This is a genomic window from Paraburkholderia phenoliruptrix, assembly GCF_047325075.1.
GTDB classification, from domain to species: Bacteria; Pseudomonadota; Gammaproteobacteria; order Burkholderiales; family Burkholderiaceae; genus Paraburkholderia; species Paraburkholderia phenoliruptrix.
Genome location: NZ_CP168530.1, coordinates 227282 through 341725, shown reverse-complemented (window position 1 = coordinate 341725; position 114444 = coordinate 227282). Strand labels below are relative to the sequence as shown.

The window sequence follows — 114444 nt, the reverse complement described above, 5'->3', positions numbered from 1 at the left end:
CCGAGTTGGCGAGGATTCATGTTGCCGCGCGGACATACGACGGCCCCGCGAGCAAATATACTTTGGACGCCAACCACTTGATTTCGAAACCGCTTGCACGCATTCAAGCGCTGAAGCACTTAGACCCGAACCTCAGAGACGACTTCGCAAAGGCTGCCCAGACACTTGCGCTGGGCATTCAAGGAGTCGCGCTGACAAAAGTCGTGTGCCATGGTGACTGCCATGGCGGTAACACATTCATCAGTAGGAGCGCTGAAGGGCAAAGTCGAGCATGGTTCTTCGACTTTGACGACAGCGGTCCAGGTTACCTGGCTTACGACTTGGCCGTGTATCTCTGGAGCAGGTTGCTGCAAGGCAATTTGAGCGAGCCGGACGAAAAGGTTGCCACAATGTGGAGCGCCTTTCTCGCTGGGTATCGGTCGGTCGCTGACATCGCGGAGCCCGACCTCGATGCAATCTACACTTTCGTAGCAATACGCCAACTCTGGCTATTGGGTGAATACGCCGGCCACGCCATGTATGTCGGGACACACAATTTGCCCGGCAACTGGTTCAGAACAATGTACGAACTGCTCGCACGATGGCAGGCGCACCCGTCAACTTCACAACGGTCGGTCTAGCGCGAGCCGGGCTTGCCACTCAACAATCGTAGCCTCCGTGCTTGCCTCGGGAGCACCACGTACAGCGCAGCCGCGACGTCAATAACAAATTCCAGCACCCTGCACGCAAACGCATAGCGCGTCCCGTGTAGCGGCAACGCTGCGACACTGACTGGTAGCGATGTAACGAAAGTCCATCCTGTCGTCGTCAGCCCCACCATGGCCGCCTGGCCGAACGACAGGCCATCGGGCACAGTAAGCCTTTGTGCAATGAATCCTCGCCGAACGGTGTAGCCAACAAGCGGCAGGCAGGCAATATAGCAGACGGGCACTACGACAATCACTGCCATCAGGAGCGACGCCAGCGATGGATAGCGACCGTGGCGTTGATGAAGCAGCCACGCGGCTGCAAGCCCGACGCCCAGCCCCCACAGCGGTAGAGTGAACATCATTTGTCGCCATAGACACGACCACCAGACCGCCAAGCGCCGGCCTAAGCCCATTGGGGGCACCATTAGGAAGATTTCTGATTTTCTCACAATGAATTATCCAAATGGCATTGGCTAATTTATTCTGGCTGGCGCGCGAACCGGAAAATCCTACACCAGCCGCCAGGCGAAGGAAACCATTTCCGAAAATTGTTAATTCCTTCGAAATCGCTTACGCTGAATTGTTCGGCCCGATTTTTCGTCATATTATTCCGCCTGTGATTTTCGGGGCGGAGCGGTAATGACGATAAACGATTTGGCGACGGTGCTGGGTGCTGGCATTGACCAATCGCGCAGATTACTAAAGCTTGACACAACGCTAGGCAATAGTAAGCTCGTGCCGGTCAGGGCTGCCGGTAGCTCGCGTATTGGTCGCAATTACGATTTCACGGTTGATGTGGCTTCGCTCAGCGATTCCATTGAACTGAAATCGTTGATTGCACAGCCAGTCACTCTTTGGACCCAGCAAACAGACTCGTCCTATTTACCGCGCAACGGCTATGTCCACACCGCGCGAATGCTTGGTTCGGACGGCGGCGTTCATCTCTATCAGATTAGCTTCTCGTCCTGGCTGCATTTCCTCAAATTCAGAAGCGATGCGCGGATATTTCAGGATAAGACCGCCGAGGACATTCTCGCCGCGGTGTTTGACCAACATCCGCAATCCCGAGGCGCATATCGTTTTGAAATATCAAACGCCCTTCCGCAACGTTCTTTTTGCGTTCAATACGAGGACGACTGGAACTTCGTGCACCGGATTATGGAAGCCGAAGGACTGTTCGGGTATTTTGAACAGGCAGAAGATGGCAAAGCACACACGCTGGTCGTCACAGACGACCTTTTCTCGCTAAAGGCATTGGCGCCGCAGGAAGTTTCCTTTTATCGAGCCGGGGCAGGAAGTGAGACTGACGCGATTGTGCAATGGGGTGGCGCTCGCACTCTCCAGAGCGTCAGCTACACGACACGCACTTTCGACTATAAAAACCCGGGCTTTCACAAGGAGATTTCCACTCCAACGGTCGACGCGCAGGGCGACCTGCCAGAGCAAGCTGAAGTCTATGAGTACACGGGCGCCTATACCTATGGCAACAGTGACCGCGGCAATGCTCTGTCGAAGATTCGCATGGAGGAGTGGGAGTCGCGTGCCAAGCGCTTCTTTGCCGTGGGCAGCGTACGTCGCCTGGACGCCGGCCGCTGGTTCCAACTAGAAGGCGCAACCGCACTTGCATCAGACCGTGCGGAAAGCCGTCAATTTGCGGTACTGGGCGCGACCTGGTACATCGAAAACAATCTTCCGGTTTCCACAGGAACACACTTCCGGCATAGTCTTCAGTCCCTCATCTCTGAGGCGCGCGCCGCTCACGCTGGTGCGTCGGATGTCTTCAGAGTCAAAGACGAACTTGGCGGCGAAGGATTTTTCCTGGTCGAACTGGAGAGCCAGCGACGCACCGTGCCTTTCCGCAGTCCGTTTGAACATCGTAAGCCGCTGATGCATATGCAGACGGCGACGGTGGTTGGCCCGCAGCAGGAAGAGGTATTCACGGATAGCCTCAACCGGGTAAAGGTGCGAATGCACTGGGACAGGCTCAATGGAGGCGACGAGAATGCGTCCTGCTGGGTGCGAGTCATGTCGCCCAATGCGGGCGGGACCCTCGGTGGCGTTTTTGTCCCCCGAGTGGGACATGAAGTCGCAATCGTCTACCTGGACGGTGACTGCGACCGTCCGGTCGTAGGCGGAAGTCTCTTCAACGGACAGCAGACACCGCAATGGCACTCCAATGGCCTGCTCTCAGGTTACAAGTCGAAGGAATTCCAAGGCGCAGGCTACAACCAGCTCGTGATGGACGACTCAACGGGTCAGAACCGGACGCAGCTTTTTAGTAGCACGGCCCAGAGTTATTTGCACCTCGGTTATCTCATCGACCAGCAGGGCAATACGCGCGGCTCGTTTCTGGGAAACGGGTTTGACCTCAAGACCGACGCGTATGGCGCGGTGCGAGCTGGCAAGGGAATCTTCGTATCGACCTTCGCTCGTGGCGGGCCTGCGAGCCAGCCGCTTGATGTCAGGGAGGCAAATGAGCATCTGGCTGAATCGACGAACGTGGTCGAGATTCGCTCTGACGCGGCCAAGGCTGTTCAGGCTGAAGATTTGACGGACGCTCAATCCGACCTACAAGCCTTTACCAATGCGACGAAGCAGGAAATCTCGGGCAGCGCGACCAACGGCAATACGGCCGGCGGCGGCACGGGCACAGCCAACGGCTTCTCCGAGCCTGTCATGCTGTTGGGCAGCCCCGTTGGCATCGGCCTTACTTCGATGAAGTCAATCCACGCTGCGGCTACCGACCACGTCAATCTTGTCAGCGGAGCCAGCACACACGTAGCCGCCACCAAATCGTTCATCGCAAGCGTCGGCGAAAAAATCAGCCTCTTCGCCCAGACGGCTGGGATGAAGCTGTTCGCTGGCAAGGGGAAAGTCTAGGTCATGGCGCTCTCCGACAATATCGAACTGACAGCGGATAAGACGGTTAAGGTCATATCGACCTCGGACGCCGTATCAGTCGTCGCGCAGAAAGAAATCACGCTGTCTGCCGGAGGCGCCGTCATCAAAATTTCCGGCGGCAATATCTCTGTGCATGCGCCTGGCGCGCTTGATTTCAAGGGGGCATCGCATAGCTTCGCGGGACCGCAAGGAGAGAACGCATCGGCGAGCGTGCCGGCATCGAAGTCGTGCGCGTCGCAGTTCGCCTCAGCAGCATCGAGCGGCTCGGCGCTAGTCGAATGAAGCGTACTACGTTCTCGAGAAAAGCATGACCGCTACCTACTTGATTATCGAGCCGAGCAATGGGGAACTGAGAATGCGTCCAAGCCCCAATGCGTATGAAATCGGCGAACTGGTGCCGGCAGAGCGTCCAGAACTGGAAGGTGTGGCGCCTGTGCTGTACCGGCTTGAACACATCGAGCGTCAGTTGCCGCACGTGCGCGCACTGGCCCAATCTCATCATCAGGACGGGCGACCGCCGGTGGTCTGCGGGATTCTCGAAACCGAGGCCACCACAGACATGATTCGAGAGCATTTGGCGCAGGCTCTCTTGCTGTGCAAGCCCCTCGCGGGCAGCGCAGTGTTCCGCTACTACGACCCGCGTGTCTTCGCTCATCTGTGTTGGATACTTGAGCCGGAGCAGATGCTGACCCTGATGGGCCCCGTGACCCGCTGGACGTATCTGGATGTGGCTGGGGGGTGGCAAGACGTAACCTTCGAGGGAAACGGAAGCGGGAACCTTGTGGTGACAGACGTGCAGTATCAGCAGATTGCACGCCTGAGCTTCGTTCGACGGGCGCTCGAACTGTTGCGGGAGGCCAACGTGACTACGTCGGCAGACCTGCCGCGCCAGCTCGATAAGCAACTGCACAAGGCCGAGCATTATGGTCTTTCTCCGGAGGACCGAATTCCGTTTGCACTGCACGGTGTGCTGGTCGGACCTAATTTCGACCGCCATCCGCACGTGCAAAGCGTGCTGTCTCAGGTCCGTGAGACGCCGTATGCCGAGGCAGTTGGACGGTGGAGCGACAACGACTGGCAGCGCATCGGCATGGAAACCGCTCAACACCAGTTCCAGTAATCAAAAACAATCGGATTTCCATAGAAGGGGGTTCCATGGCCGAATCGGGCGCTCCAAGCGTTACTGCAATCACCAGGTCTGCCGCGGCAGCTGGCGCACCTTCGACTCAGTGCAAGATGTGTCAGAAGAAGGGGCTGCCGATATTACCGGTGCGCTACTCGGCGCTGGCGGCTACGCGCGCACATGGCATCGACGGGGTGCCACTGGTGAGCGGGAGCTTTGGTGCTCACGTACAGGATGTCGCCTCAGGCAAGGCAAAGTACACGCTACGTTCCCTGCGATACGGGTTCGTGTACATCTACTATCCGAATACATCGGCGTGGAAGTGCTACGCGGTCACTAACGAGGGCAACTGCTACGAGTATCCGCTCGATGTCGCGCTGGACCGCTCGACCGAGAAGCCGTTCTCGTGCACGCAAACAGGACACCCAGAACTCGCGCAGTGCATCACGATTGAAAACGCCGACAAAGCCGGGACGGTGTACCTCGCCTTCAGCGAAGTTCAGTGGACCAGGGCGGTTCGCGACGCCTACGCCGCGGATAAGGATGGTTGCCGCACGAAGCGTATGCAGGCGTTCAATTCTTCCGGATGGTTTGCCAGCCCGGGCAAGGCCCCGCACGCAGCATCCGCGACCCAGGTTCAGCAACTGGTGTCCGAGTACAAAGGCGGTGGCGATAAGGTGTTCTACACCTCGCCATTTCCATATAAAGACCGCAGCACCGAAGGTGCGGCGCTCAACACGGCGATGGACCATCTCGCCCCACACAAAGGTGCAGTGTTTGCATTGTGGGACCCGATTGGTATCACCCAGGAACTCAATCAGGAGAACAAGTACGCCTTTGGTGTCGTTCTCGCGCAGCATCAGTGGGGAAGCTGGTCGGCCGACATGGTGAAGGGTGTCAAGGAAGCCGTCGAAGAAGGGGCGATTAAGAGCGACCAAGTAGCTGAAAACATGCTCGAAGGCCAGATGATGGAGGCTGGCGCCTTGGGCGCGCTCTTCGATGGCGGCAAGCAACTGGAAGAGAATATCTCCGACCTAAGAAAACAGACTGCTTCTGAAGCACCAGAGGTGAGAAAGAAAGCCTGGGAGGAGTACGGTACGGCCGTCAGCATCACCGCAGCGGAAGAGTACCAAAATAAGGCGAAGCAAGACTTCCAGCAGGAACAGAAAAACACTTGGACACCACTTTCGCTTGACCACGTGGCCTGGCTAAAGTCAGAAAAACTGAGCCACGTATTCCAGTACGACTATGATGTTCACGACCCAGTGAGTGGGTACGCCTATGAGAGGGCTTTTCTTGGCTGCGTCGAAGGTGCGTCGGCACGGCGCGAAGCGTTCGACCAATTGTATAAGTGGACACAAGGTCAAATTTCCGACCCAACGAACCTACTGCTGCGAGGGCTGGTACTGAATCAGAAGGTGAACGAGGAGCGAATGAAAGACGCGGCCGGCTACCCGTATCCGGAGCTTCGAGAAACTGCTGCAAAGGTCATCGAATCGTTTTTCAAGTCTGGCGAAGCGCTAGAGGGTAAGCACGCGGCCACGCTGCCTGAGTTCTACAAGCAGGGGGCAAAACTCATCTATGAAGCAGGAGCGCCCATTGCCAAGCTGTTGGCGGCCGGCATTGACGCTGCTGCAGCAAAGTCGGCAGTTCTTCTCATGTCTGCGAGAAGCGGCAAGCAGGTCATCATGCGACCCGTTCAAGGCTCGCAATCACAGTGGATTAGCTATTTCGCGCGGCAGATGTGGGAGATGATGCCTGCAGCCAATCGGCCTTCGCTCAAGTCACTGAAGTCGTCCATTCGGCAGCAATTTACGACTAAGACTGCAGATGGGCGAGTTACCACGGTGCCCCAGTTCATCATCGTGGATGAGGACAAGCTTGGCTCGCTTACCAAGTCGGACGCGTCAAACGCGGAGAAGGCAAGGTACATTACTTCCTCTGCCAACAAGCTGATGCTGACCGAGGAAGAGATTGAAAAGACCTTTGTTCCTTCATTCCGCAAAGTGATAGGGGGCGAAACCGCCTCCGCAGGTATCGGCACAGTGTTTGCGTTCGCGAATTTGTACTTTGCGACGAAGGAGATGGAGAAGTCTACGCACTTCAATAGCACTGAGACGTCTCGCAAGTTTTACGCAGCAATCGGAGCCTGCTTGGGAGGAGTCGCATCGATATCGGGCAATGCCCTGGAAGCAGCACACAAGATACAGCTTACATTGCCTTCATTTCTTCCCAAAGAAATGGTAGAACGCCTGCAGTTCGCGGGCCGGTGGTTTGCCGCGCCGGCGGCTTTCATCGGCGCAGGGTACGACGCATTGAATGCGTGGAGTGCGTGGCAGGATGGACACGCGGTACTTGCGCTCGCCTATTTCGCCTCTTCAGTTGCGGGCTTTACCTTGGCCATATGCGCTACCTTTCTTGTTGCAACGTCCTGGATACTGCCCCTAACACTGTTCCTCATAGCGGTAGGTATTATCATCACATTCCTCAAAGAGCGTGAGCTGAAGGAATTCCTTGGTCGGACCTACTTCGGAACCAACAAGAAGGACGAGCGCTTTCGAACGTTTCAAGAGGAACAGAAAGCCTACAATGGATTGGGGGCATAAAATATGGCTTGGGATGGAATTGCTTGGATAAAGCTCAATCGCCCTCTTACTGAAGAGGAAAAGTCACGTCGGTTGAGAATAGACGTTGCAGCAAGCAACAATCCTCAAGACGACTTTTCCGTCTTCGCGATGAATGATGTGTTCCTTGAGAGCACTAATGCCCAGTTTCGTCGCCGAGGCATGTTGACCTACGGGGGAATTTTTATTCTTCCTCTCGGGTTGTTTCTCACCTACATCATGATTCGCATGGTGACTCACATCCCGCCAAGCATGCCGCGCGATGCCTCGCTTGCGGTCGTGATAGCATGTCTCTGCGCTCTCGAGGCTGTGGTTCTGGGCGGAATGGGTTTCGTCGTCTGGGCGATGCTCCAGGAGAACTTTTCGTGGACACGGTTCCCCGTGCGTTTCAATCGCCGAACGCGAATGGTGCATGCATATCGCGGCGCCGGCGCGAAAGGCGTGATTTCGGTTCCTTGGGAAAAGGCCTTTTTCTTTGTTGAGCCGCGCAAGAAAGACCCGCTCTCAAGGACAAACAGTTTCAACATCCGCTGCCACGTGCTGGACAACGCCGGAAATGTCCAGCAGTCGTTCTCCGTAGGTAGCTCTGTGACGTCGCTCTCTGCCGAATCGACGGAGGCCGGGGCTCAAATTGTTGGCGAGCTCGCCGACCAATTTGAGTTTATCCGGCGATACATGGAGGATGGACCATCCGCGGTTCCCAGCCCTGAAGTTGTGCCCACAACCGTCTCCCTCTCCAATTCTCTGAAAATCTGGCTGCGGTCAGACAAGAAATTTCTGGCAAGCCGCAATCCGATTGCCATGCTCGGGCTACTCCTCAGCCCATTTGCCGCTTTTACTGGCCTGTTGCACTACATCGGGCAAGTCACCAGTCAGCAGCCTGTTTGGCCCGAAGAAATTCAAAGGGAATGCGAACTTGGCCGCGCCGGGCCCGCGAAAACTTGACCCCTATGTAACCCTGCTGCAGGAATGTCGACATGGCATGGGATGGCATTGTATGGGTGAAGCTGCGTCGGCAGCTCAACGATGAAGAAAAGGCGCGACAACTCAGAGTTGGTGCTGCGGCCAGTACAAAGGCACAGGACGATTTTTCGGTGTTTGAGATGAACGACGTATATCTCGAGACCACCAACGCTGCCTACGCACAGCGCGGGGCGCTGACTTACGGCTGTATTTTTATCTTTGCAATTGGGGTGTTGTTCGTCAGCGGGATGATATGGGCCATGCTGAATCCGCCGCCCAACATAAGCGGTCCGGAGCTCGTACTTGCTATGGCCTTCGTTGTGTGTTTCATGTTATTCGGATTGGGCATCATATTCGTGTCGCTTTGGGGGTTTCACCAGGAGAATTTCACCTGGACGAGAATCCCGGTGCGCTTCAACCGTAAGACGCGCATGGTGCATGCCTTTCGTGGCGCTGGCTCGAAAGGCGTTATCTCAGTTCCCTGGGACAAAGCCTTCTTCTTCATCGAGCGGCGTCAGAAGGACCCCATTTCGCGTGGAACCCCATACGGTCTACGCTGCCATGTGCTCGACGATGAAGGTTGCGTGGTGCAGTCGTTCTCAGTTGGCCGGCGCGTGTACACCATTGACGACGAGACAACAGAAAATGGGCGCACCATTGTTCACGGGCTAAATGACCAGTTCGAGTTCATTCGCCGCTATATGGAGGGGGGGCCCTCTGCCGTGCCCGCCCCCGAGTTGGTTCCGACTGCAATCTCCCTCCGGAATAGCGGCGACCTATACTTCCGCACCGACAGGAAACTGCTTGCAGAAGGCAATGCTGTTGCCACGCTGCTTGTCTGGCTGCTCAAGCCGTTTATCGCTCTTACTGTGGTGTTGCACTACATCGGCATGCGAACGAGCCGCGAGCCGGTCTGGCCCGTGGACGTTGATGCCAGTCCGATGTCGCTTGCAGGGACCAGAGCAACGGAACCAGGATAAACAAACATCTATACCGCTCCCGGCCCAGAAACGCGCTACGTCATTCGTCGGAAGCATCGAGCGAAACGAGGATGTCTTACCATGAGCCGCAGATTCATACTGAAAGACGACACGACTACCCACAATGGTGTGGTGCTCGACGGCATCGTCGGTTCGTCGTTCGACGGCCGGCCGTTGGCTTATCTTGGAGGGTCTGTGTTGTGCCACACGTGCAATACCGAGGGCATCATCGTCAGCGATGGTTCGCCTCACACGATGAGTGTCATGGGCAAGCAGGTCGCACTCGAGAACGATTTATGTCAGTGCGAATGCGAGCCCCTTCCGAAGCTCGTGGCGTCGCAGACCATGGGCTCACTTACAGTCTGATTGGCGGCAGCCTATCGAGGTCTAACAGAACGCCCACGCCTCATAGGAACCCGGTCAGGTTGGGTTGGCCCTTCTATACGCTATCGTGAACTTTTGGTGGAGTTCTTTTGTGTATCGTTGCGCCGTCAGCAGGCGACAGTCCTATTATTCTTCCGCTGACTCTTCTTCTGATTGTCGGGGGTGTACTCATCATGATTCTCAACGAGCGTGAACTCAAAGAATTCCTTGGGCACAGCGATTTCGGCATGGACAAGAGCTGGGACCGCTTTCAGTCCTTCGACGAAGAGCAGAATGCATATAGCCGGTTAGGAGCTTAGAGATATGGCATGGGACGGAATCATTCGCGTCAAGCTCAACCGTCCGTTGATGGAGGAAGAGGTAGCGAGTCAGCTAAAGGTCAGTGTCGCTGCAAGTGAACATCCCAATGACAATTTTTCGGTGTTCGAGAAGAACGAAACATTCCTGGAGACCGCAAACGCTCAATTCCACGAGCGAGGCATGCTTACCTATGGTGGTTTATTTGCTGTACCCCTCCTAGCTTATGCTGCATTTGGGATTCTCGACATGATGTTGAACGTCCCAGATGCCGTCCGGAAAAGCGGAAATCTGGTTGCTGGTCTCATTGGCTTCGGAGGGCTGGAGCTCTGCGTACTCGCTTTGCTGATGGCGGTTCTTTGGGGGCTGCATACAGAACTATTTACGTGGACGCGACTGCCGATTCGATTCAATAGGCGAACGCGGATGGTGCATGCATATCGAGGGGCAGGAGGGAACGGTATCATCTCCGTGGCGTGGGATAAGGCGTTTTTCTTCATTGAGTCTCGTGGACAGGGTTTCATCTCGCGCACCAACACGTACAACATCCGCTGTCACGTTCTCGATGAGAGGCAATACGTGGTTCAGTCGTTTTCGGTGGGGAAAAGCGTTGCATCTCTCCGCGATGAATTGGGTCAGCAAGGTGCGCAAACAGTCAGCACGCTCGCGAACGAATTCGAATATATCAGGCGATATATGGAAGAGGGAGCGTCGATGTTGCCAGAGCCGGAACTTGTGCCTACTCAGGTTTCGTTGCGCAACTCTATGAAAATTTGGTTGCGTACGGAACGGAGGGTCATGAGAAGTGGCAACCCTGTCGCAGTGCTCGGGTTGGTTCTCATTCCATTCGCCGCGCTCACCGGCGTACTCCACTACATCGGGCAACTTACAAGCCGGCAGCCCGCTTGGCCTGAAGTATTCAGCGGGAATGCGAACTCGGCAACGTCGAGTCTGCAACGATTTGACCTCTGAGAGAGACATCGAATCGGATTTGCCCAAATGGTGGATGGTGCTCCTTAGCCCGTTTGCGGGCTTACATCATGGCTTGGGCGAGCATTGCCTGAGATAAGCTGAAGTGGACGTGTTCAGCAACGGCTAGAGCAAGGAGCGACATGAACAAAAAATTGCTGGCAGCGTCTTTGATGATTTGGGTTGGCGCGCACGCTCAGGAGCCGCCCCCACATGCCATTGCGCAATCGAACGCCGCCACCCGGATGTTCATGGAGCTATGCATCGCATCCACCGGAGACGCCGAAACGCTTCGTGAGTTGGCCGGCCACCGCCACCTACGGTATGCCGACGGGTCTTTTTCCCAGAAGGTACTTCGCGGGAAGCCCGAAGAGGTATGGTCCGTTTCCAGTTCCGTTGGCGATTTTGCAGTGATTTCGCAGCCAGACAATTTATGCTCCGTGTGGGCACGGAGAGCCGATGCGGCCACATCAACCGCGCAGTTCAAGCAAATTGTCCCTGGCACAAAGGAGCGGGCTTTCGCTGAAGGTTCTCGAGGACAGGGACGTTGAGGGACAGGGTGGTTCCTATCGCTATCTGTCGTATCTGTTGTCAAAAACTGGCCAACACAGCGGACTGTGTGTGAGCGCCATGGTCTCAGCATCACCCATCGCAGAGGTGCAGGTCCGCTTGAGACTCGTGTCAGCAAAGGTCGAGTAACGTCATTGCGGTGGATTTGGAAAACGGCTTATGCCTGTACGCTTTCCAACGATTACCGACGTTGATGACCTCCGCACCCTCGCGAAGCGCCGTTTTAAAACCCGCGGCGGCTGTCGATAGACGAGATGCTGTTCGCCTCAACAACGGAACAGCTGATATTCGTAACCCTGCGAAGACCTGTGCCGGCGGCGACAATCGCATGAATGACTGTGCGACGGGATAGTGCCAATTGGGGCAACGGGTTGGCGACCGTGCGCTAGGCTCGTCACCAAGGAGGAAGTGAATTCGGCTTGACTTCCTGCACCAAGCCGCTACCACAGACGTATGTTGCCGTCGGACGTACGCCATGGCTTCTGCGAAGACGAGCGGAACCACCCCCCATGCGCTTCAGCGGGCGGCGCAGTACATCCGCATGTCGACGGACCATCAGGAATATTCACCTCTATTCCAGCGACAGGCTATCGCGGAATATGCGCGTGCTCACAACTTCCGCGTCGTCGCTGATTTCGAAGACGCTGGGTTGAGCGGCCTCACATTCAGGCAACGTCCGGCACTGGTACAGTTGCTGCTGGACGTTCAGAACCCGCGCCGGAGATTCAACACCGTTCTCGTGTTCGACGTGAGCCGTTGGGGGCGCTTTCAGGATGTAGACGAAGCCGCCTTCTACGAATATGCGTGCAGGCGCGCAGGTGTGAACGTCATCTATGTTGCCGAGTCGTTCTCGAATGATGCAAGTCCCGCGACCTCTGTCATGAAGGCGCTCAAACGGGCGATGGCGGCCGAATTCAGCCGGGAGATGTCCCGCAAGGTTTTCCTTGGGCAATGTCTCAATGCCCAGCGCGGCTTTCACGCCGGCGGACCACCAGCATACGGTCTTCAGCGTATCCTCGTTGACTCAAAAAGTGGGACGCGGCGGCCGCTTGGTCTCTACGAATACAAAAGCGTCCAGAATGACCGCGTCGTCATCGCTCCGGCTTCCGCAGTGGAGACATCGCTCGTCAGGAAGATGTACGAATGGTATGCAACGCCATTGGTCACTGGCGAGACCATCGCCAGACGGCTCAATGACTTTGGCCTCCGCAACCGCTTTGGGCGGCCATGGCAGGCCCAGAACATTCTTCGCATTCTCAGCAGTGAAGCCTACATCGGCACCAACGTCTACAGCAGGACCTCGTCCAAGCTCGACACAGGGTGGCAACGGGTCCCTCGTCAGCAGTGGATACGCGCGGAGAATGCGTTTGAACCCGTCGTCGAGGGGCGCATCTTCTGCACCGTGCAGAAAAAGATGGAGGCGCGGCGCAGAAAGCCAACGCGCGACGAAATCGTGGAGGGCTTGCGGAAGGTGGTTGTCAAGGCCGGCAAGCTGGACCAGGCAACGCTAAGGCGTTACCGGAGCGCACCATCCGTCGAGCAGGTCATGCATGAATTCGGAAGTCTGTACGAGGCGTATAAGGAGGTGGGCTATATCCCCAAGCTGGCAGCAGAGCGCTCAGCCAATCGGTACGTCGAGCGACGCATCGAAATGCTGGTAGCGGACGTCACTCTCGAAGCGTTGCGCTCTCGCGGTCATGAAGCGAGGTATGAAAAGCACACCGATACGCTGTGCGTCGACAAGTGGCTCAGAATCAAGCTTGCCGTCCGCAGTCCGTGGCTCATCGCGGGGCACGTGCCTTACTGGGTGGCCCGCTGGCCTGACGGCTTTCCTGTCGACTTCCTCGTCTACGGACGCATCGAACGGTCTGCGGCTGAATTGCTCGACTTTCATCTCTTCCCACGCGGAAGCCTTGTCGCTGGGGCATATACCGTTGTCTACCGTCACGGGCAGACACACTTTCCTGCGTATCAGCGGCCGGACCTGAAGTCATTACTGGCTATTCCTCAGACTGTGCCACTCGAAGCGCTGATGGGTCACAGTCTGGCGAGCGAACGACAATGAGAACGATACGCGACGGAGGAAACGACGAGGCATGCATCGCGGAACGCAGTCGTCCACGCGACAATGCGGCGCCTCACCCATCCAGCGCCGGCGCGCGTAGAACGCCGCGGGTTAAGGCGCAGGCCGTTCTCAGTCTGGAACTGTCGAGGCAACGGCACGCAGTCGACAGCATGCGCACTACCGACAGCGAGGCTGCCGAGCTCGTTGCGATTCTGCGTGAACTCCTGGGAGACCCCGCCTTCGTCGCGCTCATGACGACTCGTGGTTTCACCACTATGCCTCGGCTCCTGCAAGAGCGCCTCACGAGGAGACCGCGATGAGGGCAGCGCCGAGCCCGCGATTCGTCTGCCGCACCAGCGCGCCAGGGCGCAGTGTCGCACCACCCTGCCTCAGTGACGAAGCCGCGGCGATTGTTGCTGGCCAGACGCTACCCGTACGAACAGTCCAGGCGCTGCAGCGAATGTCTCCCTCGCAACAGCGAGAAACTCTCTCCCTCATGGTTCGCCAGGAAAACCTGAGCGGTGATTTTGCCCGAGCCCTGCTGGCGGCGACGCCCGCAAGGAAGCGTATCGACCACGGGCATAGCGCTCAGCTGAACTCCGATTCAGCACGTCAGCTTCGCCGAACCGTCCAAAAGCTGACCGCGGCGCAAAGAGACGCAGAAGCGCTTCGGGCTTACCATCACGAAAACCTGTTTTTTCTGACACTGGCCGCAGGTTGGACACGGACCTGGATTCACGACGAAGTCATCGCTGACTGGCTTACATCCCGCCATCCCGAATATGCCGTGGTGCTCAAGCGCACGGTCAGCCAAGCGGACGCGGCGTTGGCGCCGGGGCGCCACATGAAGCTTGCCTACGAAGTTGCTGCGGGCATTGCCGTAGCTTCCATAGGTAAAAAGCGCAGGAAGCACCGCATCAAGAAGGCGTGAAGCCCGCTTTCACCAGCATCCCGAGTTGAACAGATGCGTGAGGCAGTGCTGGTAGATTTGCCGCGCAACTGGAGACCGGAAATCAAGGCGCAGGTTTTCACAGAAGAGCGCGGTTACGGATTTGGACGTCACCGCCGACCCGAGCGTGTTTTCGAGCCTCTGAGCCATATCATGTGCGCGGGTCGACAGCATCACTCGTTCCATCACATCAGCTCCAGCACCGTTCGTCTTTAGCCAAAGGGCCGTTGATTCAACGACATGCTCGACAGACAGCCAATTGCCCGTCATGTGCCGCGCAAGAAGGTGTGACGCAACAAGATAGGAGAGCAGCTCCGCCCGAGCGCGCAGGTCCATGTTCAAAGGGTTGCTCATCGCCCTGGACATCCGGATATCTTGAACCGCATTGTAGACCCAGGCGCTTAACGTCTGTCGGATGTCGTGCGAAGCGCTGTGTTCGTAGGTCACAGACTAATGAACGGCGAACAAGGAAAAACTCCCCGGTTCAATTGAACCGCTAGTTCGCCGGTGCGCAAGCACGCGGAGCCGACACAGTCTCCGGTGCATTCCCAGATGTCTCCATAGCATCTTGACTTTAAGAGGCTGGCGCCTATCACTGAGATTTGCTCGTATGGACTTCGCAAGATGCCAGCCGACGAGACCGAGCCCTCATTATCGCCGCCACCGGTGCGGCGGTTGGCGGCAGCGCAGTACGTGCGAATGTCAACGGACCAGCAACAGTATTCAACGGTCGCACAGGAGCAGGCCATTGCTGACTACGCGGCGGCTCATGGCATTGTGGTGGTCCGCACGTATCAGGACTTTGGGTTGAGTGGTCTCACATTGCGCGAACGCCCTGGGCTTCAGCGTCTGTTGTCCGATGTCCAGAGTCAGGACCGAGACTTCGACACAGTGCTCGTCTTCGACGTGTCGAGGTGGGGGCGATTTCAGGACGCCGACGAGGCAGCCTACTACGAACACGAGTGCCGACGCGCAGGCGTTCGTGTCATCTACTGCTCCGAGCCCTTTGAGAACGACGGAACACCGTTTGCGAGCGTCTATAAGTCCATCAAGCGAGCGATGGCGGGCGAATATAGCCGGGAGCTCTCGGGAAAAGTGTTCAACGGTCAGTGTAGGCTCGTGCGCCTCGGCTTCTGGCAGGGCTCAACTCCGGGGTATGGATTGCGCCGGATGCTTGTTGACGCCCATGGCAACGTGAAAGGCCCGCTCGCAGCGTTTGAGCACAAGAGCATTCACACGGACCGTGTCGTCCTCGTGCCTGGTCCAGCAAACGAAGTCGCCCTGGTCCGCCGCATATTTGACTGGTATGTGAATGAAAAGATAAGCACTCTGCGCATCGCGTGCCGCCTCAATGACACCGGGCTGTACAACGCATACAACAGGCCATGGAGCAGACCCACCATCCGCCGGATTCTGATGGGCGAAAAGTATGTCGGAAACAATATCTACAACAGGGGTTCGATGCGACTGCATACGGCACGTGTTCCCAATCCACCCTCGAAGTGGATTCGGGCCGTCGGTGCTTTCAGAGCCATCGTCGAACCTTCGGTGTTCGAGGCTGCGCAGCATCGCCTGACAAGGTACTCACGCGGTGTCGACGAGTCGGAAGTAGACGCAGAGCTGAAGCGGCTCTGGACGCGCACCGGCTACCTGACAGTCCGGACGATGGCGGATAGTCTGAGCGTACATGGTAAGAGTGGACTAGCCAGACGCTTCGGATGTCTGGCAAACGCATACCGCAGCATTGGCTTCACGCCTACGTGCCGATACGACTATGTCGACGTGCGTCGACGGGCTCGCGCCATGTATCGCGCCCTTATCGACGAAACGCGCGCGAGGCTGCAGCAAGCCGGCCACCGATTGTCGCTGGGCCGAAGCGGTACGTTGCTTAACGTGAATGACGAGTTGGAAATCAAGTTCAGCGCACGCCTGAGCGTGGCTGTGGGCTCCAGGGAGCGCACCTGGACACTGAGATGGCCCGCCACCTACCCGGTCGATGTCATGGCCGTCGTGCTATTCAATCGAATGCCGGTGCGCATCGACGGCTTTTATGTGTTCCCACGGGGAATCGTCCCACCGGGCAAGGTGACCACCGTATGCCCTATGAACATCCCCGCCCTCGACAGCTTCTACTTTTCGAACCTCGATGTTCTTTACGATTTGACGCGTCGACGCGCGCTGGAGCAAAGCGATGAATAGCGCTCAGGGACTGGCTGGTGACCGCATTGTGGAAATTGAGCTTGACGACATCCGCGTGCTCAATCCACGAGCGCGCGGACGTGCACAACATCAGGCAATCGTGGCGAACATCGCCGCGGTTGGTCTTAAGCGGCCGATAACCGTTAGCCGCAGGCGTGGAGTCGATGTCAGTCCTCATTTTGACCTGGTTTGTGGTCAGGGACGCATTGAGGCCGTTCGCCTGCTGGGGCACCGCACGATTCCTGCGCGTGTTGTCGAGCGCGACGAATTCTGCTGTCTGGAAATGAGCCTCGTGGAGAATGTCGCACGGAGAAACCATAATCCAACCGAGCTACTGCGTGACGTGAAAGCCCTCATTGACGCAGGCAATTCCGTTGAGGTCGTTGCGGAAAAGGTCGGACTGACGCAATCGTATCTGAACAGCCTGCTCATCCTGCTTGAGCACGGCGAAGAGCGGCTTCTGCATGCGGTTGAATGCGGAACCGTACCGATTCGACTTGCTGTCAGCATCGCCCGCTGCGATGAGGCGGAAGTTCAATCTGCGCTCGCCGACGCATATGCAGAAGGTGCGTTGAAGGGGCGACAACTAACGATGGTTCGACGCCTGTTAGCTCAGCGGCAAAAACACCGTTCGCTGCAGAAGCCCGGTAACCGCGGCAGGTCAGAAACCCCGCTATCACCGGAACAACTCCGTAAGATGTACGTCAAGGATAGTGAAGCTCACCAATTGCTTTGCAAGAAGGCGGAGCTGGTCCACACGCGTATGGTCATTATCCAGACAGCGCTGCAGCGGCTGCTGCAAGATGGCGAATTTGTTGCGCTGCTTCGCCGTGAATCAGTCGGGACAATTCCTAAGGTCCTTGAGCAACGGATTCAGGTGCAACCGTGAGCACAAAGACTCTTTCCGTCGACGCAGGCACAGCCTTGCAGCCTGCATTCATGCCGGAGCTGGTCACGCTCGCACTAGATTTGCTCCGACCGCATCGTCCGTTGCCCGTGTCGGCCGTATCGGGCAAGAAGTATCTTCAGGTTCTCGCGTCCATAGTGTCAGTTGGGCTCGTGGAACCTCTCGTTGTTGTCGCCGACGCGACAAGGTCCGGGTGCTACGTCGTTCTCGATGGCAGGCTCCGCCTTGAAGCATTGAAACGGCTCGGAAAGCCCGACGCTCTCTGCCTGATATCAACTGACGACGAAACATACACCTACAATCGGCACGTGAATCGCCTGACACCTGCGCAGGACGCGCGAATGATTGCGGAAGCGATGCGCAAGGGCGTCGCACCGGAGCGCATTGCAAGTGTCTTGGGAGTCATGCAGAGAACGGTGAAGCAAAAAGCCGCCCTTCTTGACGGCATTTGCGAGGAGGCCGCGGCACTACTTGCAGACAAATTCTGCCCTGCGTCGGTCTATTCAGCGCTGCGGTGGCTCAAGCCGCTCCGGCAAATTGAGGCAGCGGAGCTAATGTGCAGTCAAGGCAACTTCACTTCTGCCTTCGCGAAAGCCATCCGGTCCACGACGTCAGTGGAGCAACTGGTAACCAGAGAGCCCAGGAAGAGAAAAGAACCCAGCGAGACCTCTTTACAAATCGCGAGGCTCGAGCGCGAGATAGCCTTGCTTCAGGCGACGCATTCTGCCGCAGAGGAGACATACAGCGTTGAACATCTCGAATTGGCCGTCTCAGTGGCATACATCAGCAGGCTGCTAAGCAACGGGACAATCGCGAATTGGCTGCGCGGCCGTTACCCCGAATACTGGCGACAATTGGATGCCGTCGCGAGCGAAGCCAGGGGCAATCACAAGACGCGTACGTCACCCAGTCGATGAGGCGCGCGACAACCACGACTTATATGTAGCCCGAAGTCGTCCGGCAATTGCGCGACATCGTTTGTTAAAGGATGCAGCGTTCAACCGCGATACCTCCGAAGCGTTTCTGATGGGAGTTCGCCAAACTGTTCGCGGTACTCTGCGGAGAAGTTGCCTAAGTGCCAGAACCCCCACCGTGTGGCAGCTTCCGTTACCGAGGCGGCGCTCTGAAGCTCGCGTTGTACCTTCCCGAGACGAATCGCACGGGTGTACAAGAACGGATTCATTCCCAGCGCTTCCTCGAAAGCGTACTGCAACGTGCGACGGCTAGCACGAAGCCGAACGCACAGTTCCGCAACCGTGAGTGGGCAGTCAGGCGACGCCTCCACCAACTCACGGACCGCACGAACAAGTTGCCAGTGTCGTGACGTTCGCGAAGCGCTTTGTGTAAGCAACTCTGGTTCAGAATCGAGCACGTCGGCGAGCCCGAAAACAGCGCTTCGCTCAAACGTTTCAGCGATGTTCACGTCCTTCGTCAGATGTGGCATCCTGGTTAGGATGCTAAGCATGGTCTCAAGTGCCACACGGAACTCCTGCAACCTAGTAGATGCAACCGGGATGAGTCCCGCTCTCCTGGTAAGTCGAGGGCGTAGCAAATCAAGGTGTTCCCGCGCAGCCCGGTTTGAAATGTTCTCTGGGCAAATCTCTAGGTTCACAACGAGGTGCTGGTCCGGCGACAAAAACTCAAATCCGCCTTCTCCAGAGAAAACGTGGAGTGCATCCCGATGGCTCGGCTGTCCACATAGTAGCGCGTGTCCCTCCAACTGAAAGGGAATGCCAACAGCAATTTCCTTTGCTGCGACCTCGCCGCGCTGGTAGACCGTTCTATTGAGTCGCTCGGTATGCACACGAAAGCCGCCGATGACTAGCGTGGTGACTGAGCCATCGAACGCACCGCGCGAAATTTGACAATAGCTCTGATTCCACGTGTCCAGAAGCGCTGCTTGCTCCTCAACACTGTGGCAAGTCCGGACCGCGACTGGCGTTGTTTGTTCGCATGTTGACATTTTCCGCATCCTCGACGAACGCTTCGGCTTCCCCTCTCCAGTGTAAGGGAAGAAAAAAACTAGCGACGAGCCTTCGGCGACTCGGACTGACCCGCCGTAAATTACAAGTTCCTTCCATCTCGGACGCGCGATTCAGTCTACAAGCTCTGGCATCAGCTTGGTCCTCGAGACGCCGGGCTTGGCGCGATTTTGCCAATTTTGGATAGTCTCGGGATTTCGGCGGGCCTACCTTCTCCGAACTCACACGACAAGGAGCGTCCAGATGGCTGAACACAAGGGCTTCGCCGAGAGTGGTACCACTGCCAGCGCAGGTAGAGGACGCCTTGCCGGGAAGACCGCAATCGTCTCCGGCGGCGCAACCGGCGCAGGCGGTGCAGCCTCTCGATTGTTCGCGAAGGAAGGAGCCAAAGTCGCGGTAATTGACATCAATCAGTCAGCCGGCGAGCAAGTGGTGGACCAGATTCGAGCTGAAGGGGGAATCGCCGAATTTTTCGCCGCAGACGTCTCAAAACGCGTTGCAGTGGAAGATGCCGTCGGCAGCATCGCGTCGCATTTCGGACGAATCGACACGCTCTTTAATCACGCCGGCAGCATCGTCGTCAAGCCCTTCCTGGAGACTACCGACGACGACTATGACTGGCTCATGGACGTGAATGTCAGAAGCATGTTCATGATGACAAGAGCCGTGCTCCCTCACATGCTGGCTTCAGGCGGCGGTTCAATCGTCTGCACCGCGTCAATCTCGTCAGTCGCGGCTACTCCGCTGGAGGTGTTGTATTGCGCGACAAAGGGAGCATGCGCGATGTTCGCGCGGGCCATTGCGGTCGAATATCGTGACCGCGGCATCCGTTGCAACGCTGTCAACCCCGGGTTTATCGATACCCCGCATGGTCGACGCGAAATCGATGCTCTTGCGAAGTACGGCTTCGACGCCAGCGAAGCGGCTTTAGCTGTCCAGCAGGGCCGGTTATGCGCCCCGGAGGAAGTGGCGCACGCTGCTCTCTTCCTTGCGAGTGATGATGCGTCTTTCATTAACGGCGCACACCTGTATGTCGACAACTGCTTCACAGCTGCATGAGCGCAGGTTGGCCAAATTGCGCAAACGGAGACATTCTCGGTGCTGGCAGATTATGCGAGCAGATATACAGCGCCCCACTTGAGTGAATTCTTTAAGAAGGAAGCGTCATGGACACGAAACCAGCTACGCACGCGACCGAATTCGTCGATGACGACGTAAAGTTGCTGCACGAGATGGGCTACGCTCAAGAATTGTCCCGCCGTATGGGTGCATTTTCCAACTTTGCGGTGTCGTTCTCGCTGATTTGCATTCTCTCCGGGGGCATCACGTCCTTTCAGTTGGGTCTCTCCGCGGCGGGAGGTGCCTCAATCGGCCTGGGGTGGCCACTTGGCTCGCTGTTCGCCCTGATTGTCGCCGCGGCGATGGCACAAATCGCTTCATCGTATCCGACTGCCGGCGGCCTCTATCACTGGAGCTCGATTCTCGGGGGCAAGACGTGGGGATGGCTCACGGCATGGCTGAACCTTTTAGGCTTGGTCTTCGTCGTTGCCGCAATCAACTATGGAACCTATGACCCGTTCTTCAGGACCATCATTGCGCCCATGTTTGGGGTCACGCCGGAGTCGCTCGGTTGGTGGTCACAGACCATTTTTCTCACGGTCATCACTGCCTCACAGGCATTCTTGAATCACAAAGGCATTCGCATAACCAGTCGAATCACTGACTTGTCCGGATACCTCATCTTTGTCGTAACCATCTTGCTTGTCGCGTCTCTGCTCGTTTATTCGCCTGTGAAGATTGACCTTTCCCGGCTCTTTACCTTCACAAACTTCACCGGCGTAGACGGTGGTATGTGGCCCAGGCAAACGATGGCGATGGCCTTTCTCTCAGGCCTGCTGCTCACGGCATATACGATTACAGGGTTCGATGCATCCGCGCACACATCGGAGGAGACACATGAGGCCTCTCGAAACGTGCCGCGCGGCATCATAGGCTCGGTCTTCTGGTCCACGACGTTTGGTTACGTGATGGTCTGCGCGTTTGTGCTGGTGATGCCCGATGTCGGTGCTGCTGTAAAGCAGGGAACGGGCTTCTTTCAGGCAATATTAGCGCCAATTCCTGGGCCTTTGCGCTTCGTCATTGAGATTTTGATGTTCTTCATCAACTACGTCTGTGGTCTCGCGGCCGTGACGTCGACTTCACGAATGATGTTCGCATTTGCTCGCGATGGCGGGCTGCCTGGCTCCAGGTGGATGCGGAAGGTCAATTCAGAGCATCGGACCCCGGGCATTGCCATCTGGGTTTCCGCAACTCTCGCGATTGTCGTGACGCTGTACGGCGACGCGTTTTCTGTGTTGAGTGCCGGAAGCGCCGTTTTCCTTTTCATCTCGTATGCAATGCCGATAGCCGCTGGTATCTTTGCTGAAGGACGTAGCTGGAAAGAGAAGGGGCCTTTCCAGCTTGGCTGGCTGTCCAAGCCATTTGGCGTGCTGGCCGTGTTCGGGGCCTTAGTGTTAGCTTACGTCGGCATTCAACCGCCGAATGAGAAGGTCATCTACGTCATAGCTGCGCTACTAGTCCTTCTTCTCGGAATATGGTACTTGGGCGGCGTACGGAAGAGCTTTGCAGGCCCTCCTGTTGGTGGCCTGTCGAAGGACCGAGAGCGCGTTCTCGAGACCATCGAAGGTCAACTCGAGTAGGTTACGAAGGGTATCGAACCAGGCGGCTGGACCGCCATGAGAGTGTCCAGCCGCTCGCGGCCTTGAACATCACCCCTCGGTCTAACCCAACTAGCACCGTAACAAAAAAACTTCCTATGCCCCGATGACGCGGCTCGCCATTAGTTTGTTGGCCGCGCCACGACGGCGGTTCTATTGGCGAAGGACGCCGCAGCTTGACGACACCGTAGCTAATGGTGAAAGCCCGCTTTTGTGCGGGCTGAAGCCCGGTCTATCAGATACATGATGACCGGGTAATCAAAGGCCTCCCATTCCGAAAAGATTGCCTCGTGAATCGCTGCCGCCGCATCCGCCAAGACGCACCGGGTCATTCATGGGCAGAGAGGTCGCAGGGTTTAGGCATGCCGTGTATCGGATAGTCTTACCGTTCTCATACTTGCGAACACAGTTTGCGTTGTGGCACGTGTCCGCGTAACGAACAACTGCATCAGTCTTGCCGGGAACGGACGCGGCTTCGTCCTGCCGTGCAATCCGCGCTTGCACTGCAGCAACCGAATCGGGCGCGGCCGTATTTCCGGGATTGAAGACGACGGTCGTATCGTCGCATGGCTTTCCGCCACCTGCTCGTGCACATTCACGTCGCGCGGCCGCGAGCGCTTCATCCTTTGTGCTACCGACCGCCCAACCATATTGGGTTTCCTGTTCAGCCATGGCAATCCAGCCGGACTTGCTGCTCACCGCCCGGATTTCGCAGGTCTCGGCTTTGTCTGTTCGTTTTCGGCACCCTTGAAGCGCTCCAGACTTTGCCGCAGTGTCCGATTCGTCGCCATACTCGATGTATGCGCCGCCGTTACCCGTCGATATTGCATACCATCGGTCACCCTCATCCCACGCGACATGCTCTAGTCGGCAGCCTCGCTTGAAGCGTGCCTTGCATTCCTTCATCGCCAGTTCGGCCGCAACCAGCGGGTCTCTGTTCGCCGACACGCCTACTCCGTCGCCGGCACGGGCAATGACCAAAGCCACAGGTCCGGCAACTGGTTTGCCTAACAGATTGCATCGCGTTGAGCTCTTGCCGCATCCCTCGAGCGCCTTCGCGGTGGCCTCCTCAGAAGAGTTGGCATTGCTCTCAATAAATGCATACCCATTGTCTCCGTATGCGACGGCCATCCAGGCGTTCGCATGAGTAGACAGTGCACAAAGTGTGGCAGCAAGCACAACCCGCGCGGCTCGGCGCAACGCTGGCGACAAGTGCCACACGGTCGGATACCCGTTTTGTTTCATTGTTTCCCCGTAAATGCATTGCCTTCTAAGCGCCAGGGCTCGAAGCCGAGGGCTGTGTCATACTAGATTTATGGTATTACGACATTTTATGTCGTTAACTTTAGTTCACAGCGGGACCACACTGCATGTTGTTTAACGACAACAAACGTGGTTATGGCTCGGCGACCGGCAGGAATAGGTGAGCGAATAGGAAAATCAATTGCTCGGGAACGCGCAGCGCGCGGTCTGACGCAGGAGCAGCTTGCTGAAATCATCGGAGTCGAACAGGAAACCGTGAGCCGCTTCGAGCGAGGCGCTACGCTTCCGCCGCTGACGCGGCTGATTCAGCTCGCCGACTATTTCGAGGTTCCGCTTGAGTCTTTGCTGCGGGCGAGTTCTAGCCGTGTCACGGATGAAGCGTCCGACATAGCATCGATGCTGTCAAAGCTCGACGGTCAGAATCGGGATTTTGTGCGCCGCTGGGTGGCCGAGATGTGCGAAAAGCTGGCAAAGCGTAAATGAAATCAGCACCACAGCCGACCAGTTGAAATTAACCACTAAGGCGCCAAGGAATCTATCAGTCAGGTGCGACGCGGACCATTACCAATGCGAAATCAACGATGATTGCCTTCCGATGCACGGCGCCGGTTCAGGCGGACCAGTTGTGCTTCCTCTTTAGTCTCCAATCTACCCAACCAACACACCCGATGTTCCAACCGGCGTGCTGTTGCGGGTAACGGTGCCGCTAGCCGCCTACTCGTGGCCTCGCCTGATAGCAGGTTCCCAAAGCCTCAACGCTGTTAGGGGATAGATATGCAAGCGCAGAAGGCATGCGCCACACCGCTCCAGCACACGGCTGTCAAAAAGTGCCATAGGCAGTAACCGCCGGGCCGACTTCCGAAAGTCCGGACGGACGTAATGTTCCCCGCACGTGAACGATGAACCGTACTGGTTCGAGGTTCGGCTGGACCACACGGTCGGCGCACTCGCCGACATTGGACCCTTCCAAGACGAGCGTACGAACGTCGGCATCAATACACACCGGGTTTTTGTCCGATTTCCCGGCTGCCTCGTCCTCGCAGCACCGCGACTCGAGCTGCAATCGAACAGCGCGTTAAGCTGTTTTTTCGATGCTGCGCGACACGCGAGGAGCTTTCTTCGCTGCTAGGCGACAGACATTCACGTTTCCTCGCTGTAGCGCGATGATGTTTGCACAGCACCGCTGCGGTGCGCTCTCGTGCTTGATATGAATCAGCAGCTCGGAGCGGTTAGTTGTGGCAGCACCGTTCAATGCGGTGCTGGCAAGGCTGTCGTCAGCACATGTCGCCCAAGCGACTTGTAGCATCGCTATTTTCGGCCGCAATCGCGAAGCAAGCGACCGAGAATGTAGCCGAGGAAAGCCGCGCATGCTGGTACGGCTAGCAGCATCCGATTTTCCCACAGCAAATGCAGCATGAGGGCCATGGCATCGTTCCTATCGCCTGCCGTCCGTTTGCGCTTCTAAAATATTGAGCAGTGTCGTGACGACGTCGTCGTCGCCCTCGAAGGCCGCGCCGTTGATGTCAGTCCGAGAGCCGTCTGCGTACATCACGCTTGCGCGAGCGTGCCCGCGATGTGCCACGACGTCAAACCGTGCCAGAGGCTGGAGCTGCGCATCCGACTTTCGACCAACGAGTACAGTGAAACGCTCCCCGACCGAATGTGGCGCCGCATATTTTTCGCCGCACATTCTGAGCACGCGCCTCATCTCCTCAAGGAGCGCAAAGGGAGGCCTATCATCGGGCACCACGCTGCCTTCCACATCGCACAGATGCACCAGCGCGGCGAGGTCTCCGTCAACGGCACCCTCGTAAAAGGCAAGTCTCAGTTCACCCATGTTCTTTCGGCGCATCTAGCAACGTTGGGCCGCGTCTACGGAGCAAACACACGGACTCGGGAGGTAGAACGTCGTACCCACGAGTGCGCGCCCGCCTGTGTGTCGTGGGGGCGGTGCGAAGAAGGTTGGGCCAGGAGTTACCTGTGAGCATTGTTTTTAAGGCGGTGGGCACTGCGGTGATGAGGTGAAATTTCGGCGCGTCGCGGGCGTTTTCGTTCAACCACATCAGGGCGAGGATGTGGTCGCAAACAGGCGTCGGGCAGTGGTGACCACATCGTCGCCGATTACATAGGGAATCGGCGGAAGGTCGGCACTGAACTCCGCGTTTCGCATTCCAGCGTATGCCCACTTGCCTTCACATCTAACGTCGATTCGCAACGTGTTAGTTGCAGGAGTGCCTGCTGTCGCATAGCCAGACATCTCGTGAACAAAAATCGTAAACTGCTTGGCCACTGGATATGGGCCACGTGGCGTTGGAGAGGCAAGGGCCAGTAACGCACGCTGCCACGTCGAGCCGCGCGATTCCGTTGAGCTGCCGTCGCACACCACGGACAAGGAGTCGCCACTGCAGTCACCGAGATACACAGCGACGTCTGTCTGTAGGGAGGTGGTGCCTGGCGACACGCCCGGAGTTCTGCTCATAGCCCGTCCTCTCATCTATAAGTTCGCGTCATAGTGTGTCCCTTGTTAGCGCGTTCGTACTCGACCCTTTTGGTACCAATCTGAATCCGCCGGGTGATACGTCGTCGGCCAGTAGTGACGACTGCCCTCATTGGTATCTGCGTGGAACGACCGACGTTGTACTCTCGGGTCAGCGCTCCCGGACCGACATCAATGCCGAGCTTTCTGAAAGCCTCGGCAGCTATGGACTCAAATGGGGCCGCCGGCAGTAGCGTCCCGGTAAATCGATTCGTCCTCGTCTTCGCGTAAATCCCATAGCCCACACGCACCAGTTGCCCCCTATGCACCAGCGTGTGCAGCACTCGCGTCCGTTGAGAGCGACTTCCCAATGTCGACAGTTCTGAGCGAAGGACCACAACGCCCTTCCTCTGCCGAATGGAGCGCATCACTTTGTTCAAAGGCCGGGAGCGGCGCTTCATTCTCGAACCCATCTGCCTACCTGTGCTCAAACCGGCGGAAGGTAGCATCGAGGACCCGTGCTGCCACATCGCAAACTTCCCCTATCGGCACTGCAGGCAAGAATGGTGTCCCGCGCTCCGTCCAAAAAAGCAGCAAATCTACGGTAACGCTGTCTTGAGCGGAGACTGGCAAAGTTGGAACCGCGGCATCCAGAACGTCGAAGCTGGGATGCGTATGTGCCTCAAGCATGACCCCACTGGCGGCTGCTATCTCGAGGCAGCAAAAATATATGCACTCAAACGCAAGACAGAAGCGCGCGTGAAGCGAAAGCGAGTCCGTCCTGGCGTCGCGAAGAAGCGCTCCGCACGTAAGAAGGCGAGGACGTATGCATTCGAGGCACTGTCCACGTTGTTGGGGCGCATCTATTTTTTCCCGGCCGGGCACGACTTCCGTCACCTGCATTTGTAGCCCCACGCGACAGTTGACGGACGGGAAAGACGCGGGCGCCCAATGATGGCCTTCTGTGGCGCGTTCCTCTCTAGCATTTTGCGTAATTCCCCAAACGATTGCGAACCACCCTCAGCACACCGTGCCGCCAGACGTCTTACCAACGCCAAGGAAAGGCGCGCGACCGATACGTAAGTAACCTCGCCCCCGGCGTGTAGGCTCGCCGCGAACAGTAAACCGATAGGATAGGACGCAGTCTAAAACGGGAAATGCACAATGTAAAGATTGGCAATTCATAAATTGCCAATTCATATAGGGTGGATTGGCCGCGCTCGATAGGCGATGCTCCTGTCGCATATGGAAGCCACCACTACACCCCGACAGAAAGCCGCACGGCTGCGGCTTGCAAGAAATCTAAAGCTTTGGCGCGGCAAACTTGGCATGTCTCAAGAGGTGCTTGCTGGCCGTGTCGGATTGCATCCGAATCATATCGGGCAGATTGAACGAGGGTTGGCGAACGTAACACTGGACAATTTGGTGTCACTCGCCAATGCGCTCGGAGTCCAAGAATCGCACTTGCTCGAAGAACCTACCGAGCAGCCTGTACGTATCAGGGCGGGCCGAAAGAAGAAAACCGATGCTGCGGGTGAGCCGCTGGGTAACGCGAACAAATCTAAAATTTAGTATCGGTCATCAAGCTGTCAACGACATCTGAGCGCCATCTTAGAAGTGCCCTTTCAAAAAACTCCGCGCGCGGCGGCAAGAGCCAAGGGCGGTGCGTAGCTCGTAGGACCACAGCGCGCTCCGATATACCCAAGGTGTGGGCACGCTCCTGCGCGTCAAGGTATCTATGAGGAAGGGCATTCTGGCTGGATGTCATTCTCCGTATAACACGCAGTTTTAGCCACGAGCGCCGCAGGTACCGTGGCGCGTGCTCGACCGGCGTCTGTCCATGCATAAAACTGCGGTTCTTGTTGTCTGCTGTTGTGCGGCCCCACGCTGGTAAACATCAGACATCGCAAATCCCCGTGTGCACAACTCTGCTGCCCACACCGCGAGGGTGTGGACAGCCGCCCGATGGGCGGTGCCAGAGTTGAACACACTTGAGCCTGACGCGCCGGCTGCGCCGGCTTGCCCCAACGCAAAAGATGTTTTTTAAGACCGGCTAAAAGCACGGTGTCTTGACACTCAGTTTTGGTTGCTTAACACGGTGTTTCCCGTTGCACCCAACGGTGCAAGCATCGCACCAGGCGTCACGCCCAACGGCGACGAAGGCCGCGTCATGCTGCTCTCCGACAAGGAACTCGTCATTTTGCAGATGCTCTCGAAGGGCATGTCGAACAAGGCGATCGGCGACGCGCTGTTCATGAGCGACAAGACCGTGAGTACCTACAAGAGCCGTATTCAGGAAAAGCTCGGGGTGTCGTCGCTCGCAGCATTGATTGAGTTCGCTGCGTTACACAAGCTGATCGACTAGTCAGAGGCTATGAGCGAGACGGCATTGTACGACGGCGAACACTGCGACCTCCCGCAGCGTGCACGCGGCGCCCCTGAGGCGTATGGCGTGCCGCTTGGGCAGCTCGTCATGCACGCTGTCAGGCAGCGCATGCAGATGGCTCGCGAAAAACCAAGGCCGTCTGATTCGTACAAAGGCGGCCAACACCTGGACAAAAAGCCGTGAACCGATCTCCGGAGCCGTTCGATCGTCGTTACCTAAACGCTCTCGTTGAAGAAGGGCTAAACCTGAGCGCATTCCTTGACGGCTGGTGTCAAGCGATGTGCGATGACCTCGACCGTCTCCGCGAATTGCAACGCGAAGGTGACTTCGCGCCCGTTCCTCGGTTATTGCACCGACTGAGCGGGGCGCTGGGCCTCGTCGGCGCGCACAGTTTGATGGAGGCATTGCGGCAGGCGCAAGCAGCAGCATCCGGGCAGGACGGCGCATCGATTGATCTGCTTGCGGAGCGAATTCAAACGTTGATCGGACAACTGCAGGCCGTGCGTGACGAGCATGGAGCGGCCTGCCATGACTAGGCCCTTGGCCTTGATCGAGGGGGCGCTCGCGCTTCCAAGTTCTCGTTCGCTGTCTGGCTTGCCGCCGCCTTTCGGCTCATGGCGACGCTCGGCGTCGCACACACAGGCGCGCGAGGCGCACTCGGCGATGCCTGGCGCGCCGGAATATGCGCCCACTGCGCGTCCTCGCGTTCGCATTCCGCCAAATACCAGATTTCTGTTCTTCTACAAGCTGCCGCAGCGGCCCAATTCTGACGGTCGTTTCGACGAGCAACTGGCCGAAGCCCGGCGTTACCTCGAAGCGGATGACCCGCGCCCCCATTCGTCGCGGTCTGATCGAATACTCGGTGCCGCCATCTTCGTGGGCTGCAGCATCGCGCTCGCCTGGTTGCTCGCAACCTGTTCCACGCACGAAATCACCGGCAACGATACAGTGGCGGCAAGACCGTCTCCCGCGGTAGTACGTGCCGACCCTGTTACGGCTGAGTCGGCTAAACCGGTCGTCAATGTGACGCAAGCGTCGCGCGAGGAAGAGCCGGCCGCGTCGCCTGCAACGAACCGCTGGCAGAAAATTGAACATCGCGTCGGCACGGTGAGCTCGTCACAGCAAGTGGAGCAGGCGAACGCAAACGCGGGCCCGCCGCGCCAACTCGCCGCCGGCAACCGGCTGGCGAGCATTCATCGCCCGCTTGCCGTGGCGAGGTTCAACCACGTACCAATCGAAAGGGGTCAAGCCGCACTGAACCGTCTGGTTCATCCACAAACGCCTCTTGCGGCACATGGCCCGCATCAGAAAACCGCGTCTCGATTCACCTTAAACGAATCAGCCGAGCGCGCCGCGCTGTCCGACTGGGCCGCGCAGCAGCGGCACGCCAGCATCACGACTACAACGCGCCCAACTCCGTCCGCGTCGGTGTGGGCCTCGGACAACATCGACTGGAACGCCCGTATGACCCAGCGTCGAATTACCGACAATCCCGCCGCCTTCCAGTCCGGCCCCGCATCGCTCGCGTCCCACTGAGCGGTGAAAAAAAAGCCCGACCAAGGTCGGGCTTTGAAAGTCGGCTGCGCCCTCCACAGGACGCAGCCCCTGCAAAACAGCCAAGCTGTTTGCGTTACCGCAAAGCTGAAGCCGAGGCTTAAGCAGCCAGCAGCGAACGCAGCACGAACGGCAGAATACCGCCGTGCTTGTAGTAGTCGACTTCAATCGGCGTGTCGATACGCAGCAGCACCGGCACGCGTTTCTCGCTGCCGTCCTTGCCGCGAATCACCAGCGTCACTTCCTGCTGCGGCTTGAAGTCTGCGCCGAGGCCTTCGATGTCGTAGGTTTCTTCGCCGGTAATACCGAGCGATTGCACGCTGTCAGAGCCCTTGAACTGCAGCGGCAGAACGCCCATGCCGACCAGGTTCGAACGGTGAATCCGCTCGAAGCTACGTGCGACCACGGCCTTCACGCCCAGCAGCTGCGTGCCCTTGGCGGCCCAGTCGCGCGACGAGCCCGTGCCGTATTCTTCACCGGCGAACACGATGGTCGGCGTGCCGGCGTCGATGTACTTCATTGCTGCGTCGTAGATCGACAGCTGTTCGCCGCTCGGCTGGTGAATCGTGAGGCCGCCTTCCACGCGCGAGCCGTCTGCCTTCGGCGGGATCATCAGGTTCTTGATCCGGACGTTGGCAAACGTGCCGCGCATCATCACGTCATGGTTACCGCGGCGCGAACCGTAGCTGTTGAAGTCGGCCTTCTGCACGCCGTTTTCCTTCAGCCACTTGCCTGCCGGCGAGTCTTCCTTGATCGAGCCAGCCGGGCTGATGTGGTCTGTCGTGACCGAGTCGCCGAAAATGCCCAGCGCGCGCGCGTTGGTCACGGCAGCAATGCTGTCGGCCGGCGTCATCGAAAAATCGTTGCCGAAGAACGGCGGCTCAGCAATGTACGTCGACTTCGGCCAGTCGTAGACCTGGCCTTCTTCGCCCTCGATCTTGCTCCACAGGTCGCCCTTCTTGGTCAGCGACGAGTAGTTCTTGCGGAACGCTTCCGCGTCCAGCGCGAACTTGAGCAGGTCGTTCACTTCGTCGCTGGTCGGCCAGATGTCGCCGAGGTAGACGTCCTTGCCGTTCTTGCCCTTGCCGACCGGCTCGGTCATCAGGTCGCGCGTGATGTTGCCCGCAATCGCGTAGGCCACGACGAGCGGCGGCGAGGCCAGGAAGTTCGCGCGGATGTTCGGATGAATACGCGCTTCGAAGTTACGGTTGCCCGACAACACAGCTGCCGCGACGATGTCGTTCTTCGTGATCGCTTCGTTCAGTTCCGGCGTCAGATCACCCGCGTTGCCGATACACGTCGTGCAACCGTAAGCGGCGAGCGTGAAGCCGAGTTTGTCGAGATACGGCAGGAGGCCGGTTTTCGTCAGGTATTCGGTGACGATACGCGATCCCGGAGCGAGCGACGTCTTGATATGCGGCGCGACCGTGAGGCCGGCTTCCACAGCCTTCTTCGCGAGCAGGCCGGCAGCCAGCAGCACGCTCGGGTTGGAGGTGTTCGTGCACGAGGTGATCGCGGCGATCAGCACGTCGCCGTTCTTCACGTTGACGCCGTTGCTGGTGGTGTATTGCGCGTCGAGGTCGGCGGCCTTCTTGGCAAAACCGTTTTCCGCAACCGGCTTCGAAAACAGGTCTTCGAACGTCGACTTCACGTGACCGATTTCGATGCGGTCTTGCGGACGCTTCGGGCCCGCCAGCGACGGCGCAACCGTGCCGAGATCGAGCGTCACGACCTTCGTGTAGTCGATGTCGCCTTCCTTCGGAATGCCGAACAGGTTCTGAGCCTTGAAGTAGTTCTGGAACGCCGCGATTTCAGCGTCCGTGCGGCCCGTGCCCTTGAAGTAGTCGATCGTCTTTTCGTCGACCGGGAAGAAGCCCATGGTCGCGCCGTATTCCGGCGCCATGTTGCCGATGGTTGCGCGGTCCGGCAGCGACAGCGAACGCGTGCCTTCGCCGAAGAACTCGACGAACTTGCCAACCACCTTTTCCTTACGCAGCAGTTCGGTGATGGTCAGCACCAGGTCGGTGGCCGTCACGCCTTCGCGCAGCTTGCCCTTCAGGTTCACGCCGACCACGTCCGGCGTCAGGAAGTACACCGGCTGGCCCAGCATGCCGGCTTCCGCTTCGATACCGCCCACGCCCCAGCCGACCACGCCGATGCCGTTGATCATGGTGGTGTGGCTGTCCGTGCCGACCAGTGAATCCGGGTAGTACACCGTGTCCGCGCCGTCGGCCTTCTTGTGCACGCCGCGTGCGAGGTACTCGAGGTTCACCTGGTGAACGATGCCGACGCCGGGCGGCACGACCTTGAACGTGTCGAATGCCTGCATGCCCCACTTCATGAACTGGTAGCGCTCGTTATTGCGCTGGAACTCCAGCTTCATGTTCAGATCGAGCGCGTTCTTTTCGCGGAAGTGGTCGATCTGCACCGAGTGGTCGACAACCAGATCCACCGGAACCAGCGGCTCGATCGACTTCGGATTTTTGCCCACGCGCTGCGCGACGCCACGCATCGCCGCGATGTCGGCGAGCAGCGGCACGCCGGTAAAGTCCTGCAGCACGACGCGCGACACCACAAACGGGATTTCGTCGACGCGCGCGGCGGTCGGCTTCCAGTTCGCGAGTTGCGTGATGTGTTCTTCGGCGATTTTCTTGCCGTCGTAGTTACGCAGCACCGATTCCAGCACGATTCGGATCGAAACCGGCAGGCGGTCGATCTTGATGTTCAGTGCCTTGCCGAGTTGCGGCAGGGAGTAGAACTTGCCTTTGCCGGAACCGCTGTCGAATTCCTTGAGCGTTTTGTGGAGGTTGTGGGCCATGGTGTTTTCCTTGGTTTGATCGCGGAACTACAGTACTTAACTCAACTAGATGACGTACAGATCGACGTACTCATTGACCGGCATGGCTTCGAGCCGTGCCTGATCCAGCGACACGTCGAGAATCGCCAGTTGTTGCTTGACCGGAAAGCGGCGCGCGAGGTTGGTCTTGAACTTCTCGACCAGCAACGGAATCCCGTCTTCGCGACGACGCTTATGACCGATCGGGTATTCGACTACGACTTCGTCGAACTGCGACCCGTCGTTGAATTCGATCGTCAGTGCATTGGCGATCGAACGCTTCTCCGGGTCGTGGTAATCCTTGGTGAACTGCGCGTCTTCCACGCATTCCATCTTGGCGCGCAACACGTCGATACGCGCGTCCTGCGCGATGGAATCTTCGTAATCGGCGGCCGTCAGGCGGCCAAAAATCAGCGGCACCGCGATCATGTACTGAATGCAGTGATCGCGGTCGGCCGGATTATCGAGCGGCCCTTTTTTGTCGATGATGCGAATCGCGGCTTCGTGCGTGCGAATCGTGATCTTGCGGATGTCCTCGACACGCCGGCCGTGCGCGACGAGTTGCGCCTGCAACGTGAGCGCGGCTTCCACGGCGGTTTGCGCATGAAACTCGGCCGGGAACGAAATCTTGAACAACACGTTTTCCATCACGTAGGCGCCGTACGGACGCTGGAACCGGAAGGCGTTGCCCTTGAACAGGACGTCGTAAAAGCCCCAGGTCTTCGCCGTCAGCACTGACGGATAGCCCATCTCGCCGGTTTTCGAAATCAGCGCGAGACGCACGGCGCGCGAAGTCGCGTCGCCTGCGGCCCACGATTTGCGCGAGCCGGTATTCGGCGCATGACGGTACGTGCGCAGCGCCTGCCCGTCGACAAGTGCCTGCGACACCGCATTGATCAGCTCGTCGCGCGTGAGGCCGATCAGTTGGCCAACCACCGCCGTGGAGGCGAGCTTCACCAGCAATACGTGGTCGAGCCCCACCTTGTTGAAGGAGTTCTCGAGCGCAATGCAGCCTTGAATTTCGTGCGCCTTGACCATCGCGATCAGGACGTCTTTCATCGTGAGCGGCGCTTTGCCCGCTGCGATGGCCGTGCGCGAGAGCCAGTCGGCTGTCGCAAGAATGCCGCCGAGATTGTCCGACGGATGGCCCCATTCGGCGGCGAGCCACGTGTCGTTGAAGTCCAGCCAGCGGATCATGGCGCCAATGTTGAAGGCGGCCTGAACCGGGTCCAGCTGGAACGACGTGCCCGGCACCTTCGCGCCGTTGGGGACGATCGTGCCGGGCACGATGGGTCCCAACAGCTTGGTGCAGGCCGGGTAGGTGAGCGCCTCGAGGCCGCAGCCGAGCGTGTCGATCAGGCAATGACGCGCGGTTTCCAGCGCGAGCGCGCTGTCGATCTGATAATCCAGAACGTAGTCGACGATATCGACGAGGACTGTGTCCGGGTCGGGTCGCACGTTGGAAATCGGAGCGGACATCGAGGGCTTTTCCTGATGACGACGAGTTAGTTCGTCTTGTTGATCGCGTTCGATTGCGTCGGAGCCGGTGCGCCTTGCGTCATGGCTGCCGTCTTGCACTCGTCGGCGAGACGCGAGCTGTCCTTGTCCGAGAACAGCATGGCCTTCGTCGGGATCACGACGAGATCCATGCCGCTTGCGGCGTCGTGGAAGCGGTCCGCGCCCGTGGTCGTGGATTGACGCGGCAGATTGTAGTTCTTGTTCGCCCAGTGAACCGTGACGATCTGGTCACGCTTCATGTCGCCCTTCAGGTCGAACGACAGGCCTTCGTTGCACGACCATTTTTCTGCGCCTTCCGGGATCGGATCGACCTTCGCTTCCTTCGCGAGATTTTCTTTGCGCTTGATCAGGCGGCGCGGCTGCGGGCGTTTTGCAACCGCCTTCTTGGCAGCCGGCTTCGCGGTGGTCGCCGTTTCCGCGGCGGCGTCAGTCGCGACGGTCAGCATCGTCGTGGACAGGGCGCCAATCACGGCGGCGATCATCAGCTTCTTCATGGAGAAAACCTTTCTATCTAATTTCAGTTGAACGGTACGCGGTCTACCGGTCCTGGCGGCCGCGGGGTTGAACTGCACGCGCCTTGAAAGCGCACAGCGACCGCTATTTTCTCCTATTTAGCGGCACGTACTTTAAATTCTCGGGCCCCGTGTAATTCGCACTGGGGCGGATGATCTTGTTGTCGATACGCTGCTCGATGATGTGCGCGCTCCAGCCTGCCGTGCGCGCGATCACGAAGAGCGGCGTAAACATGGCCGTCGGCACGCCCATCATGTGATACGACACGGCGCTGAACCAGTCGAGATTTGGAAACATCTTTTTCACTTCGGCCATGACTGTTTCAAGGCGCTCCGCGATATCGAAGAGTTTCGTGCTGCCCGCTTCTTTCGACAGCTTCTTCGCGACTTCCTTGATGACCTTGTTGCGCGGGTCCGAAATCGTATACACCGGATGCCCGAAGCCGATCACCACTTCCTTGTTCTCGACGCGCTTGCGAATATCGGCCTCGGCCTCATCCGGCGTCTGATAGCGCGACTGGATCTCGAACGCCACTTCGTTCGCACCGCCGTGTTTCGGTCCGCGCAGTGCGCCGATAGCGCCCGTGATCGCCGAATAGATGTCTGAACCCGTGCCCGCGATCACGCGGCCCGTGAACGTCGACGCATTGAACTCATGCTCCGCATACAGATTGAGCGACACGTGCATCGCGTCGACCCACGACTTCGGCGGCTCGACGCCATGCAGCAGATGCAGGAAGTGGCCGCCGATCGAGTCGTCGTCGGTTTCCACTTCGATGCGCTTGCCGTTGTGCGAGTAGTGGTACCAGTACAGCAGCATCGAGCCGAGCGACGCCATCAGCTTGTCGGCGATGTCGCGTGCGCCCGGCACGTTGTGGTCGTCCTTCTCCGGCAGCACGGTGCCGAGCACCGAGACGCCGGTGCGCATCACGTCCATGGGATGCGCGGCGGCGGGAATCCATTCGAGCGCCGCTTTCACATTCGCGGGCAGGCCGCGCAGCGCCTTGAGCTTCGTCTTGTAGGCCGCGAGTTCGGCCTGCGTGGGCAGCTTTTCATGCACGAGCAGATACGCGATCTCTTCAAACTCGCAATTGCTGGCGATGTCGAGAATGTCGTAGCCGCGATAATGCAGGTCGTTGCCGGTCTTGCCGACGGTGCACAGCGCCGTGTTGCCCGCGGTCACGCCGGACAGCGCGACGGATTTTTTGGGTTTGAAGCCGCCTTCTGCGCCCGCGGTTTGCGTGGTCTCGCTCATCTGCCGCTGTCCCCTCGTTGCGTGCTCATTGCTTCACTTCCGGCGAAAAGCGGCGCGGCGTCTTGCGCAATGGCGCGGCCTGTGGATCGCGCACGGCGCAGCACCGACCAGTAATAGCGGTAGCTCGCGCGATCATGCAGCGTGTCGTGGTGGCGAGTGGGCCCCCATTGCGCCGACTGCGCAGCCAGCAAGATTTCCGTAGCCGTGGCGATTTCTTCGTCACGGGGCGCGAACGCCGCCACGATCGCTTGGATCTGCGCCGGATGAATGCTCCACATGCGGGTGTAGCCGAACTCGTTGCGGGCGCGCGCCGCGTCGTTCGCGACCACGCTCATGTCGCGCACTTCGGTGCTGACATTGTGCGAGGGCACCTTGCCGTGCGCATGGCAGGCCGCCGAAATCTCGAGCTTCGCGCGCCGCACAAGCGGATGATCGAACTGACCGGGCGAGCGCATTGCGGTGTCGGGAATGGCGCCGTCGTGCGCGGAAACGAAATCCATCAGACCGAAGCTCAATGCCTCTACGCCCGGCAACGCGGCAAGGTCGAACACGCGCGTGAGCGCGCCGTGCGTTTCCACCAGCAATTGCACCGGCACCGGCCTCGCCACGCCGAGTTCGCGCCGCGTGGCCTCGATGAACGCGAGCATTTCCGCCGCGTCGTGCACGCTGCGGATTTTCGGCAGCGTGATGTAAGCGGGCGCTTGCCTCGCGGCGCGCAGGATCAGGCGGACGTCGTCGCGCCAATGCGGGTGGGCGAAGTCGTGAATCCGCACGCCGACCCGCCCAAAGCGATCGTGCTCACCGCCGATGAGCGACGCGACCAGCTCCGCGTGCTCCGCTTCACGGCCGACCTGAGCGCCGTCTTCACAGTCGAGCGTGATGTCGAACACCGGTCCGAGCTGCTGCTGCAACGCGAGCGATTTGAGCATCAGCTTTTCACTGCCGGCGTAGTGGTCGCAGGCGGGCAGCACAGCGGGCGGCACTTCGCCGTCAAACAGCACTTCGGCGGGTGTGAGGGCGCGCATCTTCGGCGTCAGGGGCGTGGGTTTTGTTGAGGGAAAACCGATTCGGCCGCGTTCTGTCCGGTTTGACGGGCAAACCGGCAAAACGCGTTCGGATCGGATGCAAAGCGCGCGGATGGCCGCAACGGCCCTCCGTATTCGCTTCGCACGAAAAAAACCGGAACCCGCTGCGACAACGCTACGGAGTTCCGGTTCTTCTGCATCAGGTGCTTAGCCGAGCAGATGTTGAACGCCTTCGCGTTCTTCCAGCAGTTCCTGCAGCGTGCCGTCCATCTTTTCGCGCGAGAACGCGTCGATTTCCAGGCCTTCCACGCGCTTGTATTCGCCGTTTTCGCAGATCACCGGCACACCGTAGACGATGTCTTCGGGGATGCCGTACGAGCCGTCCGACGGGATGCCCATGGTGACCCACTTGCCGTTGGTGCCGAGCACCCAGTCACGCACGTGGTCGATGGCCGCGTTAGCTGCCGAAGCCGCCGACGACAGGCCGCGCGCTTCGATGATCGCCGCACCGCGCTTGCCGACGGTCGGAATGAAGGTGTTGCGGTTCCATTCGTCGTCGTTGATGAGCTTGGTCAGCGACTCGCCTTCGGCGGTCGCGAAGCGGAAGTCGGGGTACATGGTCGGCGAGTGGTTGCCCCACACCGCCAGCTTTTCGATGGAAGCGACCGGTTTGCCCGATTTGGCGGCCAGTTGCGACAGCGCGCGGTTGTGGTCCAGACGCAGCATGGCGGTGAAGTTCTTCTTCGGCAGGTCCGGAGCCGACTTCATCGCGATGTAGGCGTTCGTGTTGGCCGGGTTGCCGACCACCAGCACCTTCACGTCGCGGCTTGCCACTTCGTTCAGCGCCTTGCCCTGAACCGTGAAGATTTCGGCGTTGGCCGACAGCAGATCCTTACGCTCCATGCCTTTCGAGCGCGGGCGGGCGCCGACCAGCAGGGCAACGTCTGCGTCCTTGAATGCGACCTTCGGGTCGTCCGTGATCACGACGCCCGACAGCAGCGGGAACGCGCAATCATCCAGTTCCATCACGACGCCTTTGACGGCGCCTTGCGCTTGCGGCAGATCGAGCAGTTGCAGGATCACCGGCTGGTCCTTGCCGAGCAGATCACCATTGGCGATGCGGAACAGCAGGGAGTAAGCAATTTGACCTGCGGCGCCAGTGACGGCAACGCGCTTTGCGGGCTTAGCCATTGAGAAATCTCCAGGACGATGCGTTAGACGCTAGGGAAAACGCCATTCTATATGCGCGTTCAGTGAAGCGTTGTGAAACACGGCGGAATTCACTCCTCGCGGACGGCCCACTGCCGGCCCGTTAATTGCGAGCCGGGAGCGGCGCTGCGGCAAGACCGCCATGCCGAAACCGGTACTGCTGAGCCCTCTCAAGCCGGCGCTTCGCGCCGCGCCCGCCGACGTATGCAAACGTGCACGACGGCCGGTGCTTCCTGAAAGAGAGCGGGAGCGGACATTGAGGCGCCGGGGTAGCCGCTGCACGGCGCGGGCTCCTGCAAACAGCGCGTTTCGGCAAGCGTCTGACCAACGAATGGCGGCGAATCGAAACCTGGACTGCGTGGGAACAGCGGTGCAGAGTGGCTGCCGGTGCGTCGCAGTGCGGCGAAACCCGCTGCAGCCCGCAACCGCCGAAAAACCCGCAAACCCTTGCTCGACAAGGAGTGTAGGAGTCGACAGGCGCAAAGTCAACATTATCTTATGTCTTATATAAGACACATCTATTGCGGGAGAAATGCTGGACGCGGCCCAGCCGTTTATGATGAAATGCGCGGATGAATTCGAACCCGGCCAACACCACGAATCCCGGCGGCCAGGCGGCCGCGGGCGAAGGTGTATCGGCGGCCGCCCCCGCTGCTTCGCCCACTTTCAGTCCGCTGTACCAGCAGATCAAGGGGCTGATTACGCAGAGTCTCGAAAGCGGTGAATGGAAGCCCGGCGAGATCATTCCTAGTGAAGTCGAATTGGCGGCCAGATACAAGGTCAGCCAAGGCACGGTACGTAAAGCCATTGACGAACTCGCGGCCGAGAACCTGCTCGTTCGCCGCCAGGGGAAAGGCACGTTTGTTGCGACGCACAACGAAGATCGCGCGCAGTTTCGCTTCTTGCGGTTACTTGCCGATGACGGCGCCGAACACCCGCACGTCAGCCGTCTGCTCGAATGCCGGCGCCTGCGTGCGTCGGCGGATATCGCGCGGCAACTCGACCTTAAGCCGGCAGATCCCGTCGTGTTGATCAAGCGTTTGCTGCAGTTCGACGGCGAAGTCACCGTGCTCGACGAAATCTGGCTGCCCGGCGCCGTGTTTCGCGGGCTCACGCTGGAGCGGCTGTCGGAATACAAAGGCCCTCTTTACGCGATGTTCGAAACCGAGTTCGGTACCCGCATGATCCGCGCCACGGAGAAGATCCGCGCGGTCGCTGCGGAGCCTTCGGTGGCCGATCTGCTGCAGGTGCCGCCGGGCTTTCCGCTACTGTCGGTCGAGCGCGTGTCGTACACCTACGGGGACCGGCCGGTGGAAGTCCGGCGCGGTTGGTATGTCACAACCGGGTACTACTATCAGAACGATCTCAGCTGAATCGGCTGGATTCAGGGTGCGGCGTCCCACACGCGCGCCTTTTGCCGGTGCCTTTATTACACGTGCTGCAAGGAACCTGTCGGCAGTTTCGCTGCAGCGCGAAAATAAAAGGCGCTAAAATTGCGGATTGGTGTGACTACATAGCAGGGGGTCTAGCATGGCTGAAGCGGTGAAAAAACCGAGGCCGGAATTCCGGAACATCGGTATTGGGCAGATATTGACGGCGTACCGGCTGCCGCTTGCCGGGCGGGTGTCGATCCTGCATCGCGTGAGCGGGGGGCTGCTGTTCGTGGCGCTGCCGTTCCTGCTTTACCTCTTCGACCAGAGCCTGACCTCGGAGCTGAGCTTCGAAGGCTTCAAGGGCTTTTTCTCCAACCTCATCGTCAAGCTCATCGTGCTGGTGCTCGCGTGGGCCTACATGTTCCATTTCTGCGCCGGCGTGCGGCACCTGCTGATGGACACCAACCATGAGGCCGTCACGAAAGAAAAGGGCAAGCAGACCTCGATCGTGGTGTTCGTCGTCTCCTCGCTGCTGACGCTCGCCTTCGCGGCCAAACTCTTCGGAGCATTCTAAAAAATGGCAGCCAATAACCGAATCGGCTCGAAGCGTCTGGTGGTGGGCGCGCACTACGGTCTGCGCGACTGGCTCGCGCAGCGCATCACCGCCTGCGTGATGGCCCTCTACACGGTGATCCTGCTCGCGTGGTTCTTCGGCGCGCGCGACTTCTCCTACGAAGGCTGGGCCTCGATCTTCGCCACCCAGTGGATGAAGCTCGCCACCTTCGTCACGCTGCTCTCGCTCTTCTATCACGCGTGGGTCGGCATCCGCGACATCTGGATGGACTATGTGAAGCCCGTGGGCGTGCGTCTGCTGCTGCAGGCGCTGACCATCGTCTGGCTGCTCGCGTGCGCGGGCTACGCTGCGCAGATTCTCTGGAGAGTGTAAAAGAATGGCTGCAATCAAGAATGCCCTGCCGCGTCGCAAGTTCGACGTGGTTATCGTCGGCGCGGGCGGCTCGGGGATGCGCGCGTCGCTGCAACTGGCGCGCGCGGGTCTGTCGGTGTGCGTGCTCTCGAAAGTGTTTCCCACGCGCTCGCATACGGTGGCCGCGCAAGGCGGCATCGGCGCCTCGCTTGGCAACATGAGCGAGGACAACTGGCACTACCACTTCTACGACACGATCAAGGGCTCCGACTGGCTCGGCGACCAGGACGCGATCGAATTCATGTGCCGCGAAGCGCCGAACGCCGTGTACGAGCTCGAACACTTCGGCATGCCGTTCGACCGCAACGCCGACGGCACGATCTACCAGCGCCCGTTCGGCGGCCACACGGCCAACTATGGCGAAAAGCCCGTGCAGCGCGCCTGCGCCGCCGCTGACCGCACCGGTCACGCGCTGCTGCACACGCTCTACCAGCAGAACGTTGCAGCGAAGACGCAGTTCTTCGTCGAATGGATGGCGCTCGATCTGATCCGCGACGCCGACGGCGACGTGCTCGGCGTGACCGCGCTCGAAATGGAAACGGGCGACGTCTACATTCTCGAAGGCAAGACCACGCTGTTCGCCACGGGCGGCGCGGGCCGCATCTTCGCGGCCTCGACCAACGCGTTCATCAACACCGGCGACGGCCTGGGCATGGCCGCGCGCTCGGGCATCGCGCTGCAGGACATGGAGTTCTGGCAGTTCCACCCGACGGGCGTGGCCGGCGCGGGCGTGCTGATCACCGAAGGCGTGCGCGGCGAAGGCGGCATTCTGCGCAATTCGAACGGCGAGCGCTTCATGGAGCGCTATGCGCCCACGCTGAAGGATCTGGCGCCGCGCGACTTCGTCTCGCGCTCGATGGACCAGGAAATCAAGGAAGGCCGCGGCGTGGGTCCGAACAAGGACCACGTGCTGCTCGATCTGTCGCACATCGGCGCCGAGACCATCATGAAGCGGCTGCCGTCGATCCGCGAGATCGCGCTGAAGTTCGCGAACGTCGACTGCATCAAGGAGCCGATTCCGGTCGTGCCGACCATCCACTACCAGATGGGCGGCATTCCGACGAACATCAACGGCCAGGTGGTGGGCACACCGCGCGGCCACGAAGAGGTCGTCAACGGCTTCTACGCGGTGGGCGAGTGCTCGTGCGTGTCGGTGCACGGCGCGAACCGTCTGGGCACGAACTCGCTGCTCGATCTGGTGGTGTTCGGCCGCGCGGCGGGCAACCACATCGTCAAGCACGTGAAGGAGCTGAAGGAGCACAAGCCGCTGCCGGCGGATGCGGCGGACTTCGCGCTCTCGCGTCTGGCGAAGCTGGAGAGCTCGTCCTCGGGCGAGTACGCGCAGAGCGTGGCCAACGACATCCGCGGCACGATGCAGAAGCACGCGGGCGTGTTCCGCACGTCGGCGCTGCTCGCCGAAGGTGTCGAGGCGATCCGCGAAGTGGCGGCGCGGGTGGAGAACATCCACCTGAAGGACAAGTCGAAGGTGTTCAACACCGCGCGGGTCGAGGCGCTGGAGGTGGCGAACCTGATCGAGGTGGCGCGCGCGACGATGGTCTCGGCCGAGGCGCGCAAGGAAAGCCGCGGCGCGCACGCGCAGAACGACTTCGAGCATCGCGACGACGAGAACTGGCTGCGCCATACGTTGTGGTTCAGCGAGGGCGACCGCCTCGACTACAAGCCGGTGCACATGCAGCCGCTGACGGTCGAATCGGTGCCGCCCAAGGCGCGGACCTTCTAAGGCACAGACAAGGAATCCAGAGAAATGGCCAAGCGTACATTTGAAATCTACCGCTACGATCCGGACCGGGACGCGGCACCGCGCATGCAGACGTACGAGATCGAGATCGACTCGCACGAGCGCATGCTGCTCGACGCGCTGGTGAAGCTCAAGGCGCTGGACGAGACGCTGTCGTTCCGCCGCTCGTGCCGCGAGGGCGTGTGCGGCTCGGACGCGATGAACATCAACGGCAAGAACGGTCTGGCGTGCCTGACGAACCTGAACGACCTGCCGCAGAAGATCGTGCTGCGTCCGCTGCCGGGGCTGCCGGTGGTGCGCGACCTGATCTGCGACTTCACGCAGTTCTTCAACCAGTATCACTCGATCAGGCCGTACCTGATCAACGACACGCCGCCGCCGGAGAAGGAGCGTCTGCAGTCGCCGGAGGAACGCGACGAGCTCGACGGGCTCTACGAGTGCATTCTGTGCGCGAGCTGCTCGACGTCGTGCCCGAGCTTCTGGTGGAACCCGGACAAGTTCGTGGGCCCGGCGGGTCTGCTGCAGGCGTACCGCTTCATCGCCGACAGCCGCGATCAGGCCACGGGCGAGCGGCTCGATAACCTGGAAGATCCGTACCGGCTGTTCCGCTGCCACACCATCATGAACTGCGTCGATGTCTGCCCGAAGGGGCTGAACCCGACCAAGGCGATCGGCAAGATCAAGGAATTGATGGTTCGCCGCACTGTCTAGAATGAATAACCCCACGCTTCGTGTCGTTCGCTGCCCTGAGCGGCGGTGAGCGCGCCGCGAAGCGACCCGGCCAGTATTGACATGAACGATGCCTCGCATCAGTCCGACCCTCTCCGCCGCGCGCGTCTTCGTTGGCGCGCTCGGCGAGGCCTGCTGGAAAACGATCTGATCTTTGAACGTTTCTTCAGCCGATATGAGCATGACCTCAGCGATGCCGATGTGGGCGCACTTACGCGCCTGCTCGAGCTGAGCGATAACGACCTGATGGACTTGCTTCTCGCGCGCAAGGAACCTGAAGGCGAGCTTGCCGACCCGGACGTGATCCGGGTGCTGGAGCTGCTGCGCAACGCTTGAGCGCCGCGAGTGCGTTGTTCCAGGCGTGCAATTATCGAAACCCTGTTTCCATACTTCGATTGAGGATGTGCTATGACCCCGTCAGATGTTAAAGCCACGCTATCGTTCAGCGACAATTCGCCGAGCGTTGAAATGCCGATTTACAAGGGCACTCTCGGCCCGGACGTGATCGACATCCGCAAACTGTACGGCCAGACTGGCAAGTTCACGTACGACCCTGGCTTCATGTCGACGGCGGCGTGCAATTCGGCAATCACCTACATCGACGGCGATAAGGGCGAATTGCTGTACCGCGGCTACGCGATCGACAACCTCGCGGAAAACGCCGACTTCCTCGAAACCTGCTACCTGCTGCTGAAGGGCGAGCTGCCCAACGTGCAGCAGAAGGCCGAGTTCGTGAAGACCGTGACGAACCACACGATGGTGCATGAGCAAATGCACTTCTTCTTCCGTGGTTTCCGCCGCGACGCGCACCCGATGGCGATTCTGGTCGCCGCAGTCGGCGCGCTGTCGGCGTTCTATCACGACTCGCTCGACATCAACAATCCGCGTCACCGTGAAGTGTCGGCGATCCGCATGATCGCCAAGCTGCCGACGCTGGTCGCCATGGCGTACAAGTACAGCATTGGCCAGCCGTTTGCGTATCCGCGCAACAACCTGTCGTACAGCGCGAACTTCATGCACATGATGTTCTCGAACCCGTGCGAAGACTACAAGGTCAACGACGTGCTCGTGCGCGCGCTCGACCGCATCCTGATCCTGCACGCCGATCACGAACAGAATGCGTCGACCTCGACAGTGCGTCTCGCCGGTTCGTCGGGCGCGAATCCGTTCGCGTGTATCGCAGCGGGTATCGCGTGTCTGTGGGGCCCGGCGCACGGCGGCGCGAACGAAGCCGCGCTGAACATGCTGGAAGAAATCGGCTCGGTCGACAACATTCCTGAGTTCATCAAGCAGGTGAAGGACAAAAACTCGGGCGTGAAGCTGATGGGCTTCGGTCATCGCGTCTACAAGAACTACGACCCGCGCGCGAAGCTGATGCGCGAAACCTGCCACGAAGTGCTGAACGAACTCGGCCTGCACGACGACCCGCTGTTCAAGCTGGCCATGGCACTGGAAAAGATCGCGCTGGAAGACGAATACTTCGTGTCGCGAAAGCTGTATCCGAACGTCGACTTCTACTCGGGCATCGTGCAGCGCGCGCTGGGCATCCCGACCTCCATGTTCACGTGTATCTTCGCGATGGCGCGTACGGTCGGCTGGATTGCACAGTGGAACGAAATGATCGCGGATCCGGAACAGAAGATTGGCCGTCCGCGTCAGTTGTTCATCGGCGACACGCCGCGTGAAGCCAAGCCGATCGCGCAACGCTGATCGGACTGAGGTTCCTCTCGTCTGCAGCAGCGTATTCGCTGCGGGCTGAGTCGCAACTCGAGGCTTGAAGTAGAAACGCCCCAACGGGTACACCGTTGGGGCGTTTCTCTTTGGGCGCGCAGTACGCACAGGGCGAGCCGCGCAAGCCACTCATGCCGGTGGCGCGCGTCGCGGCCGCCTTGCCGACTTTTCAAGCGACGGCGGCCGCGTCTGCAGATTGTGCGGCGTCGCGGCGGCGTCCTTCGGCGCGCGGCCATGCGTCTCGAAGAAGCGTCGATACGCGCCTGGCGTCATGCCGCGCGCGGACAGAAACTGTCGATTGAAATTGGCGAGGTTCGGAAAGCCGGCCCTCGCGGCGATCAGGGCGATGGGCCACGTCGTGTCCGTCAGTTGACGGGTCGCGTAGCCGATCCGCAGCCGGCTCAGATAGCGGCCTACGCTCTCGCCCACATGCCGCACGAAGTACCGGTGCAACGAGCGCTCGGACAGGTTGGCCACCTCGCACAGTTCGGCGACGCGCAACGGCTCGTGAAAGCGCCGGTCGAGCAGATCGAGGACGCGGTTCAGACGCTCCGCCTCCGATGCACTGCCGCCAGGCGCCGCGAGCGCGCCGACGGTTTGCCGCCGGGCGGCTGCGGCTTGTGCCGGCTCGGCGACATGGCCGAGACCCGCAGAGCGCGCCGAACTGGGCGCCGACACACCGCGATCTTTGGTTGCACTTCGATGCACAGCCGGCGACGCCAACGGTTCCGCGTCGGCTTGCGCGAGTTGCGCCAGCACGTCGAGCACGGCGCCAAGCCGCACGCGCGGCGACGGGTCGAGCAACGCAGCCATGCGCTCGCGCATCGACGCGGCGGCCTCGCTCGAAAACCGCAGCCCCGGCGCGCCGCGCCGCAGCAGCGTGCGCAGCGACGTGAATTCAGGGCAGCAATCCGCGAGACGCCGTGCCCAGTCGCCGCTGAACCACACGACGATCGCCACCTGAGGCGAACGTGCGTCGATCGGCTCAGTCGACGCCCACGTGTGCGGCATGTCCGGCGGCACGAGCACGAGATCGTCGCCGCTGTAGTCCGCAATGTGATCGCCGATAAAGCGGCGGCCGCGGCTGTTCATTGTCAGCGTGAGTTCGTATTCGGGGTGGTGGTGCCACTCGAACGGTATCTGCGCGAGCTGCCGATGGTAGACGCGAATCGAGCAGCCGTCGGGAATGGTGACGCGTTCGTATTGAGGTTTCACGGTAGGCGGCCGGCCGCGCGGAAGGGAAGCGGCGAATGTCTGAATTGTATCGGTATCTGGCCGTAAAACATGCGTTGTGATGACCGAACATCTTTAATCTGCAAGAAGGACAGCACCACGCGGACCATTTCAAGGAGACAAACCATGCCGCTCGTCATCGACAATGTTCCCGAGGCGATTCGCAGCACGAAGCGCGCGCTGCGAGCCGCGCTGCCGAACTACAAGCAGGTTTTCGGCGAAGTGGAGGGCGCGATTCGCCAGCAGATCGACGCGATTCACCGCGACCGTGCGCAGGGGCGGGAGGCGATTCCCGTGTTCGACTACACGTCCATCGCGGCGGGCGGTGTCGATCCGGCGACCATCGCCGGCATTAAAACGCGCGGTGCGTGCGTTGTGCGCGGCGTTTTCGACCGTCAGCAAGCAAGTGACTGGAACGACGAGATCACCGGCTACGTCGAGCGCAACGACCTCGACGCGAAGCTCGCCCACCGCGCGGATGACAAGTATTTCGGCAATCTGTCGTCGAGCAAGCCGCAGATTTACGGCATCTACTGGTCCAGACCGCAGACGGCCGCGCGCCAGTCCGAGCAACTGACGAACACGCGCGTGTTCCTGAATCGCCTCTGGACGTCGGAGAGCGAGGGCCGGCGGCACTTCGATCCGGAGCGCGTGCCCGTGTACGCGGACCGGATTCGTCGACGGCCGCCGGGTTCAGCGTCGCTCGGTTTGTCGCCGCATGTGGACGGCGGTTCGGTCGAGCGCTGGCTCGATCCGAATTTTCAGAAGGTGTACCGGCATGTGCTGGCGGGCAACTGGCGTGCGTATGATCCCTTCGACGCCGCGTATCGTCCGGACGTGCAGGAAATTCCGTCGCCGGCGGTGTGCTCGATGTTCCGCACTTTTCAGGGCTGGACGGCGCTCACGCCGCAAGGCCCCGGCGACGGCACATTGCAATTGATTCCGATCGCAAACGTCATGGCGTACGTGATCCTGCGCGCGCTGCAGGACGACGTGCCCGAGGACGAACTGTGCGGCGCCCAGCCCGCGCGCGCCCTGTCGATCAAGCCCGAGTGGCACGGCCTGTTGCTGGAAGCGGTCGCGCCGATTCCGCTTATGCAGCCGGGCGACGCGGTGTTCTGGCACAGCGACGTCGTGCACTCGGTCGAGGACGCGCACCGCGGCAGCGGCTACAGCAACGTGATGTACATTGCGTCCGCGCCATGGTGCGCGAAAAACGAGGCGTATCTGAAGCGTCAGTTGCCGAGCTTTTTGCGCGGCGAAAGCCCGCCCGACTTTCCCGCCGATCACTTCGAGACCGACTTCACCGGTCGCGCGCAGGAAAGCGATTTGACGCCGCTCGGACGCGCTCAACTGGGGTTCGACCTGTCGCGGTAACCGCGCGAAGGACGGGGCGGCGGATCGACCGCCTCGTCCACGCATGCGCGCCACGGCGCCGCAATCACGTGCGCCGGCGCACTATGCCGTAGATGACGAGCAGCACGATCGCCCCAATCACCGACGCAATCCAGCCCGCCGGCTGGCCAGGCTGATACCAGCCGAGCGCGCGCCCCACATAGCCCGCCACCAGCGACCCGGCTATGCCGAGAATGATGGTCATGATAAGACCCATGCGGTCGTCGCCGGGCTTGAGCGCCCGCGCAATGAGTCCCACGATCAGCCCTACGATCACCGTACCAATGAAGGAAAGCATGCAGACCTCCGAGGAGTGTGAGTGTTGACGTCTTCTTGACTGCTCGCTACCGTTCCCGCCGCGATGCTTTTGGGAGCATACGCGACAGACGCGGGTTCCTGTTGCAAAAGCCGGTTGCAAAACCCGGTTGCAAGAGCCGCTTGCAAGAGCCTGCTATAAAAGCCTGCTGTAAAACCCACGCCGGTTCATGCCGTGCGTGCCTTGTCCGGTCGGGTACGCCGCTGCCGCAAAGTTGCCGGGTGCCGCCGATACAGGTATCGACACTACCACCCAACTCACTGTTTTTTATCGCTTTTTTCGATGGCGGGGCAGCCCACGGCGCGACTTCGCGTGGCATAATCGACCGACACAGTCAGCCCGCAGTCATTACTACCCCGCATACCATGGCACAGACTCTCTACGACAAATTGTGGAACACGCATGTGGTCCACACGGAAGAAGACGGCACGACGATTCTTTATATCGACCGTCACCTGCTGCACGAAGTCACGAGCCCTCAGGCGTTCGAAGGCCTGAAGCTGGCTGAGCGTCCCGTGTGGCGTATCAGCGCGAATCTGGCCGTGTCGGATCACAACGTGCCGACCACGGACCGCAGCCACGGCATCGCCGATCCCGTCTCGAAGCTGCAGGTCGACACGCTGGACTCGAATTGCGACGCCTACGGCATCACGCAGTTCAAGATGAACGATCTGCGTCAGGGCATCGTGCATATCATCGGGCCGGAGCAGGGCGCCACGCTGCCGGGCATGACCATTGTCTGCGGCGACTCGCACACGTCCACGCACGGCGCGTTCGGCGCGCTCGCGCACGGCATCGGCACGTCGGAAGTGGAGCACGTGCTCGCCACGCAAACGCTCTTGCAGAAAAAGAGCAAGAACATGCTGGTGAAGGTGGAAGGCCAGTTGCCGCGCGGCTGCACGGCGAAAGACATCGTGCTCGCGATCATCGGCAAGATCGGCACCGCGGGCGGCACCGGCTACGCCATGGAGTTCGGCGGCTCGACTATCCGCGCGCTCTCCATGGAAGGTCGCATGACCGTGTGCAACATGGCGATCGAGGCGGGCGCCCGCGCCGGCATGGTCGCTGTGGACGACACCACCATCGAGTATCTGAAAGGCCGGCCGTTCTCGCCGGAAGGCGCGGAGTGGGACGTCGCGGTCGAGTACTGGAAGCAGTTCAAGTCCGACGAAGGCGCGCATTTCGACCGCGTGGTCGAATTGAACGCGGCGGAAATCGTGCCGCAGGTCACCTGGGGCACGTCGCCGGAAATGGTCACCGCAGTCGACGGCCGCGTACCCGACCCCGAGCGCGAGAAAGATCCGGTCAAGCGCGACGCGATGGAACGCGCGCTCAAATACATGGCGCTGGAGCCGAATGCGCCGATCGAGTCGATCAAGCCGGATAAAATCTTTATTGGGTCGTGCACCAACGCGCGCATTGAAGACATTCGCGCCGCGGCCTATGTCGTGAAGAAGCTTGGTCGCCGCGTCGCACCGAACATTCGCCTCGCCATGGTCGTGCCGGGCTCGGGTCTCGTGAAGGCGCAAGCCGAACGCGAAGGCCTCGACAAGGTGTTCACCGAGGCTGGCTTCGAATGGCGCGAGCCGGGCTGCTCGATGTGCCTCGCCATGAACGCCGACCGGCTGGACCCGGGCGAGCGTTGCGCGTCCACGTCGAACCGCAATTTCGAAGGTCGTCAGGGCGCCGGTGGCCGCACCCATCTGGTCAGCCCCGCGATGGCCGCCGCAGCGGCCATCGAAGGGCATTTTGTCGATATTCGCAAGCTGGGATAAATCGCATGATGAACAACATGAATCGCACTACTCTTCTGCGCCGCTTCGCGCTGGGTGCTCTGGCTGGGTTGCTGCTCGGTCTCACCGGCTGCAACACGGTGCACGGATTTGGGCAGGACATGTCGCACCTCGGCAATTCGATCAGCAATCACGCTGAGAAATAACCGGTTTTTGATTTTTGCCGGCGGCGCGGCGAGCGGCTTTCATGCCGCCGCGCGCGTCGCCCGGTCCTGAAACAGGCGCAAGCGTCATGGATAAATTCATCGTACACACCGGCGTCGTGGCGCCGCTCGATCGCGAGAACGTCGACACGGACGCGATTATTCCCAAGCAGTTCCTGAAGTCAATCAAGCGCACCGGCTTCGGCCCGAATGCGTTCGACGAGTGGCGTTATCTGGATCACGGCGAGCCGGGTCAGGACAATTCGAAGCGTCCGCTGAATCCGGATTTCGTGCTGAACCAGCCGCGCTATCAAGGCGCTTCCGTACTCCTCGCGCGTAAGAACTTCGGCTGCGGCAGCTCGCGCGAACACGCGCCCTGGGCGCTTCAGCAATACGGCTTTCGCGCGATCATCGCGCCGAGTTTCGCCGATATTTTCTATAACAACTGCTTCAAGAACGGGCTCCTGCCGATCGTGCTGAGCGAACAGCAAGTCGATCACCTGTTCAACGAAACGTACGCATTCAACGGCTTTCAGCTGACCATCGATCTGGAAGCACAAGTGGTGCGCACGTCGGACGGTGCGACCGAGTATCCGTTTGAAGTCGCGGCATTCCGCAAATACTGCCTGCTGAACGGTTTCGACGACATCGGCCTCACGCTGCGTCACGCCGACAAAATCCGCCAGTTCGAGGCCGAGCGCATCGCGAAGCAGCCGTGGCTTGCTCACCGCATCGTCGGCTAAGACTGAAAGTCTGGAAAAATCATTAAGGAATTCGCATGAAGATCGCAGTGTTGCCGGGCGACGGCATTGGTCCCGAAATCGTCAAGGAGGCCGTCAAGGTCCTGAACGTACTCGGCGAAAAGTTCGAACTGGAAGAAGCACCGGTCGGCGGCGCGGGCTATGAGGCGAAGGGTCACCCGCTGCCCGATTCGACGCTCGCGCTCGCGAAGGAAGCCGACGCGATCCTGTTCGGTGCCGTCGGCGACTGGAAGTACGACAAGCTCGAGCGCGCGCTGCGCCCGGAGCAGGCCATTCTCGGCCTGCGCAAGCATCTGCAATTGTTCGCGAACTTTCGCCCGGCCATCTGCTATCCGCAACTGACCGGCGCTTCTTCGCTGAAAGAAGAGATCGTGTCGGGCCTCGACATTCTGATCGTGCGTGAACTGAACGGCGACATCTACTTCGGCGCGCCGCGCGGCGTGCGTGAAGCGCCGGACGGGTTGTTCGCCGGCTCGAAGGAAGGCTTCGACACCATGCGTTATTCGGAGCCCGAAGTGCGCCGCATTGCGCACGTCGCGTTTCAGGCGGCGCAAAAGCGCGGCAAGAAGCTGACTTCCGTGGATAAAGCCAACGTGCTCGAAACGTCGCAGTTCTGGAAAGACGTGATGATCGACGTCTCGAAAGAATACGCGGACGTCGAGCTGTCGCACATGTATGTCGACAACGCCGCCATGCAGCTCGTGAAGGCGCCCAAGTCGTTCGACGTGATCGTGACCGGCAACATGTTCGGCGACATTCTCTCCGACGAAGCCGCCATGCTCACGGGCTCCATCGGCATGCTGCCGTCCGCCTCGCTCGACAAGAACAACAAGGGCTTGTACGAGCCGTCGCACGGTTCAGCGCCGGACATCGCCGGCAAGGGCGTGGCGAATCCGCTCGCCACGATTCTGTCGGCAGCCATGATGCTGCGCTATTCGCTGAACAAGGCGGAGCAGGCGGACCGCATCGAAAAGGCGGTGAAAAAGGTGCTCGAACAGGGCTACCGCACCGGCGACATTCTGACGCCCGGCTGCAAGCAGGTCGGCACGGTCGCCATGGGCGACGCCGTCGTCGCTGCACTGTAAGCACGGCTCCAAGGCGGCTCGCGCGCGGCTGTAGGAAACCGCGCGCGGCGCTGCGGCGCTGCGGCGGCGTTTAAGGCAGCGCTGATTGAGTCGTTAAAACGATCTTTAATACGCGAATCGGCTCGCAAATGCCGATTCGCAGGCAATACGGACGGCAGCGGCAGACAACGACGTCGCCGGATTCCGGTTTTCGTGTATATTGTAGCGATGGCACACATGGCTCAAATCTCCACGATTTCGAAACTGCACGGCAAAACGGCCCGTGTGGTTGAGCTCGCCATTACCACCCAAGCGCTGATTAAAACGATTACCCCGAAAACGATCACGAAACGCTGATCGTCCGTCGTGCCCGCTCATCTTCCCCGCGCGGTCACTGCGGGCAAAGATGCGGGGAAGTTTCCATTCGAAGGGTATGAAGTCATGAACGTAGGTCTCGTAGGTTGGCGCGGCATGGTCGGCAGCGTCCTGATGCAGCGCATGCAGCAGGAAGGCGATTTCGACTTGATCGAACCGGTGTTTTTCAGCACCAGCAACGCGGGCGGCAACGCGCCGTCGTTCGCCAAAAACGAGACCAAGCTCAAAGATGCGACAAGCATCGAAGACCTGAAGAAGTGCGAAGCCATCATTTCCTGCCAGGGCGGCGACTACACGAACGAAGTGTTCCCGAAGCTGCGCGCGGCCGGCTGGAACGGCTACTGGATCGACGCGGCTTCGTCGCTGCGCATGAAGGATGACGCGGTCATTATTCTCGATCCGGTCAACCTGGACGTGATCAAGAACGCGCTGGTCAAGGGGCAGAAGAATTTCATCGGCGGCAATTGCACGGTCAGCCTCATGCTGATGGCGCTGGGCGGCCTGTTCCGCGAAAACCTGGTCGAGTGGATGACGGCCATGACGTATCAGGCCGCGTCAGGCGCGGGCGCGCAGAACATGCGCGAACTGCTCTCGCAAATGGGCACGCTGCACGGTGCAGTGAAGAACGAACTCGCCGACCCCGCTTCGGCGATTCTCGATATCGACCGCCGCGTGCTCGAAGCCATGAACAGCGACAGCATGCCCACGGACAACTTCGGCGTGCCGCTCGCCGGCTCGCTGATTCCGTGGATCGACAAGGACCTCGGCAACGGCATGTCGAAGGAAGAGTGGAAGGGCGGCGCCGAAACCAACAAGATTCTCGGCAAGCCGGCCATGGGCACGTCGGGTTCCATTCCCGTGGACGGCCTCTGCGTGCGGATCGGCGCCATGCGCTGCCACTCACAGGCGCTCACCATCAAGCTGACCAAGGACGTGCCGCTCGACGAAGTGAACAGCATCCTCGCTTCGGGCAATGACTGGGTCAAGGTCGTGCCGAACGAGCGCGAAGCGTCGATGCGCGATCTGTCGCCGGCAGTGGTCACCGGCACGCTGACGGTGCCGGTCGGCCGCACCCGCAAGCTGGCCATGGGCGGCGAATATCTGTCGGCGTTCACGGTTGGCGACCAGCTGCTGTGGGGCGCAGCCGAGCCGCTGCGCCGCATGCTTCGCATTGTGCTCGACAAGTAAAGTAAACTACGCGCTCACGACGCGTAGAAAACTCAAGAAGCGTCGCGCTTGCGCGGCGCTTTTTTCATTTGTGTGCTCCGATTATCTTGTCTCTTTATAACCGCAAAAAAGGGCCGCGCGCTGACGCGCCAGGAGTCCCGATGAATTTTCGACTCTCTTCCCTTCGGGCCGTGTTTGGGCGCCCACGTACCGGCCGCCTCGCGGCCGCCGCTGCTTTGGCGTGGATGCTGACGAGCGTGGGCCTGGGCAGCGCATGGGCCGCGCCCGCCGAGGCCGCAAGCGCGCCCGACGGCGCCGCTGCTTCTGCCCCGTCTGCGTCTTACGCGTCCGGCGGGCAATATACGGTCAAGCCGGGGCAGTCGCTGAACGACGTGGCGATTGCCGTCACGCAATCGCACGACCGGGCCACACTGGCTCGCGCGGCGCGCGCGTTGTTCGACGCGAACCCGAACGCATTCATGGGCCATGATCCGAGCCGGATGCGCCTCGGTGCCCAGCTCACCGTGCCGCCGCTCGACGCGTCGGGCGCGGTGGCTGCGTCGGCGGGCGCTTCGGCGCCGGCGGCTGTCAGCGGGTCGTCGGCGAATGCTTCGGTTGCGGCTCCCGCGAGCGGCGCCGCGCAAGGCAATGCGGCGGCGAGTGCGACAGGCGCGACGGGCGCGGAAACTCCTGCGACGCAAGCTGCGGCGCCCGCCGCGCCTGCGCCTCAAGCTACCGCCAGCGCGGCGACGGACGCCGGTTCGGCTGTCTCCGGCGGCGCGGTGTCGTCGGTCCCTGCCGCGGGTTCACAGGCGGCGTCCGCCGCGAGCGGCACGCATGTGTGGGCCGGATCAGTCCAGCCGTCGGCAAGCGAGGCTGCCGCGACCGGCGCGTCGCAGCCGCGCACGCAGGTGTCGAGCTTGCAGCAGCTGCTCGCGCTCAAGAATCGCGTGCTGATGGAATTGCAGAAACACGGCATCGGCGGGGCGCCGGCGGCTCGGGTCGCTCCGTCGGCGAGCGGCGTGCAACCGGCGGCGGGCGCATCCGCTGCGGCTGTCGTGCCGGGTCACGCGGGCGCCGCTCTTGCCACATCGAACGAAACCGGCCTTTCGCAGACGAACCTCGCGGTGGGCGCGGCAATCGGCGCCGCGCTGGTGGTGCTGCTGACCGCCTTGCGGCTCGGCCGGCGCAAGCGCGAGCGGCTGGCAAAGGCGCAGGAAGCGGCGGCTTCCGCGAACGCAGCGGCGGGTGGAGAGGTCGCGCCGGCGGCTTTCGTTGCTGCTCGTGGCGACACGGCTAACCGCGACGAACGCGAGGCAGATCTCAGTGCCGCCTCCGTGCAGCATGCGGCCACGGCAGCTGCTGCAGAGCGCGAAGCGGCTGAAGGTGACGCGGCCGCTCGCGAAATGTCGGAGCGGCTTGATGCGGAACGCGAGGCGGAAATCCGCACGGCGACCGCTCGCGAGAACGAGGCGCGCGAAGCCGCAGAACGCGCGGCAGTGCAGGAGCCGTCATCGGAACATGCCGCTCAAGAGCCGTCGCACGAGGCAGCCGACCGCTTCGCCGCGGGGCATCCGGCCGAGCTGGGGGAGCCGCCGAGGGCTTTCGCCGCGTCCGATACGGAGCCGGCCGCAGAGCCGCCCGCGCCGGAGCACCTCACGGCCTTCGAGCAAAACGACGCAGCGCCCGAAGAACTCCGCGACAACCTGCATAACGCGACGACAACCGCAAGCCTCGAGGCCGCCGCCGAGCTAGGCGCCGACGCCTTGCCGCGGGCGCCGCTGGAGCCATTGAACGACGGGTGGGAGCCCGAGCCGCTTTCGCATCGTCTGCAATGGGACGACGAACCGTTGCCGCCGGAGCCGATGGAACCGACCATTCCGCAAGCCCCGGCCACGACCGCGCCAGTCGCTGACGACGAGTTCGGCGCGCCGGTGCGCGAGGAATCGCGCCCGGCTGCGTCGACGGAATTCCCGCGCGACGCTGTCGATGCATTCGGCAGCCTGGACATGCCCTTGCCGCCGCGAGTCGGAGCAATGGCCGGCGACACCGCGGGTGCGCCGCAATCGCTGAGCAGCCAGCCTGTGGCGTCGCCGGAAGCGACTGCATGGCGGGCCGTTCCGCCGCCGCCGGGCGCCGACGAAGCTCCGCATGCCGCCGACGAAATCGCGGCCGGCACCGCCGGCCGTGGCGCTGTGGCCGGCCTGGGTGCCGGCAGTCTCGGCACCGCAGGCTTCGGCGCGCTGAAGCTCGACTTCGACCTGGAGCTGCCGCCAGGGCCGACAGAGCCGCTGCCCGTATTCACGCCGGCGGATCTTGCCCGCATCGCCCGCAACAAGCTGGATCTTGCCGCCGAGTACATCGAGCTGGGCGATCTGGCCGGCGCGCGCACACTGATCAACGAAGTGATCGAAGCCAACGATCCGGCCACGCGCAACGACGCTCGCGCGCTGCTCTCGACGCTCGCTCCGTTGTCGTGAAGCGGATTGCGCTAGGCGTTCAGTACGACGGGTCGGCGTTCTGCGGGTGGCAGTCGCAGCCGCACGGCAACACGGTTCAGGACGAGCTCGAGCGGGCCCTGCGCGAATTTGCGCAGATGCCGGTGCAGACCGTCGTCGCGGGTCGGACGGATACGGGCGTGCACGGCCTCGGCCAGGTCGTGCATTTCGACACGGAGCTGGAACGGGCCGACATCTCATGGGTGCGCGGCACAAATTCGTTTTTGCCGAAAACCATCTCCGTCCAATGGGCGAAGCCGATGCCCGAAGCGTTCCACGCGCGGTTTTCCGCGTTCGAGCGCACTTATTACTATGTGCTGTACGTGCATCCGGTGCGTTCGCCGATGCTCGCGGCGCGCGCGGGCTGGGTGCACGCGTCGCTGAATATCGACGCGATGCGGGAAGCTGCGGTGCATTTGATCGGCGAACACGACTTTTCGGCGTTTCGCTCGTCGCAATGCCAGGCGAAAACGCCGGTCAAGCATCTGTATCAGATCGACATTCAGCAACAGGGCGACTTCGTCCACTTCCGTTTCCGGGCCAACGCATTCCTGCACCACATGGTGCGCAATGTGATGGGATGTCTGGTGTACATCGGCAAGGGACGTCGCCCGGTGCAGTGGATGGCGGAAGTGCTCGAAGGCCGCGACCGCGAATGGGCCGCGCCGACGTTCATGCCGGACGGCTTGTATCTCGCGCAGGTAGGCTATCCTGAGCACTTCGCCGTGCCCGCGCCGCAGACCGGCAGTGTACCGTGGAGCACCGTATGGAACGACCAGACCTGGACATGAGTACGACCGACAACTTCGTCACTGAAAACTCCGCGTCGATAGCGGCCACCGGCGGCGAGCAACAGGCGGCGCCGCGGCGCACGCGGATCAAACTGTGCGGCCTCTCGAAACCGGCCGACGTGGAGCACGCCATCGGCCTCGGCGCCGACGCGATCGGCCTCGTGTTCTATCCGCCGAGCCCGCGCTCGGTGAGCATCGCACAGGCCGTGGAACTGGTGCAGGATGTGCCGCCGTTCGTGTCGGTGGTTGGTTTGTTTGTGAATCCCTCGCCGGACTGGGTGCGCGAAGTGGTCAGCAACGTCGGGCTTTCGCTGTTGCAGTTTCACGGCGACGAGACGGCGGACCAGTGCGAATCGCTCGCCGGCATTGCGGGTTTGCCTTGGTTGCGCGCGCTGCGCGTTGCGGCGGATACTCAGTCGGCCGATTTGGTAAAATCGGCTCTCAACTATTCAGGCGCCAATGGCTTTCTATTCGACACGCATGTCGAAGGCTATGGCGGCGGCGGGAAGGTTTTCGATTGGTCACTTATTCCAGCAGAGCTCGCGCCTCGGGCCGTTTTGAGTGGTGGGTTGAACGCGCAAAACGTCAGTGATGCGATCCATCGCGTGCGCCCGTACGCGGTCGATGTCTCGAGCGGCATCGAAGTGCCGGGCGCCAAGGGCGTGAAAGATCACGCCCGGATGGCGGCGTTCGTACGCGCGGTGCGCGCGGCGGATGCCGGATGATTCCGCGGCGCGGCGCTCCATGAGCGCGCCGCGCGCCACGAAAGAGTGATCCACATGTATAACTTGCCTGACGAAAGAGGCCATTTCGGCCAGTTTGGCGGCGTGTTCGTCGCTGAGACGCTGGTTCACGCACTCGACGAGTTGCGTGCCGCCTACGAAAAATTCTCCAAAGATGCCGGGTTTATCGCCGAGTACGAGCGCGAGCTGAAGTACTTCGTCGGCCGGCCTTCGCCGATTTATCACGCTCAGCGCTGGAGTGAACTGCTCGGCGGCGCGCAGATTTTTCTGAAGCGCGAAGACCTGAACCACACCGGCGCGCACAAGATCAATAACGTGATCGGCCAGGCACTGCTTGCCAAGCGTATGGGCAAGCCGCGCGTCATCGCGGAAACGGGCGCGGGGCAGCACGGCGTGGCCACGGCCACCATCGCGGCGCGCTTCGGCATGGAATGCGTGGTCTACATGGGCGCCGAAGACGTGCGCCGCCAGGCCGCCAACGTCTACCGCATGAAACTGCTCGGTGCCACGGTCGTGCCGGTCGAATCCGGCTCGCGCACGCTGAAAGACGCGCTGAACGAGGCCATGCGCGATTGGGTGACCAACGTCGAAAACACCTTCTACATTATCGGGACCGTGGCCGGGCCGCATCCGTATCCGATGATGGTGCGCGACTTCCAGCGCGTTATCGGCGATGAATGCAAGGTGCAGATGCCCGAGCTGATCGGACGACAGCCGGACGCGGTGATCGCGTGCGTGGGCGGCGGATCGAACGCGATGGGTATCTTTTATCCGTACATCGACGATAGTTCGGTGCAGTTGATCGGCGTGGAAGCGGCCGGGGACGGCATCGAGTCGGGGCGCCACGCGGCGTCGCTGATCGGCGGCAGCCCCGGTGTGCTGCACGGCAACCGCACATACCTGCTGCAGGACGAGAACGGCCAGATCATCGAGACGCATTCGGTGTCGGCAGGCCTCGACTATCCCGGCGTCGGGCCCGAGCACGCGTGGCTAAAAGAGAGCAACCGCGCGCAATATGTCGGCATCACCGACGAAGAAGCGCTCAAGGCGTTCCACGACTGCTGCCGCATCGAGGGCATCATTCCCGCGCTGGAGTCGAGCCACGCGCTCGCGTACGCCACGAAGCTCGCGCCCACGCTCGGGAAGGACAAGCACTTGCTGGTGAACCTGTCCGGCCGCGGCGACAAGGACATGCATACGGTCGCCGAGCGATCGGGCATTCAATTCTGAGCGCCGCCGAGATGCGCGACGAGTTCGACGAGCCCCAGCCGGCGACGAGTGAGTTGACGCCGGCCGGGGAGCTTCTGGCGCCCGAGGCGCCTGCGCTGCTGTTGCCGCAGGTGCCCGCGGGCATCCAGTTGTTGAACCGCGATTTTCTAACCGATGTAGCGAATATTCCCGACGGATCGATCGACCTCATCCTATGCGACCCGCCGTACGGGCTCGGCAAGGATTACGGCAACGACTCCGATATGCGCACGGGCGACGATTTCCTCGCCTGGACGCGTGGCTGGCTCGAGCTTGCCATTCCGAAGCTCAAGCCGTCGGGCTCGCTTTATATCTTCTGCACGTGGCAGTACGCGCCGGAAATCTTCAGTTTTCTGAAGACCCGGCTCCTCATGATCAACGAGATCATCTGGGACCGGCGCGTGCCGAGCATGGGCGGAACCACGCGCCGGTTCACCTCGGTGCACGATAACATCGGCTTTTTCGCGGTGTCGAAAGATTATTACTTCGACCTCGATCCCGTCCGCATCCCGTATGATGCCGCCACGAAGAAGGCGCGTTCGCGTAAATTGTTTGAAGGGAGCAAGTGGCTGGAGCTTGGCTATAATCCGAAGGACGTCTGGTCTGTGTCGAGGCTGCACCGGCAACATGCCGAACGCGTCGATCATCCTACGCAAAAGCCTTTGGAGATTGTCGAGCGAATGGTCCTGGCCAGTTGTCCGAAGGGCGGCCGCGTGCTCGATCCCTTCATGGGCAGCGGCACTACCGCAGTCGCTTGCGCCCGGCAGCAACGCGAATTCGTCGGCTATGAGATCAATGAAAGTTACTGCGCGATAGCGCGCGAACGCGTCAGCGCCGCGGCCGCCGCGCCTGCCAAGCGCCGGCCGGTCAAGGTCAAAGCGCCCCGGCAGGCCGAAGTGCAGTGACCGGGTGCAAAACCGCGTGCCGAACCGCGTGCAATACCGAATGCAATAAAGCGACCCGCGAAGCGCCGAGCGCAGTAGCTCAATCGAGAACAACTCCATGTCCCGTATCAAAAACACGTTTGCTGCGTTGTCCGAGCAGGGCAAAAAAGGCCTGATTCCTTTCATGACGGCGGGCGACCCCGACCCCGCCCGCACCGTCGAATTCATGCACGCGCTCGCCGCCGGCGGCGCGGATGTCATCGAACTCGGCGTGCCGTTTTCGGACCCGATGGCCGACGGGCCGGTGATCCAGCAGTCGTCGGAACGCGCATTGGCGCACGGCGTGTCCTTGCGCCACGTGCTCGCCGACGTCAAGCGGTTCCGCGAAACCAACCAAACCACGCCGGTCGTGCTGATGGGCTACGCCAATCCCATCGAGCGCATGGGCACCGAAGCCTTTGGCGAGGCGGCGACGGAAGCGGGCGTCGACGGCGTGCTGGTGGTGGACTATCCGCCGGAAGAATGCGCTAACTTCGCGGAAAAGATGCGTTCCGCCGGGATCGATCCGATCTTTCTGCTGGCGCCCACGTCGACGGACGAGCGCATTACGGAAGTCGGCAAGATCGCGAGCGGTTACGTCTACTACGTGTCGCTAAAAGGTGTGACCGGCGCGGCAAATCTGGACGTTTCCAGCATCGCGAGTAAAATCCCGGCCATCAAGTCGCGCGTGCCCCTGCCGGTCGGCGTCGGTTTTGGCATTCGTGACGCGGAAACGGCGCGTCTCGTGGCCGAAGTTTCCGACGCGGTGGTGATCGGCAGCCGTATCGTGCAATTGCTCGAGCAGGCGGCCCCCGAAACCGCCGCCGAGACGCTGAGGCGTTTCGTCGCCGAGGTGCGCGAGGCGCTCGATAGCGTCGCGACTGCCCGATAACAGTCATTTTGTCGTCTGTCGTGCGAGCGGCGGGTTCGTCCCGCCGTTTGTGCAACCGTTGACCCGAGAAGGATTTCCTATGAGCTGGCTCGATAAGCTGCTGCCGCCAAAAATCAAACAAACCGACCCGAAGAGCCGCAAGGGGATTCCGGAAGGCCTGTGGATCAAGTGCCCGTCGTGCGAGGCCGTGCTGTATCGCAACGACGTGGAGGCGAATCTGCATGTGTGCCCGAAGTGCGATCACCATATGCGCATCGGCGCGCGGGAGCGGCTGGACAGCCTGCTGGATCCGGAAGGCCGTTACGAAATCGGCCAGGAAATTGTCCCGGTCGACGCGCTCAAGTTCAAGGACAGCCGCAAGTATCCGGACCGCCTGAAAGAGGCGATGGACGACACCGACGAAACCGACGCCATGGTCGTCATGGGCGGCGCGATCCATACGCTGCCGGTCGTGGTGGCCTGTTTTGAGTTCTCTTTCATGGGCGGCTCGATGGGCTCGGTGGTCGGCGAGCGCTTTGCCCGCGGAGCGCAAAACGCGCTCGAGCAGAAAGTGCCGTTTATCTGCTTCACCGCATCGGGCGGCGCGCGGATGCAGGAAAGCCTGCTCTCGCTGATGCAAATGGCGAAGACCACCGCGATGCTCACCAGGCTGTCCGAGGCCAAGCTGCCGTTCATCTCCGTGCTGACCGACCCGACCATGGGCGGCGTGTCGGCGAGCTTTGCGTTCCTCGGCGACGTCGTGATCGCTGAACCCAAGGCGCTGATTGGCTTTGCCGGCCCGCGCGTGATCGAACAGACCGTGCGCGAGAAGCTGCCGGAAGGCTTCCAGCGCGCCGAATTCCTGTTGACGAAGGGCGCGATCGACATGATCGTGGACCGCCGCAAGCTGCGCGAGGAACTTGCTCAATTGATGGCGTTGCTGAGCCACCAGCCGGCGGACGCCGTCGCCTGAGTCGTCTAGCCGCCAAAGCCGCCAAAGCCAGCATCGCGCCGGCCTTCGCGCCGCGCCGGGCTCGCCCAGAGCAACGCGCCCGGCCGGCGCGCGGCCAGCACCGGGTGGCTGGCGCCCACCGCTCACCCGCGTCAAAAATCCCCACAAAACAGCGCGCCGCATGAGCAATCAAGCGGCGCGCCGTCATTTCCGGGATAATCACGGTCTCACATAGTGCGCGAGGCGTCATCCCGCGCATGTTTGCCATACCGCTCAATGATTGACTCGCGATTCACCCGATGACCACATTCCCCACCCTCGACGCGTGGCTCACGCATCTCGAATCCGCGCATCCCGTCGGCATCGACATGGGTCTCGCGCGTATCAGCCAGGTGCGCGACGCAATGCAGCTGTCGTTTGCGTGCCCGGTCATCACCGTGGGCGGGACGAACGGCAAGGGTTCCACGTGCGCGATTCTCGAGTCGATCCTGCTGCGCGCGGGGTTCACCGTGGGTTGTCATACTTCGCCGCATCTGCTGGCGTTCAATGAGCGCGCGCGGATCAACGGCCAGATGGCGAGCGACGCCGAACTGCTGCCGCACTTCGAGAAAGTCGAGGCCGCGCGATTGAGCCTCGCCCAGCCGGTCTCGCTGACTTATTTCGAATTTACGACGCTCGCGATCATGAGCCTCTTCGCGTCGCGCGGACTGGACGCCGTGATTTTCGAAGTCGGCCTGGGCGGGCGCCTCGACGCGGTGAACATTCTCGACACCGACTGCGCGATCATCACCAGCATCGACATCGATCACACCGAATATCTCGGCGATACGCGCGAGAAAATCGCGCTGGAGAAGGCCGGCATTTTCCGCGCCGGCAAGCCCGCCATCTGCGCGGACCCGGTGCCGCCGCAGACGCTGATCGACTATGCCGAGCAGATCGGCGCCGAATTGTGGCTATTCGGCCGCGATTTCCGCTACGAAGGCCAGGCCGGCAGCGAGCGCCAGCAGTGGAGCTACGTCGGCCCGACGCTGCGGCGCTCGGCCCTCGCCTACCCGGCGTTGCGCGGCGCGAATCAGTTGATCAACACGTCGGCTGCTCTCGCCGGTCTGGAAGCGTTGCGCGACCGCTTGCCGGTGTCGGCGCAGGATATCCGGCTCGGCCTCGCCAATGTCGAATTGCCGGGCCGCTTCCAGGTGCTGCCGGGCAAGCCGGCAGTCGTGCTGGACGTCGGTCACAATCCGCACGCGGCGGCCGTGCTCGGCCAGAACCTCGGCAATATGGGCTTCTTCCCCTACACCTACGGCGTGTTCGGAATGATGGGCGACAAGGACATTGCCGGCGTGCTCCAGCATCTGAAGGGCGAAATCGATCACTGGTGCGTGACCGATCTGCCGACGCCGCGCGCGGCATCGGCGGAACAGCTCGAAGCCGCGTTGCGCGGGCAGGGCGTGGAAGACAGTACCGACAGCAGCGTGACGCGCTATGCGACGCCGGCCGAGGCGTACCAAGATGCGCTAAAACGGGCGTCAGAGAATGATAGAATTGTGGTTTTCGGCAGTTTCTATACGGTAGCGGGTGTCATGGCCTACCGTAAATCGCAGCAACACTGAACGGGCGCCACGCTCGAACCAAGCGATTCATGGGAATTTTCTCGTTCGGCAAGAAAGACGACGCGCCCAGCCGGCGCGGCGCAAACACCAGTTCCACCCGGGCCGCCCGTAGCGAGCGCGTGGAGCGGCGGACCCGCCGCACGGAGCGCACCGTCGACGCCGATGCGATGCTGCTCGACCCTACGTTGCCGGAAAAACAGCGCGCGCGGCGCCGGCTGGTCGGGGCGATCGCCATGGTCGTGGCCGCAGTGGTCGTGCTGCCCATGGTGCTCGACTCGCACCCGAAGCCCGTTACCGACGACATTTCCATCGACATTCCGAGCCGCCCCGCGCCCAGGCTGACGAAGCACGAGGTCGACACGCAGGCGGGCGTCGCGCCGGATAATCCCGCGCCCGACGCCGCGCTCGCGGCTTCCAGTCTCGCGCCCGCCAGGATGGCCGCGCAGGCGCAGTCCGGCGCCGTGAGCGGCGATGTCCGGCAGGACCGGCAGGACGCCAGGCAGCAAACCCAGGCCAACACGAATTCGACGCCCGCCGCGAAGCCCGCTGGCAAACCGCAACCGCCGGCCGTGGCCGCCAACGCCTCACCCACGCCCACGCCGACGCCCGCCACGCCGGCGGCCCCGGCGGCGGCAGCCAAGCCCGCGAATAAACCGGCCGCCCACAGCAACGCAACGGCCGCAGCGCCGTCTGCGGACGAAACCAGCGTCGCCGCGAGCGCTGACGCCAATTCGGGCACGCCCGCGTCGCCGCCGGGCAGCCGTTTTGCCGTGCAATTGGGCGCTTTCGCCAACGAAGCGAATGCCCGTAATTGGGCCAGCAAGTTGAAAGCGGCCGGTGTGCCCGCATATATCGAACATCGGAAGCAGGCTGACGGCACGACGCTCACGCTATTGCGCGCCGGACCGTTCGCGGATCGCGCGGCGGCGAGCGCCGCGATTGCGAAGGTTCGCGGAGCGGGCCTCGCGTCGGGCACGACGAGCGGCGCGGCGCAGTAAAGCGAGCGATGTTCACGGCCTTCGACTACGCTGTAATGGCGGTGATCGGTTTGTCGGCCTTGCGCGGCACATGGCGCGGGTTTTTGTCCGAAGTGTTCGGGCTGATCGGTTGGATCGCGGCGTTTTTCATTGCTTGCCGCTTCGTCGGTTATGTCGTGCCGTATATCCCGTCCACGTGGCCGGGCGGCGCGCTGACCCAGTGGCTGCTGGCTTTCGCGCTGGTGGCGATTGGCGTGGTGCTGGTCGCGAGCGTGCTGAACGCGCTGCTGTCGCGCATCGTGCAGGCCACGGGCCTGAGCGGCGTGGACCGCTCGCTCGGTTTGATGTTCGGCCTCGTGCGAGGGGTCGTTCTGGTGCTGATTCTGGTCGCCCTTGCAGGCCTGACCGAACTGCCCCAACAGGAATTCTGGCGCAACGCCTTGCTGCGGCCCTATGCGGTGGAAGGCGTGCACGTAATGAAACCGCTGCTTCCGGAGACGCTTGCTGCCTACGTCCGCGTGTGACGATCAGGTGAGCGGCCAAGGAACGCGGCACGACTCCGGCGTAATCCGGTTGCCCTGGCATCATGTCGCGAACCGTCGCGTCATATCGCGCGCAGTTCGCGAGGCACCGGCCGCTCTGACGAATTTCGTACCTTTGAAGGACATGCCATGTGCGGCATCGTAGGCGTAGTTTCCCATTCTCCGGTCAACCAGCTGATCTATGACAGCCTGCTGCTTCTGCAGCACCGCGGTCAGGACGCCGCCGGCATCGCGACAGCGAACGGCAGCAATTTCCACATGCACAAGGCCAACGGCATGGTGCGCGACGTGTTCCGCACGCGCAACATGCGCAGCCTGCCGGGCAATAGCGGCATCGGCCAGGTGCGCTACCCGACGGCCGGCTCGGCGTCGAGCGAGGAAGAAGCGCAGCCGTTCTACGTGAACGCGCCGTTCGGCATCATCCTCGCGCACAACGGCAATCTGACCAACTGGCAGCAGTTGAAAGATGAGATGTTCCGCATCGACCGCCGCCACATCAACACCAATTCCGACACGGAAGTGATGCTCAACGTGCTCGCGCACGAATTGCAGCTGTCGAGCTCGGGTTTGCAGCTCGATCCGGCGGCGCTTTTCAAGGCGGTGTCGGGCGTGCATCGCCGGGTGCGGGGTTCGTATGCGATCGTCTCGCTGATCGCCGGTTACGGCCTGCTCGGTTTCCGCGACCCGTTCGGCATCCGGCCGCTGTGCCTCGGCAAGCTTGAAACGCCGGAAGGCGTCGAGTGGATGCTGGCGTCGGAATCGGTGGCGATCGAAGGTATCGGTTTTGAGTTCGTGCGCGACGTGGCGCCGGGCGAGGCGGTGTTCATCGACCTGGACGGCAACGTGCATTCGCAGCAATGCGCGGCCAATCCGAGCCTGAACCCGTGCATATTCGAACTCGTGTATCTCGCGCGTCCGGACTCGGTGCTCGACGGCGTGCCCGTCTACAACGTGCGTTTGCGCATGGGCGATTATCTCGCCGAGAAGATCAAGCGCGAGTTGCCGGACGTCGCGATCGACGTCGTCATGCCGATTCCCGATTCGTCGCGCCCGGCCGCGATGCAGGTCGCGAAGAAGCTGGGCGTGGAGTATCGCGAAGGCTTCTTCAAGAACCGTTATGTCGGCCGCACGTTCATCATGCCGGGCCAGGCGGTGCGCAAGAAGTCGGTGCGCCAGAAGCTGAACGCCATGGGCATCGAGTTCAAGGGCAAGAACGTGCTGATCGTCGACGACTCGATCGTGCGCGGCACCACGTCGCATGAAATCGTGCAGATGGCGCGCGACGCCGGCGCGAACAAGGTGATCTTCGCGTCCGCCGCGCCGCCGGTGAAGTTCCCGAACGTCTACGGTATCGACATGCCCACGCGCGGCGAGCTGGTCGCTCACGGCCGCTCGGACGAGGAAGTGGCACGCATGATCGGCGCGGACCATCTCGTGTATCAGGACGTCGAGGCGCTCAAGCAGGCCGTGCGCGACATCAACCCGGCATTGAAGGAGTTTGAGGCGTCGTGCTTCGACGGCAACTACGTGACCGGCGACGTGACGACGGAATACCTGGACCGCATCGAAACCGCGCGTCTCGCGCCGTCCTCGCAATCGGATCGCGACGCCGCGAGCGAAGCCATCGACGGCGGTGGCCCGGCGCGCTCGCAACTGCACCTGCAATTGTCGGTAGGCTGACGTCGTCAGGCCTCGTAGGTAAGGCCGGAAGCATCAAGCCCGCTTGTCTCGGCGCGAAAGCGTCGACGCAATGCGGGCTTTTTTGTTGCCATTGTTTTATGCGTGGGTTAAGCGGGAGTCTGCGCGAGCCGTGTAGGCCTGACGTGTCTCACATAACCTCGCGCTACCGGATCATCGCGTGCCCAGCCCATCACAGGCTCACTACGCCGCTTGCGGGCGCACACCCTCATCAATGCCGCAGGCTGCGCCACTGACCCGGTGCGAGCCCGAACCGCCGCGTGAACGCATGCGTATAGGCGCTTTGGTCGCCAAAGCCGATGTCGAGTGCGACATCCGCCAGCGAATGCCGCGGATCGGCGAGCAGCGCGAGCGACGTATCGAGCCGCAGCCGCTGCAGATAGCGATGCGGCGTTTCGCCGAACGCTTCGATAAAAAGTTGATGGAAGCGCCGCACGCCGAAGCCGCAATGCGCGGCAAGGTCGGCGATACGCAGCGGCTCCGACAGATGCGCGCGCAACCAGCGGTCGATGCGCGCGAAGTCGAGCCCCGCGGCGGCTTCGGCGCCTCGGCTGCCCATGCCTGTGCCCGCGACTAACGCTGCGCCAAGGCGGGCCGCCGCGTCCCAATGAAAACGACGAATGTGGAGATTGTCCGCGGGCGCGCCCTGCGCGGCGTGCGACGCAATGCGCTGGACAAGCTCGGTGAACGCGGCATCCACAGCAACAGTGCGCGCCCGGTCGAACAGGCGTTCCGGCACGGCGAGCGTGGCCGCAGGCAAGTCCAGCACCAACTGCCGGTTCTCGCCGACCCCCGCGTAATCGTGCCGCGCGCCGGCAGGAACGAGCCACGCGGAGCGCGCGTCGATTTGTTGCGCGACGCCGTCCACGGCCATCACCATGGCGCCGTCGAGACCGAGCACGACCTGGTGAAAATCGTGCACGTCCGACGCCTCGACCGCGCCGAAGCGGCGCAGCGAAACGCTAGGTGCGGTCACGGCGGCGTGCGTCATCGGAAAAGCGGAGCGAGAGCCAGACGAACAGGGAAAGCCTTAAACGTCGAGCAATTCGACTTCGAACACGAGCGTCGCATTCGGCGGAATCACGCCGCCCGCGCCGCGCACGCCGTAGCCAAGTTGCGGCGGAATGGTCAGCTTGCGCGTGCCGCCGACCTTCATGCCTTGCACGCCTTCGTCCCAGCCCTTGATGACCATGCCGCCGCCCAGCACGAACGCGAACGGGTCGTTGCGGTCCTTGCTCGAGTCGAACTTCTGACCGTCGGTCAGCCAGCCGGTGTAATGCACGCTGACGGTCTTGCCAGCAACCGCTTCCGCGCCCGTGCCTTCAACGATGTCTTCGTACTTCAAGCCGGATTCGGTAGTTACAGTCGACATATGTCGCTCCTCAGTTCACAAACGTAAAACCGACATTGTAGGCGCGTTGGAGCATGGCAGTCGAAGAACGCGGCGTGGCACGCGGATTGCGTTCCGGATTGACCATCTGGCCAGGCTGGTGGCGCCCGGTGGCATGCCTATAATGGGATTTTCCCAATCATCATGCATTGCCTGAGAGGTCGATCGTGACAACGTCTTCAACCGGAACAGCTGGGGCACAACCGGTGACTTCGGGGTTCGCCGTCTCTGAACGCACCGCGCATCTGCGGGCCGAAGCCGCGCTTTTCATGCGCGACCACGTGCTTTCTCTGGTGTCGCACGACCTGCGCGGCCCGTTGAACGCGATTCATAGCTGGGCCTATGTGCTGGAGCGCAAGCTCGACCCCAACGATCCCAACTCGCAGCGCGCGATCGTCGGCATTCGCAACGGCGTCGATCAACAGGTCAAGCTGCTGGAGACGATCGTCGACGCCACACGCGCCGAAACCCGATCGCTCGCGCTCGACTATGCGCCGTTCCCGCTGCATCCGCTGCTCGACGAAACAGCCGAAGAAGTGCGCTCGGGACTCGCGCGCGTGCGCGGCGTCGAACTCACGCTCAACTCGCAGCTTGCCACCGAGCAACTGAACGGCGATCGCGAGCGGCTCGCGGCCGCACTGTGGGTCATGCTGACTTTTGCCGTCGAATCCAGCGCGCAAGGCGCGGCGGTCACGCTCGAATCGCGTGCGGACGCAACCAGCTGGCACGCCGCGGTCACCTATGAGGCGAGCGCCGCCCTGGTCGACACCTCACTGCCGCATGTACTTGAAACGTTCGCGCGCAAGCAGGCTCGCGAGCCGCGCGAGGCGAATCGCATCGCGTGGGTTCTCGCGCTGTGCAAGCGAGTGGCGGAAGCGCATGGCGGCGGCTTCGAGCAACAGGACGCGGCGGAAAGCGCGCCGGCCACGCTCTCGCTGCGCGTTCCCTTGAGCGCCGCGGCAGCCCGATGAACGCCGACCGGCGCCGATGAGGGCCAATGAACAATCACGCGCGCCGCCTGTCGTTCGCCATTTACTTTTCAACAAGCTTTCACCCTCTATACTGACAACTTTTGTTGCCGGAGCCCTCCGCTTTGATCCAGGTTGTCGCCCTTATCGGTGCATTGCTTCTCGTCGCCCTGAACGGTTTCTTTGTTGCCGCCGAATTCGGCCTCGTCAAATTACGTCAGACGCGCGTGCAGAGTCTCGCCGAAAAGCACGGCATGCGCGGGCGGCTGCTCGCCAAGGTGCACGGCCGGCTCGACGCCTATCTGTCTGCTTGCCAGCTCGGCATCACGCTCGCGTCGCTCGGGCTCGGCTGGATCGGCGAACCCGCGTTTGCGGAACTGCTCACGCCGCTCTTCAGCCTGGCCGGCGTGCAATCGGAGCAGTTGATTCACGGCATTTCGCTGTTCTTCGCGTTCTCGTGTATTTCGTTTCTGCATATCGTGGTCGGCGAACTCGCGCCGAAGTCGCTTGCCATTCGCGAAGCGGAGAAGGTCTCGCTGTGGGCCGCCACGCCGCTGTACGGCTTTTATTGGGCGATGTATCCGGCCATCTGGCTGCTCAACACGAGCGCGAACGCCGTGCTGAAGCTCGCGGGCCTGAACTCGGAGCATGCGCACGACTCGCACTATTCAACCGACGAACTCAAGCTCATTTTGCGCAGCCGCCGGACCAACGTGGCGTCGGAGCGCGGCGCGCCGGAAGACGCGTATAGCCAGGACGAGTGGAACACCATCGCTCATTCGCTGGATTTTTCGCGGATGACGGTGTCGGACCTGATGCGCCCGGCGTATGAACTGATCGGCTTGCGGCTCGACCTGCCGTTGCGCGAAAACATGCACGTGGTCGCGCGGCATCGCTTCAGCCGTTATCCGCTTTTCGAGGATGCCTCCGGCGAGCGCGTGGCCGGCATGATCCACCTGAAAGATCTGCTGCTGGCACGCCATGCCGGCAGCACGCTCGACGATCTCTCGCACTACGCGCGCCCCGTCCAGTACGTCAAACCCGAGATGCCGGCGCTCGAATTGTTTCGCCGCTTTCGCAAAGGCGCGCCGCATTTTGCGCTGGTCGGTCACAAGAACGCGAAGCCGATTGGTTTTCTCACGCTCGACAATCTGCTGGGCGCGCTCGTTGGCCAGATTCACGACGAGTTCCGGCAGGGCGACGCCGACTGGACGCGCATGGACGACGGCACGTTGATGGGCAAGGGCAGCTTGCCGGTGGTGTCGCTCGAGCGCGCGCTCGGTATCGATATCGACGAAGGCAAGGCCGAGTCCGTGGGCGGCCTCGTGATTCAGGCGCTCAACGATTTACCCACCGAGGGGCAGCGTGTCGAGTTCGACCGCTTCGACGTGGTCGTGAAGAAGATGAAGGGGCCGCGCATCGTGCTCGTGCGCGTGTACCCCAAAGTTTTCGACGACGAAGGCGGTTAGCGCCTCGCAACTGCAACACGCTCGTCGCTCGCGCGCAAAGCGGCAAGCAGGCAAACGAGGCAAGCGCGCCATCATGCACGTCAACTGCGCGGCACGCCGTCCTCGACCAGCACCGCAATCGGCATGGCGGCGAGCGCATCGCGCAAACAAAGCAGGCCGTTCTCGTCCACCTTCGGCGCGGCAGGGCTCAGCCAGTCGAACAGGGCGCGCGCGGTCAGATCCGGCGGCATTTCGACTGCCGTGTCCTGCCATTTTTCCGGATCGACCATCGGCAAATCGCCTTCTTCGCCCAGCAGCCCGGCCGCGAGGCGGCTCGCCACGACCACCGCCCACGCATTGCCATGCCGCCGCGCAAACGCGATCACGTTCGACGCCTGCGCGCCGCGCACCGTCAGCGGCAGATAAGTGCCCTGGCTCAGCAACTCCGGCAAATGCGCGCGCAGTGCGAGCACCCGCTGCACGACCGCGAGCTTCACGCGCCCGTCGCGCCACGTCGACAAAAATTCGGACGGCGGTGTTTGCGCGAGCCACGCGGCGCGCTGCTTGAAATCGACCGGCCTGCGATTGTCGGGGTCGACGAGACTGAAGTCCCACAACTCGGTGCCTTGATAAAGATCGGGAATCCCAGGCGATGCGAGCCGCAACACCGTCTGCTGCAGACTGTTGAGCGCACCGGCGCGCGATATGCGTGAGACGAACGCGGCCAGTTCCTTCAGGAAACCGTCGCGTCGCTGCGGCGCGAGAATGTCGAACAGAAAATCGCGGCAGCCCGCTTCGTAGGCTTCGTCGGGCGTGAACCAGTTGGTTTGCAGCTTCGCCTCGCGCAGCGCCTTCAACTGCCATTGCGCGACGCGTTCGGCCAATGCCTTGACGCCCGCCTCGTCGTCGTGCACGAGGTCGGGCGGCCAGCAGCCGACCAGCGTCTGGTACAGCATGGCTTCCGCGGCCGGGCCGGGCGCCCAGTCGTAGCTCGTGTCCTGGCCGACGCTGCTGATCGGCGTCCCGTCGAGCGAACGGCGCTGCGGCGCGTTCAACGTCGACCATGCGCGCCATGTCGCGGTCCACTCGTGCGGCATTTCGCTCAGCACGGCGAGCCGCGCGCGCACGTCTTCACCGCGCTTGTGGTCGTGCGTCGCGGTGGTCAGCATGGCGTGAGGAAAGCGCTGCGCACGCTCGACGTTGCCCGCATGAAACGCTTCCACCGACAACGCAAACTCGCCCGGATCGGCGCCCACTTCGTTGCGCGACAGCAGACGGCCATAGCGATAGCAGGCGGTATCTTCCACGGCCTTCGCGGCGACCGGCGCGGTCAATTGCGAAAACAGCGTCTGCGCGGTGCGCCGCGCGGAGCCGGCGTGGTTCGGCGGCGCGCCGTTCTGCCCGGGCTGCGGCTGGGCGTGGCGTCCCGGCGGCGCGTCGTCCCCAACGCCGCCCAGCCAGTTGTTCACGCGCTCCAGCACCCCGTGATCGGCGCGGGAAAGCGTGGCGCGCGCGCCCGCCAGCGCCTGTTCGAAGTACACGTTGTCCATGGCGCTGCGCAAGCCGTTTTGCGGATAGATGCGATACACCGGAAAATGCACGACGAGCTCCGTCAGCACGCGCCGCAAGCTGGTGAACGTGTAGTCGCGCGTGGCGAGCGAGTCGCGCGCGATGCGATGCAGCGCTCGCGCCGCGCGGTCCAGTTCGGCCGAAAGATTCTCCGCGACGATCTTCCGGCGCGCGGCCAGTGCTTCGTCCGCGAAATCGGGGCTGCGGCCCGTGAACTCGGTCCACGCCTGCGCAAGCGGTTCGGCGCCCGCGGGGTCGTGCAACAGCGCGCCCACGTCGTTCATGAAGTCGTAGCCGGTCGTACCGTCCACCGGCCAGTCGTCGCGCAGCGGTTCGCCGCGCGCGAGAATTTTTTCGACGACCACATACGGCGTCGTCTCGCGTAATTCCGTCAGACGCTGCCGCAGCCGCTGACAGTACTCGCGCGGCTCGGCGAGGCCGTCGACGTGATCGATCCGCTGCCCGTCGATCACGCCTTCCTGATACAGACGGAACACGAGCGCATGCGTCGCCTCGAACACTTCGGGCCGCTCCGCGCGCACCGCGGCGAGCGTCGAGATGTCGAAGAAGCGCCGCCAGTTGACCTCGTCGGCGGCGGTGCGCCACCACGCGAGGCGGAAATGCTGGCGTTCCAACAAGCGATGCAGGCGATCGCGCGTGAGCGGATCGTCGGGGGCATAGGTTTGCAGCGCGAATTGAATCGCCGACTCGCCGTTTTGCGCGACGAACTCGCGTAGCGCCTCGCGGCCTTCGGCGGCGCGCGGCTGGTCGGCGGGTTGCGTCGTGAGTCCGTGAAAGCGCTCGGCGAGCGCGCTCAGGTCGGCGCGGTCGGCGCTTTGCAGAATGGACGGATAGTCGACCGGGCAGACGGGAAACACATGCGGCCCGTAGCCGACGTAAAAGCGCCCGCTGTCCGCGGCGAAATGCAACGCAATGCGGCCCGACACGAGTTCGTCGCCGTAGGGTGCGCCGAGTGTCGGCAGCAGCACCTTGCCGCGCAAGGCCGGGTCGGGCGAATGCCAGTCCACGTCGAAGTGGCGCGCATAGGCGCTATGGCGGCCCCATTCGAGAATATCGAGCCACCAGGCATTGCTCGAACCGCCGACGCCCATGTGGTTCGGCACCATGTCGACGATCAGGCCCATGCCGTGCCCATGCAATTTTTCGACGAGGCGCTTCAAGCCCGCCTCGCCGCCGCATTCCGGGTTGACCTGCGTGTAGTCGACGGTGTCGTAGCCGTGCGTCGAGCCCGGCTCGGCCGTCGTGATGGGCGATGCATACACGTGGCTGATGCCGAGCGCGGCAAAGTAGTCGACGTGCTTTGCGGCGTCGTCGAAAGTGAAGCCCCGGTGGAACTGGAGCCGAAGGGTGGAGCGCGGGACGGTCATGGCGTATCAGGCTCCGAAGCAGGATTGGCGGGAGGCGTGGCAACGGTCGCGGCGCGACGCGCGCGGTCAACCGCGAGCAGCCGGTCGCAAAAGGTGTCGTCAAGAAACATTTCGTCGATGGGCAGATTCATGCGGCGGCGCCAGTTCGGATGCTCGTCGATCGAGCCCGGCAGATTCGGCTGTTCGCTGTGCGCGAGCAGATCTTCGAGTGGAAAGGTAACGAGCGGTCCCGGCGTGGCCGCGACGAAGGCGAGCGCTTCGTCGACGGGCGGGCTTTCGGGCGGCGGCGCGGGCACATCGGGCGCGGCTACGCCCGCTTGCTGGAACGCGCGCCACAGTTCGGCGCGGTCGCTCGCGCGCTCTTCCTGCGCGGCTTCTTCGGGATCGCGGCCGTCGGGGCGCGCCATCGTCTGGCCAATCCGGTTGCGCCACGCGATGTCACTGCCGGCCCACCATCCGGCGACGGTCGGCAGATCGTGCGTGGTGGTCGTGCCGACCGCATTGCGGTCCCATGCCTGCGGCGGCTTGAACCCGCTGCCGTCCTCGTCGCGCTCGAACCACAGCACGCGGATGCCGGCAATGCCGTGCTCGTCGAGCCGCTCGCGAAAACCGGGCGGCACCGTGCCGAGATCCTCGCCGATCACAATCGCGCGATGCCGCCACGATTCGAGCGCGATGAGCCGCAGCAGGTCTTCGAGCGGATAGCGCAGGTACGCGCCGTTGCGCGCGCTCTCGCCTTCCGGCACGAGCCACAGGCGCCGCAAACCGAGAATGTGATCGATGCGGATGCCGCCCGCGTGCGCGAACGCGGCGCGCAGCATGTCGATGAACGCCGAGAAGCCTTGCGTGCGCATCGCGCGCGGCGAGAAAGTGGTGAGCCCCCAGCTTTGTCCCGCCTGGTTGAAGAGGTCGGGCGGCGCGCCGACGGACACGCCTTGCAGCATGTCGTCGCGATACGACCATGCGTGGCTGCCGGCGCTGTCGCAGCCCACCGCGAGATCGGCGATCAGGCCTACGGCCATGCCGGCCTCGCGCGCCCCATGCTGCGCGTGTGACAGACCCTTCGCGGCGAGCCATTGCAAAAAGAGGTGAAAGTCGACTTCATGGCGATGCGCCTGCGCAAACGCCTCCACTTCCGGACTGCGCGGATCGCGCAACGCTTCGGGCCAGTCGCGCCAATGACCGTTGCCGCCCTGCGCGAGCTGCGCGGCCTGCAGCGCTTCGAAACGCGCATGGTCTTCGAGCGCTCGTCCGGCACGTTCGCAAAAGCCGTGAAATTCCAACGCGCGCGGCGCGTCGTGCGCGCGTTCCTCTGTGCAGAAGTTCTCGAACAGCGCGCGCAAGAGTTTCAGCTTGAGCACGACGGCCTTGGGCCAGTCGATAAGCGGCAAGCCTTCGAGTTCGGTCCACGCGTCGGCGGCCTTGGTGGAGTGCATCGCGGCGCGCAGCGCATCTTCGCCGAACACGGCTGCTGGGTCGATATGCGTGACGTTCAGCCACAAACGCGACGACGGCGAATAGGGGCTGAAGCGGTTCGGCTCCGCGCTGAACATTGCGTGCGTCGGACTGACGGCGAGCGCATGCGCGCCGCGCCTCGCGCTTTCCACCGCGATTCGCGCGAGTGCCGAATAGTCGCCGATGCCGCCATCGCCCACGCGACGCAAGCCGTAGAGTTGCGCGGCCATGCCCCACAGCGGCGGCGCGTCGGCGCGTGCGTCGTCGTCATGCAGACTGCGCCATGCGTCGGCGACGGTGTAGCAGCGTGACGGCGCAACCGCGAGCGTCATGCGCTGCTCGTGAATCACGAGCGTGTGATAACCGGGTTCGTCGATGGGCGCAAGCAGCGCTTCTTCGCCTTTGGGCGCGGTAAAGCGCCCGTCGATGATCGAGCCGCTCTCCAGCTCGATCCGGTAGTGGCTGCCCGACCTGATCGCGGCGGCCGGCAAGGCAATGCCGCGGCCGACTTCGGCGGTCATCAGCGGCGGCAGTTTGCGGCCGGACAGCTCGGCCTCGAGCGCGGCCGCGCTTTGGCGGATCTGCGTCGCGTTTCCGCACGGCAGGCCCATCCGTTCGAGCAGCACGGCGAGCGTCTTCTCGGGCACGCGGTGCACCTTGTGATGCGCGTCTTCCCATTCCACCTCGAAGCCCGCGCGCGTCGCGAGGGTGGCGATCGTATCGCCGGAACGTCGGGTACTCACGAGCGGCGCTCCTCTTTGCCGACAATGCGCGCGTCGTGGCCGCTCGCGTAGTCGTTGATGTCGCCCGTCAGCCATGCGACGAACGCGTTCGCCGGCAACACCTTCGCGTCGATCTGCTCGCGCACGCGCGGCGGCGTTTCGAAAATGACCTTGCCGGCAGGCACGTCGTTAAACGGCACGCTGTGCTTCGACAGATTGAGCGCGAGCGACAGCGTCTCGCCATCGCCCAGTTTCCAGCGCGCGATGAGCGCATGCGCGTCCGCACCTGTGTCGTCGGTCAGCACCGTGGCGCCCAGCGCCTTGCCGTGCTTAAGACGCGGCGTAATCAGTTTCGCGCGTACCGTCAGCGCGGATTTATAGAAATGCATCCAGTCGAGGCGGTCTTTCGCTTCGCCGTTCAGCTCGTGAGCGGGCGCCGTCGGCGGCTCGGGCGGCGACGATGCGGCAAACGTCTGCGCGTCGTTCGGATCGGGAATCTGCGCGCGACGTTTTTCGTCGCTGAACGACGAGAAGCGCGCGAACTCGCGGCGGCGTCCTTCGCGCACCGCGTCGGCGAGCTCGCCGGTGTAGTCAGTGAAGAACAGGAACGGCTGCGTGGAGCCGTACTCCTCGTCCATGAAGAGAAGCGGAATTTGCGGCGACAGCAGCAGCAAGCCGGTGGCCGCGCGCAACGCATCGTCCGACGTCAGCTTGCGCAGACGCTCGCCGAATGCGCGGTTGCCGATCTGATCGTGGTTCTGCAGAAACATCACGAACGAGGTGGGCGGCAAATGGCCGCTCGGTTCGCCGCGCGGCGCGCCGTCGTGCAGCGGCGACGGATCGCCCTGATAGGCGAATCCGTCGGAGAGTACGCGAGCCAGACGGCGGATCGGCTGATCTTCGTACGCGTGGTAATAGCCTTCGGTTTCGCCCGTGAGCAGCACGTGCAGCGTGTTGTGCGCGTCGTCGTTCCATTGCGCGGTGAAGTGCTTCTCCAGCAGGCTCGCGCTGTTGTGCTCGTTTTCCAGCACCAGATGCACATGGCGGCCATGCTGCACATTCGCGCGAATGTGATCGGCGAGCTCGCGCAGCCATGCATGATTGTCGATGGCGTGCACTGCGTCGAAACGCAGGCCGTCTATCCGGTATTCGTTGATCCAGTAGACGGCGTTGTCCATGAAGAAGTCGCTGACCTCGCTGCGCTCGAAATCGATGGCCGGACCCCACGGCGTATGCGTGCCTTCGCGGAAAAACGAGCGGGCGTATTCGTGCAGGTAGTTGCCGTCCGGCCCGAAGTGGTTGTAGACCACATCGAGAAACACCATCAGGCCGAGACCGTGCGCGGCGTCGACCAGCGCTTTCAGTTCTTCGGGGCGGCCGTAAGCGGAGTCGGGCGCGTACGGAAGCACGCCGTCGTAGCCCCAGTTGTGCTTCCCGGGAAAATCGTTCAACGGCATCAGTTCGATGGCGGTGACGCCGAGCGCCGCCAGCGCCGGCAAGCGCTTTTGCACGCCTCGATAGCCGCCCATTGCGCCGACGTGCAGTTCGTACAGCACCGTTTCTTCCCAGGGGCGGCCGTGCCAGTCGGTGTGCTCCCAGCGGTAGGCGCGCGGGTCGATGACTTCGCTTGGGCCGTGCACATCTTGCGGCTGAAAGCGCGACGCCGGATCGGGCACCGCGTTGCCGTCGTCAAGACGAAAGCGGTACAGCGTGCCCGCGCCGCTCTCGACGCTCGCCTCGAACCAGCCGTTGCCGGCGGGCGTCATTGCATGCGCGCTTTGTGCCGCGCCGTTTTCGATTTCGACCTGCACGCTTTGGCAGGACGGCGCCCAGAAACGAAACCGCGTGCGCGGATTCGCGCCTTGCGGGCCGAGCAATTGCGCGCCGAACGGCAGGCAATGCGCGTAGTGATGCGCGTGTGGATCGATTGGATGTTCGGACATGACTCTTCACCATTCGGTTTATGCCGTCGGATTGCTCACACGCCGTTCGCGCGTGGCCGCCGCGAGCTAGGCATTCGGCGACGCATCGCTCGCGGGCGGAAGCTCGCCGGGCTCGGGCGGCAACGCGGTCAGAAGCCGCGAGCCGTGCCGCGGTCCCGCCTTCCAGCCCGCTTGCCAGTCGGCCTCGCCGACGGGTTGCGCGGCGAGTATCACGAGGCCATGCGCGGCCACTTCGAGGTCGGTCGCAGCGAGCCGGTGCGGCGCGCTGTGCGTATCCGCAGTGTCTAACAGCACGTGCCATTCCAGGTGCGGCGCAGGGGGCGTAAAACGCAGTGTTTCCGCGCTCGCGTTGAGCATCATCAACAATACTTCTGTTTCGCCGTTCAGGCCCGGGCCCGCACGCCGCAACGTGAAGGCGCGGCCTTCGGGGTCTTCCCAGGCTTCGATGGTCAGCGGGTCGCCGTTTTCGTCGAACCAGCCGACGTCGAAAAGCCCCGGCAACACTTCGCGGTCGCCGAACAGAAAACGCGTTTCGCGCAGGAGCGGATGCCGTTTGCGCAGCGCCACCACGCGCGACACGAACCCCGTCATCTGACGGCCGTCCGGCGATTCCGCGCGTTCCCAGTCGATCCACGATATTTCGTTATCCTGGCAGTACGCATTGTTGTTGCCGTCCTGCGTGCGCAACGACTCGTCGCCGGCGAGCAGCATCGGCGTGCCGAGCGCAATCAGCAGCGTCGCGATCATCGAGCGCGCCACGCGTTTGCGCGTGTCGAGAATCGCGGGATCGTCGGTCGGTCCTTCGACGCCCCAGTTGCTGCTGCAGTTTTCGTTATGGCCGTCGCGGTTGCCTTCGCGATTCGCCTCGTTGTGTTTATGCTCGTACGCGGTAATGTCGGCGAGCGTAAAACCGTCATGCGAGGCGACGAAATTGATCGACGCCCAAGGCTTGCGAAAGCGCCGGTTGAACAGATCGGCGGAACCGGTCAGGCGCGCGGCGAGGTCCGGGCGCAGGCCCGCGTCGCCACGCCAGAAACGCCGCACGGTATCGCGGAAACGGTCATTCCATTCGCCAAAACCCGGTGGATGATTGCCAAGCTGATAACCGCCGGGGCCGATGTCCCACGGCTCGGAAATCAGCTTGCGCTGCGACAGAACCGGGTCCTGGCGCACCGCGTCGAAGAAGCCGGAGCCGGGATCGAAACCATGCGGCTCACGCCCGAGCGTCACGCCGAGATCGAAGCGGAAGCCGTCGATGTTGAACGCCGTCGACCAGTAGCGCAGCGAATCCATCACCATCTGCAGCACGCGCGGATGCAGCAGGTTCACGGTATTGCCGCAGCCCGTGTCGTTGATGTGGTGCCGCTCGTCGCCGGGAATCAGGCGGTAGTAGCTTGCATTGTCGAGACCGCGCCACGCGACGGTCGGCCCCATTTCGTTGCCTTCGCAGGTGTGGTTGTAGACCACATCCAGAATTACTTCGATGCCGGCCGCGTGCAACTGGCGCACGGCAATGCGCATTTCGTCGAGCCGGTGCGTGCTCAGATACGAAGGCTCCGGCGCGAAAAACGCCGCCGTGTTGTAGCCCCAGTAATTGCGCAGGCCCCGCTCCACGAGAAAACGGTCGTTGAGAAACGCGTGAACCGGCAGCAGCTCGACGGCGGTCACACCGAGCTTCAGCAGATGCTCGATAAACTCCGGCGACGCCAGCGCGGCAAACGTGCCGCGTTCGTGCTGACGCAGATCGGCGCGCAGCATCGAGGCGCCGCGCACGTGCGTTTCGTAGATGACGGTTTCGCCCCACGGCACATTCGGGCGCTTGTCGTGCGACCAGTCGAATGCTTCGTCGATCACGACGCATTTGGGCATGGCCGGCGCGGAGTCGCGCCGGTCGATGGAAAGATCCGCGCGATTCGAATGCACGCGATAGCCGAACAACGCATCCGACCAGCGGAACTGCCCGACGAGCTTGCGCGCGTACGGGTCGAGCAGCAGCTTGTGCGGATTGAAGCGATGTCCTTGCTGCGGCTGATACGGACCGTGCGCGCGAAAGCCGTACGCTGTGCCCGGATGCGCATTCGGCAGATAGCCGTGCCAGATCTCGTCGGTGCATTCGGGCAGCGGGAAGCGTTTGATTTCCTTGCGGCCGGTGGGATCGAACAGGCAAAGCTCGATTTTCTGCGCGTTCGCCGAGAACACCGCAAAGTTGACACCGAGGCCGTCCCAACTGGCGCCGAGCGGATAGGGCGAGCCGGGCAGAAGCCGGTCGGGCATTGCATGCGACATGGTTCCCCTTCCTTGTTCTGTTTTGATGAAATGCCGCGGCGCGGTGCTCCATGCTGTGCTCCACGCGGTGCTCGAAACAACGAGCGCGCGGCCCTTCGTCATACGGGCCGCGCGCTCGCCTTCGACGGAACCGGGCCGTGGCCGATTCCGCCGACACTGTCGCTCAGTCGGCGCGCAGCACGATCGTCGCCAGCGGCGGCAAGGTCAGGGAGGCCGAATGCGGCCAGCCGTGGCTCGCTAGCGCGTCGGTGTGAATCACGCCGCCGTTGCCCATATTCGAGCCGCCATACACGCTAGCGTCCGTGTTCAACACCTCCGACCAGCGCCCTTCGCGCGGCATGCCGATGCGGTAGCCGACGCGCGGCACCGGCGTCATGTTGCACACCACGACGAGTTCGCGGCCCGCGCCGTCGGTGCGTCGATACGCGAACACGCTGTTGGCGCTGTCGTCGCCGATCAGCCAGTTAAAGCCGCCCGGCTCGCTGTCGAGCAGATGCAGCGCGGGCTCGTCGTGATAGAGGCGGTTCAGGTCGCGCACCAGCAATTGCACGCCGTGATGGTGGGCATCGTCGAGCAGATGCCAGTGGGGCGACGCGTCGTGATTGAACTCGGCGAGCTGGCCGAATTCGCCGCCCATGAAGAGCAGCTTCTTGCCCGGGTGAGTCCACATGAAGCCAAAGTACGCGCGCAGATTCGCGAACTTCTGCCAGGTGTCGCCGGGCATCTTGCCGAGCAGCGAGCCTTTGCCGTGCACCACTTCGTCGTGCGAAAGCGGCAGCACGAAGCGCTCCGAATACGCGTACACCATCCCGAACGTCATGTTGTGATGATGGTATTGGCGATAGACCGGATCTTCGTGCATGTAATGCAGCGTGTCGTGCATCCAGCCCATGTTCCACTTGAACTGGAAACCGAGGCCGCCGTCTTCCACGCGGGCCGTCACGCCCGGCCACGCGGTGGATTCCTCGGCAATGGTGATCGCGCCCGGCACGCCCGGCACATAGCCCACCTCGTGATTCAGGCGCTTGAGGAACGCGATCGACTCGAGATTCTCGCGGCCGCCATAAATGTTCGGCACCCACTCGCCGGCGGCGCGCGAATAGTCGCGATAGAGCATCGACGCCACGGCGTCCACGCGCAGGCCGTCCACGTGATAGCGCTTGAGCCACGCGAGCCCCGATGCAATCAGGAACGCGCTCACCTCGTTGCGGCCGAGGTTGTAGATCATCGTGTTCCAGTCCTGGTGGTAGCCTTCGCGCGGATCGGCATGCTCGTAAAGCGGCGTGCCGTCGAACTGCACGAGACCGTGCGCGTCGTTCGGAAAATGTGCGGGCACCCAGTCGATGATCACGCCGAGCCCGGCCTCGTGCGCCTTGTTGACGAAGAGCGCGAACTGCTCCGGCTTGCCGAAGCGCGCCGACGGCGCGAACTGCCCGAGCGGCTGATAACCCCACGATCCGCCGAACGGATGTTCCGCGACCGGCAGAAACTCCACGTGCGTGAAGCCCATGGTTTTCGCATACGGAATCAGGCGTTCGGCGAGCTCGGCCCAATCGAGACCGCGCTGGCCCTCTTCGGCGACGCGCAGCCACGACTCCGCATGCACTTCGTAGATCGAGATCGGCGAGCGCGGCGTCTGCTTTTCGCCGCGCGACTGGATCCAGTCGTGATCGGTCCACGGAAACTGCTCGATCTCGTCGACATGCGCGACCACCGACGCCGTGCCTGGCGGCTTCTCGCTTTGCATCGCGCAAGGGTCGGCCTTCAACGGCAGCGGATGACCGTCGCGCGCGAGCAGTTCGTACTTGTAGCGCGTGCCCGGGCCGACGCGCGGCACGAAGAGTTCCCACACCCCCGCCTGGTGCCGCAGACGCATCGGATGACGGCGCCCGTCCCATGCATTGAAATCGCCGACCACGGAGACGCGCCGCGCATTCGGCGCCCACACTGCGAAGCGCACGCCCGGCACGCCGTCGAATTCCATCGGGTGGGCGCCGAGGCATTCGAGCACCGCATACGGGTCGCCGTTCGCGAGACGCCCGAGCGGTTCATCGCCGAGCACGGGGCCGAACGAGTAGGTGTCCTCGATTTCCTGCACGACGCCATGCCAGTCGATGCGCAACCTGTACGGCACGGCCGAGCTCACGCGGCCGGCAAAAAGCCCGGGACGCAGCTGCTGAAGTTCGCCGAGCAGCGCGCCGTCGGCGCGCGCGATCACGCTGACGTGCGCGGCATTCGGCAACAGCGCGCGCACGACCGGACCCGCGTCCGTGTGATGCAGCCCGAGCTGCGAGAAAGGATCGGGATGGCGCGCCTCGACGAGCGCGTCGATGTCGAGCGGCTGAAGGCCTGCGGCCGGATCGTGTTCACTCATAGTCGCCCTCGGCCGGATGAGGCGGGGTGGCGGCGTCTCGCGCCTCGGTTGAAGGATCGTGCGGCGCACCGGTGTCGCCGAGCAGCCGGCTCGCGAGCGCCGCGAGACCGCGCACCGGCAGGCTGAGCCACGTCGGACGGTTGGCCGCTTCATAGCGGACTTCGTACGCGGCCTTTTCGATCAGGAACAGATCGAGCAGCGCCTGTTCGGCCTCGGGCGCGACGAGCGGCGTCGGCGCTTCGGCGGTGGCCGCGCGGTATTCCTTCAGGAACGTCTCGGTGGCGTGCGCGCGGAAACGGTCGAACAACACGCGCTTGCGGTCCGCGGTCTGTTGCGGCGCGGCTTCCGTGGTGGACTGCGCGGCGGCGCTCGCATACGACAGCGACCGCATCAGCCCGGCCACGTCGCGCAGCGGGCTCGATTTCCGGCGACGCTCTTCGAGCGAACGTGCGGGCTCGCCTTCGAAGTCGATCAGATACGCGTCGCCCTGCGCAACCAGCACCTGCCCGAGATGGAAGTCGCCGTGAATACGAATGCGCAGTGCCCGCGTGTCCGCCGATATGAGTCGATTCACGGCTTCGACGAGCGCCGCGCGCCGGTCGATCAGACTTTGCGCGAGCGCTTTCGTCTCGGCATCGAGCAACTGGTCGATGCGCGGCGCGAGCAGGTCGAGCGCGCTTGCGAGCATGGACTGCGTGCCGTCGACCCACGCCTTCACCTGGTCGGCGTCGGCGGGTTCGGGCGAGAACGCCGGGTCGTCGGTCGGCGAGGCGAGCGCGACATGCAGCTCGCCGAGCCGTCTGCCGATGATGCCGGCGAGTGCCGCGTAGCCTTCGAGCAGAATGGCCTCGTTGGCGCGATCGGGGGCCGACGAGGTCTCCGTGTCGACCGTGATCGCCAGTTCGTCGACCGAGCGACGCAGATAGTCGAGCGACCAGTTCCACGCATCGCCCTGATTGTCGACAAAGCCTTGCAGGATCGCGAGCGTATGCGGCACGCCCTCGGGATCCACGCGCACCACTTCGCCGAAGAGCGGCGCGGTGTTGGCATAGCCGAGCTGCGTCAGATAGCGGCTGATTTCCGCTTCCGGATGAATGCCGCTCACGAGACGCCGCACGAGCTTGAGCACCGCGGCGTCCGCGATGATCAGCGAACTGTTGCTCTGTTCCGCCGCGAGCCAGCGGATCTCCGGGCGTTCGCCGAGACCGTCGAGTTCCGCGAAGCGCTCAGTCGGAATGAACCTGATCTCGCTCTTCTGCACGGTCGGCACGACTGCGCGCTCGCGCAATTTACGCAGCACGCCGTGCGCGAAGATCGGCAGCGCGAATGCGTCGGTCAGATGCCCGACGTTCCGGCCGCGCCGCACACGTGCCAGCGCAAGCTGCAGAAAGAGCGGCGTGGTCGTCTCGCCGCCCCACGTGATCGCAATCGGTACGACGTAGCGTTCGGTGTGGTCGCCGACGTCCGCTTCGATTTCGGTGAACGCGAAGCCGCCGTTCGGTATCGTGGTCAACGCGGCGAGCCGCACGGCATGCATCTTCTGATCCTTCGACGCAAACCAGCGGCGGCGGCTCAACCACGAAGGCAGCACTTCCGACTCGAGCAGTCGCACGTTTTCCGGCGTCGGACCGGTCTGGCCTTCGCGGATCACAATGGTGACGAACTCGGGCAACGGCTCGGGATGCGCCTGCGCCCACGTCGGACGCTGACCGCCTTCGCACAGCAGGAACCACAGGAAGCCGTACGGCGGGAACGTCAGCAGATAAGTCAGTTGGCCGATGGCAGGGAACACCGAGTCGGCGGTCATTTCGATCGGCACGGCGCCGTTGAACTCGGACAGATCGAGCTCGACCGCCTGCGGTGCGCGCGACAGATTCGCCACGCAAAGAATGGGCGGCTCGCCGGGCATTTCACGCAGATACGCGAGAATCTTGCGATTCTCCGGTTTCAGAAAGCGGATCGTGCCGCGCCCGAAGGTCTGTTTCGCGCGACGCGTGGCGAGCATGCGCCGTGTCCAGTTGAGCAGCGAATGCGGATCGCGGCTTTGCGCTTCGACGTTGACTGCGTCGAAGCCGTAGAGCGCGCCCATTACCGGCGGCAGCACGAGCTGCTCGGGATCGGCGCGCGAGAAGCCGCCGTTGCGATCCGACGACCATTGCATCGGCGTACGCACGCCGTCGCGGTCGCCGAGGTGAATGTTGTCGCCCATGCCGAGTTCGTCGCCGTAATAGATTACGGGCGTGCCGGGCATCGAGAGCAGCAGCGAATTGATCAGCTCGATGCGGCGGCGGTCGCGCTCCATCAGCGGCGCGAGACGGCGGCGAATGCCGAGGTTCAGGCGCGCGCGGCGGTCACTTGCGTAGGTGTTCCACAAGTAATCGCGCTCGGAGTCCGTGACCATTTCGAGCGTGAGCTCGTCGTGATTGCGCAGGAAAATCGCCCATTGATTCGACTCGGCGAGGTCCGGCGTTTGCCGCATGATGTCGGTAATCGGAAAGCGGTCCTCGCTCGCAATCGACATGTAGATGCGCGGCATCAGCGGGAAGTGAAATGCCATGTGGCATTCGTCTTCGTCGCCGAAATATTCCTTCACGTCTTCCGGCCACTGGTTGGCCTCGGCGAGCAGCATGCGGTTCGGATACTCGGCGTCGATGGTCGCCCGAATCTTCTTCAGGATCGCGTGCGTTTCGGGCAGGTTCTCATTGTTCGTGCCCTCGCGTTCGACGAGGTACGGCACCGCGTCGAGCCGCAGCCCGTCGATTCCCATATCGAGCCAGAAACGCATGATCTGCAGCACTTCCCGCAGCACCGCGGGATTGTCGAAGTTCAGATCGGGCTGATGCGAATAGAAGCGGTGCCAGTAGTACGCGCCCGCGACCGGATCGTGCGTCCAGTTCGACGGCTCGGAGTCGATAAAAATAATGCGCGTTTCCGGATACTTCTTGTCGGTGTCGGACCACACATAGAAGTTGCGATGATTCGAGCCGGGCTTCGCGCGCCGCGCGCGCTGGAACCACGGGTGTTGATCCGACGTGTGGTTGATCACGAGTTCGGTAATCACGCGGATACCGCGCGCGTGCGCTTCCTGAATGAAGCGTTTGACGTCGGAAAGCTGGCCGTAGTCGGGGTGCACGTTACGGTAATCGGCAATGTCGTAGCCGTCGTCGCGCCGCGGCGACGGGTAGAACGGCAGCAGCCAGATCGCGTTCACGCCGAGTTCGGCAATGTAGTCGAGCTTGGCGATGAGGCCGGGGAAATCGCCGACGCCGTCGTTATTCGCGTCGAAGAACGACTTGATATGCACCTGGTAGATGATCGCGTCCTTGTACCAGAGCGGATCGTCGCTCAGCGCGGCGGGCTTGCCGCGGCGACGCGTGCGCGCTTTCGTTGCGGCAGCGGTAGCGGTTGCCGTGCTTGCGCTTGCCTGCGATGCGGTCTCTGAGGAATCGTCACGCTTCATATCGCACCTTCCGTCGGGGTAGGGTTGCCGGCGTCTGCGTGCGGGGCGCCGGTCGGATCGCTGTCGGCTTCATCGGGACGCTCGGCGGGCAGGCCGCCGAGCGGCGCGATGCGCCAGATCGAAAAAGGCTGGCCCGGGCCGAGCCGCACGTGCTGCCAGCGGCCATGCCATTCGAAGCGGGCGCCCGTCATCTGATCGGTGACTTCGAGCGGTCCGTGGTCATGCAGATTCCATTTCTGGAATGTCTCCCACGACAGCTCGATATCCGCGCCCTGTTCGTTGAACGGATCGAGATTGATTGCGACGACGATCACGTTGTCGCGTGCCTCGGTTGCCTTTTCGAAGAACAGAATGTTGTCGTTGTGCGCGGGCAGGAACGTGAGGCCGAGATGCGTTTGCAGCGCGGGATTCGCGCGGCGAATCCGGTTCAGCGCGGTGATTTCGACCATGATGTTGCCGGGCCGGTTCCACTCCCACGCGCGCAACTGGTACTTCTCGGAGTCGAGATATTCTTCGCTGTTGGGCAACGCGGCCGCCTCGCACAGCTCGAAGCCGCTATACACGCCCCACAAGCCGGCCAGCGTCGACGCGAGCGCCGCGCGAATCAGAAAGCCCGTGCGTCCCTGGGACTGCAGATGACGCGGATTGATGTCCGGCGTATTCACGAAGAAATTCGGCCGGTAGAAATCGCGCGCACCGGTTTGCGTGAGTTCGCTCAGGTACTCGATGAAATCGCGCTTCGACTCGCGCCACGTGAAATACGTGTACGACTGCGAGAAGCCGATCTTGCCGAGCCGGTTCATCATGCGCGGGCGCGTGAATGCCTCGGCGAGGAAGATCGTCTCCGGGTAGCGCGAGCGCACGTCGTTGATCATCCACTCCCAGAACGGCAGGGGCTTCGTGTGCGGATTGTCGACGCGGAAAATATGCACGCCCGCTTCGATCCAGAACAGAATCACGTCGCGCAAGGCGAGCCACAAGTCGGGCTTGGCGTCGTGCGCGTAAAAGTCGGGGTTGACGATGTCCTGATACTTCTTCGGCGGATTTTCGGCGTAACGCAGCGTGCCGTCGGGACGCCAGGCGAACCAGGTCGGATGTTCCTTCAGCCACGGATGGTCCGGCGAGCATTGAATCGCGAAGTCGAGCGCGATTTCGAGGCCGTGCGCTCGGGCGGCGGCCAGCATGGCCTTGAAGTCGTCGAGCGTGCCGAGTTGCGGATGCACCGCCGTATGACCGCCTTCCGCCGCGCCGATGGCATAGGGGCTGCCTACGTCGCCGGGCTGCGCGTTCAGCGTATTGTTGCGGCCCTTGCGATTCGTCATGCCGATCGGATGAATCGGCGGAAAGTACAGCACGTCGAAGCCCATGTCGCGAATGCGCGGCAGCTTCTTCGTGACATCGGCGAAGGTGCCGTGTCGCGATTCGTCGTCACTCATCGAACGAGGGAAGATCTCGTACCAGCTCGCAAAGCGCGCGGCGGTGCGCTCGGCGTCGATCTTGTAGGTCACCGGATCGCGGCTTAAAAACGGGCGGTGGCGCGCGGCGGTCATCGCTTTCGCGGTGGCGGGGTCGAGCAGCAGCTTGAGCTTCGTTTCGTCGTCGGCTTTCCTGAACTGCGTGACGATATGTTCGAGCGGCGCCTTGTCCGCGCCTTCCGCTGTTTCCACTTCGGCGAGCACGAGCGCGAACAGATGCGCGGCTTCGTCGAGTTCGATCTCGACGGTCTGGCCCGCCTTCAACTTTTTCTCGACGTGCTCGACGAGCGAAGCGAAGTCGTCGCGCCACGCAATCACGGTGAATTCATGACGGCCCATGCGTTCGAGCGGAATGCGCGCCTTCCAGATGTCGAGGCCCGCGGGTTGCGCCGGAGCCATCAATACTTCGTGCCAGGTGTTTTCGTCGGCGGCGCGCCACAGCACGGCGGCGGCGATCTTGTCGTGGCCTTCGGCGAAAATCGCGGCGCTGATTTCCGCGCGTTCGCCCACGCTGCGCTTGGCCGCGAAGCGGCCGTTGTCGACGGAAGGCATCACGCTTTCAATCGCGACGCGCGGCGCGTTGATCGCTTCGAGCACCGTCTTGCGTCCGCTGCGCTTGCTGTTCGCTTTGTCGATGGGCGGCGCGAGACAGATCGGCTTTTCCGTCACGGCCTGAAAGAGACGCACCGCGCCGGGCGCGAGCGTGAACGGTGTCAACGCCGCGGGCGACGCGCGGCCCGGCGCATCGAGCGCAACGAAGCGCGTGAAGTTGCCGGGCACACCGGCAAGGAAGCGCGCCGGATCCACGCGCACCGGCGCTCCGAGTTCGGGATTGATCGCGATCAGCACCGCTTCGCCGGCTTCGCGCAAGTCGGGCTGATCGGCGCGCAGCAGCACAGCCGCGGGCGCGCCCGGTCCGCTCAACGGGCGCAGTTCGCCGTTCACCTGCAGCGCCTTCGCGTTGCGCAGCAGTTCGTTGGCGTGCGAGATGGGTTGCGACAGGTCGAAGCGTTTCGCCTGGCACGCGAGTGCGAATTGCGACGCGTCGCCTCGTGTCTGCGACATCGGTTCCCTCACGCCGTATTCGAAACCCATCGGCATCATCCAGCCGGTGCCGACAGCGGACGCGGTAAAGAGCGCCCGCCGATAAGCCCGCTCGACGCTGCCCGAATCGTGCGGATCGCTCAGCTCGGCGGCGAGCCGTGTGCCGTAAGGCGCTTCGGGGAAAGCGATCGGCCCGCCGATGCGGGCGAGCGCGGCGTGCTCCTCGACCATCCAGCTCGCGCGATAGTCCCACCAGCGCACCGACGAGAACACACTGTCGAAGCCGGCGCCTTCGAGTCCGGCAAGATCGCTGCGGGCGAGGCCGGGCGTGGCGGCGAGAAAGCGCACGTCGGGATGAGCCGCGCGCACGGCGTCGCGCAGTTGCCGCCAGACCTCCACGGGCACGCGATGCGGCGAATCGAAGCGAAAACCGCCGATACCCGCCGCGGCGAGCGCGAGCAGTTGCTGCGTCCACCAGTCGGCGAGCGCGGCACGCGTGCCGGCATCGCCGAAGTTGGCATACGCGACGTTGTCCTCGCGATGCACGTGGCGCGGATCGAGGCGCGCTTCTTCCGTTTCGAGCGGATGGAACCAGTCCGCATGCTCGGCGTAAAGCGCGCCATCGGCGGCGACGCGGTCGATCACGAGATCCGCCAGCAAGGTGAGGCCGTGCGAACGCGCCTCGCCGGCGAGTGTGCGGATGGCGTCGCCGGCGGGCTGCTCGGCTTCGAACACCGGATGCAGGCGCGCGTGGTTGCCGACCACCTGACCATGGCTCGCGCGCCCCGGCTCGAAGAGACTGCCGATCAACGCGTGATCGAAGCCGAGCGCGGCCGCATGAGCGAACTGCGCAGGCCACGCGTCAAGCGGCCCAACCAGAAGTGAATGAAAAAAATAGATCCGCGGCGCGTACCCGTTTGGAGGTTCCATCGGTCGTTTCCAGATTTGTCCTGCTGCGGTGTGGATGCAATTGGCATGCGATCACAGCGCTCATTGGGCTTCCAGAGCCGGCTGCCGCGCGATCCGTAGACTGACGGCGCGTACTGGTCAATGTAGTGCAAAGATCGTCACGCCGCTGGCCAGTTACGGGTGCCTCGCCGCCAGGCGTCGCGACTCGGGCCGGCCAGAACGTCTGCGGAAGTCAGCAAAGCCTGTGCCAGTGAGCGGGCCAGGCGAGCGTGCGAGGGCTGCGGGTGCCCTTGCAGGAAGGGTTGCGGCGAAGATCGGCGCGCGACGCTGCGGGATGGTGCGAGCCCGTGTAAAACGGGCCGCTATGGTCCGCGTTTTACACGGGACCCGACGTGAGAGAGGACGTGTTACCGCTGCGACGACGCTGCCGCCCAGCGTCTGAAATCACGAGCCGAGCAGGCCGGCCGCAATGTTCACGCACAAGCCGAGCACCGCGACATTGAAGTAGAACGACAGAATGGATTGCGCGAGCGCAGCCCGGCGAATGGTGCGCGAGCGCAGCACCACATCGGATGTCTGCGAAGCAACGGCGATGGTGAACGAGAAGTACAGAAAGTCCCAATAGTCGGGCACGAGCGATTGATCCGGAAACAGCAGCGGCGTTTCGCTTGCGTCGGTGTCGTAATAGAGCCGCGCGTAGTGCAGCGTGAAGATGGTGGGAATCATGAACCACGCGCCGATGAGCGTGAGTCCGGTGAGCGTGTAGTGCCATACCGTCGACGCGCCCGCAGTGCCCTTTGCCGAAGCGAGCTCGAGTACGATCGCGGCAATGCTGGCAATCGTGGCCGCACAGATCACGAACAGCACGACGCCCGCGTTCTCGTCGTCGCGGCGAGCGGATTCGCGCACACGGTGCTCATCCGCGGCGGCCATATGTGCCCAGATCAGCACGAGATAACTCCACACCGTGGTGTCCCAGCCGACCAGCACACGGACCATGGGGCGCATGTGCGCGGGCATCAACGCGGCAGCCACGATGCCGAACACGAGCGCGATCAGCATGCGCGGGCGGTTGCGAAGCGTCTGCGGATAGTATTTGGTGAACATGGAGTGGGCAGTGAGGCGCTCAAGTGTCGCGGATTCTACTCGTACGCGCCGTGCACCGTTCGAGAGCGAGCGCAGCGCACACATAGTGTTCCGCAACGGCCTTGCGCGCTCCTTTCAACCGAAAGCGGAATGCAGGCGCCGGCCTGTGCATGCGCAACTTCATTCGCGCGTACTCGTCAAATTCGTGTATGAGCCGCCGTACGCGAGCGCCGCCTGCCGCGCTCGCAAGCGGCATTAGCGATTTGCGAAGCCAGCAAAGGACGCGCCGCGGAGCGCCCCGTTTCCGGCAAGATTTTCCCGGAACGCGCTGTTTTCGCGTGATTCTGTGTCAACTTTGCGCTTTGGATTGCGGCGCTACGAGAGGCAGCGCGCATACGTAGCCGGCATCGCGCATTATCATGAGCTTATGGCTTCCGTACTCGACATCTCTGTTCAGCATCACCCGGCCAACCGGAGCGGGCGCGACTTTGTGGTCGGCGACCTGCACGGTTGTGTCGACGCATTGCGCTATCTGCTGCGCCTCGTCTCATTCGATCCCGCCTGCGACCGGCTTTTCTCGGTGGGCGATCTGGTGGACCGCGGCGAGCATTCCGAGCAGGCGCTCGCACTGCTCGACAGACCATGGTTCTTCGCTGTGCTGGGCAATCATGAAGACGCGTTGTGCGCCGTGGCCGACGGCCGCTTGCGGCGTCAGTGGTGGTACGGCATTGGCGGCGCGTGGGCGGCGAATCTGCCCGACGAGAGCCTGCGTCGCTACGCGGAGCGGCTGCGCACGTTGCCGCTGGCGCGCGTGGTCGGCAGCGGTCCGGAGCGCTTCAATGTTCTGCACGCCGAATTCTTCGGCACCGACGCCGAACTGGACGCCGGCAATTTTTCCGCCGAGACGCGTCAGCAATTGCTGTGGGGACGCGAGCTCGCCATGGGCAACGGCGATCCGCAGCGGCAGCGCGGTTTGTCGCTGACCTACTGCGGCCACACGCCGATGCGCGACATCAAGCAGATCGGCTCGCAGGTCTTTATCGACACCGGCGCCTTCGGGCCCGGCGGCCGGCTCACGCTCGTCGAGCCGAGGGCGCTGCGGCGCTGGTCCATTTCCGTGGAAGAAGCGCGCGCGGAAGGCGCCGCGGCGTTGGCGCTGCCCTGATTCCCGCGTGTTCCCGCTGGTTCGCGCTTGTGAACGCGCTCAGCCGACCTGGCTCAGCTCGAACACCATATCCACGCTCGTGCCGTTCCAGTTGTATTCCAGATAGGCGGCGTGATGACAGTCGCGCAGCAGCGTGGTCTTGAAGGCTGCAAGGCATTCGCCCTCCGGATCGCGCACTGACGGATACGCAATGCCCGGCGCGCCCGCTTCGCGCACCGCGCGTCCGAGCGACTGACCGGCGAGGTAGTCGTCCGGCGAGAGCACCGCGAGGTCCAGCTTCGGATCGCCGCGCAGGTCCACCACGTCGCCTTGCGCCACCACCGTATAGAGCCGCATTTGCTGGCGCATGGGCGGCTCGGCGGTGGCTTCCATGAACTTGCCCGTGTGATAGCGCGTTTCGGCGATAGCCGTCGCGCGCGTGCGGGCGCAATAGAACACCCCGTAGCTGCCGTCCGAAAAGCGGCTGCCAAGCGGATTCAGATGCGTAAGCGCGGCCATGATCGGCCCATAGCCCGGCCCGAAGCGGCGTTCTTCGCGCGGCACGAGATCGAGTTCGCCGACTTCCGTGCGCAGCCGGTCGTTGGTCATGGCTTCGAGCGCATAGAGCGCGTCGAAATCTTCCGCCGATGCCACCCGGTCGAACAGATTGACGGCCGGAAAGCGTGTGGGAATGACCCGATACGCGGGCGTCCAATCGAGCGGCGCGCTGCGCCAGCGGTCCTGCCAATGCGGTTGTGTCACGCCCAGCCGCCCCGCATGGCGTCGAGATACTGGCGCACCGCCACGAGGTCGCTGATGTTGCCGGCCAGCATGCGGTCCAGCGCGCGGCGGCCGCCGAACGGCGGCGCGCTGTTGGGCCGCTTGATCCAGCTGTCCGCGGCGCTGGGCTGCGGCAGCAGGATTTGCAGCGCCTTGTAGATGCCGAGCAGCAGCGACAGACGCTCCAGCGTGTCGCGCGCGAGGCGCGCCGTTTCCGGCGCCGACTTCCATTTGAAGTAAGTGGAGCGGCCCGGCGAGCCGAGCAGAACGATTTGCTCCTCGGCGCTCAAGTCCCAGTCTCGGGCGATGTTGAAGAAGGCGCGCAAACCCGCTGCGGACATTTCCGCAAACGAGGGTTCCGAAAGCGGCCGACGAATCGGCGCTTCAGACTGGGTGGCGCGGGCGGCGTGAGCCATGAGCGGGTAAGTCCTTATATGTACTTATTGATTATGCTAGTCCATTTTCGGATTTTTGCAAGGGAATATAATCCCGGCTCGCTCTATCGAGGGAAAGGCATGGGAGTTCAGCAGATGTGGTTTCGAGCAGTAGCAACGGCAATCGCGGTGTGGTGTGCGTCCGGCGCGGCCATGGCCAACGGTTATACCGAGGTGTGGAATCCGCCCGAGGTCGGCGCGCATGCCGGACGCGGCGCGGCGAAGGGGCAGGGCGCAAGCGGCGCGCGGACCGCGTCGAAAGCGAACACGAAGACTGCCGCGAAACACGCTGCGGCATCTGCGCGGGCCGGGAGGTCGAAGGCAAAAGAGGGTGTTAAGCATGCGGCGACGCGACCCGGCCATGAAAGCGCCGGTGCGGTTCACGACGCAAAGCAGAAGCGCGCGGCTGTTGCTCACGCAGACAAGTCCCATACCGAAGCTGCAAAAACCGCACATGCGGGCAAGTCTCCTGCGGACTCCTCAAAAGCCGCACATGCGGACGCAGCGCAGGCTGGCGCAGCGCACGGCGGTGCGATGACGACCGGTGCAACGGCGAAAGGCACGGCAACGCAGCCGACCCCGGCGGTTCCTGCCGCTCCTGCCAGAGCCGATCAGGCAGACGCCGCGGCAAACCCCGCGACAGCCCGCAGCGGCTCGCTGCCGCCGATCTTGCACTGAGCCGCGGAGCCGCGCAGCGGTTCGAACGTCGGCGCTGCGGCCGGAGCGGCGGAATGCCCTCTAACTGCCCGCGGACCTAATCGTCCGCTAAGCACCGCTAACAACTGGCTGCTAACGGCGGCAGCTAACACCCGCTGGCCGCGCGCTAAGGCCCGCTAATCGCCCGCTAATCGCCCGCTAATCGCCGGCGAATCACCGGCGAATCACCGGCGAATCACCCGCTAACCGCCCGCCAAGGCCCGCTAACCACCCCCCAAGCCGCTCGTCACCAGCCGCAATGTTTCCTTCAAGCGCTCGTCGCGCACGCGCGAATGCAGCGTCACGCGCGAGTCGGGCAACGGCGGCAAGCCGAGCCGCGCGCCGACATCGACCAACCCGCGCGGCGCCACCCGGCGCGCAAGCGGCGACACCGCGAGTCCCGCCGCGACCGCCGCGCCGACGGCCGCCACGCCGCCGCCGACAAACACCTCCTGCCATGCCACCGACGCTTCCGTCAGCGTGCGCAGCGCGACGTCGCGCACATTGCAGGGCGGCCTCAGCAGCGCCAGCGCCAAAGGTTCGCCGACGCGCGGCAACCATGCCGGCGTCGCGAGCCAGCCGAGCGGTTCGCTGAACAACACGTGGGCGTCCTCGCGCGGCGGCTCGTCCGCGCCGTAGCGGACGATCACCGCGTCCAGCCGGCGCTCGTCGAACTGAGCCAGCAAGGCAGCCGATGTGCCCAGATGCAGTTCCACCACGAGCGCGGGATCGTGCGCATTCAGGCGCGCGAGCAAGTGCGGCAGGTCAGGCCCCGCGACGTGCTCGCTGAGGCCGAGCGCGAGCCGCCGACGTTCCCCCAAAAGCGATCCCAGCGCCCGTTCATGCGCGCTCAACAGTTCGCGCGCGGCGCCGAGAAACGCCTTGCCGTCGACGGAAAGGCGCACCACGCGCGGCGTGCGCTCCAGCAATTGCTTGCCCAAATAGGCTTCCAGCCGCTTCAGTTTGAGGCTGACGGCGGACTGCGTGGTGTCGAGCGCGTCGGCGGCGCGCGTGAAGCTGGACAGATCGGCCACCAGCACGAACGCCCGGACGGCATCGAGATCGAGCACTTTCATTTCCGTTCAACATAGATGAAATAGCCGGTAATGTCTATTCATTATGATGGAGCGCGGCTACGCTGTGTGCATGTTTTCACCAACCTCGAAGGAGAACCGCCATGCCTTTTACCCGCATCGCTCTGCGCGCCGGCAAGCCCGTGGAATACCGGAAGGCGCTCACGGACAGCATTCAGCGCGCGCTCGTCGCGACCTTCAATGTGCCGAAGGACGACATCTTCATGCTGATCACCGAGCACGACGCCGGCAATTTTGTGTATGACAGCCAGTATCTGAATATCCAGCGAACGGACGACCTCGTGATGATCCAGATCACCGTCAGCAACACCCGAACGCTCGAGCAGAAGAAGGCGCTCTACGAGCGCATGGTCGACGAGTTGCATGAGTCGCCGGGACTGCGGCGCGAGGACGTACTGATCAATCTCGTCGAAGTGCAGAAGGAGAACTGGTCGTTCGGTAATGGAATCGCGCAGTACGCGGTTTGAGCGAGCGCGCCTGTATGAATGCCGGCGGCGCTGTCGGATTGGCCGCGAGCGCGGGGCGCGAAGGCCGGTCGCTATAATGATTCGCTGTCCTGCAATCATTTCGCGACCCTGCCCGCCATGGCATCAGAGAGTAACGATTCATCCCGCGAGCCGCTGGAACTCGGCGGCTCCGTGTGGTTCCAGGCCGGCGCCAACACGCTCGGCGGCGCGTCGCGAATCGCGCTGCTGGCGGCGATCGGCGAGACGGGTTCCATCACTAGTGCCGCGAAAGCCGTCGGCATGAGCTACAAGGGCGCGTGGGACGCGGTCGACGCAATGAACAACCTCGCCGGCGAGCCGCTCGTTGTGCGGCTCACGGGCGGCAAGGGCGGCGGCGGCACCACGCTCACTCCGCGCGCGCAGAAGCTGATCGACACTTTTCGCGCGGTGGAGCGCGAGCATCGGCGGTTTCTGGAGCGCGCGGGCGCGGCCATCGAAGGTTTCGCGACGGACTGGGATCTGATCGGCCGCATCGGTGTGAAGACGAGCGCGCGCAACCAGCTCTATGGCACTGTCTCCCACATCACGCGCGGCTCGATCAACGACGAGGTCTCGCTCATGCTGCCAGGCGGCCACACGATCGTCGCCGTGCTCACGCACGAAAGCACGGAGGCGCTCGGCCTTGCCGTCGGCACGGCGGCGTTCGCGCTGATCAAGGCGTCGTGGGTTGTGTTGTTCGTCGAAGACACAGGCGGCGCGCCGCTCAAACTGTCGGCGCGCAATCAGTTGCGGGGCGTGGTTCAGAACGTGAAGCGCGGCGCTGTGAACGCCGAGGTGTCGCTCGCGCTCGATGGCGGCGCGGTGGTCACCGCCGTGGTCACGAATCAGAGCGCCGATTCGCTCGGTCTTGCCGAAGGTGCCAGCGCCGTCGCGGCGTTCAAGGCATCGAGCGTGATACTGGGGGTGAAGGACTGAAGCCGCTAGCGCAAGGATAGCGAAAGGGCAGAGGCGCCCGTTCGAACTCAAGTCTCGCTGCGCACATAGCCGCTGAAGGCCTGATGCTCGCGAACGCGACCGTCGCTGATCTGCACGACCTGATCGCCGAAGGCGGCGACATCGTCGGGATCATGCGTGATCAACACCATCGGAATATCAAGCCGGGTTTGCAGCTCGGACAGCTCCTGCCGCATGCGCTGGCGCAAGTGGCTGTCCAGCGCGGAAAACGGCTCGTCCAGCAACAGCAGTTGCGGCCGGGCGACGAGCGCCCGCGCGAGCGCCACGCGCTGCTTCTGTCCACCGGAAAGCTGCGCCGGATAGTGGCCGGCCACGCTGCGCAGTTCCAGCGCATCCAGCCAGTAATCCACCTCGGCAACGCGATTGCGCGCGCGCGGATTGAGCCAGCCGCGTTGCAAGCCGAAGCCGATATTTTGACGCACGTTCAGATGCGGAAAGAGCGCGTAGTCCTGAAACAGATACGCGACGTGGCGCGCCTGCGGCTTCAGATCGATACCGCGCGAGCTGTCGAAAAGCGCCTGGCCGTGCAGCGCGATCGTGCCTTCGTCGGGACGCAGCAGACCGGCAATAGCCTGCAGCGTCAGACTCTTGCCCGCGCCCGATGGGCCGAACAGCACCACGCGCTGCGTGCTCGCATTGAACGCGACCTCGAGCGTGAAGCGGCGCTCGGCGCTCTCCAATGTTTTGCGCATGTCGACGTTAAGCGGCATGTCAGCGGGAAACCAGAAGCGTGCGCTGCGGCACGAGCCGCCCGGCGAGCAGCAGGATCACGACGCACGTCACCGAAGTCACGATTACGAGGAAATTCGCGGTGCTGTCGTCGCCGGCTTGCACGGCTGAGTAGACCGCCACCGAAAGCGTCTGCGTGCGGCCCGGCAAATTGCCGGCGATCATCAGCGTGGCGCCGAACTCGCCGAGCGCCCGGGCGAACGCCAGCAGGCCGCCCGCGAGAATGCCACGCGCGGCGAGCGGCAGGCTCACGCGAAAGAACAGCGCGGTTTCGCTGATGCCGAGCGTGCGCGCGGCACGCTCGAGTTGCGGATCGACGGCTTCGAAGGCGGCGCGGGCGGACTTCAGCACGAGCGGAAACGCGACCACCGTCGACGCAACCACCGCCCCTTGCCACGTGAACACCAGCTGAATGTCGAAGCGGTCGAGCCAGGCGCCGATCACGCCGCGCCGTCCGAGCAGAACCAGCAGGTAGTAGCCGAGCACGGTAGGCGGCATGACGAGCGGCAGCGTCAGCAGCGAATCCACCACGTCGCGCGCGCCCGAGCGCCAGCGCGACAAGCCGAAGCCGGCCGCGACGCCGAACACGAGATTGAGCGCGGTCGCCCAGCCCGCCACTTTCAGTGACAGCATGAGCGGGATCCAGGCGTCTTGCATGATTTTTCCGGCCGTGTCGGCGTGTGTGGATCAGTGAGCCGGCTTGAAGCCGTACTTTGCGAGTACCGCCTGACCGGCCGGCGACAGCACGAAGTCGACGAAGGCCTGCGCGTCCGCCGCGTGGCGGCTGCCTTCCACTTGCGCGATCGGATAGGTGATCGGCGTTTGCGTCGGCACGCTCAGCGCCACTTTCACCTTGCCGGGCACGATGGCGGCATCGGTGCCGAAGACGAAACCGGCGTCGACTTCGCCACGCGACACATAATCGAGACTCTGACGCACATTGGCCGCGAGCACGGCCTTCGCGCTCACGGCGTCCCACACGCCCGCCGCTTGCAGCGCGCCTTGCGTGTAGCGGCCGACGGGCACGGACGCCGGATCGCCATAAGCAATCCGCTTGACGTTCGACGACGCCAGCTCATTCAGGCTCGACGGCGCGAAACGGCTGTCTACCGGCACGATGAGTACGAGCGAGTTGGCCGCGAAATCGTGGCGCGTGGCCGGCACGATGACTTTCTCGGCGGCGCCTTTGTCCATGGCCTTCTGATCCGCGGAGGCGAAGACGTCGGCGGGTGCGCCCTTGGCGATCTGCTGCATCAGGACGTCGGAAGCGCCGAAGTTGAGCAGCACCTTGGTGCCCGCGTGCTGCTTCTCGAAGGCTTCGCTCACGGCCTTGAATGCGTTGGTCAGGCTGGCGGCGGCCGAGACGACCAGCTCGTCGGCGCGTGCGTTGGCGCTAAAGACAAGGCAAATAGCGCCGGCGGCCCATAGCGCTTGTTTCAGCAGACGGCGGGACGGTGTCATGAACGTGTGAAAGTCCGGCGCGCGCCGGAGCGGTGGTTAAAACGTCTATCGTAATATACACGAGGTTATAGCGCGGGCATGACGGACATTCGGCCGGTCAAATACTGCGGCGCAAGCCGGACCGGCAAAGATTCACACGTGAAGGGAAGCGGGCGGCGCGAGGGTGTTGCGCGTTTGCGAGAGCGGGGCGGCGGCCGGCCGGACGTCGCGTACGGCCTTCCATTTCGCGCGGATAAACGGCCGCTCATGGCCGGACACTTTCAGCGCGATGTGGGTCACCCAGCGCTGCGTCGGCACATGCACGCCGTGCATCAACACAGCGAGCACCATCAGGCTCACCGCGACGGGAAACGCGGAAAGGCGCTCGGGCTGGGCCTTCCATGCCATCCGCACGAACAGCAGCGCAGCGAGCGCGCCGACGAGACAGCCGGTGATGGCTTCCGAAGGCGAATGCGCGCTCAGCACGACGCGCGACAAGCCCACCGCCATACCGGCGGCGAGGCCGAGCAGCACGCCCAGCACCCGGACGGAGGGATGCGTTCGCAGCAGAATCAGGAACAGGGCGACCGGATACACCGCCGTAGAGAGCATGGCGTGGCCGCTCACGCCCGTGAAATCGAGCTCGCGCACGCCCACGCCCCAGCCGAGGAATGCCAGCTTTGTGACGGTCACGAGCCCAATGGCCGCGCCGAGCAACAGCAGCCAGCCCGCCGCCATACGCCACGTGTAGCCGACCGCCAGCCACAGCGCGATGGCGAACGCGAGCGGCAGCGTCATACCGGCGCCGCCGAGGCTGGTGATGGAGTACCACAGGTGGTCGGACAATTCGGGCATCGGGACAGGCGATCAGAGCCGCATAGAATTATGGATATCACACTGCAACGCGCGAACGGCATGAATCGCCGACGCGCCGGGATAACCGCCAGTATAGACGGGCTGTGCCGGCGGCTGGCGCCGGGCAAAAAAGCTTTTTGCCGCGGGACGTTAGCTTGCTAACAGGGCAGCTCAGGGCCAGCTCGCACTTGGATAGCGGCGCGCCGGCAAGGTTCATCGGCGGCTGTCGCGGGTAGCCTGCGGCGGGCTGGCGGCTGCCCGTTGGCGGCCGGTGATGGGCACGGTTGGCAGCGGCGGAATTCGTTTGAAGCGTCCTGCATAGCGTGCGGATTGATGTTATTGTGCATTGCACAAGAAGCACATTTCGTCCCACCATCCTGCCCCTTTTTGCGAGGTTTTGCGCCGATGGCAAAAAGTCTATCGAACATCTGGCTTCGCGGTTTGAAGCGCCTGCTGGCGATTCAAACCGAGCACGCGCAGAAGACCGCGAAGCGCACCACCACGCGCCCAGCCCGTCCGGCGACCAGCAAGCCGTCGACCAAAGTCCGCCCGCTCAAGTCCGCGGCGCTCCGTGCGCCGGCCAAACGCGAGGCGCCGCGCCAGAGCGCGCGCGAATCGCGGGTTCGTCCGCGCGCGGCGGCGTGGGCGAGCGGCGCCTGGACGCGCTCGTTTCATTCGGCGCCCGCGGCGCCCGGGCGGCTCGTCAATCATCTGCAATATGGTTTGTATGTGCCGTCGGGCCATGCGCTCGACAGCATGCCGCTCGTCGTGATGCTGCACGGCTGCACGCAATCCATCGACGAATTCGCCCAAGGCACGCGCATGAACGTGCTGGCGGACCGCTACGGCTTTGCCGTGGTTTATCCGGAACAGTCGAAGCACGCGCATTCGCACCGCTGCTGGCATTGGTACGACGCAGGCGAAAGCGCGGGCGGCGCGGAGGCGCGCGCGGTTGTGTCGCTTGTCGATGCCCTCGTTGCCCAGCATGGGTTCGACAGCGAGCGGGTGTACGTCGCCGGAATTTCAGCCGGCGCCGGGCTGACGGCGCTGCTGGCGCTGCATTTTCCGGAGCGCTTCGCGGCGGTTGCGCTGCATTCCGGGCCCGCTTTCGGCGAGGCCCGCTCCGGCATCACCGCCATGGACGTGATGCGGCGCGGGGCGCGGCGCGACCCCGTCGAACTCGTCGACGAGGTGGCCGATGTGGCGCATTACCCCGGCATGCCGGCGATCATCATCCACGGCGACGCCGACCATGTGGTCGCGCCGGTCAATGCCGACCAGCTTGCGACGCAATTTTTGCGGCTCAACCGGATGATCGATCCGACCGGCGCGCGCAAAGCCGGCGAGTTGCGCGAAGAGCGCAAAGGCGGCGTGACGATGCGCGACTATTTCCGCAGCGGGCGGCGCGTGGTGCGCGTGTGCCGCGTGCAAGGGCTCGCGCACGCGTGGGCCGGCGGCGACGACGCCGTGCCGTTCCATTCGTCGAAAGGTCCGGACGCGAGCGCGATGATCTGGGAATTCTTCAAGCACCAGCGGCGCGTGGGGGCAGGCGTCGAGGAAAGCGGCGCGGCGCCTTGGTTCTACGCCCGGTGACGTTTGAACAACACTTCGAAATCAGTGCTGGCGCACTCCTAGGGTTTTCCCTATAATACGGGTTATCCCTTAGGCGTTAACGCCTAAACTCATTGTCGAGGTTGACCATGTACCTGCTTACCCGCCTGTTCCTGTTTCTGACGAAGTCGCCCGAACAACTCGCCAAAGAGCGCGCAGACGCGTTCCTCGCTGAAGCAACGGACCTGTACGACCTGGAATTCCGCATGCGCAAGCTGGATCGCGAAACGAGCTTCCGCCAGCCGTCGTGGATGAGCCAGCACTAAGCTGAACGCCTTCAGTGAAGCATCGGCGGTAATAATAGACGCCGGTGCACGGCGCGAGCGTTTCGCTTTCTGCGCCTCGGGCTCATGCCCAGTCTTTCTCCGGTCGGACTGTTGCACCCTTGTGAGCGTGTGCTCACTTACCGAAACGGGCTAGCGTCCGCGCCCTTGCGTGCGCGTGGTCCACAATCGGGGCCGGGTAGTTGTCGCCCAGCGCAACACCGAATTCCGCCAGCCGTTGCGCGCCTGCCAGCCACGGCGCATGAATCCATTTCGCCGGCAGCTTGCCCAGTTGCGGCAGATAGCGTTTGATAAACCGGCCGTCGGCATCGAACCTTTCCGACTGCGTGATCGGATTGAAGATGCGGAAATAGGGCTGCGCATCGCATCCCGTCGAAGCCGCCCACTGCCAGCCGCCGTTATTCGCGGCGAAATCATAGTCGTTCAATTGTTCGGCGAAATAGCGCTCGCCGAGCCGCCAGTCGACACCCAGATCCTTGACCAGAAAACTCGCCGTCACCATGCGCAGGCGGTTGTGCATGTAGCCGGTGCGGTTCAGTTGCAGCATCGCGGCGTCGATCAGCGGGTAGCCCGTGCGGCCATCGCACCACGCGGCAAAGGCGGCGTCCGCCTCAGGACCCTGCTCCCACCGCAGCCGGTCGTACTCCTCCTTGAACGACGCGCCGCCCGCGAGCCTCGGGTGATGCGCAAGGATCATGAAGTAAAAATCCCGCCAGATGAGCTCCGACAGCCACGTCGCCGCGCCACGGCCGTCCGGCTGCAGGGACATTTCATGCGCGAGCCGCGCGAGCGTGCGGATCGATACGGTGCCGAAGCGCAAATGCACCGAGAGGTAGCTCGGACCCTTGACGGCCGGAAAATCGCGCCGTTCGGCGTAGCTGTCGATTCGCGTGAGAAAGTCGTCCAGCAGCCGCTGTGCGCCGCTCATGCCCGTGGGCAAGTCCAGCTCCGCGAGATTGCCCGGAGCGAAGCCGAGTTGTTCGAGCGTCGGCAACTGCCTGTTCAGGGCCGGCGGCAACGAGGCCAGACGATTCGCGTAAGTTTCGACCGGGTAGGGCTTGAGATCGAAGCTCGTCAATTGTTTGAGCCAGGCGTTCTTGTATGGCGTGAAGACGGTAAACGGCTTGTTCTGACCGGTCAGCAGTTCCGCGCGCTCGAAAATCACCTGATCCTTGAACGTGAGAAACGTGCGCCCCGTTTCTGCCAGGCGCTCGCGCACCGCTTCGTCGCGTTCGATGGCGGCGGGTTCGTAGTCGTGGTTGGTCCATACCGCGTCGACGCGCAACTGATCGGCGAGCTTCGGCACGAGATCCGCCGGGTCGCCATACAACACGACGAGGCCGCCGCCTTGCGCGCGCAGTGCCTCGTCGAGTTCGCGCAGCGAGCCAAAAATGAACTCGACACGCCGGTCCTGCGCCTGCGTGCCCGGATGACGCGTCTGCCACCTGTCGACGAGCGGTTGCAGTATCGTCGTATCGAACACGAACACGCACCAGACGCGCTCGCAATGTTTGAGCGCGTAGTAGAGCGCGGCGTTATCGGTTGTACGCAGGTCGCGGCGGAACCAGACCAGACCGGTGTCGAAGCTGTCGTTCAGATGGCGGACGCGTGTCATCGGCAAGTGGAGCGGTAAACGGCTGTTTGCGGAGCGGGCTTACGCAGGTCTGAACGGATGCGACCGCCGCCGCAGGCACAGCGCTCACGCGAGCAAGCGGAACCCGGCCGCCCGTTGTTCGTACCGCGGCCGAAGTCACGCCCTCAAAGGTTTCAGGCCGCCGGCGTGGTCGGCAGATCCGGCGTTTGCGGCGTTTGCACGCCGTAGCAGCCGCGATACGTCGCGTAAAACGAGCAATACAGCATGGTGGTGACGATCATCGTCGCGGGCATCAGCACGGCAAAGGCGAAGTCGCCCGCGCCGAGTCCCTGCATCAGCGCCGACAAGCCGAGCGATACGGTCATCGCCACGGCGAACCACAGCGCGCCGAATACGATGAACGCGCCGCGATTGCGCCAGCAGCTGACGAGGCTGAAGAACATGGCCTTGATGGGCGGCACGTCATGCCACGCCGCGAGAATCGGCGAGAACCAGAAAAGCATGGCCACCGGAACGTAGAACGCGAAGGCCGTGACCACGGCAAGCGGCATGTTGCTGTTGGCCAGCGCCTCGGGGTCGAGGGCCCCGCCCGCGCCGAGCATCACCTTGAGCAGCATGCCGCCGTCGGCGAGCGCGGAGCCCGCCAGCACCAGCGCCATCGCGATCACATAGAACACGCCGAGCACGATCAGCCGGCGCGCCACCACCGGGCCGTACGAGCGGAAGCCGTCCACGAGAATGGTCGGGAACACCGGCTTGCCGGCGATCGTGTTGCGGCATGCCGCCATGAAACCGACCGCCACGCCGGGAATGAACGCGAGCGGCAACACGCTGCCGATCAGCGGAATTTGCGCGACGAGCGTCATCACCAGCAGGTAGGTGAAGAAGAGCGTCAGAAACGCGAGCGGATTCTTGCGAAACAGCCAGATGCCTTGCCGGAACCATACATAGCCGGCTTTCGCGGGGACTTCGATCAGTTGCATGAGGTATGAATGCCAGGAAGTGCGACGCCGGACAGGCGTTCGCGCAGAATGCGTTCGAAGTGGCCGGGGTCGTGCGGTTTGAGCAGCTCGGCCGCGCGCGGCAAATAAAAATCATACAGGCGCGAGACCCAGAAACGGTATGCGCCTGCCCGCAGCATGTCGCCCCAATGGCGGTTTTCCTCGGCGGTGAAGGGCCGCACGGTCTGATACGCGCGCAACATCGCTTCCGTGCGCGCCTCATCGAGCTTGCCCGTGGCGAGGTCCACGCACCAGTCGTTGACGGTCACCGCGACGTCGAACAGCCACTTGTCGCAGCCGGCGAAGTAAAAGTCGAAGAAGCCGCCGAGCCGCACTTCGTGGCCCGTCTCCGGCGCGGCGTGCGCGAACATCGCGTTGTCGCGGAACAGGTCGGCGTGGCAGGGGCCTTCGGGCAGCGCGGCGTAATCGGCGGAGGCAAAGAACGCCTCCTGATACGCGAGTTCGGAGGACAGCAGCTCACGCTGCTCGCCTTCCAGAAACGGCAGGATGGTCGGCACCGTTTCCTTCCACCACGGCAGGCTGCGCAGATTCGGCTGATAGCCGGTGTAATCGCGCCCGGCCAGATGCATGCGAGCCAGCATCTGCCCGACCTCGATGCAATGCTCGACGCCCGGCGCGAGTTCCGGCGCGCCTTCGAGTTTCGTCACGATCGCCGCGGGCTTGCCGAGCAGCATGCCGAAGAGAGAACCGTCCTCGCGCGGCATCGGGTCCGGCACGGGCACACGGTGAGCGGCCAGATGCCGCATCAGGTCCAGATAGAACGGCAGTTGCTCGGCTGTGAGCTTTTCGAAGATGGTGAGGACGTATTCGCCGCGCGTCGTCGTCAGAAAAAAATTGCTGTTTTCGATGCCGGATGAAATGCCGCGAAATTCGACGACCTCCCCCAGATCGTAATGGCGCATCCAGTCTGCAAGTTGGGATTCGGTGACAGCGGTGAAGACAGCCATGCGGAAAACGTCGGATCAGGTTGGTCGGGCTGGCGCGATTCGGCCAGCGGAATGCGTGCGGTGGTCAAGGCAGCGGCGAACGCGCGAAGGGCGGGTCCGCAAACGGCAGCGGGATTCACGGCAACAGCGGTCTTGAAACGGTTACAGCTAAGCCGCGGCACGCCAGCCGCGGATGCTCGATGAAAACAACGAGGCGGGCGAGGCCGGCGCCCCGGCCCGCATCGATCAATAAGTGAGGTTCACCGACGGCAAACGCGTGCTCGCACGACCGTTGTCGCGCACGGCGGGCGACGTGTCGAGCGGCGCGCTCATGTGATAGCGCGTGCCGAGGTTCGAATGCACGTTGATTTCGACGGGCTTGCCTTTGTCGCGGTATTCGGTGATTTCAGTGCCGTTCGCGCTGCGCTCGTAAAAGCTCGGCGTGCGCGGGACGTTGATTTCGACCTTCGAGCTGACCTCAGCGGCCGGCCGGTTGATCTTGTCCAGATCGGGCAGGCCGGCGCGTTCGTTGGCGGACTGCGGGGCGCCCGGGGGCGGCGTGTCGTCGACGGGCTGGGCAGCCATCGCGGCGTTGCCAAAGGCCACGGCCAGTGCAACGGCGACGGGAAGGAGCGGCTTCATGGTGATTCTCCGGAATGGTGCCCCGATTCTAGCAAATCCAGCCTCTGCCACGGGCGCGATCCCCTTATTTTGCGCCGCTTTCGCGCGACGCGTCCGCCATCTTCGGGCGCCCGCGGCAGCGCGTGCCGCGCGGGCGGCGCGGTCATTTGGCGAACCCGGGTTCCGTGGTAATGTCATCTCATCAATAGAGGCGAACGAAGATGAACAACGATACCAATCAACGCGCGGTGCAAACTCCCGCCAACAGTTTCCCGACTGAATCCTTCGACGATGCTGCCGAAGCTGTCACCCGCCTGTCGGCGATTTACGAAGCGAACACCTCTTTCCTGCGCGACGCCTTCGCGCGCTATCGCCGCAACGAACTGTTCGAGCGCCGGGTGCGCGCATGCTACCCATTCGTGCGCGTGTGCACCGAAGTGAACACGCATATCGACTCGCGCCGCTCGTATGGTTTCGTCGCGGGGCCCGGCGTATTCGAGACCACGGTCACGCGGCCCGATCTGTTCGGCAACTACTATCGTGAGCAACTGCGGCTGCTTGCCAAGAACCATCATGTGAAGATCGAGGTCGGCGTTTCGACGCAACCCATTCCGATTCATTTTGCCTTTGCGGAGGGCATTCACCTCGAAGGCGATCTGGATCGCGAGCGTCTTTTCCTCATGCGCGACGTGTTCGACACGCCGGACCTCGCGCTGCTCGACGACCGCATTGTGAACGGCACGTATGAGCCGCTGCCCGGTGAGCCGCATCCGCTTGCGTTGTTCACGGCGGCGCGCGTGGACTTCTCGCTGCATCGGCTGAAGCATTACACGGCGACCTCGCCCACGCATTGCCAGAACTACGTGCTGTACACGAACTACCAGTTCTATATCGACGAATTCGTCAAGCTCGGCCGCACGATGATGGCCCATACCGACGACGAGGAACTGCGCGCCTATCGCAGCGAATACACGTCGTTCGTCGAGCCGGGCGACGTCGTCACGTACAACGAGAATCTCGGCGAGCAGGCGCAGGAAGGCACCGCGCCGCCGCGTCTGCCGCAAATGCCCGCGTATCACCTGAAGCGCGCGGACGGCAGCGGCATCACGATGATCAACATCGGCGTGGGGCCGTCGAATGCGAAGACCATCACCGATCACATTGCCGTGCTGCGTCCGCATGCGTGGATCATGCTCGGGCACTGCGCGGGTCTGCGCAACACGCAGCGCCTCGGCGACTACGTGCTCGCGCACGGCTATGTGCGCGAGGACCACGTGCTCGACGCCGACTTGCCGCTGTGGGTGCCGATTCCGGCGCTCGCCGAAGTGCAGGTCGCGCTCGAACGCGCGGTCGCGCAGGTCACGCAGCTCGACGGCGTGGAGCTGAAACGCGTGATGCGCACGGGCACCGTCGCGAGTGTCGACAACCGCAACTGGGAACTGCGCGATCATCGCGAGCCGGTGCAGCGGCTGTCGCAAAGCCGCGCGATTGCGCTCGACATGGAAAGCGCGACCATCGCCGCGAATGGATTCCGCTTCCGTGTGCCTTACGGCACCTTGCTATGCGTGTCCGACAAACCGCTGCACGGCGAACTGAAGCTGCCCGGCATGGCCGACCAGTTTTATCGCGCGCAGGTCGATCAGCATCTGCAGATCGGCGTGAAGGCGATGGAGCTGTTGCGCGAGAACGGACTGCATCGTTTGCATAGCCGCAAGCTGCGCAGTTTCGCGGAAGTGGCGTTTCAGTAAGCCGGCTTTGGCGAGCGCGCGGTGCGGGCGCTGCGCGCGCCCTGCTTACTGCCCAAAGCCCGTCAGCCCGATCAGGCTACCCGCCGCCAGCAGCCACAGCGGATGAACGCGCGTCTTCAGCGCGATCGCTGCTGTGACCGCGGTAATCGCCCATGCAATGGCGGTCGAATCCGACGCTTGCGCGATCAGCGCAGCGCTCGCCGCGACGATGCCGGCCGTTACCGGCACCAGTCCCCATTGCGCGTAGCGCCGCCACGGCCGGTCCTTGAAGCGGTCCCACGCGTGCAGCGCGAGAATCGTCACGATCGAAGACGGTCCGAACTTCGCGATCGACGTGACGAGCATGCCCGGCCAACCGGCCACATGCCATCCAATCAGCGTCACGATCATCAGGTTCGGGCCGGGCGCGGCTTGCGCGAGCGCGAAGAGCGCGCTGAATTCGCTGGCCGGCATCCAGTGATGCACCTCGACCACCTGGCGCTGCATCTCCGGAAGAATGGTGTTGCCGCCGCCGAATGCGAGTAGCGAAAGCTGGCTGAAAATGATGGCGAGCGAAACGAGAGTGCCGTTCATTGCGCATTCCTCGATGCAACGTAGATGCTGAGCGGCGTCAACACCAGCATGGTGGGCAAGAGCGGCAGCCGCAGGATGGCAATCGCGATGAAGCCGAGCGCGGCGATGAGCGCGGCCATCGGCTTGTGACGCAACGGCAGCAGGATTTTCACGGCCATCGAAATAAGCAGGCCCGCCGCCGCGGCCGCCAGCCCCGCAAACAGATGACGCACGTGCGGGTCGTCTTGCGTGTGCTCGTACAGCACGCCCAGGCCGATCACGACGAGCGACGGTCCCGCAATCAGTCCGAGTATGCCGGCGAGCGCGCCCGGGATGCCGCGAAAGCGCATGCCCACGGCCACCGACAGATTGATCACATTGCCGCCCGGCAGGAATTGGCAAAGGCCGAGCAGATCGGTGAAGTCTTCGGCGCTTAGCCAGCGGCGCTGTTCGACGAGCGCGCGGCGCGCAAGCGGCAGTGCGCCCCCGAATGAGATGAGCCCGAGGCCGAGAAAACCGCCGAAAATCTCCCGCAGTGTGGGCTTGCGTGCCTCTGCGGAATCGAGTGAGGTGAGGTTCTGGTCCATATTGCTTCGCTTCCCGTTCAAGCTCGGAAGATTAGCGCCGAACCGCCGCGCGACAAAACGATTTTTGGGCGCGGCTTTGTGATCTAGAATCACAAGCATGGCTCGCAATCTCCCTCCCTTTCCCGCACTGCGCGCCTTTGAGGCCGCGGCGCGTCATGAAAGCTTCAGCGCCGCCGCCAACGAGCTGCATGTGACTCACGGTGCAATCAGTCGGCAGGTCGCAGCGTTTGAGGCGTGGCTCGGCGTGCAGGTGTTCCAGCGTCACGGCAAGCGTGTCCGGTTGACGGGCGACGGCCGCCGCTATCTCTCCACGGTTCAGGCCGCGTTCGACAGCATCGCGCACGCCACGGACCAACTGCGCGACACCGGCGTCGTGCATGTGCTGCGCGTGAATGCGCTGCCCACCTTTGCAATGAAGTGGCTGCTGCCGCGCCTGCATCAGTTTCAGCGCAAGGTGCCGAACGTCGAGCTGAGGCTTGCAACGTCGAATGCGCCCGTGGAAAGACTGGACAGTTTCGACGTTGCGGTGCGGCGCGGTCCCGCGCACTGGCCGAACTGCGTGAGCGGCCATTTTCTCGGCGAAACCGAGGTGCCCGTGTGCAGTCCTGCGCTGCTGCAGCGCTCGCCGATCCGCACCGCCGACGATCTCGCGCGGCACGTCTTGCTGCATTCGGACACACGGCCTGATGCGTGGGGCAACTGGTTGGCGGCGGCGGGCGTCACGGCGAAATGCCGCAAGAAGCAGTCGTTCGATCACTTCTATCTGGCGTTGCAGGCCGCGGTGGATGGACTTGGCGTCGCGCTCGGCCCCTTGCCTCTATTGGCGGATGAACTCGCGTCAGGCCGCCTCGTCTTGCCGCTTGCCGGACCGCGCCTGGACGCGCGCGGCTATTGGTGGGTCGCGCGGCGCGAGGTCGCGAATGCGCCGCTCGTCGCGCAGTTCTGCGAATGGTTGCAAGCGCAAGGCGATCAGGGCGAGGGCACTGACACGCAAGCCGAGGCGCATGCTCAAGCTTCGCCGCAGACCTGAAACAAAAACGGGCAGCACACAGGCTGCCCGTTCGGCGTCCAGTTACGCGCGTGAGCGCGGACAAGTCACGCTAGACCCACACGTTACAGATAGAACATCCGGTCTTCTTCGGACTTGGTCGGCTGCGGCTCGGCGCCTTCGCGATCCTCGTAGAACTTCAGCACCGCTTCGAGCACCTGATCCGGATCGTCGATCACCTGCATGAGGTCGATGTCGGTCGGATTGATGAGGCCCATTGGCGTGAGCGAATTCTTGAACCACGCGAGCAGGCCCTCCCAGAACTCGGCGCCCACCAGAATGATCGGCACGTGGCGCGACTTCTTGGTTTGAATGAGCGTGAGCACTTCGGCCAGTTCGTCGAGCGTACCGAAACCGCCGGGCATGACGATGACCGCGTCGGAGTTCTTGACGAACGTGACCTTGCGCGTGAAGAAGTGGCGGAAACGCAGCGAGATGTCCTGCCACTGGTTGCCGGACTGCTCATGCGGCAATTCGATATTCAGCCCGACCGAGGGCGCCTTGCCCGCATGCGCGCCTTTATTCGCGGCTTCCATGATGCCGGGGCCGCCGCCGGAGATCACGGCGAAGCCCGCATCCGAAAGTTTGCGCGCGATCTGCGTGGCCAGTTTGTAGTACGGCGAGTTCGGTTTCAGGCGTGCTGAACCGTAGATGCTGACAGCCGGGCGAATCTCCGAGAGGTACTCGGTCGCCTCGATAAACTCTGCCATAATCGTGAACATCTGCCACGATGCGCGGGCCTTTTTTGCCGTTGCGCGCTCTTGATCTGCGAGTGAACGCAGACTCGGAATCACTTTTCTCTTAGTCATAATGCCTGAAGAACGAAGCCTTGAAGGTAAGACCCTGCTATTGGTCGACGGTTCGAGTTATCTGTACCGGGCCTACCATGCGATGCCTGATCTGCGCGGGCCCGACGGTGGCCCCACGGGTGCGCTCTACGGGATGATCAACATGCTGCGGCGCATGCGCAAGGAAGTCACAGCAGAGTATAGCGCGTGCGTGTTCGACGCCAAGGGCAAAACGTTTCGCGACGACTGGTATCCCGACTACAAGGCGAATCGTCCTTCCATGCCCGACGATCTCTCGCGGCAGATCGAGCCGATCCATGTGGCCGTGCGCGCGCTCGGCTGGCCGCTCCTGATGATCGACGGCGTGGAAGCCGACGACGTGATCGGCACGCTCAGCACCGAGGCGGAAAAGCGCGGCATGAACGTGATCGTGTCGACTGGGGACAAGGATCTGGCGCAGCTCGTGTCGGATCATGTCACCCTCATCAATACGATGACCAACGAAAAACTCGACCGCGCCGGCGTGCTTGCCAAGTTCGGCGTGCCGCCGGAGCGCATTGTCGACTACCTGTCGCTGATCGGCGATACCGTCGACAACGTGCCGGGCGTCGAGAAATGCGGGCCGAAAACCGCGCTCAAATGGCTTACGCAATACGAGTCGCTGGATGGCATCGTCGCACATGCTGGCGAGATCAAAGGTGCGGTAGGAGACAATCTGCGACGCGCGCTGGATTTCCTGCCGATGGCGCGCAAGCTCGTCACCGTCGAGCGCCATTGCGATCTGACCGATCACATCGCGTCCATCGAGGAAAACTTGCAGAGCCGCCCCGAGTCGCGGGAGGAACTGCGCGACGTGTTCACGCGCCACGGCTTCAAGACCTGGCTGCGCGAGGTCGAAATTGCCGACGCGGTGGAAGGCCCGGAAACCGATGTGCCGCCCGCGCTCACCGTCGACCACGAACGTCACTATGAAACCGTGCAGACCTGGGACCAATTCGACGCGTGGCTGCAAAGAGTCGAAGCGGCCGAGCTGACTTCGTTCGACACCGAGACTACGTCGCTCGATCCGATGACCGCGCAGATCGTGGGCTTGTCGTTCGCGGTCGAAGCGGGGCATGCCGCGTATGTGCCGGTTGCGCATCGCGGCCCGGACGCGCCAGTGCAACTGGCGCGCGACGAAGTGCTCGCGAAGCTCAAGCCGTGGCTCGAAAGCGCGAAGCACAAGAAGGTCGGTCAGCACCTGAAGTACGACGAACAGGTGCTCGCCAACTACGGCATTGAAATGCGCGGCATCGAGCACGACACGCTGCTGCAATCGTACGTGCTGGAATCGCACCGCCCGCATGACATGGACAACCTCGCGTTGCGCCATCTCGGCGTGAAGACGATCAAGTACGAAGACGTTGCGGGCAAGGGCGCGCAGCAAATCGGCTTCGACGAGGTCGCGCTCGACAAAGCCGCCGAATACGCGGCGGAAGACGCCGACATCACGTTGCGTCTGCATCAAACGCTGTACCCGCAACTCGCCGCGGAGAAGACGCTCGAGCATGTGTACCGCGACATTGAGGTGCCCACGTCGCGCGTGTTGCGCAAGATGGAGCGCACGGGCGTGTTGATCGACGCGGAAAAACTGCGTCTGCAGAGTAGCGAAATCGCCGCGCGCCTGATCGAGCTGGAAAGCGAGGCCTATGTGCTGGCCGGCGGCGAGTTCAACCTCGGTTCGCCGAAGCAGATCGGCCAGATCTTTTTCGAGCGGCTGGAGTTGCCGGTCGTCAAGAAGACGCCGAGCGGTGCACCTTCCACCGACGAAGAAGTGCTGCAAAAACTCGCCGAAGATTATCCGCTGCCCAAAATCCTGCTGGAACATCGCGGGTTGTCGAAGCTCAAGTCCACTTACACCGACAAACTGCCGCGCATGGTCAACGCCAGCACGGGCCGCGTGCATACGAACTATGCGCAGGCCGTCGCGGTGACGGGGCGTCTCGCGTCGAACGATCCTAACCTGCAGAACATTCCGGTGCGTACCGGCGAAGGCCGCCGCATTCGCGAGGCCTTTATCGCGCCGCCGGGCCACAAGCTCGTCTCCGCGGATTACTCGCAAATCGAGCTGCGCATCATGGCGCATATTTCGGGCGACGAATCATTGCTGCGCGCCTTCTCGCAGGGCGAAGACATTCACCGCGCGACCGCCTCCGAAATTTTCAGCGTGACGCCGCTGGAAGTGTCGAACGATCAGCGGCGTGTGGCCAAGGTCATCAACTTCGGCCTGATTTACGGCATGAGCTCGTTCGGCCTTGCGTCGAACCTGGGCATTACGCGCGATGCCGCGAAGCTGTACATCGACCGCTATTTCGCGCGTTACCCCGGCGTCGCCCGTTATATGGACGAGACGCGCCTGAGCGCGAAAGCCAAGGGTTATGTGGAAACCGTGTTCGGCCGCCGCCTGTGGCTGCCGGAAATCAACGGCGGCAATGGTCCGCGCCGCCAGGCCGCGGAGCGCGCGGCCATCAACGCGCCGATGCAGGGCACGGCCGCCGATCTCATCAAGCTCTCCATGATCGCGGTGCAGAAATGGATCGAAGAATCGAACATCGGCACGCGCATGATCATGCAGGTGCACGACGAACTGATTCTCGAAGTCCCCGACGAAGAACTGCCCGAGGTTCGCAAGCGTCTGCCCGAGCTGATGTGCGGCGTGGCGGCGCTGAAAGTGCCGCTCGTCGCCGAAGTCGGCGCGGGGCTCAACTGGGAAGAGGCGCATTGACGGCCGTGTGACGGCGCGCGATAACGTCGTGTGCATGTCACACATGCGTTTTCACAGCTTGTGACAAAGCGTGCTGCTCGCGGACAATCGGTAAAACACACGCGCTCGCGCGTGCTTACGACGCACAACCCATCGGCAAATACGGAGAGTTCAATGCATCGTTTTATCGTCGTCGGCGGAGGCGCGGGGGGACTGGAGCTGGCAACCCGGCTGGGCGATCGCTATGGTCACAAGAGCCGGGGCGCGACGCGGGCGCAGGTTACGCTCGTCGACCGCAATCCGACTCATATCTGGAAGCCCTTGCTGCATGAAGTGGCGGCCGGCAGCATGGACCCGTTCACGCAGGAACTCGAATACGCGGCGCAAGCGCGCTGGCACGGCTTCGAGTTTCAGCAGGGCGAGCTGACGGGGCTGGACCGTGCAAGCCGGCGCCTCACGCTCGGCCCGGTTCTCGACGACGACGGCGCCGAACTGCTGCCCGAGCGGCAGCTGGAGTACGACACGCTGGTGATCGCGATCGGCAGCACCACGGCATTCTTCGGCGTGAAGGGCGCGCCGGAATTCTCTTTGGCACTCGACACCGTCAGCCAGGCCGAGCGCTTTCGCAAGCGGCTGATCGCGGCTTGCATGCGGGCCGAGCACCAGGCGCATGAGCCGGTCGAATCGGGGCCGGGCACGTCGCCTTCGTCGGAGCCGCGCATTCAGGTGGCGATTGTCGGCGGCGGCGCGACGGGCGTCGAGCTTTCCGCGGAATTGCGCAACACCGCGCAGGTGTTGTCCGCCTATGGTTTGCACAAGCTCGATCCGCGGCACGACGTGGGCATCGTGCTGATCGAGGCGGGGCCGCGCATTCTGCCGGCTTTGCAGGAACGCGTTTCCACGGCGACGGCCGAGCTGCTCACCAAGCTCGGCGTGAAGCTGATGACGAGCGAGACGGTCGCCGAAGTCGCGCCCGGCATTATCCGCACCGCGAGCGGCAAGACCGTGCGCGCCGATCTGACGGTCTGGGCCGCGGGCATCAGGGCGCCGGCTATCCTGAGCCAGCTCGACGGCCTGCCGGTCAACCGTCTCGGCCAGCTCAACGTGCGCCGCACGCTGCAAACCGAAATCGACGACAACGTGTTCGCGCTCGGCGACTGCGCGGCATGCCCGTGGCCTGGCAACGAGAAGAACGTGCCGCCGCGCGCCCAGGCCGCGCACCAGCAGGCGAGCTTTCTGCTGAAGGCGCTGGCGGCCCGGCTCGACAACCGGCCGCTGCCGGAATTCACGTATCGCGACTTCGGCTCGCTCGTGTCGCTCGGCCATTTCAGCGCGGTCGGCAATCTCATGGGCGGGGTGATCGGCGGCAACATGCTGATTGAAGGGCTCTTTGCGCGGTTCATGTACATGTCGCTGTACCGCCTGCATATCGCCGCGCTGCACGGCTACGCGCGCATGGTGCTCGACACGTTCGCGCACTGGCTGCGGCGCACCACCTTGCCGCGCGTGAAGCTGCACTGACGGCGCTGCGGCCTTGCCGGCCGCATCTGCAACAGGAGACGCCCGAGGCGTATCCTGTTGCCTCTACATCTAATGAGGAGCGCCTGCATGCTGAACCCCGATGTCGACAGCCTGGTCCCGCACGTTCCCTTCAATCGACGAACCTTCATCAAGGCCGCGCTCGGCACCGGTTTTGCGGCCGCTGTGATGCCGGTGTCGGCGCAAACCATTCATACCGACAGCGAAGGCCTCGAAGCCGGCGAGATCGCCGTGCACTCGGGCGGCACGCTAGTGCCGGCCTACCGCGCGCAGCCCAAGGGCAAGACGCGTTTGCCAGTGATTCTCGTGGTTCATGAGGCGTTCGGCGTGCACGAGCATATCGCCGACGTGTGCCGGCGCTTTGCCAAGCTCGGCTATCTCGCCATCGCGCCGAACCTGTTTGTGCGCGAGGGCGATCCGATGGCGCTTCCCACCATCCAGCAAATCAGCCAGCAGATTCTGAACAAGGTGCCGGACGATCAGGCGCTGGCCGATCTCGACGCCACGGCGGCGTGGGCCAGCGAGCACGGCGGCGACCTCGAGCGGCTCGGCGTGACCGGGTTTTGCTGGGGCGGCCGCATCGCATGGCTGTACGCGGAGCACAATCCGCAATTGAAGGCGGCGGTTGCATGGTATGGGCGCGTGGCCGGCGAGAACACGGCCACCAACCCGGCCAATCCGCTCGATCGCGTGGCCGACCTTCATGCGCCGGTGCTCGGTCTTTACGGCTTGCAGGACCAGAGCATCCCGCAGGCATCGCTCGAACAGATGAAGCAGGCCATTGCCCAAGGGCCGCAGGTCGCGCGCGGTTCGCAATTCGTCGTGTACGACGACGCGGGCCACGCGTTCTTTGCGGACTACCGGCCGAGCTACAAAAAGGCCGATGCCGAGGACGGCTGGCGCCGGGCGCTCGCCTGGTTCAGGCAGCACGGGGTGGCTTGACGCTCGTGTGAGCCGCTCGCGGGCGCTGCACTCGCTTCACTTGCCTTGCTCGCTGCAAAAAAAAGCCGTTGCCGCCTGTCGGTGGTAACGGCCTTCTCTCTTTTGCGAACCTGTCCGACGCTTTACGGATTCGGTCCAGTCGCGACGGGCCGCTTAGGATCCGAACTCCACTCGCTCCACGAGCCGGCGTACAGCGCCGCGCCGTGCAGCCCGGCCACTTCCATGGCGAGCGCGTTGACGCACGCCGTCACGCCTGAGCC

At 62.6% G+C, this 114444-nt stretch carries 98 protein-coding genes and 2 pseudogenes (2 of these 100 only partly in view); 61 read left to right on the top strand and 39 right to left on the bottom strand.

Annotated features, from left to right (window positions below; all coding sequences use genetic code 11):
• Positions 1 to 620, top strand: the 3' portion of a protein-coding gene (locus tag ACEN8U_RS01535) for a phosphotransferase enzyme family protein (RefSeq protein WP_310112374.1). 418 nt of this gene lie to the left of the window's left edge; the window shows 620 of its 1038 coding nt (coding positions 419-1038); the start codon falls outside the window, past its left edge; the stop codon is at positions 618 to 620.
• Here the strand turns inward: ACEN8U_RS01535 and ACEN8U_RS01530 are convergent.
• Positions 617 to 1051: a hypothetical protein gene (locus ACEN8U_RS01530; RefSeq protein ID WP_310112371.1), complete on the bottom strand. Its 435-nt coding sequence runs from the start codon at positions 1049 to 1051 to the stop codon at positions 617 to 619. The genes ACEN8U_RS01535 and ACEN8U_RS01530 overlap by 4 nt on opposite strands.
• A 101-nt stretch (positions 1052 to 1152) precedes the next feature.
• On the opposite strand from ACEN8U_RS01530, the gene ACEN8U_RS01525 reads away from it, so the two are divergent.
• The 12 genes and pseudogenes from ACEN8U_RS01525 to ACEN8U_RS01470 all read left to right on the top strand — a co-directional run bounded on the left by ACEN8U_RS01525 (position 1153) and on the right by ACEN8U_RS01470 (position 14496).
• A complete protein-coding gene (locus ACEN8U_RS01525; RefSeq protein WP_310112370.1) occupies positions 1153 to 1329 on the top strand; it encodes a hypothetical protein in 177 nt (58 codons plus the stop codon).
• Positions 1329 to 3872: pseudogene (locus ACEN8U_RS01520) on the top strand (type VI secretion system Vgr family protein). Before ACEN8U_RS01525 ends, ACEN8U_RS01520 begins: the two are co-directional and overlap by 1 nt.
• A gap of 25 nt (positions 3873 to 3897) precedes the next feature.
• Positions 3898 to 4710 carry a DUF4123 domain-containing protein gene (locus ACEN8U_RS01515; protein WP_310112367.1) on the top strand — a complete coding sequence of 271 codons (813 nt, stop codon included), beginning with the start codon at positions 3898 to 3900 and terminating at the stop codon, positions 4708 to 4710.
• 35 nt (positions 4711 to 4745) lie between these two features.
• Positions 4746 to 7319 (top strand): T6SS effector BTH_I2691 family protein, encoded by a 2574-nt coding sequence (locus tag ACEN8U_RS01510; RefSeq protein WP_310112364.1) that lies wholly within the window; start codon positions 4746 to 4748, stop codon positions 7317 to 7319.
• A gap of 3 nt (positions 7320 to 7322) precedes the next feature.
• Positions 7323 to 8282, top strand: coding sequence for a DUF6708 domain-containing protein (locus tag ACEN8U_RS01505; protein WP_310112362.1), 960 nt, complete (start codon positions 7323 to 7325; stop codon positions 8280 to 8282).
• Between the two features lie 32 nt (positions 8283 to 8314).
• The gene (locus ACEN8U_RS01500) at positions 8315 to 9280 is read left to right on the top strand and encodes a DUF6708 domain-containing protein (RefSeq protein WP_310112359.1); all 966 of its coding nucleotides are present in this window, start codon (positions 8315 to 8317) and stop codon (positions 9278 to 9280) included.
• 81 nt (positions 9281 to 9361) lie between these two features.
• The gene (locus tag ACEN8U_RS01495) at positions 9362 to 9646 is read left to right on the top strand and encodes a PAAR domain-containing protein (RefSeq protein ID WP_310085487.1); all 285 of its coding nucleotides are present in this window, start codon (positions 9362 to 9364) and stop codon (positions 9644 to 9646) included.
• Positions 9647 to 9967: 321 nt separating this feature from the next.
• Positions 9968 to 10933, top strand: coding sequence for a DUF6708 domain-containing protein (locus tag ACEN8U_RS01490; protein ID WP_310112356.1), 966 nt, complete (start codon positions 9968 to 9970; stop codon positions 10931 to 10933).
• Between the two features lie 140 nt (positions 10934 to 11073).
• Entirely contained in the window at positions 11074 to 11481 is a 408-nt protein-coding gene (locus ACEN8U_RS01485) for an NMCC_0638 family (lipo)protein (protein WP_310112353.1), read from the top strand.
• Positions 11390 to 11629 carry an NMCC_0638 family (lipo)protein gene (locus ACEN8U_RS01480; RefSeq protein WP_413657183.1) on the top strand — a complete coding sequence of 80 codons (240 nt, stop codon included), beginning with the start codon at positions 11390 to 11392 and terminating at the stop codon, positions 11627 to 11629. Before ACEN8U_RS01485 ends, ACEN8U_RS01480 begins: the two co-directional genes overlap by 92 nt.
• A gap of 346 nt (positions 11630 to 11975) precedes the next feature.
• Complete coding sequence (locus ACEN8U_RS01475) at positions 11976 to 13565, top strand: recombinase family protein (RefSeq protein ID WP_310112351.1); 1590 nt, start codon at positions 11976 to 11978, stop codon at positions 13563 to 13565.
• A gap of 460 nt (positions 13566 to 14025) precedes the next feature.
• Positions 14026 to 14496: a hypothetical protein gene (locus ACEN8U_RS01470; protein ID WP_310112349.1), complete on the top strand. Its 471-nt coding sequence runs from the start codon at positions 14026 to 14028 to the stop codon at positions 14494 to 14496.
• Positions 14497 to 14505: 9 nt separating this feature from the next.
• Here ACEN8U_RS01470 and ACEN8U_RS01465 read toward each other — a convergent pair whose 3' ends face one another.
• Entirely contained in the window at positions 14506 to 14868 is a 363-nt protein-coding gene (locus tag ACEN8U_RS01465; RefSeq protein WP_310112346.1) for a hypothetical protein, read from the bottom strand.
• A 270-nt stretch (positions 14869 to 15138) separates the two neighbouring features.
• Here ACEN8U_RS01465 and ACEN8U_RS01460 point away from each other — a divergent pair, with 270 nt between their 5' ends.
• From ACEN8U_RS01460 to ACEN8U_RS01450, 3 genes are read left to right on the top strand one after another with little or no spacing between them, the layout of a single operon-like run.
• Positions 15139 to 16713 (top strand): recombinase family protein, encoded by a 1575-nt coding sequence (locus ACEN8U_RS01460; RefSeq protein ID WP_310112344.1) that lies wholly within the window; start codon positions 15139 to 15141, stop codon positions 16711 to 16713.
• Complete coding sequence (locus ACEN8U_RS01455) at positions 16706 to 17602, top strand: ParB/RepB/Spo0J family partition protein (protein ID WP_310112341.1); 897 nt, start codon at positions 16706 to 16708, stop codon at positions 17600 to 17602. The genes ACEN8U_RS01460 and ACEN8U_RS01455 overlap by 8 nt, the downstream gene beginning before the upstream one ends.
• The gene (locus tag ACEN8U_RS01450) at positions 17599 to 18537 is read left to right on the top strand and encodes a plasmid partitioning protein RepB C-terminal domain-containing protein (RefSeq protein WP_310112338.1); all 939 of its coding nucleotides are present in this window, start codon (positions 17599 to 17601) and stop codon (positions 18535 to 18537) included. Before ACEN8U_RS01455 ends, ACEN8U_RS01450 begins: the two co-directional genes overlap by 4 nt.
• Positions 18538 to 18617: 80 nt before the next feature.
• Here the strand turns inward: ACEN8U_RS01450 and ACEN8U_RS01445 are convergent, their stop codons facing one another.
• Positions 18618 to 19064: a helix-turn-helix domain-containing protein gene (locus tag ACEN8U_RS01445; protein WP_310112381.1), complete on the bottom strand. Its 447-nt coding sequence runs from the start codon at positions 19062 to 19064 to the stop codon at positions 18618 to 18620.
• Between the two features lie 781 nt (positions 19065 to 19845).
• On the opposite strand from ACEN8U_RS01445, the gene ACEN8U_RS01440 reads away from it, so the two are divergent.
• Both ACEN8U_RS01440 and ACEN8U_RS01435 read left to right on the top strand, forming a co-directional pair.
• Complete coding sequence (locus tag ACEN8U_RS01440; protein WP_310112336.1) at positions 19846 to 20661, top strand: SDR family oxidoreductase; 816 nt, start codon at positions 19846 to 19848, stop codon at positions 20659 to 20661.
• A 107-nt stretch (positions 20662 to 20768) separates the two neighbouring features.
• A complete protein-coding gene (locus ACEN8U_RS01435) occupies positions 20769 to 22301 on the top strand; it encodes an amino acid permease (RefSeq protein WP_310112333.1) in 1533 nt (510 codons plus the stop codon).
• 276 nt (positions 22302 to 22577) lie between these two features.
• On the opposite strand, the gene ACEN8U_RS01430 is transcribed toward ACEN8U_RS01435, so the two are convergent.
• Positions 22578 to 23450, bottom strand: a complete 873-nt coding sequence (locus ACEN8U_RS01430) for a DUF4189 domain-containing protein (protein WP_310112331.1) — start codon at positions 23448 to 23450, stop codon at positions 22578 to 22580.
• A gap of 267 nt (positions 23451 to 23717) precedes the next feature.
• Here ACEN8U_RS01430 and ACEN8U_RS01425 point away from each other — a divergent pair, with 267 nt between their 5' ends.
• Complete coding sequence (locus ACEN8U_RS01425; protein WP_310112328.1) at positions 23718 to 24065, top strand: helix-turn-helix transcriptional regulator; 348 nt, start codon at positions 23718 to 23720, stop codon at positions 24063 to 24065.
• 952 nt (positions 24066 to 25017) lie between these two features.
• Here the strand turns inward: ACEN8U_RS01425 and ACEN8U_RS01420 are convergent.
• The gene (locus ACEN8U_RS01420; RefSeq protein WP_310112325.1) at positions 25018 to 25419 is read right to left on the bottom strand and encodes a hypothetical protein; all 402 of its coding nucleotides are present in this window, start codon (positions 25417 to 25419) and stop codon (positions 25018 to 25020) included.
• A 653-nt stretch (positions 25420 to 26072) separates the two neighbouring features.
• Entirely contained in the window at positions 26073 to 26486 is a 414-nt protein-coding gene (locus ACEN8U_RS01415) for a DUF6088 family protein (protein ID WP_310112380.1), read from the bottom strand.
• Here ACEN8U_RS01415 and ACEN8U_RS01410 point away from each other — a divergent pair.
• The 5 genes and pseudogenes from ACEN8U_RS01410 (at position 26476) to ACEN8U_RS01390 (ending at position 29980) form a co-directional block, all read left to right on the top strand.
• The gene (locus ACEN8U_RS01410) at positions 26476 to 26967 is read left to right on the top strand and encodes a hypothetical protein (RefSeq protein ID WP_310112385.1); all 492 of its coding nucleotides are present in this window, start codon (positions 26476 to 26478) and stop codon (positions 26965 to 26967) included. The two genes, ACEN8U_RS01415 and ACEN8U_RS01410, sit on opposite strands and share 11 nt — an antisense overlap.
• Before the next feature lie 336 nt (positions 26968 to 27303).
• Positions 27304 to 27630: a helix-turn-helix transcriptional regulator gene (locus ACEN8U_RS01405; RefSeq protein ID WP_310112322.1), complete on the top strand. Its 327-nt coding sequence runs from the start codon at positions 27304 to 27306 to the stop codon at positions 27628 to 27630.
• Positions 27631 to 28153: 523 nt separating this feature from the next.
• Positions 28154 to 28423, top strand: a pseudogene (locus tag ACEN8U_RS01400) (response regulator transcription factor); the annotation flags it as partial.
• Positions 28424 to 28623: 200 nt separating this feature from the next.
• Positions 28624 to 28980, top strand: coding sequence for an Hpt domain-containing protein (locus ACEN8U_RS01395; RefSeq protein WP_310112319.1), 357 nt, complete (start codon positions 28624 to 28626; stop codon positions 28978 to 28980).
• 4 nt (positions 28981 to 28984) lie between these two features.
• The gene (locus tag ACEN8U_RS01390) at positions 28985 to 29980 is read left to right on the top strand and encodes a hypothetical protein (protein ID WP_310112317.1); all 996 of its coding nucleotides are present in this window, start codon (positions 28985 to 28987) and stop codon (positions 29978 to 29980) included.
• Positions 29981 to 30098: 118 nt separating this feature from the next.
• Here ACEN8U_RS01390 and acnA read toward each other — a convergent pair whose 3' ends face one another.
• From acnA to ACEN8U_RS01360, 6 genes are all read right to left on the bottom strand, one after another.
• A complete protein-coding gene (gene acnA / locus ACEN8U_RS01385) occupies positions 30099 to 32816 on the bottom strand; it encodes an aconitate hydratase AcnA (protein WP_310112315.1) in 2718 nt (905 codons plus the stop codon).
• 45 nt (positions 32817 to 32861) lie between these two features.
• Positions 32862 to 34313 carry a bifunctional 2-methylcitrate dehydratase/aconitate hydratase gene (locus ACEN8U_RS01380; protein ID WP_310112312.1) on the bottom strand — a complete coding sequence of 484 codons (1452 nt, stop codon included), beginning with the start codon at positions 34311 to 34313 and terminating at the stop codon, positions 32862 to 32864.
• 26 nt (positions 34314 to 34339) lie between these two features.
• Positions 34340 to 34846 carry a hypothetical protein gene (locus ACEN8U_RS01375; RefSeq protein ID WP_310112309.1) on the bottom strand — a complete coding sequence of 169 codons (507 nt, stop codon included), beginning with the start codon at positions 34844 to 34846 and terminating at the stop codon, positions 34340 to 34342.
• Between the two features lie 103 nt (positions 34847 to 34949).
• A complete protein-coding gene (gene prpC, locus ACEN8U_RS01370; RefSeq protein ID WP_310112306.1) occupies positions 34950 to 36119 on the bottom strand; it encodes a 2-methylcitrate synthase in 1170 nt (389 codons plus the stop codon).
• Positions 36116 to 37144, bottom strand: coding sequence for an HpcH/HpaI aldolase/citrate lyase family protein (locus ACEN8U_RS01365; RefSeq protein ID WP_310112303.1), 1029 nt, complete (start codon positions 37142 to 37144; stop codon positions 36116 to 36118). The genes prpC and ACEN8U_RS01365 overlap by 4 nt, the downstream gene beginning before the upstream one ends.
• 207 nt (positions 37145 to 37351) lie before the next feature.
• Complete coding sequence (locus tag ACEN8U_RS01360; RefSeq protein ID WP_013342069.1) at positions 37352 to 38335, bottom strand: malate dehydrogenase; 984 nt, start codon at positions 38333 to 38335, stop codon at positions 37352 to 37354.
• 590 nt (positions 38336 to 38925) lie between these two features.
• Between ACEN8U_RS01360 and ACEN8U_RS01355 the strand changes: the two genes are divergently transcribed.
• The 7 genes from ACEN8U_RS01355 (at position 38926) to gltA (ending at position 44909) form a co-directional block, all read left to right on the top strand.
• Positions 38926 to 39726: a GntR family transcriptional regulator gene (locus tag ACEN8U_RS01355; protein ID WP_013591367.1), complete on the top strand. Its 801-nt coding sequence runs from the start codon at positions 38926 to 38928 to the stop codon at positions 39724 to 39726.
• A 157-nt stretch (positions 39727 to 39883) separates the two neighbouring features.
• On the top strand, positions 39884 to 40300 hold the full coding sequence (gene sdhC, locus ACEN8U_RS01350) for a succinate dehydrogenase, cytochrome b556 subunit (RefSeq protein WP_413657175.1): 417 nt from the start codon (positions 39884 to 39886) through the stop codon (positions 40298 to 40300).
• Positions 40301 to 40303: 3 nt separating this feature from the next.
• Positions 40304 to 40672, top strand: a complete 369-nt coding sequence (gene sdhD / locus ACEN8U_RS01345; protein WP_006047558.1) for a succinate dehydrogenase, hydrophobic membrane anchor protein — start codon at positions 40304 to 40306, stop codon at positions 40670 to 40672.
• Positions 40673 to 40676: 4 nt separating this feature from the next.
• A complete protein-coding gene (gene sdhA, locus ACEN8U_RS01340) occupies positions 40677 to 42452 on the top strand; it encodes a succinate dehydrogenase flavoprotein subunit (RefSeq protein WP_368610027.1) in 1776 nt (591 codons plus the stop codon).
• A 24-nt stretch (positions 42453 to 42476) separates the two neighbouring features.
• Entirely contained in the window at positions 42477 to 43181 is a 705-nt protein-coding gene (locus tag ACEN8U_RS01335) for a succinate dehydrogenase iron-sulfur subunit (protein WP_013591370.1), read from the top strand.
• An 81-nt stretch (positions 43182 to 43262) separates the two neighbouring features.
• On the top strand, positions 43263 to 43535 hold the full coding sequence (locus ACEN8U_RS01330; RefSeq protein WP_006047561.1) for a succinate dehydrogenase assembly factor 2: 273 nt from the start codon (positions 43263 to 43265) through the stop codon (positions 43533 to 43535).
• Between the two features lie 72 nt (positions 43536 to 43607).
• The gene (gene gltA, locus ACEN8U_RS01325) at positions 43608 to 44909 is read left to right on the top strand and encodes a citrate synthase (protein WP_013591371.1); all 1302 of its coding nucleotides are present in this window, start codon (positions 43608 to 43610) and stop codon (positions 44907 to 44909) included.
• A gap of 150 nt (positions 44910 to 45059) precedes the next feature.
• On the opposite strand, the gene ACEN8U_RS01320 is transcribed toward gltA, so the two are convergent.
• On the bottom strand, positions 45060 to 46145 hold the full coding sequence (locus ACEN8U_RS01320; protein WP_310112204.1) for an AraC family transcriptional regulator: 1086 nt from the start codon (positions 46143 to 46145) through the stop codon (positions 45060 to 45062).
• A gap of 144 nt (positions 46146 to 46289) precedes the next feature.
• Between ACEN8U_RS01320 and ACEN8U_RS01315 the strand changes: the two genes are divergently transcribed.
• Positions 46290 to 47540, top strand: coding sequence for a DUF1479 domain-containing protein (locus ACEN8U_RS01315; RefSeq protein ID WP_310112203.1), 1251 nt, complete (start codon positions 46290 to 46292; stop codon positions 47538 to 47540).
• A 64-nt stretch (positions 47541 to 47604) separates the two neighbouring features.
• Here the strand turns inward: ACEN8U_RS01315 and ACEN8U_RS01310 are convergent, their stop codons facing one another.
• The gene (locus ACEN8U_RS01310; RefSeq protein WP_309587138.1) at positions 47605 to 47856 is read right to left on the bottom strand and encodes a GlsB/YeaQ/YmgE family stress response membrane protein; all 252 of its coding nucleotides are present in this window, start codon (positions 47854 to 47856) and stop codon (positions 47605 to 47607) included.
• A 383-nt stretch (positions 47857 to 48239) separates the two neighbouring features.
• Here ACEN8U_RS01310 and leuC point away from each other — a divergent pair, with 383 nt between their 5' ends.
• The 16 genes from leuC (at position 48240) to purF (ending at position 66012) form a co-directional block, all read left to right on the top strand.
• Positions 48240 to 49649: a 3-isopropylmalate dehydratase large subunit gene (gene leuC / locus ACEN8U_RS01305; protein WP_013591375.1), complete on the top strand. Its 1410-nt coding sequence runs from the start codon at positions 48240 to 48242 to the stop codon at positions 49647 to 49649.
• Positions 49650 to 49654: 5 nt separating this feature from the next.
• Positions 49655 to 49813 carry an entericidin A/B family lipoprotein gene (locus ACEN8U_RS01300; RefSeq protein WP_013342061.1) on the top strand — a complete coding sequence of 53 codons (159 nt, stop codon included), beginning with the start codon at positions 49655 to 49657 and terminating at the stop codon, positions 49811 to 49813.
• A gap of 86 nt (positions 49814 to 49899) precedes the next feature.
• A complete protein-coding gene (gene leuD / locus ACEN8U_RS01295) occupies positions 49900 to 50553 on the top strand; it encodes a 3-isopropylmalate dehydratase small subunit (RefSeq protein ID WP_013591376.1) in 654 nt (217 codons plus the stop codon).
• 35 nt (positions 50554 to 50588) lie between these two features.
• Positions 50589 to 51656 (top strand): 3-isopropylmalate dehydrogenase, encoded by a 1068-nt coding sequence (leuB, locus tag ACEN8U_RS01290; RefSeq protein ID WP_310112199.1) that lies wholly within the window; start codon positions 50589 to 50591, stop codon positions 51654 to 51656.
• Between the two features lie 420 nt (positions 51657 to 52076).
• Complete coding sequence (gene asd / locus ACEN8U_RS01285) at positions 52077 to 53198, top strand: aspartate-semialdehyde dehydrogenase (protein ID WP_310112196.1); 1122 nt, start codon at positions 52077 to 52079, stop codon at positions 53196 to 53198.
• Between the two features lie 140 nt (positions 53199 to 53338).
• The gene (locus ACEN8U_RS01280) at positions 53339 to 55657 is read left to right on the top strand and encodes a FimV/HubP family polar landmark protein (RefSeq protein ID WP_310112193.1); all 2319 of its coding nucleotides are present in this window, start codon (positions 53339 to 53341) and stop codon (positions 55655 to 55657) included.
• Positions 55654 to 56466: a tRNA pseudouridine(38-40) synthase TruA gene (gene truA / locus ACEN8U_RS01275; protein WP_310112190.1), complete on the top strand. Its 813-nt coding sequence runs from the start codon at positions 55654 to 55656 to the stop codon at positions 56464 to 56466. The genes ACEN8U_RS01280 and truA overlap by 4 nt, the downstream gene beginning before the upstream one ends.
• On the top strand, positions 56463 to 57191 hold the full coding sequence (locus ACEN8U_RS01270; protein ID WP_310112208.1) for a phosphoribosylanthranilate isomerase: 729 nt from the start codon (positions 56463 to 56465) through the stop codon (positions 57189 to 57191). Before truA ends, ACEN8U_RS01270 begins: the two co-directional genes overlap by 4 nt.
• A gap of 54 nt (positions 57192 to 57245) precedes the next feature.
• The gene (gene trpB / locus ACEN8U_RS01265; RefSeq protein ID WP_014972747.1) at positions 57246 to 58439 is read left to right on the top strand and encodes a tryptophan synthase subunit beta; all 1194 of its coding nucleotides are present in this window, start codon (positions 57246 to 57248) and stop codon (positions 58437 to 58439) included.
• A gap of 11 nt (positions 58440 to 58450) precedes the next feature.
• A complete protein-coding gene (locus tag ACEN8U_RS01260; protein ID WP_310112188.1) occupies positions 58451 to 59362 on the top strand; it encodes a site-specific DNA-methyltransferase in 912 nt (303 codons plus the stop codon).
• Positions 59363 to 59459: 97 nt separating this feature from the next.
• Positions 59460 to 60272, top strand: a complete 813-nt coding sequence (gene trpA / locus ACEN8U_RS01255; protein ID WP_310112185.1) for a tryptophan synthase subunit alpha — start codon at positions 59460 to 59462, stop codon at positions 60270 to 60272.
• 79 nt (positions 60273 to 60351) lie between these two features.
• Positions 60352 to 61224 carry an acetyl-CoA carboxylase, carboxyltransferase subunit beta gene (gene accD / locus ACEN8U_RS01250; RefSeq protein WP_013591385.1) on the top strand — a complete coding sequence of 291 codons (873 nt, stop codon included), beginning with the start codon at positions 60352 to 60354 and terminating at the stop codon, positions 61222 to 61224.
• A 278-nt stretch (positions 61225 to 61502) separates the two neighbouring features.
• Positions 61503 to 62813, top strand: a complete 1311-nt coding sequence (gene folC, locus ACEN8U_RS01245) for a bifunctional tetrahydrofolate synthase/dihydrofolate synthase (RefSeq protein ID WP_310112182.1) — start codon at positions 61503 to 61505, stop codon at positions 62811 to 62813.
• A gap of 29 nt (positions 62814 to 62842) precedes the next feature.
• Positions 62843 to 63811: an SPOR domain-containing protein gene (locus ACEN8U_RS01240; RefSeq protein WP_310112179.1), complete on the top strand. Its 969-nt coding sequence runs from the start codon at positions 62843 to 62845 to the stop codon at positions 63809 to 63811.
• Positions 63812 to 63819: 8 nt separating this feature from the next.
• The gene (locus ACEN8U_RS01235) at positions 63820 to 64314 is read left to right on the top strand and encodes a CvpA family protein (RefSeq protein ID WP_013342048.1); all 495 of its coding nucleotides are present in this window, start codon (positions 63820 to 63822) and stop codon (positions 64312 to 64314) included.
• Between the two features lie 147 nt (positions 64315 to 64461).
• Positions 64462 to 66012 (top strand): amidophosphoribosyltransferase, encoded by a 1551-nt coding sequence (purF, locus tag ACEN8U_RS01230; protein ID WP_014972752.1) that lies wholly within the window; start codon positions 64462 to 64464, stop codon positions 66010 to 66012.
• 229 nt (positions 66013 to 66241) lie between these two features.
• Here the strand turns inward: purF and ACEN8U_RS01225 are convergent, their stop codons facing one another.
• Positions 66242 to 67021, bottom strand: a complete 780-nt coding sequence (locus ACEN8U_RS01225; RefSeq protein ID WP_310112176.1) for an AraC family transcriptional regulator — start codon at positions 67019 to 67021, stop codon at positions 66242 to 66244.
• 39 nt (positions 67022 to 67060) lie between these two features.
• Complete coding sequence (locus ACEN8U_RS01220; RefSeq protein ID WP_006047612.1) at positions 67061 to 67402, bottom strand: FKBP-type peptidyl-prolyl cis-trans isomerase; 342 nt, start codon at positions 67400 to 67402, stop codon at positions 67061 to 67063.
• A gap of 185 nt (positions 67403 to 67587) precedes the next feature.
• Here ACEN8U_RS01220 and ACEN8U_RS01215 point away from each other — a divergent pair, with 185 nt between their 5' ends.
• Together ACEN8U_RS01215 and ACEN8U_RS01210 are read left to right on the top strand one after the other, a co-directional pair.
• On the top strand, positions 67588 to 68391 hold the full coding sequence (locus tag ACEN8U_RS01215; RefSeq protein WP_310112175.1) for a HAMP domain-containing sensor histidine kinase: 804 nt from the start codon (positions 67588 to 67590) through the stop codon (positions 68389 to 68391).
• Positions 68392 to 68513: 122 nt separating this feature from the next.
• Complete coding sequence (locus ACEN8U_RS01210; RefSeq protein WP_310112174.1) at positions 68514 to 69857, top strand: hemolysin family protein; 1344 nt, start codon at positions 68514 to 68516, stop codon at positions 69855 to 69857.
• An 80-nt stretch (positions 69858 to 69937) separates the two neighbouring features.
• On the opposite strand, the gene treY is transcribed toward ACEN8U_RS01210, so the two are convergent.
• The 8 genes from treY to ACEN8U_RS01170 form a co-directional block, all read right to left on the bottom strand.
• Positions 69938 to 72793: a malto-oligosyltrehalose synthase gene (gene treY / locus ACEN8U_RS01205; RefSeq protein WP_310112171.1), complete on the bottom strand. Its 2856-nt coding sequence runs from the start codon at positions 72791 to 72793 to the stop codon at positions 69938 to 69940.
• On the bottom strand, positions 72790 to 74991 hold the full coding sequence (gene malQ, locus ACEN8U_RS01200) for a 4-alpha-glucanotransferase (protein ID WP_310112169.1): 2202 nt from the start codon (positions 74989 to 74991) through the stop codon (positions 72790 to 72792). The genes treY and malQ overlap by 4 nt, the downstream gene beginning before the upstream one ends.
• Positions 74988 to 76913, bottom strand: a complete 1926-nt coding sequence (treZ, locus tag ACEN8U_RS01195; RefSeq protein WP_310112166.1) for a malto-oligosyltrehalose trehalohydrolase — start codon at positions 76911 to 76913, stop codon at positions 74988 to 74990. The genes malQ and treZ overlap by 4 nt, the downstream gene beginning before the upstream one ends.
• Positions 76914 to 76979: 66 nt before the next feature.
• Positions 76980 to 79199, bottom strand: a complete 2220-nt coding sequence (gene glgX, locus ACEN8U_RS01190; protein ID WP_310112165.1) for a glycogen debranching protein GlgX — start codon at positions 79197 to 79199, stop codon at positions 76980 to 76982.
• 163 nt (positions 79200 to 79362) lie between these two features.
• Positions 79363 to 81573, bottom strand: a complete 2211-nt coding sequence (gene glgB, locus ACEN8U_RS01185) for a 1,4-alpha-glucan branching protein GlgB (protein ID WP_310112162.1) — start codon at positions 81571 to 81573, stop codon at positions 79363 to 79365.
• Positions 81566 to 85033, bottom strand: a complete 3468-nt coding sequence (treS, locus tag ACEN8U_RS01180) for a maltose alpha-D-glucosyltransferase (RefSeq protein ID WP_310112159.1) — start codon at positions 85031 to 85033, stop codon at positions 81566 to 81568. The genes glgB and treS overlap by 8 nt, the downstream gene beginning before the upstream one ends.
• Positions 85030 to 88482 (bottom strand): maltotransferase domain-containing protein, encoded by a 3453-nt coding sequence (locus tag ACEN8U_RS01175; protein WP_310112156.1) that lies wholly within the window; start codon positions 88480 to 88482, stop codon positions 85030 to 85032. Before ACEN8U_RS01175 ends, treS begins: the two co-directional genes overlap by 4 nt.
• Before the next feature lie 423 nt (positions 88483 to 88905).
• Entirely contained in the window at positions 88906 to 89568 is a 663-nt protein-coding gene (locus ACEN8U_RS01170) for a DUF1345 domain-containing protein (protein ID WP_310112153.1), read from the bottom strand.
• A gap of 406 nt (positions 89569 to 89974) precedes the next feature.
• Here ACEN8U_RS01170 and ACEN8U_RS01165 point away from each other — a divergent pair, with 406 nt between their 5' ends.
• Complete coding sequence (locus ACEN8U_RS01165) at positions 89975 to 90712, top strand: metallophosphoesterase (RefSeq protein ID WP_014972764.1); 738 nt, start codon at positions 89975 to 89977, stop codon at positions 90710 to 90712.
• 39 nt (positions 90713 to 90751) lie between these two features.
• Here ACEN8U_RS01165 and ACEN8U_RS01160 read toward each other — a convergent pair whose 3' ends face one another.
• Entirely contained in the window at positions 90752 to 91453 is a 702-nt protein-coding gene (locus ACEN8U_RS01160) for an RES family NAD+ phosphorylase (protein WP_310112150.1), read from the bottom strand.
• Complete coding sequence (locus tag ACEN8U_RS01155) at positions 91450 to 91887, bottom strand: MbcA/ParS/Xre antitoxin family protein (RefSeq protein ID WP_028362142.1); 438 nt, start codon at positions 91885 to 91887, stop codon at positions 91450 to 91452. The genes ACEN8U_RS01160 and ACEN8U_RS01155 overlap by 4 nt, the downstream gene beginning before the upstream one ends.
• An 18-nt stretch (positions 91888 to 91905) precedes the next feature.
• Here ACEN8U_RS01155 and ACEN8U_RS01150 point away from each other — a divergent pair, with 18 nt between their 5' ends.
• The gene (locus ACEN8U_RS01150; protein ID WP_310112147.1) at positions 91906 to 92583 is read left to right on the top strand and encodes a hypothetical protein; all 678 of its coding nucleotides are present in this window, start codon (positions 91906 to 91908) and stop codon (positions 92581 to 92583) included.
• A gap of 242 nt (positions 92584 to 92825) precedes the next feature.
• Here ACEN8U_RS01150 and ACEN8U_RS01145 read toward each other — a convergent pair whose 3' ends face one another.
• Positions 92826 to 93677, bottom strand: a complete 852-nt coding sequence (locus ACEN8U_RS01145) for a LysR family transcriptional regulator (RefSeq protein ID WP_310112144.1) — start codon at positions 93675 to 93677, stop codon at positions 92826 to 92828.
• A gap of 101 nt (positions 93678 to 93778) precedes the next feature.
• On the opposite strand from ACEN8U_RS01145, the gene ACEN8U_RS01140 reads away from it, so the two are divergent.
• Both ACEN8U_RS01140 and ACEN8U_RS01135 read left to right on the top strand, forming a co-directional pair.
• Positions 93779 to 94162 (top strand): tautomerase family protein, encoded by a 384-nt coding sequence (locus tag ACEN8U_RS01140; protein ID WP_028362139.1) that lies wholly within the window; start codon positions 93779 to 93781, stop codon positions 94160 to 94162.
• A gap of 117 nt (positions 94163 to 94279) precedes the next feature.
• On the top strand, positions 94280 to 95116 hold the full coding sequence (locus ACEN8U_RS01135; protein ID WP_310112141.1) for a TOBE domain-containing protein: 837 nt from the start codon (positions 94280 to 94282) through the stop codon (positions 95114 to 95116).
• Positions 95117 to 95163: 47 nt separating this feature from the next.
• On the opposite strand, the gene ACEN8U_RS01130 is transcribed toward ACEN8U_RS01135, so the two are convergent.
• The 4 genes from ACEN8U_RS01130 to ACEN8U_RS01115 all read right to left on the bottom strand — a co-directional run bounded on the left by ACEN8U_RS01130 (position 95164) and on the right by ACEN8U_RS01115 (position 98179).
• Positions 95164 to 95865: an ATP-binding cassette domain-containing protein gene (locus ACEN8U_RS01130; protein WP_310112138.1), complete on the bottom strand. Its 702-nt coding sequence runs from the start codon at positions 95863 to 95865 to the stop codon at positions 95164 to 95166.
• Position 95866: 1 nt separating this feature from the next.
• On the bottom strand, positions 95867 to 96541 hold the full coding sequence (gene modB, locus ACEN8U_RS01125; RefSeq protein WP_310112135.1) for a molybdate ABC transporter permease subunit: 675 nt from the start codon (positions 96539 to 96541) through the stop codon (positions 95867 to 95869).
• Positions 96542 to 96571: 30 nt separating this feature from the next.
• Positions 96572 to 97345 carry a molybdate ABC transporter substrate-binding protein gene (modA, locus tag ACEN8U_RS01120; RefSeq protein ID WP_310112133.1) on the bottom strand — a complete coding sequence of 258 codons (774 nt, stop codon included), beginning with the start codon at positions 97343 to 97345 and terminating at the stop codon, positions 96572 to 96574.
• Positions 97346 to 97477: 132 nt separating this feature from the next.
• Entirely contained in the window at positions 97478 to 98179 is a 702-nt protein-coding gene (locus tag ACEN8U_RS01115; protein ID WP_310112131.1) for a phosphatase PAP2 family protein, read from the bottom strand.
• Positions 98180 to 98584: 405 nt separating this feature from the next.
• Between ACEN8U_RS01115 and ACEN8U_RS01110 the strand changes: the two genes are divergently transcribed.
• Both ACEN8U_RS01110 and ACEN8U_RS01105 read left to right on the top strand, forming a co-directional pair.
• The gene (locus ACEN8U_RS01110) at positions 98585 to 99772 is read left to right on the top strand and encodes a PHB depolymerase family esterase (RefSeq protein WP_310112129.1); all 1188 of its coding nucleotides are present in this window, start codon (positions 98585 to 98587) and stop codon (positions 99770 to 99772) included.
• 107 nt (positions 99773 to 99879) lie between these two features.
• Positions 99880 to 100056 carry a DUF3563 family protein gene (locus tag ACEN8U_RS01105; RefSeq protein ID WP_310112127.1) on the top strand — a complete coding sequence of 59 codons (177 nt, stop codon included), beginning with the start codon at positions 99880 to 99882 and terminating at the stop codon, positions 100054 to 100056.
• Positions 100057 to 100189: 133 nt separating this feature from the next.
• On the opposite strand, the gene ACEN8U_RS01100 is transcribed toward ACEN8U_RS01105, so the two are convergent.
• The 4 genes from ACEN8U_RS01100 to ACEN8U_RS01085 all read right to left on the bottom strand — a co-directional run bounded on the left by ACEN8U_RS01100 (position 100190) and on the right by ACEN8U_RS01085 (position 104258).
• A complete protein-coding gene (locus ACEN8U_RS01100) occupies positions 100190 to 101689 on the bottom strand; it encodes a deoxyribodipyrimidine photo-lyase (protein ID WP_310112126.1) in 1500 nt (499 codons plus the stop codon).
• Between the two features lie 152 nt (positions 101690 to 101841).
• The gene (locus tag ACEN8U_RS01095; protein WP_028362131.1) at positions 101842 to 102651 is read right to left on the bottom strand and encodes a BPSS1780 family membrane protein; all 810 of its coding nucleotides are present in this window, start codon (positions 102649 to 102651) and stop codon (positions 101842 to 101844) included.
• Positions 102642 to 103637, bottom strand: coding sequence for a homoserine kinase (locus ACEN8U_RS01090; protein ID WP_013591416.1), 996 nt, complete (start codon positions 103635 to 103637; stop codon positions 102642 to 102644). The genes ACEN8U_RS01095 and ACEN8U_RS01090 overlap by 10 nt, the downstream gene beginning before the upstream one ends.
• 225 nt (positions 103638 to 103862) lie before the next feature.
• Positions 103863 to 104258, bottom strand: coding sequence for a hypothetical protein (locus ACEN8U_RS01085; RefSeq protein WP_013591417.1), 396 nt, complete (start codon positions 104256 to 104258; stop codon positions 103863 to 103865).
• 200 nt (positions 104259 to 104458) lie between these two features.
• On the opposite strand from ACEN8U_RS01085, the gene ACEN8U_RS01080 reads away from it, so the two are divergent.
• Positions 104459 to 105985, top strand: a complete 1527-nt coding sequence (locus tag ACEN8U_RS01080) for an AMP nucleosidase (protein ID WP_013591418.1) — start codon at positions 104459 to 104461, stop codon at positions 105983 to 105985.
• 45 nt (positions 105986 to 106030) lie between these two features.
• Here ACEN8U_RS01080 and ACEN8U_RS01075 read toward each other — a convergent pair whose 3' ends face one another.
• Positions 106031 to 106558 carry a chromate transporter gene (locus ACEN8U_RS01075; RefSeq protein WP_310112122.1) on the bottom strand — a complete coding sequence of 176 codons (528 nt, stop codon included), beginning with the start codon at positions 106556 to 106558 and terminating at the stop codon, positions 106031 to 106033.
• On the bottom strand, positions 106555 to 107124 hold the full coding sequence (locus ACEN8U_RS01070) for a chromate transporter (protein WP_310112120.1): 570 nt from the start codon (positions 107122 to 107124) through the stop codon (positions 106555 to 106557). Before ACEN8U_RS01070 ends, ACEN8U_RS01075 begins: the two co-directional genes overlap by 4 nt.
• 97 nt (positions 107125 to 107221) lie before the next feature.
• Between ACEN8U_RS01070 and ACEN8U_RS01065 the strand changes: the two genes are divergently transcribed.
• Positions 107222 to 108154 carry a transcriptional regulator GcvA gene (locus tag ACEN8U_RS01065; protein ID WP_310112118.1) on the top strand — a complete coding sequence of 311 codons (933 nt, stop codon included), beginning with the start codon at positions 107222 to 107224 and terminating at the stop codon, positions 108152 to 108154.
• 83 nt (positions 108155 to 108237) lie between these two features.
• Here ACEN8U_RS01065 and ACEN8U_RS01060 read toward each other — a convergent pair whose 3' ends face one another.
• Positions 108238 to 108981: a TIGR00730 family Rossman fold protein gene (locus ACEN8U_RS01060; RefSeq protein WP_013342013.1), complete on the bottom strand. Its 744-nt coding sequence runs from the start codon at positions 108979 to 108981 to the stop codon at positions 108238 to 108240.
• A 1-nt stretch (position 108982) separates the two neighbouring features.
• Here ACEN8U_RS01060 and polA point away from each other — a divergent pair, with 1 nt between their 5' ends.
• From polA to ACEN8U_RS01045, 3 genes are all read left to right on the top strand, one after another.
• The gene (gene polA / locus ACEN8U_RS01055) at positions 108983 to 111724 is read left to right on the top strand and encodes a DNA polymerase I (protein WP_310112116.1); all 2742 of its coding nucleotides are present in this window, start codon (positions 108983 to 108985) and stop codon (positions 111722 to 111724) included.
• 153 nt (positions 111725 to 111877) lie between these two features.
• A complete protein-coding gene (locus tag ACEN8U_RS01050) occupies positions 111878 to 113224 on the top strand; it encodes an NAD(P)/FAD-dependent oxidoreductase (protein ID WP_013591423.1) in 1347 nt (448 codons plus the stop codon).
• Positions 113225 to 113311: 87 nt separating this feature from the next.
• On the top strand, positions 113312 to 114184 hold the full coding sequence (locus ACEN8U_RS01045) for a dienelactone hydrolase family protein (protein WP_310112113.1): 873 nt from the start codon (positions 113312 to 113314) through the stop codon (positions 114182 to 114184).
• 122 nt (positions 114185 to 114306) lie between these two features.
• Here the strand turns inward: ACEN8U_RS01045 and ACEN8U_RS01040 are convergent, their stop codons facing one another.
• Positions 114307 to 114444 carry the final stretch of a sulfurtransferase gene (locus ACEN8U_RS01040; RefSeq protein WP_310112110.1) on the bottom strand. Its footprint extends 732 nt past the window's final position, so only the last 138 of its 870 coding nucleotides appear in the window; its start codon lies off the right edge, out of view; it ends in the stop codon at positions 114307 to 114309.

Bases quoted from the DNA above. Each gene is read 5' to 3' on its own strand.
- ACEN8U_RS01530 (WP_310112371.1), bottom strand. From the start codon at position 1,051: ATGATGTTCACTCTACCGCTGTGGGGGCTGGGCGTCGGGCTTGCAGCC.
- ACEN8U_RS01525 (WP_310112370.1), top strand. From the start codon at position 1,153: ATGGCATTGGCTAATTTATTCTGGCTGGCGCGCGAACCGGAAAATCCT.
- ACEN8U_RS01515 (WP_310112367.1), top strand. From the start codon at position 3,898: ATGACCGCTACCTACTTGATTATCGAGCCGAGCAATGGGGAACTGAGA.
- ACEN8U_RS01510 (WP_310112364.1), top strand. From the start codon at position 4,746: ATGGCCGAATCGGGCGCTCCAAGCGTTACTGCAATCACCAGGTCTGCC.
- ACEN8U_RS01505 (WP_310112362.1), top strand. From the start codon at position 7,323: ATGGCTTGGGATGGAATTGCTTGGATAAAGCTCAATCGCCCTCTTACT.
- ACEN8U_RS01500 (WP_310112359.1), top strand. From the start codon at position 8,315: ATGGCATGGGATGGCATTGTATGGGTGAAGCTGCGTCGGCAGCTCAAC.
- ACEN8U_RS01495 (WP_310085487.1), top strand. From the start codon at position 9,362: ATGAGCCGCAGATTCATACTGAAAGACGACACGACTACCCACAATGGT.
- ACEN8U_RS01490 (WP_310112356.1), top strand. From the start codon at position 9,968: ATGGCATGGGACGGAATCATTCGCGTCAAGCTCAACCGTCCGTTGATG.
- ACEN8U_RS01485 (WP_310112353.1), top strand. From the start codon at position 11,074: ATGAACAAAAAATTGCTGGCAGCGTCTTTGATGATTTGGGTTGGCGCG.
- ACEN8U_RS01480 (WP_413657183.1), top strand. From the start codon at position 11,390: ATGCGGCCACATCAACCGCGCAGTTCAAGCAAATTGTCCCTGGCACAA.
- ACEN8U_RS01475 (WP_310112351.1), top strand. From the start codon at position 11,976: ATGGCTTCTGCGAAGACGAGCGGAACCACCCCCCATGCGCTTCAGCGG.
- ACEN8U_RS01470 (WP_310112349.1), top strand. From the start codon at position 14,026: ATGTCTCCCTCGCAACAGCGAGAAACTCTCTCCCTCATGGTTCGCCAG.
- ACEN8U_RS01465 (WP_310112346.1), bottom strand. From the start codon at position 14,868: ATGAGCAACCCTTTGAACATGGACCTGCGCGCTCGGGCGGAGCTGCTC.
- ACEN8U_RS01460 (WP_310112344.1), top strand. From the start codon at position 15,139: ATGCCAGCCGACGAGACCGAGCCCTCATTATCGCCGCCACCGGTGCGG.
- ACEN8U_RS01455 (WP_310112341.1), top strand. From the start codon at position 16,706: ATGAATAGCGCTCAGGGACTGGCTGGTGACCGCATTGTGGAAATTGAG.
- ACEN8U_RS01445 (WP_310112381.1), bottom strand. From the start codon at position 19,064: ATGCCACATCTGACGAAGGACGTGAACATCGCTGAAACGTTTGAGCGA.
- ACEN8U_RS01440 (WP_310112336.1), top strand. From the start codon at position 19,846: ATGGCTGAACACAAGGGCTTCGCCGAGAGTGGTACCACTGCCAGCGCA.
- ACEN8U_RS01435 (WP_310112333.1), top strand. From the start codon at position 20,769: ATGGACACGAAACCAGCTACGCACGCGACCGAATTCGTCGATGACGAC.
- ACEN8U_RS01430 (WP_310112331.1), bottom strand. From the start codon at position 23,450: ATGGCCGTCGCATACGGAGACAATGGGTATGCATTTATTGAGAGCAAT.
- ACEN8U_RS01425 (WP_310112328.1), top strand. From the start codon at position 23,718: ATGGCTCGGCGACCGGCAGGAATAGGTGAGCGAATAGGAAAATCAATT.
- ACEN8U_RS01420 (WP_310112325.1), bottom strand. From the start codon at position 25,419: ATGGGTGAACTGAGACTTGCCTTTTACGAGGGTGCCGTTGACGGAGAC.
- ACEN8U_RS01410 (WP_310112385.1), top strand. From the start codon at position 26,476: ATGGAGCGCATCACTTTGTTCAAAGGCCGGGAGCGGCGCTTCATTCTC.
- ACEN8U_RS01415 (WP_310112380.1), bottom strand. From the start codon at position 26,486: ATGCGCTCCATTCGGCAGAGGAAGGGCGTTGTGGTCCTTCGCTCAGAA.
- ACEN8U_RS01405 (WP_310112322.1), top strand. From the start codon at position 27,304: ATGGAAGCCACCACTACACCCCGACAGAAAGCCGCACGGCTGCGGCTT.
- acnA (WP_310112315.1), bottom strand. From the start codon at position 32,816: ATGGCCCACAACCTCCACAAAACGCTCAAGGAATTCGACAGCGGTTCC.
- ACEN8U_RS01380 (WP_310112312.1), bottom strand. From the start codon at position 34,313: ATGTCCGCTCCGATTTCCAACGTGCGACCCGACCCGGACACAGTCCTC.
- ACEN8U_RS01375 (WP_310112309.1), bottom strand. From the start codon at position 34,846: ATGAAGAAGCTGATGATCGCCGCCGTGATTGGCGCCCTGTCCACGACG.
- prpC (WP_310112306.1), bottom strand. From the start codon at position 36,119: ATGAGCGAGACCACGCAAACCGCGGGCGCAGAAGGCGGCTTCAAACCC.
- ACEN8U_RS01365 (WP_310112303.1), bottom strand. From the start codon at position 37,144: ATGCGCGCCCTCACACCCGCCGAAGTGCTGTTTGACGGCGAAGTGCCG.
- ACEN8U_RS01360 (WP_013342069.1), bottom strand. From the start codon at position 38,335: ATGGCTAAGCCCGCAAAGCGCGTTGCCGTCACTGGCGCCGCAGGTCAA.
- ACEN8U_RS01355 (WP_013591367.1), top strand. From the start codon at position 38,926: ATGAATTCGAACCCGGCCAACACCACGAATCCCGGCGGCCAGGCGGCC.
- sdhC (WP_413657175.1), top strand. From the start codon at position 39,884: ATGGCTGAAGCGGTGAAAAAACCGAGGCCGGAATTCCGGAACATCGGT.
- sdhD (WP_006047558.1), top strand. From the start codon at position 40,304: ATGGCAGCCAATAACCGAATCGGCTCGAAGCGTCTGGTGGTGGGCGCG.
- sdhA (WP_368610027.1), top strand. From the start codon at position 40,677: ATGGCTGCAATCAAGAATGCCCTGCCGCGTCGCAAGTTCGACGTGGTT.
- ACEN8U_RS01335 (WP_013591370.1), top strand. From the start codon at position 42,477: ATGGCCAAGCGTACATTTGAAATCTACCGCTACGATCCGGACCGGGAC.
- ACEN8U_RS01330 (WP_006047561.1), top strand. From the start codon at position 43,263: ATGAACGATGCCTCGCATCAGTCCGACCCTCTCCGCCGCGCGCGTCTT.
- gltA (WP_013591371.1), top strand. From the start codon at position 43,608: ATGACCCCGTCAGATGTTAAAGCCACGCTATCGTTCAGCGACAATTCG.
- ACEN8U_RS01315 (WP_310112203.1), top strand. From the start codon at position 46,290: ATGCCGCTCGTCATCGACAATGTTCCCGAGGCGATTCGCAGCACGAAG.
- ACEN8U_RS01310 (WP_309587138.1), bottom strand. From the start codon at position 47,856: ATGCTTTCCTTCATTGGTACGGTGATCGTAGGGCTGATCGTGGGACTC.
- leuC (WP_013591375.1), top strand. From the start codon at position 48,240: ATGGCACAGACTCTCTACGACAAATTGTGGAACACGCATGTGGTCCAC.
- ACEN8U_RS01300 (WP_013342061.1), top strand. From the start codon at position 49,655: ATGATGAACAACATGAATCGCACTACTCTTCTGCGCCGCTTCGCGCTG.
- leuD (WP_013591376.1), top strand. From the start codon at position 49,900: ATGGATAAATTCATCGTACACACCGGCGTCGTGGCGCCGCTCGATCGC.
- leuB (WP_310112199.1), top strand. From the start codon at position 50,589: ATGAAGATCGCAGTGTTGCCGGGCGACGGCATTGGTCCCGAAATCGTC.
- asd (WP_310112196.1), top strand. From the start codon at position 52,077: ATGAACGTAGGTCTCGTAGGTTGGCGCGGCATGGTCGGCAGCGTCCTG.
- ACEN8U_RS01280 (WP_310112193.1), top strand. From the start codon at position 53,339: ATGAATTTTCGACTCTCTTCCCTTCGGGCCGTGTTTGGGCGCCCACGT.
- ACEN8U_RS01270 (WP_310112208.1), top strand. From the start codon at position 56,463: ATGAGTACGACCGACAACTTCGTCACTGAAAACTCCGCGTCGATAGCG.
- trpB (WP_014972747.1), top strand. From the start codon at position 57,246: ATGTATAACTTGCCTGACGAAAGAGGCCATTTCGGCCAGTTTGGCGGC.
- ACEN8U_RS01260 (WP_310112188.1), top strand. From the start codon at position 58,451: ATGCGCGACGAGTTCGACGAGCCCCAGCCGGCGACGAGTGAGTTGACG.
- trpA (WP_310112185.1), top strand. From the start codon at position 59,460: ATGTCCCGTATCAAAAACACGTTTGCTGCGTTGTCCGAGCAGGGCAAA.
- accD (WP_013591385.1), top strand. From the start codon at position 60,352: ATGAGCTGGCTCGATAAGCTGCTGCCGCCAAAAATCAAACAAACCGAC.
- folC (WP_310112182.1), top strand. From the start codon at position 61,503: ATGACCACATTCCCCACCCTCGACGCGTGGCTCACGCATCTCGAATCC.
- ACEN8U_RS01240 (WP_310112179.1), top strand. From the start codon at position 62,843: ATGGGAATTTTCTCGTTCGGCAAGAAAGACGACGCGCCCAGCCGGCGC.
- ACEN8U_RS01235 (WP_013342048.1), top strand. From the start codon at position 63,820: ATGTTCACGGCCTTCGACTACGCTGTAATGGCGGTGATCGGTTTGTCG.
- purF (WP_014972752.1), top strand. From the start codon at position 64,462: ATGTGCGGCATCGTAGGCGTAGTTTCCCATTCTCCGGTCAACCAGCTG.
- ACEN8U_RS01225 (WP_310112176.1), bottom strand. From the start codon at position 67,021: ATGACGCACGCCGCCGTGACCGCACCTAGCGTTTCGCTGCGCCGCTTC.
- ACEN8U_RS01220 (WP_006047612.1), bottom strand. From the start codon at position 67,402: ATGTCGACTGTAACTACCGAATCCGGCTTGAAGTACGAAGACATCGTT.
- treY (WP_310112171.1), bottom strand. From the start codon at position 72,793: ATGACCGTCCCGCGCTCCACCCTTCGGCTCCAGTTCCACCGGGGCTTC.
- treZ (WP_310112166.1), bottom strand. From the start codon at position 76,913: ATGTCCGAACATCCAATCGATCCACACGCGCATCACTACGCGCATTGC.
- glgX (WP_310112165.1), bottom strand. From the start codon at position 79,199: ATGTCGCATGCAATGCCCGACCGGCTTCTGCCCGGCTCGCCCTATCCG.
- glgB (WP_310112162.1), bottom strand. From the start codon at position 81,573: ATGAGTGAACACGATCCGGCCGCAGGCCTTCAGCCGCTCGACATCGAC.
- treS (WP_310112159.1), bottom strand. From the start codon at position 85,033: ATGAAGCGTGACGATTCCTCAGAGACCGCATCGCAGGCAAGCGCAAGC.
- ACEN8U_RS01175 (WP_310112156.1), bottom strand. From the start codon at position 88,482: ATGGAACCTCCAAACGGGTACGCGCCGCGGATCTATTTTTTTCATTCA.
- ACEN8U_RS01170 (WP_310112153.1), bottom strand. From the start codon at position 89,568: ATGTTCACCAAATACTATCCGCAGACGCTTCGCAACCGCCCGCGCATG.
- ACEN8U_RS01165 (WP_014972764.1), top strand. From the start codon at position 89,975: ATGGCTTCCGTACTCGACATCTCTGTTCAGCATCACCCGGCCAACCGG.
- ACEN8U_RS01155 (WP_028362142.1), bottom strand. From the start codon at position 91,887: ATGGCTCACGCCGCCCGCGCCACCCAGTCTGAAGCGCCGATTCGTCGG.
- ACEN8U_RS01150 (WP_310112147.1), top strand. From the start codon at position 91,906: ATGTACTTATTGATTATGCTAGTCCATTTTCGGATTTTTGCAAGGGAA.
- ACEN8U_RS01145 (WP_310112144.1), bottom strand. From the start codon at position 93,677: ATGAAAGTGCTCGATCTCGATGCCGTCCGGGCGTTCGTGCTGGTGGCC.
- ACEN8U_RS01140 (WP_028362139.1), top strand. From the start codon at position 93,779: ATGCCTTTTACCCGCATCGCTCTGCGCGCCGGCAAGCCCGTGGAATAC.
- ACEN8U_RS01135 (WP_310112141.1), top strand. From the start codon at position 94,280: ATGGCATCAGAGAGTAACGATTCATCCCGCGAGCCGCTGGAACTCGGC.
- ACEN8U_RS01130 (WP_310112138.1), bottom strand. From the start codon at position 95,865: ATGCCGCTTAACGTCGACATGCGCAAAACATTGGAGAGCGCCGAGCGC.
- modB (WP_310112135.1), bottom strand. From the start codon at position 96,541: ATGCAAGACGCCTGGATCCCGCTCATGCTGTCACTGAAAGTGGCGGGC.
- modA (WP_310112133.1), bottom strand. From the start codon at position 97,345: ATGACACCGTCCCGCCGTCTGCTGAAACAAGCGCTATGGGCCGCCGGC.
- ACEN8U_RS01115 (WP_310112131.1), bottom strand. From the start codon at position 98,179: ATGCCCGAATTGTCCGACCACCTGTGGTACTCCATCACCAGCCTCGGC.
- ACEN8U_RS01110 (WP_310112129.1), top strand. From the start codon at position 98,585: ATGGCAAAAAGTCTATCGAACATCTGGCTTCGCGGTTTGAAGCGCCTG.
- ACEN8U_RS01105 (WP_310112127.1), top strand. From the start codon at position 99,880: ATGTACCTGCTTACCCGCCTGTTCCTGTTTCTGACGAAGTCGCCCGAA.
- ACEN8U_RS01100 (WP_310112126.1), bottom strand. From the start codon at position 101,689: ATGACACGCGTCCGCCATCTGAACGACAGCTTCGACACCGGTCTGGTC.
- ACEN8U_RS01095 (WP_028362131.1), bottom strand. From the start codon at position 102,651: ATGCAACTGATCGAAGTCCCCGCGAAAGCCGGCTATGTATGGTTCCGG.
- ACEN8U_RS01090 (WP_013591416.1), bottom strand. From the start codon at position 103,637: ATGGCTGTCTTCACCGCTGTCACCGAATCCCAACTTGCAGACTGGATG.
- ACEN8U_RS01085 (WP_013591417.1), bottom strand. From the start codon at position 104,258: ATGAAGCCGCTCCTTCCCGTCGCCGTTGCACTGGCCGTGGCCTTTGGC.
- ACEN8U_RS01080 (WP_013591418.1), top strand. From the start codon at position 104,459: ATGAACAACGATACCAATCAACGCGCGGTGCAAACTCCCGCCAACAGT.
- ACEN8U_RS01075 (WP_310112122.1), bottom strand. From the start codon at position 106,558: ATGAACGGCACTCTCGTTTCGCTCGCCATCATTTTCAGCCAGCTTTCG.
- ACEN8U_RS01070 (WP_310112120.1), bottom strand. From the start codon at position 107,124: ATGGACCAGAACCTCACCTCACTCGATTCCGCAGAGGCACGCAAGCCC.
- ACEN8U_RS01065 (WP_310112118.1), top strand. From the start codon at position 107,222: ATGGCTCGCAATCTCCCTCCCTTTCCCGCACTGCGCGCCTTTGAGGCC.
- ACEN8U_RS01060 (WP_013342013.1), bottom strand. From the start codon at position 108,981: ATGACTAAGAGAAAAGTGATTCCGAGTCTGCGTTCACTCGCAGATCAA.
- polA (WP_310112116.1), top strand. From the start codon at position 108,983: ATGCCTGAAGAACGAAGCCTTGAAGGTAAGACCCTGCTATTGGTCGAC.
- ACEN8U_RS01050 (WP_013591423.1), top strand. From the start codon at position 111,878: ATGCATCGTTTTATCGTCGTCGGCGGAGGCGCGGGGGGACTGGAGCTG.
- ACEN8U_RS01045 (WP_310112113.1), top strand. From the start codon at position 113,312: ATGCTGAACCCCGATGTCGACAGCCTGGTCCCGCACGTTCCCTTCAAT.